This is a genomic window from Streptomyces spiramyceticus, from assembly GCF_028807635.1.
Taxonomy (GTDB): Bacteria; Actinomycetota; Actinomycetes; order Streptomycetales; family Streptomycetaceae; genus Streptomyces; species Streptomyces spiramyceticus.
The window spans coordinates 3820808-3933116 of sequence record NZ_JARBAX010000001.1; the positions used below are offsets into that span (position 1 = coordinate 3820808).

The window sequence follows — 112309 nt, forward strand, 5'->3', positions numbered from 1 at the left end:
TGTGGACGACGGTCGCGGCGCCCAGCGCCGAGGGCGGTTTCACGGCCCCGCACATCGAGTACGCGCAGTTGGCGCCGACGCTGATTGTCGTCGGCGCGGCCGTCGTCGGTGTACTTGTCGAGGCCGTGGTGCCGCGCAAGGCCCGTTATTACGCCCAGCTGTTCCTGTCGGTCGTCGCCCTCGCCGCCGCGTTTGCCGCAGTCGTGGGGCTCGCGGTCGGCGGGTACGCCACCACCAAGGCGGGCATCGCGGCGGAGGGCGCCATCGCGGTTGACGGTCCAGCCCTGTTCCTCCAGGGCACGATCCTGCTGGCCTCGCTGGTGGCCGTGTTCACGTTCGCGGAGCGCAGGCTCGACCCGGACGCCCACGGCAACCGCGTCGACTCGTTCGCCGCGGAGGCCGCGTCCGTACCGGGCAGCGACAGCGAAAAGGCCGCCGTAAAGGCCGGGTTCACCACCACCGAAGTCTTTCCGCTCATGCTCTTCGCGGTCGCCGGGATGCTCGTCTTCCCCGCAGCCAACGACCTGCTGACGCTGTTCATCGCACTGGAAGTCTTCTCGCTCCCGCTGTACCTGCTGTGCGCCGTCGCCCGCCGCAAGCGGCTGATGTCGCAGGAGGCGGCGGTGAAGTACTTCCTGCTCGGCGCCTTCTCGTCGGCGTTCCTGCTCTTCGGGATCGCCCTCATGTACGGGTACGCGGGTTCTGTGTCGTACGCGAAGATCGCCGGCATCGTCGACGGCACGGTCAAGCAGATCGACCCGGCGCTCGCCGACACCATGGGCAATGACGCGCTGCTGCTCATCGGCGGCGCGATGATCCTGATGGGCCTGCTCTTCAAGGTCGGCGCGGTCCCGTTCCACATGTGGACCCCGGACGTCTACCAGGGCGCTCCGACGCCGGTCACCGGCTTCATGGCGGCGGCGACCAAGGTGGCTGCCTTCGGCGCGATGCTGCGGCTGCTGTACGTCGTACTGCCGGGCCTGCGCTGGGACTGGCGGCCCGTGATGTGGGGCATCGCGATCGTCACCATGCTGGGCGGTGCGATCGTCGCGATCACCCAGACCGACATCAAGCGGCTCCTGGCGTACTCCTCGATCGCGCACGCCGGTTTCATCCTGGCCGGTGTCATCGCGACCACGCCGGACGGCATCTCGTCCGTCCTCTTCTACCTCCTGGCGTACTCCTTCGTGACCATCGGAGCCTTCGCCGTGGTCACGCTGGTGCGCGATGCGGGCGGTGAGGCGACGCATCTGTCGAAGTGGGCCGGGCTCGGGCGGCGGTCGCCGCTGGTGGCCGCGGTCTTCGCGGTGTTCCTGCTGGCCTTCGCCGGTATCCCGCTGACATCGGGCTTCGCCGGGAAGTTCGCGGTCTTCAAGGCGGCGGCGGAGGGCGGTGCGGGTGCGCTGGTCGTGGTCGGTGTGATCTCGTCGGCCATCGCGGCGTTCTTCTACATCCGGGTGATCGTCCTGATGTTCTTCAGCGAGCCGAAGGCGGAGGGCCCGACGGTCGCCGTGCCGTCGCCGCTGACGATCACCGCGATCGGGGTGGGTGTCGCGGTGACGCTGGTGCTCGGTCTCGCGCCGCAGTACTTCCTGGATCTGGCGAGCCAGGCGGGAGTCTTCGTCCGCTGACCTGGACGAGTGCGCTGCTGCCGCCCGGTGTCCCTCCTCGTAGGGGTGCCGGGCGGCTGTTTTTGGGCGGGGGTGTCGGTGGGTGCCCCTATCGTGGGACGCCGGGCCTCGTGGGATGCCGGGCACGGTACGTACGGGGGGACAGAGCGATGAACGGGACGGGTGGCATGGCCGAGGCCGGCGAGATGACGCGCAGCGACGCGCTGGAGACGCTGCACCGCGTCTTCGGGTACGACGCGTTCCGTGGTGAGCAGGCTGCGGTCATCGAGCATGTGGTGGCGGGCGGAGACGCCGTCGTGCTCATGCCCACCGGTGGCGGAAAATCGCTGTGCTACCAGATCCCGGCGCTGGTCAGACCGGGTACGGGCATCGTGATCTCCCCGCTCATCGCGCTGATGCAGGACCAGGTGGACGCGCTGCGGGCGCTCGGTGTGCGGGCCGGGTTCATCAACTCCACGCAGGACTTCGACGAGCGGCGCGCGATGGAGGCGGAGTTCCTGGCGGGGGAACTGGACCTCCTGTATCTGGCGCCGGAGCGGCTGCGGCTCGACTCGACACTCGACCTGCTGGGCCGGGCCAAGATCTCCGTCTTCGCGATCGACGAGGCGCACTGCGTGGCCCAGTGGGGCCACGACTTCCGGCCGGACTATCTGTCCCTGTCGCTGCTGGGCGAGCGCTGGCCGGACGTGCCGCGCATCGCGCTGACGGCGACCGCCACGCACGCCACGCACCAGGAGATCATCCAGCGGCTGGGGATGCCGCAGGCCCGGCACTTCGTGGCGAGCTTCGACCGCCCGAACATCCAGTACCGGATCGTGCCGAAGGCCGATCCGAAGAAGCAGCTGCTGGCCTTCCTGCGTGAGGAGCACGCGGGGGACGCGGGCATTGTTTATTGCCTCTCGCGCAATTCGGTGGACAAGACGGCGGAGTTTCTCTGCCGCAACGGGATCGAGGCCGTGCCGTACCACGCGGGGCTCGACGGGGGGACGCGCGCCGCGCACCAGTCCCGCTTCCTCCGGGAGGAGGGCCTGGTGGTCGTGGCGACCATCGCCTTCGGCATGGGCATCGACAAGCCCGATGTGCGCTTCGTCGCCCACTTGGACTTGCCGAAGTCGGTCGAGGGCTACTACCAGGAGACGGGCCGGGCCGGGCGTGACGGGATGCCGTCGACGGCGTGGATGGCGTACGGGCTCCAGGACGTGGTCCAGCAGCGCAAGATGATCCAGGGCGGGGAGGGCGACGAGGCGTTCCGGAGGCGCGCGGCCTCTCATCTGGACGCGATGCTCGCGCTCTGCGAAACGGCCGCGTGCCGGCGGGCCCAGCTGCTGGCCTACTTCGGTCAGGACCCCGAGGCGTCGGCCTGCGGCAACTGTGACACGTGCCTGACCCCGCCCGAGACCTGGGACGGGACGGTGCCGGCGCAGAAGGTCCTCTCGACGGTGGTGCGGTTGCAGCGGGAGCGGCGGCAGAAGTTCGGGGCGGGCCAGATCATCGACATCCTGCTGGGGCGCAAGACCGCAAAGGTGATCCAGTTCGATCACGACCAGCTGTCGGTCTTCGGGATCGGGGAGGAGCTCGCCGAGGCCGAATGGCGGGGCGTGGTGCGGCAGTTGCTGGCGCAGGGGCTGCTGGCGGTCGAGGGTGAGTACGGCACGCTGGTGATGACCGACGCGAGCGGGTCGGTACTGAGCCGTGAGCGGGAAGTGCGGCTGCGCAAGGAGGCGAAGCCGGTGCCGGCCGCTCGGGCCGCGAAGGGCGAACGCAAGGCGAAGGCGGCCGCCGCCAATGCGGACCTGCCGGCGGAGGCGGTGCCCGTCTTCGAAGCGCTGCGGGCGTGGCGCGCGGAGCAGGCGCGGGAGCAGGGCGTACCGGCGTACGTCATCTTCCATGACGCGACGCTGCGGGAGATTGCTGCGCGTCGGCCGGGGTCGGTGGCGGAGCTGGGGGGCGTTGCGGGATTGGGCGAGAAGAAGCTGGCGACTTATGGGGAGGGGGTGCTGGGGGTGTTGGGGGCGCTTGGTTCGGCGGGGTCGCCGGAACCGGCCGCGGTTCCAGCCCCGGGCGTCCCTGCTCCGGGCCCGGCGGCCCCGGAAGCTCCCGTTGCCCCGGCGGCTGCCGAGCCCGGGGACGAGTGGGACTGGGACGCGGAGCCGCCGGCGGAGTAGCCGCTGCGCGGGGCCTTTTCCCCACCCCGCCCCTTCCCGGCTGTGACATTTGCGGCTCCGCCGCGTGGGGGGGGCAAGCCCCAGACCCCCGGTACGCCCTTCGGGCGTAGTCCTCAAACGCCGGACGGGCTGGATTTTCCAGCCCGTTGGGGGTCCCCCGGACGAAGTCTGGGGGAGTTTGAGGACCGGGGTCTGGGGCGGAGCCCCCGGGGGCGTCAGGCTGTCGGGACGATTCGGCCCGTTACCTCGCCCAGGCCCACCCTCGTGCCGTGCGGGCCCGGTGCCCATGCCGTCATCGTCACCTCGTCGCCGTCTTCGAGGAACGTGCGCTTCCCGGTGGGGAGTTCCAGCGCGTCGCGGCCGTTCCAGGTGAGCTCCAGGAGCGAGCCGCGCTCGTTGACCTCGGGGCCGCTGACCGTGCCGGAGCCGAAGAGGTCGCCGGTCCGGAGCGACGCGCCGTTCACCGTCATCTGGGCGAGCTGCTGGGCCGCCGTCCAGTACATGGTGGAGAAGGGCGGCTCGGAGACCACCTGGCCGTTGATCTTGACCTCGATACGGATGTCGAAGCCGCCGGGCTCCTCTTCCTCCGAGTCGTCCAGGTAGGGGAGGAGCGGGAAGTCGCGGGCGGGCGGAGCGACGTGGGCCGCCTCAAGGGCCTCCAGCGGGGTCACCCACGCCGAAACCGACGTGGCGAAGGACTTGCCGAGGAACGGGCCGAGGGGGACGTACTCCCAGGCCTGGATGTCCCGCGCCGACCAGTCGTTGAGGAGGAACAGGCCGAAGACGTGGTCCCGGAATGCGCCCAGCGGGACAGGCGTGCCGTGGGCGGAAGGCGTGCCGACGACGAAGCCGACCTCCGCCTCGATGTCGAGCTTCACGGAAGGGCCGAAGACCGGCGCCGGGTCCGAAGGGGCCTTGCGCTGCCCACTGGGGCGTACAACGTCCGTGCCGGACACGACCACGGTGCCGGACCGGCCGTGGTAACCGATCGGCAGATGCTTCCAGTTGGGAGTGAGCGCATCCCCGTCCGGGCGGAAGATCTTGCCCACATTGGTGGCGTGGTGCTCGCTCGCGTAGAAGTCGACATAGTCCGCGACGTCGTACGGCAGGTGCAGCGTGACGTCGGAGATGGGGTGCAGCAGAGGCTCTATGTCGGCGCGGTGCGCGGGGCTCGTGACCCACGCGGTGAGTGCGCGGCGCACATCCCGCCACGCCGTACGCCCGGCGGCCAGCAGGGGGTTGAGCGTGGGCTGGGCGAGCAGCGCGGCGTACGGAGAGCCCAGCGTGAGTGCGGCTGCACCCACGTCCAGCACATGGCCGCCGATGCGGACGCCGACCCGGCGGCGCTCGGGCTCGTCCGCCGTGGAGAAAACGCCGTAAGGGAGGTTGTGCGGGCCGAAGAGGTCGCCTTCGGCAAGGTCGAGCGGGCTCTGCTCGGGCATGGGTGCTGCCTCGCTTTCCAGGTCGTGAAGAGAACACGTTACGTGGGTGTCGGCTGCGACGGCAGTGCCTAAAGAGTTCGCAATGTCCGAAAAGCCCTTGCTGGAGGCAGGAATTCCGGCTTAGCGTCCTTTGGGACACGCGCTGGGGTGGGCCGTGTCGTGGGGGGGACAGGTGGCGAGCCGCAGCGCGCTATTCACGCCTGACCGGGACGTGCCCGGGCTGATCGTGAAGATCGGGAACTACCCGCTCCACCACGGCGGGGTGGGTGCGATCCGCAGCCTCGGGCGGCTCGGCATTCCCATGTACGCCGTCACCGAGGACCGGTGGACCCCGGCCGCGCTCTCCCGCTACCTGGAGCGCGCCTTCGTCTGGCCGACCACGGGCACGGAGGACCCCGGGCGGCTGGTCGAGGGACTGTTGCGGATGGGCCGCCGGATCGGCCGGCCCACCGTGCTCGTCCCCACCGACGAAGAGGCCGCCGTGCTCATAGCCGAGCACCAGGCGGAGCTCGCGGGCACCTTTCTCTTCCCGCGCGTCGAGGCCGGGCTGCCGCGCCGCCTCGCCAGCAAGCAGGGGTTGCACGAGCTGTGCGTCGAGCACGGGGTGCCGTCACCGGCTGCGGCTTTCCCCGATGCGTATGCCGAGGTGGAGGCATTCGCGGCCGAGGCGCGCTTTCCGGTGGTCGCCAAGAACCGGGAGGCGTTCGTACGGCGCAGGCAGCCCGCCGTCGGCGGCACGACACGCATCGAGGGGCCCGCGCAGCTGCTCGCGCTCGCGCGCGGCTGGGGCGAGCATCCCGGCGTAATCCTTCAGGAATACCTGCCGCGCGAGGAGGCCGAGGACTGGATCGTCCACGCCTATTTCGACGCGGACAGTACGGCGCTGACGATGTTCACCGGGGTGAAGGTGCGGTCGTGGCCGCCGCACGCGGGGATGACGGCGAACGCGTACGTCGTCGACAACCCGGAACTGGCGGAGATCGCCGCCCAGTTCATCAAGCGGGTCGGATTCAGCGGGATCATCGACCTCGATCTGCGGTTCGACCGACGTGACGGGCAGTACAAACTGCTCGACTTCAATCCGCGGATGGGCGCGCAGTTCCGGCTCTTCGAGAACGAGGCCGGTGTCGACGTCGTCAGGGCGCAGCATCTGCATCTGACCGGCCGCAAGGTCCCGGAGGGGGAGCAGCGGGCCGGTCACCGCTACGTCGTCGAGAACATCGACCTGGCGGCGCTCGTGGCGTACCGGCGCAGCGGCTATACGACGCCGCACGCGCCGGTGCGGGCCGGCAGTACGGAGCTGGCGTGGGTCGCGGGGGACGACCTGCTGCCGGCCGTCACGATGCTGGCGCGGTTCGTTCGTCCGGGTGCCAGGCACCTGTACCAGATGTGGCGCGGTGCCCGTGCGAACCGCACTGGCAGCCGCGCCGAGTGACACCCTGGGGAGGGGACTTCGCATGATCCGTCCGGTAGCAGTCATCGGGGCCGGGCCTTATGGCCTGTCCACCGCGGCCCATCTGCGGGCGCGCGGCATTCCGGTCCGCGTCTTCGGTTCGCCGATGGTGAGCTGGCGCGAGCGCATGCCCGCCGGAATGCTGCTCAAGTCGACGCCGGCGGCGTCCAACATCGACGCGCCGCAGCCCGGCCACGACCTGATCGACTTCTGTGCGGACACGGGGGAGCGGCGGTACGAGTCCGACTGGGACCTGGTGCCGGTCGAGACCTTCGCGCGGTACGGGCAGTGGTTCGCGGAGAAGCTGCTGCCGGACCTGGAGCAGGTGCGGGTCGTCTCCGTCGACCGTACGCGGGGCGGGCTCGCCCTGAAGCTCGACTCGGGCGAGCAGTTCCCGGCGCGGGCGGTGGTGGTGGCGACGGGCCTGTCCGGCCTCGCCAGGATGCCGCGCGAGCTGGCGGCGGTGCTGCCCGACGGGCCCTCCGCGACGGGCCCCGTCTCGCACGCCGCGCAGCACCGGGACCTGTCCCGCTTCGCGGGGCGCGAGGTGATCGTCGTCGGCGCGGGGCAGTCGGCGCTGGAGAACGCGGTGCTGATGGCGGAGGCCGGTGCGTCGTCGGTACAGATCGTGGCGCGCGGCCGGGGCGCGGTGAGCTTCGGCGACGCCCCCGACCGGCAGTCGCGGCTGCGGCCCGAGACGCCCTTCGGGCGGGCCTGGTCGCTGTACGGGCTGACCTACCACGCGACGCACGTACGCCACCTTCCCGCGCCCGCCCGCCACTATCTGGTCCGCCGGGTGCTCGGCCCGCTCGGCGCGTGGTGGCTGCGGGACCGCTTCAGGGCGGGACACGTACAGGTGACGGACGGCCGTCGTATCGTCCGCGCCCGCGTCGAGGACGGCCGCCCGGTCCTGACCCTGAGCGGCGGGCAGGGCGCGCAGCGCGAGCTGTCCGCCGACCATGTGATGGCGGCGACGGGCTACCGCATGGACGTGGCGGCGCTGGACTTCCTCGGCCACGAGCTGCGCACGGCGTTGTCGGTGACGCAGGGGGCTCCGCGGCTCGACGCGGGGTACGGGTCGTCGGTGCCGGGTCTGTACTTCACGGGGCTGCCTTCGGCGGCTTCGTTCGGGCCGGTCATGCGCTTCGTGTGCGGTACGGAGTACGCGTCGCCGCGGCTGGCGCACGCGGTGTCGGTGCGCTGACAGGGGCGGGGCGAGGGCGGGGCGCTGACACGGGTGGCGCGGCAGGGTCGCGCGCTGCGCGAAGCTTCTCGTACCCGTACCCGCACCCGATCACGCCCGGGACAAAGTGCGTACTCCTGGGCGTAGTGGCTGACCAAAGACCATACCGGGGCCCTTCGGGCTGTGCTCGGGGCCACGGGAAGGCGCTCACGGTGATCGAAAGCCGACCGGATACGCTGACTTGAGTGAAGACAGCGACACATCGACAATCCGTGTGATCGTCAGCAGACAGGAGTGACCCTCGTGACCGTCGTCGGGCCGTTCGGACTGAGCGTGCGGGACCAGGCTCTTGAGACCGATGTCCAGACCGGACTGGCAGCTGTCGAGGAGGGACTGCTCGACGCCACCAAGAGCGAGGTTCCCTTCATCACGGAGGCCGCGCAGCATCTGGTGCGGGCCGGTGGCAAGCGATTCCGTCCTCTCCTCGTCATGCTCGCCTCCCAGTTCGGCGATCCGTACGCACCGGGCATCGTGCCGTCCGCCGTGGTCGTCGAGCTGACGCATCTGGCGACGCTGTACCACGACGACGTGATGGACGAGGCGGATGTACGCCGCGGAGTCGCCAGCGCCAATGCCCGCTGGGGCAACTCGGTCGCGGTCCTCACCGGTGACTTCCTCTTCGCACGCGCGTCGCACATCCTGGCCGACCTCGGGCCCGAGGCCGTACGCATCCAGGCGGAGGCGTTCGAACGTCTCGTCACGGGCCAGATCCTGGAGACGGCGGGTCCGCGCGACGACGAGGATCCCGTCGCGCACTACCTGGACGTCATCGCCGGCAAGACCGGCTCGCTGATCGCCGTGTCGGGGCGCTTCGGCGCGCTGATGTCGGGCGCCGACGAGCGCGTGGTCGACATCCTCACGCAGTACGGCGAGCGGCTCGGCACCGCCTTCCAGCTGGCCGACGACGTACTCGACATCGCGAGCGACAGCCACGAGTCCGGGAAGACGCCCGGCACGGACCTGCGCGAGGGCATCCCCACGCTGCCGGTGCTGATCCTGCGGGCGCAGGCGGCCGAGCACGGGCGGGCGGACGACCTGGAGCTGTGCGAGCTGCTCGACGGGGACCTCGCGGACGACGCCCGGCACGCCGAGGTGCTGAAGCGGCTGCGCGTACACCCGGCTCTTGAGCAGGCGAGGCGCGAGACCATCCGGTACGCCGAGGAGGCGCGGGCCTCGCTGGCGCCGCTGCCTGAGTGCTATGCGAAGGCGGCTCTGGAGGAGCTGTGCGACGCCGTGGTGCACCGCGCGGGCTGACGTGACTCACGTCACATTGTTGCTTTGAGTCGAGACTCGGATCCGCTCCGTATTCATGCCCAGAAGCCGACGCAGGGGGCGTTGGCTCTGGAACGGGGAGATTTCCGATCATGGGCGGTATTGCGCAGCGTCGTAAGAGCGTCATCATCGGCACCACCGCGGTCGCGGCGGCCGCGGGCATCACGCTCGGAGTCCTGCCGGCCTTCGCCGACGACGGCAGCAGCAAGGGCACTTCCGGACACGGCGGGCACAGCGCCGGGTCCTCCGAAGGCGTGGCGGTGCAGAGCGGTGGCTCCGGCAGCAACCACGGCGCCTCGTTCTTCGCGGCCAGCCTGAACGGTGCCAATGAGGTACCGGTGCAGGGCGGCCCCGCCGTCGGCGACAAGGACGGCGCCGCGCTGGAGTTCGTGAAGGTCAAGGGCAGCACGGTGTCCTTCGCTGTGAAGTGGCGCGGCACCGACAAGCCGACCGCTCTCCACATCCACCAGGGCGGCAAGGGCGTCAACGGCGGCATCAAGGTCGACTTCACCGGGCAGCTCGGCAAGGGCAAGGGAACGGGCAGCAAGGGGTGGACCGCGACCGGTTCGGTCGAGGTCAAGGACACGGCTGTGCTGAACGCCTTCAAGGCCGACCCGACGGGCTTCTACGCGAACCTGCACACGGCCGAATTCCCGGGCGGCGCGGTGCGCGGCCAGTTCCACAAGGTGACCAATGCCTTCAACTTCGACCACGCCCTGAACAACTTCCAGGCCCCGGTGGTCAAGGGCAAGCAGATCTACGAGTGTAAGGAGGACGACGGGAGGCGCTCGTTCCAGCAGCGCGATGTACGGGCCGAGCTGGCCGGACACATCTCCCACTCCTTCGTGAAGCCCAACTCCGGCACACCGCAGTGGATCGCCCAGGACCACAGCGCGGTCACCGGCTCACTGATCAGCAAGTCCCCGAACGGTGACGGCAACATTCCGGAACTGGACCTCCAGGCAAAGCAGTCGGGCAAGAGGCACGGCCTGTTCGCGCACACCACCGAGATCCTGCGGCTGAACACCGTGGGTGGCGTGGCGCCGGCGGGCAGCTGCAAGACCGGCTCCGTCGAGGCCGTTCCGTACCGGGCCGACTACGTCTTCATCCAGCGCTGAAGCTGAAACGCGTAAATAGCTGCAAGGGGCAATCGGCGTCTTTCCTCACTCGTGGGGGGAGGCGCCGACGCCGTATGTCATCCCGGAGCAGTAGACGGAGTTGATCCCGGGGTCTGACGCTTCCGGCCTCCCGATTTGGTCAGATTGGGACACCACTCCCCACCAATTCGGGTGAGAATGGCGGCGCGGGGGTGGACGAGTGCAACTGGACGACGGCCGCCAACCACGGAGGTAGCGCACACATGGCACCGAACGACAGGGCACAGACCACCGAGGGGACCAAGGGCTTTGCCGCGGGCCGCCGGAAGGCCGCACGTTACGTCGTCCCCGTCGCGGTGGCGGGGGTGGCCGCGGCGACCATCGGACTCGTCCCGGCGCTCGCCGACTCGGGCGACCCGGATCTGCCGAAGATCACCGCCCAGCAGCTGATCGAGAAGATCGCGGCGTCGGACACGGAGCAGCTCTCCGGCACCGTGAAGATCAACACGGACCTGGGCATCCCGTCGCTGGGCGGCCTCGCCGAGGGGCTGATGCCCAAGGGGGAGGGCGAGGGCAGCGGCGCATCGGCCGACCCTCAGGCCAAGCTGATGGAACTCGCCTCCGGCACGCACACTCTGCGCGTCGCGGCGGACGGTCCGGACAAGCAGCGGGTGTCGATCCTGGACGACGCGGCGGAGTACAGCCTCATTCACAACGGCGACGACGTGTGGGCGTACGACAGTGCCTCGAACGAGGCGTTCCACAGCAAGGGTTCGTCGGACGCGAAGGGCTCGGACAAGGGTTCCGCCAAGGGCCGGGACAAGGGCCCGTACAAGGGATCCGCCCCCACAACTCCCAAGGAGCTGGCCGAAGAGGTCCTGAAGGCCGCGGACGAGACCACATCGGTGACCGTCGACGGCACCGCGCAGGTCGCAGGCCGGGATGCGTACCAGCTGCTCATCAAGCCCAAGCAGTCCGGTACGACGATCGGGTCCATCAGGGTCGCGGTCGACGCGGAGAACGGCGTACCGCTCAAGTTCACGCTCTCGCCGAGCAGCGGCGGCAAGGCCGCGATCGACGCGGGCTTCACCAAGGTCGACTTCGCGAAGCCGTCCGCGGACACCTTCGACTTCAGCCCGCCCAAGGGCGCGAAGGTGACCGAGGAGGGCGAGGTCAAGGCCCCGGAGAAGGGCGAGAAGGGCCTGGAGGGCCTGGAGGGCCTGGAGGGCTTCGAGGGCTTCAAGGGCGGCGAAGAGGACCTGAACAGCTTCGAGGGACTCAACATCATCGGCGAGGGCTGGACCACGGTCGCCGAGATCTCCTCCCCCGGCGGCTCCGACGCCAAGGCGCCCAAGTCGGGCGATGTGCCGCCTGAGGCACAGCAGTTCATGGACGCGCTGGGCGACAAGGTCTCCGGCAAGTTCGGCTCGGGCACGGTCTTCTCGACCCGCCTCGTCAACGCCCTGATGACGGACGACGGCAAGATGTACGTCGGCGCGGTCACCAAGGACGCGCTGGTGCAGGCCGCCAACGCGGCCAAGTAGGGCTCGGCGGCCTGGGCGCGCTTCACGGCGAAGGACATCACGGCCTGAGACGGTCCGGCCCCCGCCGGGGCCGGACCGTACAGGACTGAGCTGAGCTGAAATGAACTGAGCTGGACTGAACTGGGCTGGGCTGGGCTAGAAGGTGAGCTTCCAGCTGTCGATGTAGCCGGTGTCCTGCGCGGCGATGTCCTGGACCTTGAGTTTCCAGGTGCCGTTGGCCGCCTCGCTCGACGCGTCCACCGTGTAGGTGGCGATGACGTTGTCGGCCGAGTCATTGCCGCTGGAGTTCTTCAGCCGGTACGCCGTCCCGTCGGGCGCGACCAGGTCGACGACCAGGTCACCCCGCCAGGTGTGCTTGATGTCGACGCCCACCTTGAGGGCTGCCGGGGCATTGCCCGTACGGCCGGAGATGGTGACGGACGAGGTCACCGCGGCACCGTTGTCCGGCACTGCGACGTCCGCGGTGTTCTCGTAGGCATCGCCCGGCGGGACGGTGGGCTCGGTGCCCAGGGTCCAGATGGCGTGGGCGACGGCGTCGCTGTTGCGGTCCAGGGCGGTGTCGTTGATGTTCGCCGTGGTGTCGCAGGAGGAGTGGTAGCAGCGGTCGAAGGCCGTGCCCGCGGTGCCGCCCCACTTCTGCGCCTGGGCGCTCGTCTTCGTACGGCTCGCACCGGTGAAGAGGCCGCCGACGGGTATGCCCACGTTCTTGAAGTTCGCGTGGTCGGAGCGGCCGTCGCCCTCGGTCTCGATCTCGGTCGGGACGCCGAGGCCCGCGTAGTAGTCCTTGAAGGTCTTCTCGATGGCCGGGTCGTCGTCGTAGACGAAGTAGCCCGGGTTCGGCGAGCCGATCATGTCGAAGTTGAGGTAGCCGGAGAACTTTGAACGCTCCGTGCTGGGAAGGCTGTTGACGTACGCCTTCGAGCCGACGAGGCCGAGCTCTTCCGCTCCCCACCAGCCGAATCGCAGGTGCTTTGTGGGCTTCAGCTGGGCGCGGGAGACGGCGAGCGCGGTCTCCAGGACGGCGGCGGAGCCGGAGCCGTTGTCGTTGATGCCGGGGCCCGAGCTGACCGAGTCGAGGTGGGCGCCGGCCATCAGGATCTGGTTCGGGTCGCCGCCCGGCCAGTCGGCGATCAGGTTGTAGCCGGTCGCGCCGTTGGAGGTGAACGTCGTTACGGAGGTGGTGAATCCGGCGGCGTCGAGCTTGGCCTTCACGTAGTCGATGGATGCCTTGTAGCCGGGGCGGCCGTGGGCGCGGTTGCCGCCGTTGGCGGTGGCTATCGACTGGAGCTGGGTGAGGTGCGCCTTGACATTGGCGAGGGGGATGTCGGGGGCCGCAAGGGCCGTGTTGGGGGCGGCTGTTGTGGCCGCCATGGTTGCTGTGGCTGATGCGGGTGGTGCTGCTGATGCCGGTAGTGCGGTGGCGGCGGTCAGTGCGGCGACAGCCAGGACGGCGGCTGCCGTGGTGCGTCTGGAGAGCTTCTGCATTGTGGGGGCTCCGGTTCCGTACGGGGACAGACGGAAGATGCGAGACGCCTCGCGACGGCTGTGGCGCGGGGCGTTGGAGCTGATGGTGCAACGTTTGTGCGATGTGCGTGCTGAATGTTCGGCGCGGGATTGACTCTGCGTCAAGAGCGGAAACCGGTCAGCATTGTTCGCTATTCGGATGCCGGTCGGCGGGCCAGGTAGGCGAGGCCGCCGTGGGCTGTGGCTTCCGGATCTGAGTCCAGGAAAAGGGAGTCCCCGTCGAGGGTGAACTCGAAGATCTTCGCTCGCGGCTTCTCGGTGCAGACGATACGGTGCCGCTCTTCGGCCTTGCCCGAGGAGACGACGAAGTCCAGCGAGCCGTCGCCCGCGCAGGCGGCCTCGATGATCAACGCCTTGTCGGGCTTCATTCCGCTTGAGCTGTTGGAGTCGTTGATTCCGCCCGCTGCCGACAGCACGAACTTGCCCTCCCGGTCGAGGGTTTCCCAGTCCGTGAGGGCGGCGGCGGCGCGCTGCGCGAGATCCTGCTCGGTCGGCGCCGACGACGCCGCGGTCGGCGCCGAGGACGCCGCGGGCCGCGTCGGCGGGTCGGCAGGCTCGGCCGTGCACATCGCCGCACCGGCGAGACTGGTGAGCGCTATGAGTGCCGCAGCCGCCGCCCGGCCTGTGGAGTTCTTCATGGTGTCCCCCCATGGGTGGCGCTGGTCAGCGCCGGTCCCATGGACCATGCCGTCGGGCGGGCGTGGCGAACCTCGATTTGAGTGAAGTCAGAGCTTCCCAGGGCTCCTGCGCCTGCTGTCCGCCTGCCGTCAGTCTGCTGCCTCGCCTGCTGTCATTGGACGCAGAACTCGTTGCCCTCGGGGTCTGTCATCACCACCCACTCCCCGCCGGGCTCCTTCACGCGGCGGGCCACGACCGCCCCCACCGCCTCCAGGCGGGCCACTTCGGCCTCCCGCGCGCCCGGGTCGGCGTGCAGGTCGATGTGGAGCCTGTTCTTGACCGTCTTCACCTCCGGTACGCGCTGGAAGAGGATGCGGCGGCCGAGGCCCATTCCGGTGTCCTCGTCGTACGGGTCGTCCGGATGCCGGACGGCGATCAGATCGCGCCAGGCGCGGCGGCCGTGGGAATCCACCGTGGCGTCGGGCGGCGCGGCGCCCATCCCGACGACACGCTCGATGAGCGCGCTGTTGTCCTCCAACTCGTAGCCGAGGGCGGCTGCCCAGAAGTCGGCCTGGGCGTGCGGGTCGTTGGCGTCGACAACCAGTTTCCAGTGCAGGGTCATGGTAACCAGTTATAGTGGTTACGTGATGGAGCTCGCAACGGAAACGCCCGGACTGACCCTTCGTACCCCGGAGGGCCGCCCGTTTCTCTTCGACCCGGGCGCGCTCTGCCTGGAGCTGCTGCCGACCGGCGGGCCCGGCGCGCTCGCCCGGTACGAGGTGCTCCACGAGCCTGCCGACCTGGTGCGCTGGGCGGCGGAGAGCCGACTGCCGGGCGGTCTCGACCTGACGGTGAGCGCCGACGAGCTGGCGGACGCGCGCATGCTGCGCAACGCGCTCCACCGCCTCGCCGCAGACCGGGCCCACGGCCGCGCCCTGGCCGCCGCCGACCTGGAGGTCGTCAATGCGCGGGCGGCCGGGGAGCCGCTGGCCACCCGAATAGAGGTGGGTACGGGCTCGGGCGCTGTACGGAGATGGGTGCCCGGGGCGACCGGGGCCCGCCTGCTCTCGACGGTGGCGCGCGACGCGATCGACCTCTTCACCGGTCCGTACGCCCATCGCATACGCGAATGCGGCTCGCACGACTGTTATCTGCTCTTCGTCGACACCTCGCGGCCCGGGCGGCGTCGCTGGTGTGCGATGGAGCGCTGCGGAAACCGTCAGAAGGCGCGCGCGCACCGGGCTCGCCGGAGCGAAACGGAAGGAACCCAAGATCCCAAGGAACCGAAGGAGTGATGTGATGACGCCTACCGGACTCACGCAGGACGCGGGCTGGGAAATCGGAGTCTCCAGGACCCTGCCCCATCCGCCCGACGCCGTATGGGAGTTCATCGCGAGCCCCGAGGGCGTCGCGCTGTGGCTCGGGCCGGGAGCGGAGCTGACCGCCGAGAAGGGGGCGGCGTACCGCACCGCCGACGGCATCACCGGCGAGGTGCGCGGTTACCGGCCGGGGGACCGTATCCGAGTCACCTACGGGAGTACGACCGTCCAGGTCGCGGTCTCGGTACCGACGTCCGGGTCGAGTTCCGGGGCCGGCGAGAAGGCCGTACTCCGCTTCCATCAGGAGCGCCTCGCCAACGCCGAGGAGCGCGAGACGCAGCGCGAGCACTGGCGTGCGGTGATGGACGCGGTCGCCGCTGCGCTGGGGGACGGTTGAGGGCAGGGCGCAGCGCGCCGGCCGGCACGTCAGCCCGTGGGCTCAACCGGAGCAGGAGCCGCAGCCACCCCACCCGTAGGCACCTGAGCCTGCGCCTGCGCCTGCCCCTGCGCCCGTACCGCCGCCGCCTGCGCCTCCGCCCGCCCCCGCCGGGCCGTCCGCAGCGCATCCCACGTGAGCAGCGCCAGCGCTGCCCAGACCAGCGAGAAGCCCGCCCACCGCTCCGGCGGCATCGCCTCGTGGAAGTACACGACGCCCAGGCCGAACTGGAAGACCGGCGCCAGGTACTGCAACAGCCCCAGCGTCGACAACGGCACCCGTATCGCCGCCGCACCGAAGCACACCAGCGGCGCGGCAGTCACGATGCCGGTCGCGGCGAGCAGCGCCGCATGGCCCGTACCCTGCACGCCGAAAGTGGCGTCCCCGTGAGATCCGATCCAGATCAGGTAGCCCAGCGCAGGCAGGAACTGGATCGCGGTCTCGGCGGCCAGCGACTCCACGCCACCCAGGTTGACCTTCTTCTTGACCAGCCCGTACGTCGCGAAGGAGAAGGCCAGGATCAGCGAGATCCACGGCGGCTTCCCGTACCCGACGGCCAGCACGAGCACGGCCGCGAAGCCGACACCGACCGCTGCCCACTGGGCGGGGCGCAGCCGTTCCTTCAGCAGCAGGACGCCCATGGCGATGGTGACCAGCGGGTTGATGAAGTAGCCGAGCGAGGCCTCGACCACCTGACCGTTGTTGACGGCCCAGATGTACAGGCCCCAGTTGACGGTGATGACGGTCGCGGCGACGGCGATGAGCCCCAGCCTGCGGGGCTGTCGTATGAGCTCCTTGACCCAGCCCCACCGGCGCAGCGCCAGCAGCGCGATGCCGACGACGGCCAGTGACCAGACCATGCGATGGGCGAGGATCTCCAGGGCTCCGGCGGGCTTGAGCAGCGGCCAGAAGAGCGGGACGAGACCCCACATTCCGTAGGCACCGATGCCGTACAACAGGCCTGTCCGCTGGTCGTTGATCGCCTTCACTGACCCTCCCGTCCCGCACACATCGTCGGTCGAAGGTACCGCCGCGACAGTGCGCCTGTCATGTCCATAGGCCGATACGGTCATGACACGCGGAGTGGGGGCGCGGACACACAGAGCGGACGCACAGAGCAGGCACACAGAGCGGACACAGAGCGGACACAGAGAGGGCGCCCGGTCGGTGAGACCGGGCGCCCCTCTGAATGTGCTGTATCTGCTGTATCTCACGTACGTGTGTATCTCACGTACGTGCGTGTCAGCCGACGACGGTCCAGGTGTCATTGCCCGCGAGCAGCGCGGCCAGGTCGCCCTTCCCGTCTCTCTCGATGGCCTCGTCGAGCTGCTCGGCCATCAGCGTGTCGTAGACCGGCCGGTCGACGTTGCGCAGGACCCCGATGGGCGTGTGGTGCAGCGTGTCCGGGTCGGCGAGGCGCGACAGTGCGAACGCCGTCGTGGGCGAGGCGGCGTGCGCGTCGTGGACGAGGATCTGCGACTCGTTCTCGGGCGTGACCGCGACGACCTTCAGGTCACCCGTGGCCGCATCCCGTACGACACCCTTCGAACCCTCGGCCCCGAAGCGGATCGGCTGCCCGTGCTCCAGCCGGATCACCGCTTCCTCGGCCTGCTGCTGGTCCTTCAGCACCTCGAAGGCGCCGTCGTTGAAGATGTTGCAGTTCTGGTAGATCTCCACCAGCGCCGTGCCGGGGTGGTCGGCGGCCTGCCGCAGCACGCTCGTGAGGTGCTTGCGGTCCGAGTCGACCGTACGGGCCACGAAGCTGGCCTCCGCGCCGATCGCCAGCGACACCGGGTTGAAGGGCGCGTCGAGCGAGCCCATCGGCGTCGACTTGGTGATCTTGCCGACCTCTGAGGTCGGGCTGTACTGGCCCTTGGTCAGCCCGTAGATCCGGTTGTTGAACAGCAGGATCTTCAGGTTCACATTGCGCCGCAGCGCGTGAATCAGGTGGTTTCCGCCGATGGACAGCGCATCGCCGTCACCGGTCACCACCCACACGCTCAAGTCGCGCCGCGAGGAGGCCAGCCCGGTCGCGATCGCGGGCGCGCGGCCGTGGATGGAGTGCATCCCGTACGTGTTCATGTAGTACGGGAAGCGGGACGAGCAGCCGATTCCGGAGACGAAGACGATGTTTTCCTTCGCCAGCCCGAGCTCGGGCATGAAGCCCTGCACGGCGGCGAGGACCGCGTAGTCACCGCAACCGGGGCACCAGCGCACTTCCTGATCGGACTTGAAATCCTTCATTGACTGCTTGGCCTCGGCCTTGGGCACCAGCGAGAGCGCCTCGTTCGCCTTAGGCATCGTTGGCCTCCTTGAGAGCCGTGGCGAGCTGCTCGGCCTTGAACGGCATTCCGTTGACCTGGTTGTACGAGTGGACGTCGACCAGATATCTGGCTCTGAGCAGAGTGGCCAGCTGTCCGAGGTTCATCTCGGGCACGACCACCTTCTCGTAACGCCCCAGAACGTCACCGAGATTCCGGGGGAACGGGTTGAGGTTGCGCAGATGAGCCTGCGCGATGGGAATCCCGGCACGGCGCAGCCGGCGTACGGCGGCCGTGATCGGTCCGTACGTCGAGCCCCAGCCCAGCACCAGGGTCTTGGCACCGTCCCGGTCGTCGACCTCCAGGTCCGGGACCTCGATGCCGCCGACCTTGGACTGGCGCAGGCGGACCATGAGGTCGTGGTTGGCCGGGTCGTAGGAGATGTTGCCCGTGCCGTCCTGCTTCTCGATTCCGCCGATACGGTGCTCCAGTCCCGGCGTACCGGGCACAGCCCATGGACGGGCGAGGGTCTGCGGGTCGCGTTTGTACGGCCAGAAGACCTCGGTGCCGTCGGCCAGCTCGTGGTTGGGCCCGGTCGCGAACTGCACGCGAAGGTCGGGGAGTTCGTCGATCTCCGGGATCCGCCACGGCTCGCTGCCGTTGGCCAGGTATCCGTCGCTGAGCAGGAACACGGGCGTGCGATAGGTGAGCGCGATCCGCGCCGCGTCCAGGGCCGCGTCGAAGCAGTCCGCGGGGGTCTTCGGCGCCACGATCGGCACCGGGGCCTCGCCGTTCCTGCCGTACATCGCCTGGAGCAGGTCGGCCTGCTCGGTCTTGGTCGGCAGGCCCGTCGAAGGGCCGCCGCGCTGGATGGCGACCACGAGCAGCGGCAGCTCCAGCGACACCGCGAGACCGATCGTCTCCGACTTCAGCGCCACGCCGGGCCCCGAGGTGGTGGTGACGGCGAGCTGGCCGCCGAACGCCGCGCCGAGCGCCGCGCCGATGGCCGCGATCTCGTCCTCGGCCTGGAAGGTCCGCACACCGAAGTTCTTGTGCTTGGACAGCTCGTGGAGGATGTCGGAGGCCGGGGTGATCGGGTACGACCCCAGGTACAGCGGCAGGTCCGCCTGCTTACTGGCGGCGATCAGCCCGTACGACAGGGCCAGGTTCCCGGAGATGTTGCGGTACGTCCCGGTGGGGAACGCCTCGGTCGCCGGGGCAACCTCGTAGGAGACCGCGAAGTCCTCGGTGGTCTCACCGAAGTTCCAGCCGGCCCTGAAAGCCGCCACATTCGCCTCGGCGATCTGTGGCTTCTTGGCGAACTTGGTCCGCAGGAACTTCTCGGTGCCCTCGGTCGGCCGGTGGTACATCCACGACAGCAGCCCCAGCGCGAACATGTTCTTGCTGCGCTCGGCCTCCTTGCGGGAGAGCCCGAAGTCCTTGAGCGCCTCGACCGTCATCGTCGTGAGCGGCACCGGATGGACGTTGTACGCCTCCAGGGAGCCGTCCTCCAGCGGAGACGAGTCGTACCCGACCTTGGCCATCGGGCGCTTCGTGAATTCATCCGTATTGACGATGATCTCGGCGCCGCGCGGCACATCCCCGATGTTCGCCTTCAGCGCGGCCGGGTTCATGGCCACCAGGACGTTGGGCGCGTCGCCCGGCGTCAGGATGTCGTGGTCGGCGAAATGCAACTGGAAGCTCGATACGCCGGGCAGCGTGCCGGCGGGTGCCCGGATCTCGGCCGGGAAGTTCGGCAGGGTCGACAGATCGTTTCCGAATGTCGCCGTTTCCGAAGTGAAGCGGTCGCCAGTGAGCTGCATGCCGTCACCGGAGTCACCCGCGAAACGAATGATCACCCGGTCCAGGCGGCGGATCTCTTTCCCGGAAGAACTCCGCACACCGCGCTGCTCCCCGACGACGGCCTCATCGGCTCCGTCGACACCCTCGGCTTCGTTGGCCTGCTCGGCCGGGCTACTGACCTGGCTGGTCACTGAACTGGACCTCCCTCGAGGCGGCTGTTCAGGAGTCGCCGGCCCACCGGCGGCCCCATGGCCCACCCTACGTCGGTAAGGGTGGCCTTCCCTGGACCGATCACATAGTGGTCCTGTATATGAGACGCCATACTGTCCTGGTTTGCCATGGTTCCATCGCCCCCTGGCGCTCTCTTCGAAGACGCTCCGTACTCGTCCGTCGGTTCTAGGACCGCTTTCAGGAATTCAGGTACGTCAGAACTGCGAGGACCCGCCGGTGATCCCCTTCACTCGGCGAGAGTCCCAGCTTCAGGAAGATATTGCTGACGTGCTTCTCGACCGCACCGTCACTCACCACCAGCTGTTTCGCGACCGCCGAATTCGTCCGGCCCTCCGCCATCAGACCGAGGACCTCCCGCTCGCGAGGCGTCAGCCCGGCGAGGACGTCCTGCTTGCGGCTGCGGCCCAGCAACTGCGCCACGACCTCCGGGTCGAGCGCGGTGCCGCCCTGGGCCACCCGGACCACCGCGTCCACGAATTCCCTGACCTCGGCGACCCGGTCCTTGAGCAGATAGCCCACTCCGCGGCTCGACCCGGCCAGCAGCTCGGTGGCGTACTGCTCCTCGACGTACTGCGACAGCACCAGCACCCCGATTCCGGGATGGTCCTTGCGCAGCCGCACCGCCGCCCGTACGCCCTCGTCGGTGTGGGTCGGCGGCATCCGTACGTCGGCGACCACCACATCCGGCAGCGCACCCTGCGTTGCCAGATCCCCCACGGTCTTGATCAGTGCTTCCCCGTCCCCGACACCGGCGACGACATCGTGCCCGCGGTCGGTCAGCAGCCGGGTCAGGCCCTCCCGAAGCAGCACTGAATCCTCGGCGATGACGACCCGCACCCTGTCCTCCACGACCTTGTATCCCCCATGCAATCGATCGCTCCCCATTCAACGACCCCAGCATTCCAGCATCCGGACTTGTGCGTGCCCAGGTGATGGGAAGAGTGGCGTACGACTCGGGTTGCAAAGCAGGGGAGCGGCGGTGCGGGGCCGAAGGGCGCGGGGGCGGCGGGTCAGCCGCGCCAGGGCAGCTCCGCCGTGACGGTGGTCGGCCCGCCCACCGGCGAGTCGACGACCAGGATCCCGTCGACCGCGTCCAGCCGTTCCGCGAGCCCGGCCAGCCCCGAACCGGACTGCGTGTCGGCGCCCCCCTTCCCGTTGTCGCTCACCTGGAGCATCAGCCGGTCCGCCGTCTGCCACACATCGATCGTGGCCCGGGACGCCCGTGCGTGCTTGCTGATGTTCTGCAGGAGCTCGGAGACCGTGAAGTACGCGATGCCCTCGATGGCCGGGGCCGGCCGCGACGGCAGATCCACCTCGACCTGCACCGGCACCGTGCACCGCGAGGCCACGGCGGACAGCGCCGCGTCCAGACCGCGGTCGGTCAGGACGGCCGGGTGGATGCCACGGGCCAGGTCGCGCAGCTCCTGCAGAGCCACCTTCACCTCGCCGTGCGCCTCGCCCACCATGCGCGCCGCGGCCTCCGGATCCTCCGTCAGCTTCTCCTTCGCCATGCCCAGGTCCATGGCGAGGGCGACGAGCCTGGCCTGCGCACCGTCGTGCAGATCGCGCTCGATGCGGCGCAGGTCGGCAGCGGCCGTGTCGACGACGACGCCCCGGTCCGACTCCAGTTCGGAGACGCGGGTGGCCAGCTTGGACGGGCCGAGCAGCCCGGCCACCATCAGAGCGTCCACGGTCGTCAGGGCCCGTATGACCCACGGGGACAGGAGAGTGACGAGCAGGCCCAACGCACTGGTCGCCGCCAGCTCGACAGGGCTGTCGAGGTAGACGCTGTGCGTGCTGTCGCCGTACAGCTGGAGACCGCCCATCCCTGCATAGACCGGGAAAACCCACTGCCACAGCGGGTACGTGAGCATGCCCCAGCCGAACGTCCAGAGGATCACCGAGAGTGTGAAGGCGAAAATCCCCCAGGGCAGATGCAGCACGGCGTACAGCAGGTGACGCCAGGACGCCCCGTTGTTGAGCATCGCGCCCATCCACGACATCGCGCCGCCACCGGGCTTGGGCCGCACGGGCGCGGGAGCCGCGACGTCGACCTTGAGCAGCGCCCGGGCGCGGGCCCGTTCCATCGCCCCGAAACCGCGGCAGCCCGCCAGGCCCGCCGCCAGGACCGGTACGCCGAGGAAGGTGATCAGCAGGGCCATGCCTATCGACGACATGGTGATCGCGAAGGTGAAGAGCACGATGCTGATCGGCAGACTGAGTATCAGGTAACCGAACTCGCGCCACGTACGGGCCTCGATCGGGGCGCGCAGCGCCGGGGGCAGGAAGTGGCGCCTCGGGGGGCTGCCCTCGGGCTCCCACTGATCCCGGGTCTGCGGTGCGTACTCCGTGGCCATCGCTGCCGTCCGTTTCTGCTCTGGTGCTGCTGCTGATTGGTTGCGTATCTCAAGAATGCTGGGACGGGCAGGCCGGGACCATGAGGCCGGTCACCGTTTCTGACCGGGGGTTTTCCCCACCCCCGCACTGTGCTTCGCACCACCGCCGGGCCGCTTGTCCCGGTCCCGCCACGGCAGTTCGGCCGTCACCGTCGTCCCCGCACCGGCGGGGGAGTCGAGGACGAACAGCCCGTCGACCGCGCCGAGCCGGTCGGCCAGACCGGACATGCCCGTGCCGCCGTCCAGCCGCGCCCCGCCCCGTCCGTCGTCCTGGACCTGTATCAGCAGCCTGTCCCCGGACCGCCACACGTCGACGGAGGCGGAGCGCGCCCTGCTGTGCTTGCTGACGTTCTGCAGGAGCTCGGAGACCGTGAAGTACGCGATGCCCTCGATCGCCTCGGCCGGGCGGGCCGCCAGATCGACCGTGACCCTCACCGGGGCGGTGCAGCGCGACGCGATGGACGACAGCGCCGCGTCAAGGCCGCGGTCGGTCAGCACAGCCGGGTGAATGCCGCGCGCCAGATCACGCAGTTCCTGAAGGGCCAGCTTCACCTCGCCGTGCGCCTCGTCGACCATCGCCGCCGCCGCGACCGGGTCCTTGAAATCGCCGGTCAGTTTCTCCTTCGCCATGCCGAGCCCCATCGCGAGGGCGACGAGCCTGGCCTGCGCACCGTCGTGCAGATCGCGTTCGATGCGCCGCAGATCGGCGGCGGCGGTGTCGACGACCACGCCACGGTCCGACTCCAGCTCGGCGATCCGGCGCTCCAGCTCGTCGGACGGGCAGAGCAGCCCACGCACCATCGCTCGGTCTGCGTTGGCCATCGCCCGCGCGAGATACGGCAGCACCGGCCACAGCACGAAGAGACCGACCAACGTGACCGCGAAGGTCAGGACGCCCCAGGGCAGCCGGATGAACGCGTACAACGCTGTCCGCCAGCCCACCGGATCCTTCAGACCCGCCCACAACCAGGCAAAGAAACCGCCCGCGCCGGGCCGCCGCTGCCCGGCATGGGCGTGCGCGGGGCTCGGCTCGTCGACGTACACACCGAGGAAGGTCCGCGCACGCGCCCGCTCGATCCTGCCGAGCTGTCTGGCCCCCAGCAGCCCTACGGCCAGCAGCGGAAGGCCGATCACCGTGACCGACAGCCCGCCGCCCAGGAGCAGGACCACCACGGTGAACACGAAACCGAACAGCGCCATCGGCAGATTCAGGAGAAGATGCGCCACCTCCTTCCAGGTGTGCCGGCCGTACGGAGCGCGCACGGGCGGCGGCCGGTCGGAGGCGTCGGATGCGTCGGACGGGCCGGACAGATCGGACTGGAGGTCGCTGGCAATGGCGGTCATGGTGCAAGCCTGCCGGGCCCGGACCGCGCATGCCATGGGGTAGCTACGGTGTCAGGAGGTAGGGATAACCCCACCCTCAGTGCTACGCGGCTGCTTACCGAGTCTTTACCAGGGCCTACACTCGCGTGCGTACAGATCGTCGAACAGGGCGCAACGAGGTCAGGGAGCGAGGGGCGGACGTGCCGGAACGGACTGTTCTCGCGGCCGAGTACTTCCAGAGTTACTCGGTCGTCGGGCTGCTCGCGCTCATCGGTGTGCTCTTTGTCGCCGTGGCCTTCGGGGCCGGGCGGCTGCTGCGGCCGGTGATGCCGACGCCGGAGAAAATGCTGACGTACGAGTGCGGAGTGGACCCAGTAGGAGAAGGCTGGGCTCATACACAGGTCCGCTACTACGTCTATGCGTTTCTGTACGTGATCTTCGCCGTGGACTCGATTTTCCTGTTCCCGTGGGCGACCGTCTTCGCCGCGGCCGGATACGGCGCGACGACGCTGGTCGAGATGTTCATCTTCCTCGGCTTCCTGGCCGTGGGACTGCTGTACGCATGGAAGAAGGGCGTCCTCGAATGGACGTGACCCCTGTCGACCTCCCCCTGCCGACGCTCCCCGAGCCGAAGCGTCTGGGAGCTCTCGCCCGCCTCGCACCAGAACCCATGAAGGTGGTCCTCAACTGGGGCCGCCGCTACAGCCTGTGGGTCTTCAACTTCGGCCTCGCCTGCTGCGCGATCGAGTTCATCGCGGCGTCCATGGCGCGGCACGACTTCATCCGGCTCGGCGTGATCCCCTTCGCGCCCGGCCCGCGCCAGGCCGACCTGATGGTCGTCTCGGGCACGGTGACGGACAAGATGGCCCCGGCCGTGAAGCGTCTGTACGAGCAGATGCCCGAGCCCAAGTACGTCATCTCCTTCGGTGCCTGCTCGAACTGCGGCGGCCCGTACTGGGACTCGTACTCCGTGACAAAGGGCGTCGACCAGATCATCCCGGTCGACGTGTACGTACCGGGCTGCCCGCCCCGCCCCGAGGCGCTGCTCCAGGGCATCCTCAAGCTCCAGGAGAAGATCGCCCGCGAGTCGCTGAGCGAGCGCTACGGCCACGCACGGCCGTCCGCCGCGGCGCTGCAGAGCGGCCTCGTCGCCCCGCCGCCGGTTCCGGGGGAGGGCCCGAAGTGACCAACAGCGACACCAGCAGCAACACCGGCACGGACACCACCGCGTACACCACGGCGTACGACAGCCTCCCGGATGCCGCCTCCGAGATCTTCGGCGAGGAGGCCACCGCCGAGCGCAGCTACGACCTGCTCACCGTCGACGTCCCGGTCGGCTCGTGGATCGCCGCCCTGGAAATCGCGCGGGACAAGCTGGCCTGCACCTATTTCGACTGGCTGAGCGCGGTCGACGAGCCCGGCACGGGCTTCCGGGTCTGCGCACACGTCGTAGCTCTCGAAGGCCGCACGGTCCGCCGCCTCCTGGTCCGTACGACGGTCCCGCACTCCGCGCCTGCCCTGCCCACCGCCGTGGAGATCTACGCGGGCGCGGCATGGCACGAGCGCGAGACGCACGAGATGTTCGGCATCGACTTCACGGACCACCCCCACCTGGTTCCCCTTCTCCTCCCCGAGGGCTTCGAAGGCCACCCGCTGCGCAAGGACTTCGTCCTCGCGGCGCGCGTCGCCAAGGCGTGGCCGGGCGCGAAGGAGCCGGGAGAGTCGGACCACGGTGGACCCAAGCGCCGCCAGATGCTGCCGCCGGGCGTGCCCGACCCGAACGAGTGGGGCCCCCAGAAGGGCCAGCTCCCCCCTGCCCCGGCCCGCGCGGCGCGAACCCCACGCGCCGCAGGCGCCGCAGCCGACCGCCCGCCGCGCCGCGCGCGCAGCGTGACGGAAGGCTCGACCAGCCAGGCGCAGGCCACCGACACGCCGCCCGTCACCGAGGCCGCCGCTCCCGCCGCTGCGGAGGGCACCGCTCCTCCCGCAACCGAGAGTGCTGCTCCCGCGACGCCTCCGGTACGCCGTACCCGCACCGCGTCCGAAGGCTCGGCGAGTCAGGCGCCTGCGCCCCCGGCGCAGCCTCCCGCAAAGACGGAGGCCGAGACGCCCCCGGCGCAGCCCGCCGCGCAACCGGAGGCCGAGACGCCCCCGGCCGACGACTCCGCGCCGCGCCCCGCGCGCAGCGCTGACGCGCCCTGGCACCACCCGCGCCCCGCGTTCGAGGACGCGAACGGCAACGGCGACGGCAACGGCGAGGGCAACGGCAGCAGCGACGAAGACACACCCACCGACCGAGGGAGCGACGCGTGAACGACGTACTCGATGTCGCCCTCCGGCTGGCCATCGTCTTCGCCGTGTTCATGGTCGTGCCGCTCGTCGTGGGGCAGACCGAGCACAAGGTGATGGCCCACATGCAGGGCCGCCTCGGTCCCATGTACGCGGGCGGCTTCCACGGCTGGGCGCAGCTCGTCGCCGACGGCGTGAAGTTCGCGCAGAAGGAAGACATCGTCCCGGCCAACGCCGACCGCCGTATCTTCCAGCTCGCCCCCGCCGTCGCGCTCCTGCCGTACCTCCTTGTGATCGTCGCGATCCCGATCGGCCCGAGCGAGGGCGCGGTCGGCCAGGTCGTCGACGCGGGTATCTTCTTCGTGCTCGCCGTCATGGGCGTCGGCGTGCTCGGCTCGCTCATGGCGGGCTGGGCGTCGGCCAACAAGTTCTCCCTCCTCGGCGGCCTCCGTACCGCCGCCCAGCTCCTCGCGTACGAACTGCCGATGCTGCTCGCCGCCGCCTCCGTGGCGATGGCGGCCGGCACGGTCTCACTCCCCGGCATCCTGAACGCCTTCGAGTGGTGGTGGCTGCCCTGGCAGATCGTCGGCGCGATCGTCTTCTTCGTCGCCGGTCTCGCCGAGCTGCAGCGCCCGCCGTTCGACATGCCGGTCGCCGACTCGGAGATCATCTTCGGTGCGTACACCGAGTACACCGGCCTGCGTTTCGCGCTCTTCCTCCTCGCCGAGTACGCCGGAATCGTCGTCCTCTGCGGCCTGACCACCGTCCTCTTCCTCGGCGGCTGGCACGGCCCCTGGGGTGCCGACGGCCTCGGCTGGGTCTGGACGCTCCTCAAGACCGCGATCCTCGCTTTCGGCATCATCTGGCTGCGCGTCACCTACCCGCGGCTGCGCGAGGACCAGCTCCAGAAGCTCGCCTGGACCGTGCTCATCCCGCTCGCTCTCGCGCAGATCGCGCTCACCGGAATCGTGAAGGTGGCGATCCAGTAATGGCTCCGATCCCAGGGTCAGGTCTCGCCAAGGGCCTGGCCGTCACGCTTCGCACGATGACGAAGAAGACCGTCACCGCGCAGTACCCGGACGTCCAGCCCGAACTCCCGCCGCGTTCGCGCGGCGTGATCGGCCTGTTCGAGGAGAACTGCACGGTCTGCATGCTCTGCGCACGCGAATGCCCCGACTGGTGCATCTACATCGACTCCCACAAGGAGACGGTCCCGGCCGCGACGCCCGGCGGCCGCGAGCGCAGCCGCAACGTCCTCGACCGTTTCGCCATCGACTTCTCGCTCTGCATGTACTGCGGTATCTGCATCGAGGTATGTCCTTTCGACGCGCTCTTCTGGTCGCCGGAGTTCGAGTACGCCGAGACCGACATCCACGAACTCACGCATGAGCGGGACAAGCTCCGCGAGTGGATGTGGACGGTGCCCGCGCCGCCCGCGCTGGACCCGGGCGCGGAGGAGCCGAAGGAGATCGCGGCGGCGCGCAAGGCCGCCGACAAGCTCGCGGCCGCGCAGGAGCAGGCCGCGCAGGAGCAGGCCACCGAGCAGCAGGCCGAGCAGCAGGGCGAGGGGTCCGCCGAATGAACCACCTCGCAGCCGCCGCAACGGCCGAGCACGGCTTCCTCTCCCCGACCGGCGTCGAAATCGCCTTCCTCCTGGTCGGAATTGTCACCCTCGGCGCGGCCGTCATCACGGTCACGACCAAGCAGCTGGTGCACGCCGCCCTCTGGCTGGTCGTGGCGCTCGGCGGCCTGGCCGTCGAATACCTCCTGCTCACGGCCGAGTTCGTCGCCTGGGTGCAGGTCCTGATCTACGTCGGTTCCGTGGTCGTCCTCCTTCTCTTCGGGCTGATGCTCACCAAGGCCCCCATCGGGCGCTCACCGGACGCCGATTCGGGCAACAGCTGGGCCGCTCTCACGGTGGCCGTTGCCGCAGCAGCCGCTCTCGTGTGGGTGGTTGTGGACGCGTTCCGTACGACCTGGATCGATCTCGACGGCCCCACCCAGGGCTCCACCAAGGTGACCGGCGAGATCCTTTTCCAGCACTGGGTCCTGCCCTTCGAGGCACTCTCGGTCCTGCTGCTGGCCGCCCTCGTCGGCGCGATCGTCCTCTCCCGCAAGGACCTCAAGGCAGCCAAAGACCCCAACGCCGCCAAGGCACCCAACGACGCCACCACTTCCGAGGAGGGGCCGCGCTGATGCACCTCGCCTATCCCGCTGTGCTCTCCGCTCTCCTCTTCTCCGCCGGCTTGTACGGAGTGCTCGCGCGCCGCAACGCGATCCTGGTGCTGATGTCCGTCGAGCTGATGCTCAACGCCGTCAACCTCAACCTCGTCGCCTTCGACGTCTGGCTCCGCGACACCCTCCACACCGGCCAGGCGCTCACCCTCTTCACCATCGCCATCGCCGCGGCCGAGATCGGCATCGGCCTGGCGATCGTCCTGATGGTCTACCGCAACCGCGGAACCTCGGACATCGACAAGCTCCGCGACACCGCCGAGGGCCCGGCCGACGACGAAGCTTCCGCCATGGCACAGAAGGCCGAACAGAAGGCTGAGGCCGCCGCGTGACGACCACGACCCTCGCCGTCCTCGTTCCCCTCCTTCCTTTCCTCGGTGCCGCGGCCGGGCTGCTGCTCGGCCGCACCGCCCCCGGTTTCGTCCGGCCCCTTGCCGTACTGCCGACCGTGGCCGCCGCCGTGCTGGCCGCGCTCGTCGCCGTACGCCAGGGCGGCGGCCGGGCGATCGACGCATCGACCCAGCTCACCCCGACCGGCTCGGTCCCCATCGACCTCGCCCTGCACCTCGACGGCTTCGCTGTCCTCGTCGCCGTCCTGGTCGGGGTCGTCGCGACCTGCGTGCAGCTCTACTCGACGGGCTACCTGCGCGACGACCCGCGCTACCCCTCGTACGCGGCCCTCATCTCCCTCTTCACCTCCGCGATGCTGCTCGTCGTCTACTCGGGCGACCTGATGGTGCTGCTGGTCGGCTGGGAAATCATGGGCATCTGCTCGTACTTCCTGGTCGGCCACTACTGGGAGACGCCCGAAGCCCGCGCCGCCTCCCTCAAGGCCTTCCTGGTCACCAAGCTCGGCGACATCCCCTTCCTGTTCGGCCTGTTCGCGCTCGCCGCCGACGCCGGTACGTTCCGGATCAACGGCATCCTGGGCGCCGTCGCGAGCGGCGGAATCGACCACCCCACGCTGATCGCCCTGCTGCTCCTCGCCGGAGTGGCCGGCAAGTCGGCGCAGTTCCCGCTTCACACCTGGCTGCCCGACGCGATGGCGGGTCCCACACCCGTCTCCGCGCTGATCCACGCAGCGACGATGGTCGCCGCGGGTGTGTACTTCGTCGCCCGCCTCCTTCCGGTCTTCGCCGCCTCCGCCGCGGCCCTGACCGTCCTCGCCGTGATGGCCGCGGTCACCATGGTCGGCTCGGCACTCGCCGCCCTGGCCCAGGACGACATCAAGCGCGTCCTCGCCTACTCGACGATCGGTCAGCTCGGCTACATGACCGGCGCCCTGGCCGTCGGTGACCGCGGCGCCGCCGTCTTCCACCTCCTGTCCCACGGCGCCTTCAAGGCACTGCTCTTCCTCGGCGCCGGCGTGATAATCCACGCGGCCGGCACCAACTCCCTCGCCGCCATGTCCCGCATGAGCGGCCTGCCCAAGCGCATCCCCGACGCGTACTGGACGATGACGATCGCCCTGTTCGCACTCGCCGCGATCCCGCCCTTCGCCGGCTTCTTCTCCAAGGAAGCCGTCCTCGTCGCCGCCGAACACGCTTCCCTCGGCGACACCCAGGGCGTCCCCTCCGGTGCCGGCTGGACCGTGCTCGTCGCGGGCCTGCTCACCGCCGTCCTCACCGCCGCGTACGCCATCCGCCTCTGGCTGCTGGCCTTCCGCGGCCGGGGTGCGGCGGCCCCCGACCACGGCAAGCAGCCCATCGCCATGAACGGCGTGCTGTGGCTCCTCGCCATCCCCTCGCTCGGCCTGGGCCTGACCGCCGGCTACCTCGCCGACTGGTTCGACGGCGACGCACTCACCCCGACCGTCACCACCGCGGTGCTCGGCACGGGTGTCGCCCTCGTCGGCGGACTGGTCACCTACGGCGCCTGGCGGCACACGACAGCGCTCGCAGCCCGCTTCCCCATGGGCGCCGTGGCCGCACACCCCGAAGCCGAACCGGCCCTCTCCGAGGCGGAAGCCATCGCCACCCACGCGCCCGCCTACGGCGACATCGCGTCGGCCCCCGACCCCGCCGACCCGGGTCGGCTGCTGCTGGGACCGCTGCACCGCCACGCGGCCGCCGGCTTCCACCTCGACGCCGTCTACAACACCCTCTTCGTACGGCCCGTACTGGCGGCCGCCGAACTGGTCCGCTTCCTGGACCGCGAGGTCGTCGAGACGTACGTACGAGGTGCGGGCACCGCCCCGCGCCTGCTCGGCACGGTCGTCCGCCGAGCCCAGACCGGCAATGTGCAGACCTACCTCAGCGCGCTGCTCGCCGGTTCCGTCGTCCTGGCGATCGCCGCCGTCATCGTCGCCGCCGTCGGAGCGTGAGCCGTGATCGATATCAGCCCGTCCGTGATGCAGTTCCTTCTGGCGTTCGTCGTCGTCGGCCCGCTCATCGGCGCCGCAGCGGCTCTCCTCCCGGCCCCGCCCGGCCTGAAGGGCAAGAGCCCCGACCAGGCCGTGCTCCGCCACGGCGTGACCGTGACCGGCGCGGTCCTCGCCGCAGCGATCGCCCTCGCGATCGGCTTCGACCTTCCCCAAGCTCTCGACCCCGCTCGAGCAGGGGAGACCCCAACCAACCCGTCGAGGATGCAGGCCACGACCGACATCAGCTGGATCCCGGCGCTCGACGTCAGGATCCACCTCGGCATCGACGGCATCTCGCTCCCCCTCCTCGTCATGACCGCGCTGCTGACCTTCCTCTGCGCGCTCTACAGCTACTTCAAGATGCCCGCGGGCCCGTCCCCGAAGGCATTCGTCGCACTGCTGCTCGTCCTTGAGTCCGGCATGCTCGCGACCTTCGCCGTCCTCGATCTCCTGCTGTTCTTCCTGGCGTTCGAGATGGTCCTCATCCCGATGTACTTCCTGATCGCACGCTGGGGCGGCGACCAACGCCAGTCGTCCGCCTGGAAGTTCATCCTCTACACGCTGCTCGGCTCCGTCGTCATGCTGCTCGGTCTCCTCCTCATCGGACTGAATTCGGGCACATTCGACATGGTGGCACTCGCCACTGACAACGGCCGTGGGCTGACAACATCCGTGCAGGTCATCGCCGTTCTGGCGATCGGTCTCGGCCTCGCGGTGAAGACTCCGATGTGGCCGCTGCACAGCTGGCTGCCGGACGCCCACACCGCCGCACCCACCGTCGGCTCCGTCCTCCTCGCGGGCGTCCTGCTGAAGATGGGTACGTACGGATTCGTCCGCCTCGTGCTCCCCATCGCACCCGACGGGATGCGCACCTTCGCGCCGTACCTCGCAGCCTTCGCGGTCGCCGGCATCATCTACGGATCCCTGGCCTGCCTCGCTCTCACCCGCAAGGGCGCCAAGGGCGACCTCAAGCGCCTGATCGCGTACTCCTCCGTCGGCCACATGGGCTTCGTACTCCTCGGCATCGCGTCCATGACACCCACCGGCATCAACGGCGCGCTGTTCGCCAACATCGGCCACGGACTCATCACCGGCCTGCTCTTCTTCCTGGTCGGAGCCCTCAAGGACCGCTACGGCACCGCGGACCTCGACACCCTGGCCGGCGCCACCGGCGCAGCGCTCTACGGCCGCGCCCCCCGCCTCGGCGGCCTGCTGGCCTTCGCCGCGGTCGCCTCACTCGGGCTTCCCGGCCTCGCCGGATTCTGGGGCGAGATGCTCACGATGTTCGGCGCCTTCGACCCCGCCGAAGGCCTCAGCCGCCCCGCCTTCCTCACCTTCATGGCGATCGCCGGCATCGGCACGCTGCTCACCGCCGCATACCTGCTCGTCGTCGTACGCCGCGTCTGCATGGGCGTGCCGCAGGAATCGCCCGAGCCGATCGCCGACGTCCAGAGCTACGAATTCGCCGCCTGGACGCCCCTCGTCGCCCTCACTGTCCTCGCCGGACTCTGGCCCGCGGTCCTCCTCGGCCTCACCGACCCGGCCGTGCAGCAGCTCCTCGCAGGAGGCAAGTCGTGACCGTGGCCGCCGAAAGCGCCGCCAACCTCGTCCAGTCCGTCGACTGGCTGGCGATCGCCCCGCCTACGATCACCGCGTCCGTCGGCCTGATCGTCCTGGTCGCCGACCTCTTCGTACCGGAGAGCAGGAAGCAGCTCCTCGGGTGGCTCTCGATCGCCGGTCTCGCCGCCGCTCTCGTCACCCTCCTGCCGCTGCTCGACGGCGACCGCTCCACCTTCTGCCTGACCTCCGACACCGACGTCTGCAGCTACACCGCCGACCACTTCGCCCTGGTCATCCAGTTCCTGGTGCTCGGCGGCGCGCTGCTCACGGCCCTGCTCTCCATGACCGAGACGAAGGAGAGGCTCCCTGCGGGCGAGTTCTGGTTCCTCCTGATGTCATCGGCGGCGGGCGCGGCCCTGCTCCCTGCCTCGCGCGACCTGGCCACCCTTGTGGTCGCCCTCGAAGTCGCGTCGCTGCCCGCCTTCGCCCTGGTCGGCATGAAGCGCGGGGACCGCCTGTCCTCCGAAGCGGCCCTGAAGTTCTTCCTGTCCTCCGTGGCAGCGACCGCCGTGATGCTGCTCGGCGTCAGCTTTGTGTACGCGACAACCGGCACCCTGCACCTCACCGAAGTCGCCGCGAACCTGGACGACGTACCGGGGCAGCTGGACACGCTCGCAAAGGCGGGGGTCGCCCTGACCCTGGTCGGCTTCGCCTTCAAAACGGCCGCTGTGCCGTTCCATTTCTGGGTCCCCGACACATACGTAGGGGCGCCGCTCCCCGTCGCCGCCTACCTGTCCGTCATCGGTAAGGCGGTCGGTTTCTCGGGTCTCATCCTCGTCACGGTGGTCGCTTTTCCCTCCTACGCGGACGTATGGGGTCCGGCGATCGCCGTGCTGGCCGCACTCACCATGACCGTCGGCAACGTCGCCGCCCTGCGCCAGTCCGCGACCCGCTCGTACAGTGCGGTCCGCCTGCTGGCCTGGTCGTCGGTAGGGCAGGCCGGCTACATCCTGGTCCCGATCGCGGCAGCCGCATACTCCAGCGACGACCAGATCGGCTCCACTGTCGCGTACGCCCTGATGTACGCCGTGATCAACCTCGGCGCCTTCGCGGTCGCCGCTCTTGTCGCCCGTACGCACCCGCTGAACCGGATCACGGACTACCGGGGCCTCTACGCGACCCGCCCCCTCACCGCCCTCGCCCTCGGCTTCTTCCTGCTCTGCCTCGCGGGTCTGCCGCCCGGCATCATCGGCCTCTTCGCCAAGGTGACGGTCTTCTCGGCGGCGGTCGACGCGGGCCTCGGCTGGCTCGCCGTCGTCATGGCCGTGAACGTAGTGATCGCGCTCTACTACTACCTCCAGTGGACCGCGGTGCTCTTCCGCGCCCCCGCCGAGGGCGAGCGGCCCAAGCACGCGGTGCCGATGCCCGTCACTGTCGCCATCGTCCTCACGGCCGCACTCGGCATCGTCCTGTCCGGCGCACCCCAGCTGGTGCTGCGCTTCGCCACGGGCAACCTCTTCCAGTAAGCGGAGGCCCGTACGGCCCAACGGGCGGCCGGTGCACAAGGGAACTAGCCCCTCTCGCCTGGCGTTGACCAGTAAGGGAGGGTCCACTGGACGTGGAAGCACCTCCCAGCAAGGGGTTCCCCTGCCGCACCTTTTGGAGGGCGTACCGTGCACCGCCGGCACAACGGGCTCAGGACCGCCGTACTCCTCGGGGGACTGTCCGCACTCATCATCGTCATCGGCAGCTTCTTCGGCCGTACGGGCCTGATCGTCGCGGTCCTCGTCGCGCTCGGAACCAACGCCTACGCGTACTGGAACAGCGACAAGCTGGCGCTGCGGGCCATGCGCGCCCGCCCCGTGAGCGAGTTCGAGGCGCCGCAGCTATACCGCATGGTCCGCGACCTCTCGACCCAGGCCCGCCAGCCGATGCCCCGGCTGTACATCTCGCCCACCCAGGCCCCCAACGCCTTCGCGACCGGCCGCAACCCGCGCAACGCCGCGGTCTGCTGCACCGAGGGCATCCTCCAGATCCTCAACGAGCGGGAGCTGCGCGGCGTCATCGGCCACGAACTGAGCCACGTCTACAACCGCGACATCCTGATCTCCTCGGTCGCCGGCGCCCTGGCCTCCGTCATCATGTTCCTGGTCAACTTCGCCTGGCTGATTCCCATAGGCCGGTCCGACGACGACGAGGGCCCCGGCATCTTCGGCATACTGTTGATCATGATCCTTGGCCCGCTGGCAGCATCTGTGATCCAGCTCGCCGTGAGCCGCTCCCGCGAGTACCAGGCGGACGCCTCCGGCGCGCAGCTCACGGGCGACCCACTCGCCCTCGCCAGCGCCCTGCGCAAGCTCGACGCCGGCACGAAGCAGCTGCCGCTGCCGCCCGAGCCCCGGATCGAGACCGCGAGCCACATGATGATCGCGAACCCGTTCCGGCCCGGCCGGGGCATGTCCAAAATCTTCTCCACGCACCCGCCGATGGCGGAGCGCATCGCCCGACTCGAACAAATGGCAGGTCATCGCCCATGAAGACAATCCTGAACGTCATATGGCTGGTCCTCAGCGGCTTCTGGCTCTTCCTGGGCTACCTGCTGGCGGGCATCGTCCTGTGCATCACGATCATCGGCATCCCCTTCGGCATCGCGGCCTTCCGTATCGGCGTCTACGCGCTCTGGCCCTTCGGCTACACAGCGGTGGAACGCCGCGACGCGGGAGCCCCGTCCTTCGTCGGCAACGTGCTGTGGCTGATCCTGGCGGGCTGGTGGCTGGCGCTGAGCCACATCGTCACCGGCATCGCCCTGTGCGTCACGATCATCGGCATCCCGTTCGGCATCGCGAACTTCAAGATGATCCCGCTCTCGCTGCTGCCCCTGGGCCGCGAAATCGTCCCCACAGACCAGCCGTTCGTCTCCAGGTAGTACGTCGTTCCGTACGCCGAGGCGCCCCGCCCCCGAGCCCCCGGACGCACCTCACCCCGCCGCAGCCCCGGCCCTGAACCGCCGCACCCCGTACGCCCCGGCCCCCAGCGCCAGCACACCCGCCCCAGCCAGCACCGAAGACACCGGCAACGCGAGCGCCAGCGCCACACAACCGGCAAGGCCGCCCACCGCCATGACCCGCACCCGGAGCGAACCGAGCGTCCAAGCCGAGGCGTTGGCGATCGCGTAATAGACCAGCACCCCGAAGGACGAGAAGCCGATCGCCCCGCGCACATCCACCGTCGCCGCCACCACCGCGACCACCGCACCGACCGCCAGCTCCGCCCGGTGCGGCACCTGGAATCGCGGGTGCACGGCGGCCAGCGCACCCGGCAGATGGCCGTCACGAGCCATCGCCAGCGTCGTACGCGAGACCCCGAGGATCAGCGCCAGCAGCGAGCCGAGCGCCGCCACCGCAGCCCCCACCCGCACCACGGGCGCCAGCTCCGGGACGCCCGCCGCCCGTACCGCATCGGCCAACGGGGCCGTCGCCGCCCCCAGTCCGCCGGCCCCCAGCACCGAGAGCACCGCCCCCGCCACGCATGCGTACACCGCCAGGGCGATCCCCAGCGCCAAGGGAACCGCGCGCGGAATCGTACGGGCCGGATCGCGCACCTCCTCGCCGAGCGTGGCGATCCGCGCGTACCCGGCGAACGCGAAGAACAGCAGCCCCGCCGCCTGAAGCACCCCGCCGACCCCCGAACCGCGCCCACCCGAACCGACCGACGGCCCGTCCGCCCCCACCACGCACACCACGACGACCGCTGCCAGAACCGCCAGCACCACCGCCACGATGGCCCGCGTCAGCCACGCCGACTTCTGAACGCCCCCGTAATTGACGGCAGTCAGCGCCACCACGGCCGCGACGGCCACCGCATGCGCCTGCCCCGGCCATGCGTAGGCACCGACCGTCAGCGCCATCGCCGCGCACGAAGCGCTCTTCCCGACGACGAAGCCCCAGCCCGCCAGGTAACCCCAGAAAGGGCCGAGCCGCTCCCGCCCGTACACGTACGTCCCGCCCGAAGCCGGATACAGCGCGGCCAGCCGCGCCGACGCCATCGCATTGCAGTACGCCACCACAGCGGCCAGCGCCAGCCCCGCCAGCAGCAGCTCGCCGGACCCTGCCGCCTTCGCCGCGGGGGCGAGCGCGACGAAGATCCCGGCCCCGACCATCGACCCGAGCCCGATCACCACGGCGTCGAAGACCCCGAGAGTCCGCCGCATCTCCTGTGTCATGCGCCGCACCCTACTGACCGGCTGCCGCACCCTGCTGATCGGCTACGTGAGCCCGGTCTCCCGCAGTGTGATGTTGAGCCGCCCACCGGCCATCCCGATCGCCGGATCACTTGTCCCCGGCAGCACTTTCGGCACCCCGTGATACGCGAAACGCGAAGGTCCGCCGAACACAAAGAGGTCCCCGGACGCCAACTCCACATCTGTGTACGGCCGTCCCCGCCCCTCCGTATTGCCGAAACGGAAGACGCACGTATCGCCCAGACTCAGCGACACGACCGGCGCACCGGACCGCTCCTCCTTGTCCTGGTGCATGCCCATCTTCGCCGCGCCGTCATAGAAGTTGATGAGCGCGGTGTCAGGCGCATACCCACCGGCCGCATACGCGCCACCCGCGTATCCGCCGTCCTCCCCACAAGCACCGGCATAAGCCTCGGCCACCCCAGCCCGCCCCAACGCCACCAGCCACTCCGGCACTTCCGCGACCCGCGCGCCATTCACATCGTCAGCGGTACGGACATACCGGTACGGCCTCCAGTGCCACCCGAGGCACACCGTCTGTACGGACATGACACCCCCGCCCGGCAGCACTGTATGGCGAATAGGCACCGGTCCCTGCGCCCACTCCCGGCACGCCGAGACCAGCTCCCGCTGCTGCTCCAGCGACAGCCAGCCCGGTACATGTACCGCCCCGGGCGCGACAACAGCCCGCTCGCGGGGGCCCGGAAACAGCATCATGCCGCCGTCAGTGCCCCTTCGAGCCCAAGCAGCCGCTCCTTGCGCTCCAGTCCGCCCGCGTACCCGCGCAGCGCCCCGTCCGCCCCGATCACCCGGTGGCACGGCCGCACCACCAGCAGCGGATTGCGCCCGATAGCCGTCCCTACGGCCCGTACTCCGGCGCCCGCCGAGCCGATCCGCCCGGCGATGTCCCCGTACGACACCGTCACGCCGTACGGGATCTCCTCCAGCGCTCGCCACACCCGCTGCTGGAACGCCGTCCCCCCGCTCACGTACTCCACGTCGAAGCGGGTGAGCTCGCCGGCGAAGTACGCTCGCAGCTGCCCGGCGATGGCGTCGAAAGCCTCCGGCGCGAGCCGCCATCCGTCCCGGACGACCGCCCCGCCCTTCTGCCCCGGCACGGACAACGAGGCCAGTGCGGTGCCACCGGGCGCGGTCGCGGACTCCTCGCCGACCAGCAGCAGCTCGCCCAGTGGGCTGTCCATGGTTGCGTAGACCGTCATGGCGCGTTCCTTCCCTCGCAGTACGTCCCGTGTACGCCCCGTCTACGACGAGTCTGCGACGCCGCGCCCACCGGAACCGGCGGTATTCGGACATCGCAACGGGCAGTGCGGGGGTGCGGCCGGCCGCGCCGCCTCCACCCCCGCTCTCGTACCGGACCGCCAGGTCAGCGGTAGTTCACGAACTGCAGCGCGAACTCGAAGTCCTTGCCCTTCAGCAGCGCCTGCACGGCCTGCAGGTCGTCACGGCTCTTCGAGCTGACCCGCAGCTCGTCGCCCTGGACCTGCGCCTTGACGCCCTTGGGGCCCTCGTCGCGGATGATCTTCGCGACCTTCTTGGCGTTGTCCTGGGAGATGCCCTCCTCGATCGACGCGAAGATCTTGTACTCCTTGCCGGACAGCTGCGGCTCGCCGGCGTCCAGCACCTTCAGCGAGATCCCGCGCTTGACCAGCTTGGTCTCGAAGACGTCGAGGATGGCCTTGACCCGGTCCTCGGAGTTCGCCTGCATAAGGATCTTCTCGCCGGACCAATCGATCGAGGCGCCGACGTTCTTGAAGTCGTAGCGCTGCGAGATCTCCTTCGCGGTCTGGTTGAGGGCGTTGTCGACCTCCTGCCGCTCGACCTTCGAGACGATGTCGAAACTGGAGTCGGCCATGTCCTGTGGCTCCTTGTATTGGGGGCTGCCTGGTGTTGGAATGCCTTGGTCGGCGGGGTGCGCGGCCGGGCCTGCCCGGACCGCTCCCGTAAAGCCTAGCCACCCGCACCCGCCCCGAGCGCTGATCAATCCGGTGGCGGAGCACCCCCGGGTATCAGGTATCGTTTACGGCGTTGCCACGGAGCACCGCCCCAAGCGGTCATCCGGAGCGACATCCCATGGCGGTGTGCCCGAGTGGCCAATGGGAGCGGACTGTAAATCCGCCGGCTTAGCCTTCCCAGGTTCGAATCCTGGCGCCGCCACAGGTAGGGAAACCCCCTCCGGACTGCAGAGATGCAGCCCGGAGGGGGTTTTCTCGTATACGGAGGCTTTCGCCTCGGACCCGGGAACTCCCGGACAGGCGCCGGGCGTTCAATTACCGGCGACGTCCTTCACCGCGACCGTGACCGGCACCGAGCCGCTGATCAGCTCCAGCGTCAGTCCCGCTGTCGACGGAGTCTCCAGCAGCTCTGCCAGGACCGCCGCCACATCGTCGCGCGCCACGGGACCGCGCCCCGTAGAGGCCCCGAGGTGCACGAGCCCCGTGCCCGCGTCGTTCGTCAGGCTGCCCGGCCGCAGGATCGTCCAGTCCAGGCCTGCCCGGGAGCGTACGTCCGCGTCCGCCTCACCCTTGGCGCGCAGGTACGCGTCGAAGACCTCGTCGCCCTGCCGCTGCGGATCGGCGCCCATCGACGACACGACGAGGTAGCGGCGTACGCTCGCACGCTCCGCGGCGTCCGCGAAGAGCACGGCCGCGCCCCGGTCCACCGTGTCCTTGCGCTCCGTGCCGCTGCCAGGTCCAGCGCCCGCCGCGAAAACCGCGCCGTCGGCGCCGGCGAGCACTTCCGTGACCTGCTCCACGGAGGCCGTCTCCAGGTCGAGCACGACCGGGTCGGCGCCCGCCGCCCGCAGATCCTCGCACTGCTCGGGATCGCGGATGATGCCCGCGACTTCGTACCCGCGCGCGGCGAGCAACCGCTCCAGCCGCAGCGCGATCTGACCATGTCCACCTGCGATGACAATGCGCATGATTCCGACCGTACGCCCACCCGCCCACGCGCGCGTGCGTTCAGGGCCCGGGTCCGCCACCTCGTCCCTGGCGCGGCAGATCGAGCGCGACGGCGACCGCCGAGTCGCAGTACTCGCGCACCGCGCTGGTCCGGGCCACCACCCGCCCGCGGTGGATGACTACCCGGCTGTACGCCAGGGACAGCGCGCCCGCGATCCGGTCCCCGCGTACGGCAAGCAGCTCGGCGGGAAAACCGGCCTCCACCCGCACTTCGGGCAGCCCCATCGCCTGCCGAGCCGCCGAACTCACCGTCCCGTACGCGTCCGGAGCGCGCATCCCGCCCTGCGAGGCCAGCAGATAGGCGGCCTCCAGCGGATCCCCGCGCCCCACCGGATTCGCCACGTCCCGCAGCGCCCCGCTGCCCGCCGCGACCCGCACCCCGGCCGCCCGCAACAGCCGTACGGGAGCGGGCCCCGCACCCCGCCGTTCGACGCCCACGCAGTCGCCCTGAGGCAGGCAGACCACCGTCACCCCTGCCGCGGCCAATTGGCCCGCGGCGCGCGTCGCGGCGTCCAGGGGCAGCCTGGAGATCCCGGCGCACGGCCCGATCGTGACCCCGGGCCGCAGCCCTCCGACCATCGCCGCGAGCCGCGCGAGACGCGCCGGATCGTCACCCTCCGTATGGAGGTCCACGGGGCAGCCGTGCTCGGCGGCGACCTCCAGGACCGCTTCCGTGTACCCGGCCGGGTCGGGATCCAGGTCCGGGCAGCCGCCCACCACACCCGCGCCCATCTTCACGGCGTCCCGCAGCATCGCGAGCCCGTCCGCGCCCGCGATGCCGGTCAGCAGCCGGGGCACGGCGACGGCGGTGAGATCGGCGAGACCGCGCAGCGAGCGCCGCGCCTGGAGCACCGCCTCCATGGAGCTGAGCCCCTGCACATCCCCGATGCGTACGTGCGAGCGCAGCGCCGTGGCGCCGTGCCCGAGCTGCAGCAACGCGGCCTCGGTGGTGCGGCGCTGGACGTCCTCCGTGCCGTACGAGATCGGGCCGCCGGTGTCGGCGGTCAGGGCGGTGTCGCTGTGGGCGTGCGGTTCGGCGGGGGCGGGGAGCAGGAGATGCCCGGCGAGGTCCACGCGCGCGCCCACCGCGGAGAGGCTGCCCGCGGTGCCGACTGCCTCGATACGCCCACCGCTGAGCCGTACGTCCACGATGCGGCCGTCGGTGAGACGGGCGGCGCAGAGCAGCAGCGTGGCGGCATCGGTGGTCGACGCGCCGTCGCTGTTTCCAGAGCTGCCACCGGAGGGAAGGGGCGGCTGCGGCTGGCTGTCGGACATCGGGCTCCTGGCGAGGCTCGGGCGTGCAAGATCGAGATCACGCAGCGTGAGTAGAGCCTAGGGGCCCTGAATCCAGCCTTCGAGGAGGAGCGAAATAGTCGTACCGGTGTAGGCACGAGTGGCGTACGGGACGGTTGGGGCTGGGCAGTGAAACGGATTTGGGCGATCGGCGGGCGACCGTGTAATGTCTTCATCGCTCGCCCCAATAGCTCAGTCGGTAGAGCGTCTCCATGGTAAGGAGAAGGTCTACGGTTCGATTCCGTATTGGGGCTCTGGTGATCGGTGATCCCCGCCTTCGGGCGGGGGGATCCGGCATCAAAGCGGTGTAGCTCAGTCGGTAGAGCAAGCGGCTCATAATCGCTGTGTCACCGGTTCAAGTCCGGTCACCGCTACACACGGTAGCCGATTGTGGGGTCGGTCCTTCGATCGGCTACTCTTTTATGCGTTCATCCGTCAACCGTCCGTCCAAGGAGCACTCACGTGGCTGCCACCGACGTCCGCCCGAAGATCACGCTGGCCTGCGTGGAGTGCAAGGAGCGGAACTACATCACCAAGAAGAACCGGCGTAACAACCCGGACCGACTGGAGATGAAGAAGCACTGCCCGCGCTGCAACTCGCACACTGCGCACCGCGAAACCCGCTAAACACAGGCTCGTATGCGAGGCCGTCCCCACTTCGGGGGCGGCCTCGTGTCGTTGTTTCCGTCAGGCAATTCACAGGCATCAGTTCACAGGCATCAGGAGGTACGGGCCCATGGCGCTCGACCAGTCCTTCGTGGGGCGGGCCTATCCGCCCACCGCACCGTACGAGGTCGGCCGGGAGAAGATCCGCGAGTTCGCCGAGGCAGTGGGCGACACCAATCCCGCGTACACAGATCCGGAAGCCGCCAAGGCGCTCGGTCACTCCGATGTGATCGCTCCGCCGACCTTTGTCTTCGCCATCACATTCAAGGCGGCCGGAGACGTCATACAGGACCCGCAGCTGGGTCTCGACTACAGCCGCGTGGTGCACGGCGACCAGAAGTTCGCGTACAAGCGCCCGGTGCGCGCGGGGGACCGGCTGTCGGTCACCTCGACGATAGAGGCGGTCAAGTCGCTGGCCGGCAACGACATCGTGGACATCCGCGGGGACGTCCACGACGAGGCCGGCGAGCATGTGGTGACGGCGTGGACGAAGCTCGTCTCGCGCGCGGCCGAGGAGGCGTGATGACGGCGAAGATCTCCTACGCGGACGTCGAGGTCGGCACCGAGCTGCCGCCGCAGTCCTTTCCCGTGACGCGGGCCATGCTCGTGCAGTACGCGGGCGCTTCCGGCGACTTCAATCCGATCCACTGGAACGAGAAGTTCGCCGCCGAGGTCGGACTGCCCGACGTCATCGCGCACGGCATGTTCACCATGGCCGAGGCGATCCGTGTCGTCACCGACTGGGTGGCCGACCCGGGCGCGGTGGTGGAGTACGGCGTGCGCTTCACCAAGCCCGTAGTCGTACCGAACGACGACAAGGGCGCGCTGATCGAGGTCAGCGCCAAGGTCGCCGCGCTGCTGGACGACAACCGGGTCCGGGTGGACCTGACGGCCATGAGTGCGGGCCAGAAGGTGCTGGGCATGTCCCGCGCCGTGGTCCAGCTCGCCTGACTTCCGGCTGTTGTAACGGGCGCCCCGTAATTGCGGGCGCCCCTTACCGCTTGACGTGATTAGTGATTGGCCACTAACTTCAGCCTCATGGTCAGGATGAGCGCAGACGAGCGACGCGAGAGCGTCATCCGCGCGGCGATCACCGAGTTTGCCCGCGGTGGCTACCACGGGACCTCCACCGAGGCGATCGCCAAGCGCGTGGGGGTGTCGCAGCCGTATCTCTTCCGCCTCTTCAAGAACAAGCAGGAGCTCTTTCTCGCGGCGGCCCTCCGTGGCCTGAGGGAGACCCGGGAGGCGCTGGCTGATGCGGCGAGCGCCGTTCCGGCCCAGGATGCGCACATGGCCATGGCGACCGCGTACAAGAAGCTCCTCGCCGACGACCCCGACCGGCTGCTGATGCACATGCAGACGTACGTCGCCGTCGCGTCGGCCGAGGCGGCCGGGGATCACGAGTTCGGTGAGCCGATCCGTGCCGAATGGGCGGAGCTCTGGGACTCCACACACCTCACTCTCGGTGCGGACATCAAGGAGACCACCTACTTCATGTCCTACGGGATGCTGATCAACGTGCTTGCGTCGCTGGGCTTCGCGTCAAGTCACAGAGTGTGGTCGGGCTTCGACATGTCTACGGTTCCGACTACGGAGTAGTCGGGAGTGGGGCGGGCTGCCGTTGTCTCGTCGAATTTTCTGTCCAAGAAAGTTAGTAATTAATAACTAACCTCAGCAGGGGGAGTCGTGGAAGAGCAGGCAAAAGAGCCAACAACAGGCCGCCGAGGAGCCACCTGGGCCCTCGTCATCACCAGCGTCGCCGGCTTCGTGGCGGCGCTCGACAACCTCGTCGTCACCACCGCCCTCCCGTCCATCCGCAAGGACCTCGGCGGCGCGCTGGAAGACCTCGAATGGACAGTCAGCGCGTACACCCTCACCTTCGCCGTCCTGCTCATGCTGGGCGCGGCCCTCGGCGACCGGTTCGGCCGCCGCAGGCTCTTCCTTGTCGGCCTCACCGTCTTCACCGGCGCATCGGCGGCGGCCGCCCTCGCCCCCGGCATCGACGCCCTGGTCGCCGCCCGGGCAGTCCAGGGCGTCGGCGCCGCGATCATGATGCCGCTCACACTCACCCTGCTCACCGCGGCCGTACCCGCAGCACGCCGCGGTATGGCGCTCGGCATCTTCGGCGCCGTGACCGGCCTCGCGGTCGCCAGCGGCCCGCTCATCGGCGGCAGCCTCACCGAGCACATCTCCTGGCAGTGGATCTTCTGGCTGAACGTCCCCATAGGCCTGGTGCTGCTGCCGCTCGCCCGGCTCCGCCTCTCGGAGTCGTACGCCCCGGACGCCCGGCTCGACATCCCCGGCACGCTCCTGGTCAGCGGCGGCCTCTTCGGGATCGTGTACGCCCTGGTCAACGGGCAGTCGGACGGCTGGAGCAGCGCTCCGATCCTCACTGGACTGATCCTCGGCAGCGCGCTCATAGGTGGCTTCGTCCATCACGGCTTCAACAACAAAAACCCCATGCTCCCCATGCGGCTCTTCCGTAACCGAGCCTTCTTCGGGATCAACATCGCGAGCCTGCTGATGTTCCTGGGGATGTTCGGCTCGATCTTCCTGCTCAGCCAGTTCCTGCAGAGTGTCCTCGGCTACTCGCCCACCGAGGCCGGCCTGCGGATGCTCCCCTGGACCGGTATGCCGCTGATCGTGGCGCCCATTGCCGGTTATCTCTCCGACCGCATAGGCGGCCGCCCGGTCGTGGTCACCGGACTTGCCCTCCAGGCCGTCGGTCTCGGGCTCTTCGCCCTGGTCCTCGGCCCCGATGTGTCGTACGCCGCCCAGCTCCCGGCGCTGATCCTCGGCGGCATCGGCATGGCCCTGTACTTCGCCCCCGCCGCCAGCCTGGTCATGTCCAGCGTCCGCCCCGGCGAGCAGGGCATCGCCTCCGGCGCGAACAACGCACTGCGCGAGGTCGGAGGAGCCCTCGGCGTCGCGGTCCTGGGCGCGGTCTTCGCCGCCCGCGGCGGCTACGAATCCGCCGACACCTTCACCGACGGCACCATCCCCGCGCTGTGGATCGGCGCCGGTGTCGTGGGCCTTGCGGCGGTGGTGGCTCTGCTGATCCCGTCCCGGCACGAGGCGGCGGCCCCTGCCCCGGCGGAGGGCGAGAAGGTACTCGTCCACTGACGGACCGGTGCGCGGCCAGAGCATGCGGCCCGGGCATGCGGCCCCGGGGCACGGACCTGGGTACAGGGCGCCTCTGCCTGTCAGAGGCGCCCCGTACGCTTGTCCCCGTGCAGGAACTCCACGATGCCCCCCTCGCCCCCCTGACCACCTTCCGGCTCGGCGGCCCCGCGACCCGTCTCGTCACGGCCACCACCGACGACGAGGTGATCGCCACCGTCCGCGAGGCCGACGAGAGGGGTACGCCGCTCCTGATCATCGGCGGCGGCAGCAACCTGGTCATCGGCGACAAGGGCTTCGACGGCACCGCCCTGCGCATTGCCACCACCGGCTTCCGCCTCGACGGCGTAAAGCTGGAGCTGGCCGCAGGCGAGGTCTGGACGGACGCCGTCGCCCGCACCGTCGAGGCCGGCCTCGCGGGCATCGAGTGCCTCGCGGGAATCCCCGGCTCGGCCGGGGCGACCCCGATTCAGAACGTCGGCGCGTACGGGCAGGAAGTCTCCAGCGTCATCACCGAGGTCGTCGCCTACGACCGCCGCGCGAGCGAGACGGTGACGATCCCGGCCGCCGAGTGCGAGTTCTCGTACCGCCACAGCCGCTTCAAACAGGACCCGGACCGCTTCGTCGTCCTGCGTGTCCGCCTCGCGCTGGAGGATGCGGGCGGGATGTCCGCGCCGATCAAGTACCCCGAGACCGCACGGAGCCTGGGCGTCGAAGCCGGCGACCGCGTGCCCGCCGCGCTCGCCCGGGAGACCGTGCTGAAGCTGCGCGCGGGCAAGGGGATGGTCCTGGACCCCGCCGACCACGACACGTGGTCGGCGGGCTCCTTCTTCACCAACCCGATCCTGACGGGCGAGGAGTACGCCGCCTTCCTGGCCAGGGCGCAGATGCGGCTCGGTGCGGATGTTGCGCCGCCCGCGTTTCCGGCGGGGGACGGCCGTACCAAGACCTCCGCGGCCTGGCTGATCGACAAGGCGGGCTTCACGAAGGGCTACGGCGTGGGGCCTGCCCGTATCTCCACGAAGCACACGCTTGCCCTCACCAACCGTGGGGAAGCGACCACCGAGGACCTGCTGGCGCTGGCGCGCGAGGTTGTCGGCGGGGTGCGGGAGGCGTTCGGGGTGACGCTGGTGAACGAGCCGGTTACGGTCGGCGTCAGTCTTTAGTGCGGGTGCGGGTGCGGGTGCGGGTGCGGGTGCGGGTGCGGGTGCGGGTGCGGGTGCCTGCGGCGCTTTCCCCTCCCCGCCCCTTCCCGAAACTGGGGGCAAGCCCCCAGACCCCCAAACGCCGGACGGGCTGGAGCCATCCCAGCTAGTACGCCACCCCGACCCCCTGCCCCACCGTCGCCGGGTCGTCGATCATCTTGAGCATCGCGTGCGCCACATCGGCCCGCGCGATGGTCCTGCCGCTGGGCGGATTGCCGCCGATCACCGTCCGGTACGTCCCCGTCACCGGCCTGTTCAGCAGTTTCGGCGGCCGTACGGACGTCCAGTCGGTCGCCGAGCGCGCCAGCTCGTCCTCCATGACCCGGAGGTCGGCGTACACGTCCTTCAGGACCGTGTTGATCACGGAAAGGGTCAGTCGGTCCACGAGCGGCTGACGCCGGGGGACTGGGGCCAGCGGGCCCGCGCTCACCACCAGCAGCCGCCGCGTCCCCTCCGCCTCCATCGCCCGCAGCACCGGCCGGGTGAGCGTCGCGGCGATGCCCGCGTCCTTGCGGGTGCGTGCCCCGAGACCGGAGAGCACCGCATCCCGGCCCGCCACCGCCGGCCGCAGCGCCTCGGCGTCGGTCACCTGGGCTGTGAAGACCTCCAGGTCGCGCCCCGTCACCGTGAACCGCGCCGGATCCCGGACCACCGCCGTGACCCGGTGTCCCGCCGCCAGCGCCTGCTTGACGATCTCCTGCCCTATGCCGCCGGTCGCTCCGAAAACCGTGAGCTTCATAGCCTGCCCCTCCCTGGGGTGTGTGAGTGTTCACTCACTCCTGGAGTCACTAGAGTGGGTAAGTACTCACTCACTCGTCAAGTCTGGATGGAGCACACACCCATGAAGCCGGCCCGCGAGCGGATCCTCGACGCCTCCCACGAGCTGATGCGCACCATCGGCCTGGCCCGCGCCACCACCAAGGAGATCGCCAAGGCGGCAGGCTGCTCCGAGGCCGCCCTCTACAAGCACTTCACCAGCAAGGAAGAGCTGTTCGTGACCGTGCTGCGGGAGCGGCTTCCCCAGCTCGGCCCGCTCCTCCACCGCCTCGCCGCCCGCCCGGGGGAGCGGTCCGTCGAGGAGAACCTCACCGAGATCGCGCGCCAGGCCGCCCACTTCTATGCCGAGAGCTTCCCGATCGCCGCCTCGCTCTACGCCGAGACCACGCTCAAGCGCCGCCACGACGACTCGATGCAGGAGATGGGGACCGGCCCCCACATGCCCATCGAGGGCCTCGACGCGTACCTCCGTACCGAGCGCGAAGCCGGCCGGATCAGCGCCGGGGCCGACACCTTCGCGGCCGCGTCACTTCTCCTCGGCGCCTGCGCGCAGCGCGCCTTCGCCTACGACGCGGTGGTGGGCAAGAAGCCGCCGCAGTCCGTCGACGAGTTCGCAGCCGCCCTCGCCCGCACCCTGCTGGCCGGAATCAGCTAGGGGGTGTCCGGTCGATCTCCGCGGCGTCGCGGGGCTTGGCACGCACATCTGCGGCGTTGTCGTCGGTCGCTGACTCCCCCAAGTTCTCGACTGCGCTCGAACAGGGGGGACCCCCATCGCGTCGCCTCCCTCCTCCGCCTTGCAGCTGCACGCACCAAGCCCCGCTCCTTCTCCCACGGAGATCGACCGGACACCCCCTAGGCGGCCAGCCAGTCGTCGATTCCGGCGAGCATCTTCGCCTGTACGTCGCCGGGCGCGGCCGACCCCCGCACCGACTGCCGCGCCAGCTCCGCCAGCTCGGCGTCCGTGAACGCGTGATGCTGCCGTGCCAGCTCGTACTGCGCCGCCAGCCGCGACCCGAAGAGCAGCGGGTCGTCCGCGCCCAGCGCCATCGGCACCCCGGCGTCGTACAGCTTCCGCAGCGGTACGTCCTCGGGCTTCTCGTACACACCCAGCGCCACATTGGAGGCCGGACACACTTCGCACGTCACACCCTTTTCGGCCAGCTTCCGTAGCAGCCGCGGGTCCTCGGCCGCCCGTACGCCGTGCCCGATCCGCGTCGCATGCAGATCGTCCAGGCAGTCCCGTACCGACGAGGGCCCGGTCAGCTCCCCGCCGTGCGGCGCGGCAAGCAGCCCGCCCTCCCGGGCGATCGCGAAGGCCCGGTCGAAATCCCTGGCCATGCCCCTGCGCTCGTCGTTGGACAGCCCGAAGCCGACGATGCCCCGGTCCGCGTAACGCACCGCAAGCCGTGCCAGCGTCCGCGCGTCCAGGGGATGCTTCATCCGGTTCGCCGCGACCAGCACCCGCATCCCGAGCCCGGTCTCCCGCGATGCGCTGTCCACCGCGTCCAGGATGATCTCCAGGGCTGGAATCAGCCCGCCCAGCATCGGGGCGTACGACGTCGGATCGACCTGGATCTCCAGCCATCCCGACCCGTCCCGTACGTCCTCCTCGGCCGCCTCGCGCACCAGCCGCCGGATGTCCTCGGGCTCTCGCAGACACGATCGCGCCGCGTCGTACAGCCGCTGAAAGCGGAACCAGCCGCGCTCGTCGGTCGCCCGCAGCTTCGGCGGCTCCCCGCTGCTCAGCGCCTCGGGCAGGTGCACGCCGTACTTGTCGGCCAGCTCAAGCAGGGTCGTGTGCCGCATCGACCCGGTGAAGTGCAGGTGCAGATGGGCCTTCGGCAGCAGTCGGACATCGCGAACACTCAACATCCCAAGATCCTGCCGTACGCACGGCCCGCCCGGAAGCGTGTTTGCTCGAACGAGTAGCTGGCCGAACGCAGAAACGGGCCCCCGGCAGCAGCCGGGGGCCCGCCATCGCACAGCCGACTCAGTCGCGGGCCTCCGCCAGCAGCTTCTGAATCCGCGAGACACCCTCGACCAGGTCCTCGTCGCCGAGCGCGTACGAAAGCCGCAGGTAGCCAGGCGTACCGAAGGCCTCGCCCGGAACGACCGCCACCTCGACCTCGTCCAGGATCAGCGCGGCCAGCTCGACGGAGGTGGCCGGGCGCTTGCCGCGGATCTCCTTGCCGAGGAGCCCCTTCACCGACGGGTACGCGTAGAACGCGCCCTCCGGCGTGGGGCAGACCACGCCGTCGATCTCGCTCAGCATCCGCACGATGGTCTGGCGGCGCCGGTCGAAGGCGGTACGCATCTCGGCGACGGCGTCCAGGTTCCCGGACACGGCGGCCAGCGCGGCGATCTGCGCCACATTCGACACGTTGGACGTGGCGTGCGACTGGAGGTTGGTCGCGGCCTTCACGACGTCCTTCGGGCCGATGATCCACCCCACCCGCCAGCCGGTCATCGCGTACGTCTTCGCGACCCCGTTGACGACGATGCACTTGTCGCGCAGCTCGGGCACGAGCGTCGGCAGAGAGGTGAACTTCGCGTCGCCGTAGACCAGGTGCTCGTAGATCTCGTCCGTCAGCACCCACAGCCCGTGCTCGACGGCCCAGCGGCCGATCGCCTCGGCGTCGGCCTCGCTGTAGACGGCGCCCGTCGGGTTGGACGGCGAAACGAAGAGGACGACCTTGGTCTTCTCCGTACGGGCCGCCTCCAGCTGCTCTACGGAGACCCGGTAACCGGTGGTCTCGTCAGCCACGACCTCGACCGGCACGCCGCCCGCGAGACGGATCGACTCGGGGTACGTCGTCCAGTACGGCGCCGGCACGATGACCTCGTCGCCCGGATCCAGGATCGCGGCGAAGGCTTCGTAGATGGCCTGCTTGCCGCCGTTGGTGACCAGGATCTGCGAGGCGTCCACCTCGTAACCCGAGTCACGCAGCGTCTTCGCGGCGATCGCGGCCTTGAGCTCGGGGAGCCCGCCCGCCGGTGTGTAGCGGTGGTACTTCGGGTTGGAGCAGGCCTCGATCGCGGCCTCGACGATGTAGCCGGGTGTAGGGAAGTCGGGCTCGCCCGCACCGAAGCCGATGACCGGACGGCCTGCGGCCTTCAGGGCCTTGGCCTTGGCATCCACGGCAAGGGTGGCGGACTCGGAGATAGCGCCGATTCGGGCAGAAACCCGGCGCTCGGTCGGAGGAGTTGCAGCGCTCATACGGCCCATCGTCCCAGACCGAAAACGCGCACAGCACACAGATATCGAGGAGCGGACAGGAAGCACACGGGGAGTGGTCAGGAGCTATCTGTTCGACGCCGGGCCTGTGACCACGTACACTCACTCGTCGTTGGCCCTCAACAGCGGCTTCACCGTGCGCACTCCGTGCACTCGGTCGTATGCGGTAGGTTGGGGAACCACAAAGGGTCGTAGCTCAATTGGTAGAGCACTGGTCTCCAAAACCAGCGGTTGGGGGTTCAAGTCCCTCCGGCCCTGCTACACACACCTTCGCCAGGATGTGTGCGCATGTACGTACTTCTATGCATAGCCGTGCGGCTCGACCGGGCGCGGCACGGCCACGACCCGGAATCAGGTGAGAAGCGTGACGGACGCCGTGGGCTCCATCGACATGCCTGATGCCCAGGACGAGACGCCGGAGTCCAAGAAGAAGTCTCGTAAAGGCGGTAAGCGCGGCAAGAAGGGCCCCCTGGGCCGTCTCGCGCTCTTCTACCGTCAGATCGTCGCAGAGCTGCGCAAGGTCGTCTGGCCCACGCGCAGCCAGCTGACGACGTACACCACTGTGGTGATTGTCTTCGTCGTCGTCATGATCGGCATTGTGACCGTGATCGACACGGGCTTCGCCCGAGCCGTCAAGTATGTCTTCGGCTGATCCCGCGTAGGGCGTCTCTCCCGGCGCCCCTTTCGCCGTTCCACCCATATGTATCCAGGAAGAAGCAGCCACCGTGTCTGACCCGAACCTGAACGACGCCGTCGAGCCGAGCGAAAGCCTGGAGTCCGCTGAGGACCAGCTCGACATCGTCGAGGCGGCCGACGAGGACCAGGCGGAAGCTGCTGACGCCGCTGCGGGCGAGGCAGCCGAAGAGGCCGCCATGCACGTCGAGGACGAGACGGTCGACGAGACCGCCACCGAGGACGACGTCGCCGAAGCAGTGGGCGCCGAAGCAGAGGGCGAGGCCTCCGACGAGGAAGCCGCCGTCGCTGAAGCCGAGTCCGCCGAGGCCGCCGAGGAAGAGGCCGAAGAGGTCCCTGCCGAGCCGGTCGACCCGGTCGCGGCCCTCCGCGAGGAACTCCGCACCCTGCCCGGCGAGTGGTACGTCATCCACACGTACGCCGGGTACGAGAAGCGCGTGAAGGCGAACCTGGAGCAGCGCGCCGTTTCGCTGAACGTCGAGGAGTTCATCTACCAGGCCGAAGTGCCCGAGGAAGAGATCGTCCAGATCAAGAACGGCGAGCGCAAGAACGTCCGCCAGAACAAGCTTCCCGGTTACGTCCTGGTCCGCATGGACCTCACCAACGAGTCCTGGGGCGTTGTCCGCAACACCCCCGGCGTCACCGGCTTCGTCGGCAATGCCTACGACCCGTACCCGCTGACCCTGGACGAGATCGTCAAGATGCTCGCCCCGGAGGCCGAGGAGAAGGCCGCCCGCGAGGCCGCAGAGGCCGAGGGCAAGCCGGCTCCGTCCCGCAAGGTCGAGGTCCAGGTGCTGGACTTCGAGGTGGGCGACTCGGTCACCGTCACCGACGGTCCCTTCGCGACACTCCAGGCGACGATCAACGAGATCAACGCCGACTCGAAGAAGGTCAAGGGTCTCGTCGAGATCTTCGGCCGCGAGACCCCGGTCGAGCTCAGCTTCGACCAGATCCAGAAGAACTGACCGTCTCTGGAACACATGCCTCCGAACAGGTCAGACCGGCTCTCGTAGCCTGTCTGACCTGCTCGGTTTTAGCTGCACGGTGATACCCGTTATCGTTGTGCGGTATGCCTCCGTCCGGATCAACGGACGGATGGCTGAAAACTCTCACTAGGACCCGGAGAGAGCAATGCCTCCCAAGAAGAAGAAGGTCACGGGGCTTATCAAGCTCCAGATCCAGGCCGGCGCGGCCAACCCGGCTCCGCCGGTCGGCCCCGCACTGGGTCAGCACGGCGTCAACATCATGGAGTTCTGCAAGGCCTACAACGCCGCGACCGAGTCGCAGCGTGGCATGGTCGTGCCGGTGGAGATCACGGTCTACGAAGACCGTTCCTTCACCTTCATCACCAAGACTCCGCCGGCCGCCAAGCTGATCCTCAAGGCCGCTGGTGTGGACAAGGGCTCGGGCGAGCCGCACAAGACCAAGGTCGCGAAGCTCACCGCCGCTCAGGTGCGCGAGATCTCGACGGTCAAGCTGCCCGACCTGAACGCCAACGACCTGGACGCCGCGGACAAGATCATCGCCGGCACCGCCCGTTCCATGGGCATCACGGTCGAGGGCTGACAGTCCCCGTAGCACCTCAGTGGTAGGGCCAAGCGCTGGTCCGCACCACGACTCCATCTCCACACATCAGGAGCAGTAGTGAAGCGCAGCAAGAACTTCCGCAGCGCGGACGCCAAGATCGACCGGGAGCGCCTGTACGCCCCGCTCGAGGCCGTCCGTATCGCCAAGGACACCTCTTCCACGAAGTTCGACGGCACCGTCGAGGTCGCCATGCGTCTGGGTGTCGACCCGCGCAAGGCCGACCAGATGGTCCGCGGCACCGTGAACCTGCCGCACGGCACCGGCAAGACCGCCCGGGTCCTGGTCTTCGCGACCGGTGACCGTGCTGCGGCCGCGGAGGCCGCCGGCGCCGACATTGTCGGCTCCGACGAGCTCATCGACGAGGTTGCGAAGGGCCGTCTGGACTTCGACGCCGTCGTCGCCACCCCGGACCTCATGGGCAAGGTCGGCCGCCTCGGCCGCGTGCTCGGTCCGCGTGGTCTGATGCCGAACCCGAAGACCGGAACGGTCACCCCGGACGTGGCGAAGGCTGTCACGGACATCAAGGGCGGCAAGATCGAGTTCCGCGTCGACAAGCACTCGAACCTGCACTTCATCATCGGCAAGGTCTCCTTCGACGAGACGAAGCTGGTCGAGAACTACGCCGCGGCGCTGGAGGAGATCCTCCGCCTCAAGCCGTCCGCCGCGAAGGGCCGCTACATCAAGAAGGCCTCCCTGGCCACGACGATGGGCCCCGGCATCCCGCTGGACGCCAACCGCACCCGTAACCTCCTCGTCGAGGAGGACCCGGCAGCTGTCTGACCGGGTCGAGCCTGACGGCTCACACTGAGTGGCTGAATCGGGCCCTGTGCCTTCCTTTTGGAGGCGCAGGGCCCGATTTGCTTAAACCGTGCAGGTTCACGTAGTCTCTCCCAGAAGCCAAAGACCGCTGGTCGTTGCTGTGCCTTCGCAAGAAGGTTCGGTGGCCGAAGGATCCGCTAGGTGCGGACGACCTGCGCAGGTGACCGTGGAAAGCTCCCGGACGCGCTCTTCCAAGAGCACAGTCGGTCGAGCTACGCCCCGTGCGCCTGCGCCGGGGCGTTTCGTTTTGCCCAGCCCCTTCTGAGCGGTCCTCATCACCCGGAAGGAGGCCGACGCTCTATGGCAAGGCCCGACAAGGCTGCCGCGGTAGCCGAGCTTGCGGACCAGTTCCGTAGCTCGAACGCCGCCGTGCTGACCGAGTACCGGGGTCTCACCGTGACGCAGCTCAAGACGCTGCGTCGTTCGCTCGGTGAGAACGCCCAGTACGCCGTGGTGAAGAACACGCTGACCAAGATCGCGGCCAACGAGGCCGGGATCAACACGCTGGACGACCTGTTCGCAGGGCCGACGGCGGTTGCCTTCATCACCGGTGACCCGGTGGAGTCGGCGAAGGGTCTTCGTGACTTCGCCAAGGAAAACCCCAACCTCATCATCAAGGGCGGTGTCCTTGACGGTAAGGCGCTGTCCGCCGATGAGATCAAGAAGCTCGCGGACCTTGAGTCCCGCGAGGTTCTGCTCGCCAAGGTGGCCGGTGGAATCAAGGCGTCGATGGCCAAGGCCGCGGCGACGTTCCAGGCTCCGCTGACGGAGTTCGCCCGCACTGCGGACGCGCTTCGCGCCAAGGTCGAGCAGGGCGGTGCCGGTACGCCGGCTCCCGCCGAGGCCGAGGTGGCGGAGTAACTCTCCGCCCCTGGTCGCAGCGGGCGCGTACGCCCGCCTTCATGTACACCCGGCACCTGCCGAATTAGTGGAAGGACGCCATCATGGCGAAGCTGTCCCAGGACGAGCTGCTCGAGCAGTTCGAGACCCTGACCCTCATCGAGCTCTCCGAGTTCGTCAAGGCCTTCGAGGAGAAGTTCGACGTCAAGGCTGCCGCCCCGGTCGCCGTTGCCGCCGCCGGTGGCGCTGCTGCCGCCGCCGAGGCCGTCGAGGAGCAGGACGAGTTCGACGTCATCCTCACGGGTGCCGGCGAGAAGAAGATCCAGGTCATCAAGGTCGTGCGTGAGCTGACCTCGCTGGGTCTGAAGGAGGCCAAGGACCTCGTCGACGGCACTCCGAAGCCCGTCCTCGAGAAGGTCACCAAGGAGGCCGCCGAGAAGGCTGCCGAGTCCCTCAAGGCCGCCGGCGCGGGCGTCGAGGTCAAGTGACTCCGTTGAGTCTCTGACTCAGCTGTTCTCGTTCTGAAGGCGATCACCCATCCGGGTGGTCGCCTTCAGGCGTTCCCGGGACGCCTGCCTTGCTCTTGGCGCCGTGACGAGTATCGTGATCTTCGCCGTACGCCCCGGGGTGTCCAGGTGCCTCTGCGGCGCCGTGGCCAGTGACGATCTCGGCGGAGGGCGAGGGGGCCTTGACGAACCGCACGAGGCGCGCAATTCTCAGGACGCGTCGTCATACCGATCCGGATCCGAGGCATGGATCGGCGACGTAGAGGGCAGTACTGATATGCGCATACAGCGCGTGGCTTGCCGCAGGAGTTGAGTACAGCGAGGGTCTCAAAAATCCCGCTCTGGACATCAGTGGGCCAAGTGGCTACACTGACCCTTTGCGCTGCCTGTTAGCTGCCTCCTGCCCGTCACCAGGGGCATGCCCACGCTTGAGCATCGATGAGAGAACTTCCATGACCTTGGGATTTCTGTCTCTGTGACCAGCTTGGGACCGGTACGCGCGTAGTGAGTCCGAGCCCTCGGAAGGACCCCCTCTTGGCCGCCTCGCGCAACGCCTCGACCTCCAATACGAACAACGGCGCCAGCACCGCCCCGCTGCGCATCTCCTTTGCAAAGATCAAGGAGCCCCTCGAGGTTCCGAACCTCCTCGCGCTGCAGACCGAGAGCTTTGACTGGCTGCTCGGTAATGCCGCGTGGAAGGGTCGCGTCGAGGCTGCTCTCGAGAGTGGACAGGACGTCCCCACCAAGTCCGGTCTGGAAGAGATCTTCGAGGAGATCTCGCCGATCGAGGACTTCTCCGGGTCGATGTCGCTGACGTTCCGCGACCACCGTTTCGAGCCCCCGAAGAACTCGATCGACGAGTGCAAGGAGCGCGACTTCACGTTCGCTGCCCCGCTCTTCGTCACCGCAGAATTCACGAACAACGAGACCGGCGAGATCAAGTCCCAGACGGTCTTCATGGGCGATTTCCCGCTCATGACCAACAAGGGCACCTTCGTCATCAACGGCACCGAGCGTGTCGTTGTGTCGCAGCTGGTCCGCTCGCCGGGTGTTTACTTCGACTCCTCCATCGACAAGACGTCCGACAAGGACATCTTCTCCGCCAAGATCATCCCTTCCCGGGGTGCCTGGCTGGAGATGGAGATCGACAAGCGCGACATGGTCGGTGTACGCATCGACCGCAAGCGCAAGCAGTCCGTCACTGTCCTGCTCAAGGCTCTCGGTTGGACCACCGAGCAGATCCTCGAGGAGTTCGGCGAGTACGAATCGATGCGCGCCACCCTGGAGAAGGACCACACCCAGGGCCAGGACGACGCGCTGCTCGACATCTACCGCAAGCTGCGCCCGGGCGAGCCGCCCACGCGCGAGGCTGCTCAGACGCTGCTCGAGAACCTCTACTTCAACCCGAAGCGCTACGACCTCGCGAAGGTCGGCCGCTACAAGGTGAACAAGAAGCTCGGCGCGGACGAGCCGCTGAACGCGGGTGTCCTCACCAGCAAGGACATCATCGCCACCATCAAGTACCTGGTCCGGCTGCACGCCGGCGAGGTCGAGACGGTCGGCGAGTCGGGCCGGAACATCGTCGTCGAGACCGACGACATCGACCACTTCGGCAACCGTCGTCTGCGTAACGTCGGCGAGCTCATCCAGAACCAGGTCCGTACGGGTCTGGCTCGTATGGAGCGCGTCGTGCGTGAGCGCATGACGACTCAGGACGTCGAGGCGATCACGCCCCAGACGCTGATCAACATCCGGCCGGTCGTCGCCTCCATCAAGGAGTTCTTCGGCACCAGCCAGCTGTCGCAGTTCATGGACCAGAACAACCCGCTGTCGGGTCTCACCCACAAGCGCCGTCTGTCGGCGCTTGGCCCGGGTGGTCTCTCCCGTGAGCGGGCCGGCTTCGAGGTCCGTGACGTGCACCCGTCTCACTACGGCCGCATGTGCCCGATTGAGACCCCTGAAGGCCCGAACATCGGTCTGATCGGTTCGCTCGCCTCGTACGGCCGCGTCAACGCGTTCGGCTTCGTCGAGACGCCGTACCGCAAGGTCGTCGACGGTGTCGTCACCGACGACGTCGACTACCTGACGGCCGACGAAGAGGACCGCTTCGTCATCGCGCAGGCCAACGCGACGCTCTCCGAGGACATGCGCTTCGAGGAGTCCCGCGTCCTGGTCCGCCGTCGTGGCGGCGAGATCGACTACATCCCGGGCGACGACGTCGACTACATGGACGTCTCGCCGCGCCAGATGGTGTCGGTCGCGACCGCGATGATCCCGTTCCTCGAGCACGACGACGCAAACCGCGCGCTCATGGGCGCGAACATGATGCGTCAGGCCGTGCCGCTGATCACGTCCGAGGCGCCGCTCGTCGGCACCGGCATGGAATACCGCTGTGCGGTCGACGCCGGTGACGTCATCAAGGCGGAGAAGGAGGGCGTGGTCCAGGAGGTTTCCGCGGACTACGTCACCGTCGCCAACGACGACGGTACGTACACCACGTACCGCATCGCCAAGTTCTCCCGCTCCAACCAGGGCACCTCGGTCAACCAGAAGGTTGTCGTCGACGAGGGTGCCCGGGTCGTCGAGGGCCAGGTCCTCGCCGACGGGCCCGCCACCCAGCAGGGTGAGATGGCGCTCGGCAAGAACCTGCTCGTGGCGTTCATGCCGTGGGAGGGTCACAACTACGAAGACGCGATCATCCTCAGCCAGCGTCTGGTGCAGGACGACGTCCTCTCCTCGATCCACATCGAGGAGCACGAGGTCGACGCCCGTGACACCAAGCTCGGCCCGGAGGAGATCACCCGGGACATCCCGAACGTCTCCGAAGAGGTCCTCGCGGACCTCGACGAGCGCGGCATCATCCGTATCGGTGCCGAGGTCGTCGCCGGTGACATCCTCGTCGGCAAGGTCACGCCCAAGGGTGAGACCGAGCTGACGCCGGAAGAGCGTCTGCTTCGCGCGATCTTCGGTGAGAAGGCGCGCGAGGTCCGTGACACTTCGCTGAAGGTGCCGCACGGCGAGGTCGGCAAGATCATCGGCGTCCGCGTCTTCGACCGCGAAGAGGGCGACGAGCTGCCGCCGGGCGTGAACCAGCTGGTTCGCGTGTACGTCGCGCAGAAGCGCAAGATCACCGATGGTGACAAGCTCGCCGGCCGTCACGGCAACAAGGGCGTCATCTCGAAGATCCTGCCGATCGAGGACATGCCGTTCATGGAGGACGGCACCCCGGTCGACATCATCCTCAACCCGCTGGGTGTCCCGTCCCGAATGAACCCGGGACAGGTCCTCGAAATCCACCTGGGCTGGCTCGCCAGTCAGGGCTGGAAGGTCGAGGGCAGCGAGGAGTGGATGGAGCGGCTCAAGGTCATCGGCGCCGACGAGGTCGCCGCCGGCACGAACGTCGCCACGCCGGTCTTCGACGGTGCGCGCGAGGACGAGATCTCCGGTCTCTTCGAGTCCACGATCCCGAACCGCGACGGCAACCGGATGGTCCAGCCCTCCGGCAAGGCCAACCTGTTCGACGGTCGCTCGGGTGAGCCGTTCCCGGACCCGATCTCGGTCGGGTACATGTACATCCTCAAGCTCCACCACCTGGTCGACGACAAGCTCCACGCTCGTTCGACCGGCCCGTACTCCATGATCACTCAGCAGCCGCTGGGTGGTAAGGCTCAGTTCGGTGGCCAGCGATTCGGTGAAATGGAGGTGTGGGCGCTCGAGGCTTACGGCGCCGCTTACGCCCTCCAGGAGCTGCTGACCATCAAGTCCGACGACGTGACCGGCCGCGTGAAGGTCTACGAGGCCATCGTCAAGGGCGAGAACATCCCTGAGCCCGGCATTCCTGAGTCCTTCAAGGTGCTCATCAAGGAAATGCAGTCGCTCTGCCTCAACGTGGAGGTGCTGTCCTCGGACGGTATGTCCATCGAAATGCGCGACACGGACGAGGACGTCTTCCGCGCAGCGGAGGAGCTCGGTATCGACCTGTCCCGGCGCGAGCCGAGCAGCGTCGAAGAGGTCTGACGGGCAGGCCGGGAGTCCTTCACCGGACTCCCGGCCCTCCCCGGACCCGTTCAGACCATTGATTGAGACTCGACCCCGAAAGAGGGATTGACGACAAGTGCTCGACGTCAACTTCTTCGACGAGCTGCGGATCGGCCTTGCCACCGCGGACGACATCCGGACCTGGTCGCACGGCGAAGTGAAGAAGCCGGAGACCATCAACTACCGCACGCTCAAGCCCGAAAAGGACGGACTCTTCTGCGAGAAGATCTTCGGTCCGACCAGGGACTGGGAGTGCTACTGCGGCAAGTACAAGCGTGTCCGCTTCAAGGGCATCATCTGCGAACGCTGCGGCGTCGAGGTCACTCGCGCCAAGGTGCGTCGTGAGCGGATGGGCCACATTGAGCTGGCCGCGCCCGTCACTCACATCTGGTACTTCAAGGGCGTCCCCTCGCGCCTTGGATACCTGCTGGACCTCGCGCCGAAGGACCTCGAAAAGGTCATCTACTTCGCCGCGTACATGATCACCTTCGTGGACGAGGAGCGCCGGACGCGCGACCTGCCCTCGCTGGAGGCGCACGTCTCCGTCGAGCGTCAGCAGGTCGAGAACCGTCGCGACTCCGACCTCGAAGCCCGCGCCAAGAAGCTCGAGACCGACCTGGCCGAGCTGGAGGCCGAGGGCGCCAAGGCCGACGTACGCCGCAAGGTGCGCGAAGGTGCCGAGCGTGAGATGAAGCAGCTGCGCGACCGTGCGCAGCGCGAGATCGACCGTCTCGACGAGGTGTGGAACCGCTTCAAGAACCTCAAGGTCCAGGACCTTGAGGGCGACGAGCTGCTCTACCGCGAGCTGCGCGACCGCTTCGGTACGTACTTCGACGGCTCGATGGGTGCTGCTGCTCTGCAGAAGCGTCTGGAGTCGTTCGACCTCAACGAAGAGGCCGAGAAGCTTCGCGAGATCATCCGTACCGGCAAGGGCCAGAAGAAGACCCGTGCGCTCAAGCGCCTCAAGGTCGTCTCCGCGTTCCTGCAGACCAGCAACAGCCCCAAGGGCATGGTGCTGGACTGCGTGCCGGTCATCCCGCCGGACCTGCGTCCGATGGTGCAGCTGGACGGTGGCCGCTTCGCGACCTCCGACCTGAACGACCTGTACCGCCGCGTGATCAACCGCAACAACCGCCTCAAGCGTCTCCTTGACCTCGGTGCCCCCGAGATCATCGTGAACAACGAGAAGCGGATGCTGCAGGAGGCCGTCGACGCGCTGTTCGACAACGGCCGCCGCGGTCGCCCGGTCACCGGTCCCGGTAACCGCCCGCTGAAGTCCCTGAGCGACATGCTCAAGGGCAAGCAGGGTCGTTTCCGTCAGAACCTTCTCGGTAAGCGTGTGGACTACTCCGCGCGTTCCGTGATCGTCGTCGGCCCGCAGCTGAAGCTGCACCAGTGCGGTCTGCCCAAGGCCATGGCGCTGGAGCTCTTCAAGCCGTTCGTGATGAAGCGTCTGGTTGACCTCAACCACGCGCAGAACATCAAGTCGGCGAAGCGCATGGTCGAGCGCGGCCGGACCGTCGTGTACGACGTGCTGGAAGAGGTCATCGCCGAGCACCCGGTTCTGCTGAACCGTGCGCCGACGCTGCACCGCCTCGGCATCCAGGCCTTCGAGCCGCAGCTGGTCGAGGGCAAGGCCATCCAGATCCACCCGCTCGTCTGCACCGCGTTCAACGCGGACTTCGACGGTGACCAGATGGCCGTGCACCTGCCGCTCTCCGCGGAGGCGCAGGCCGAGGCCCGCATCCTGATGCTGTCCTCGAACAACATCCTGAAGCCGGCAGACGGTCGTCCCGTCACCATGCCGACCCAGGACATGGTTCTCGGTCTCTTCTTCCTCACGACCGACGAGGAAGAGCGCAAGGTCATCGGTGAGGGCCGCAGCTTCGGCTCGACCGCCGAGGCGACCATGGCGTTCGACAACCGTGAGCTCTCGCTCCAGGCCAAGGTCGACATCCGCTTCCCGGTGGGCACCATCCCGCCGCGTGGCTGGGTGCCGCCGGTCGCCGATGAGGGCGAGCAGGAGTTCCAGCAGGGCGACAGCTTCCGTCTGCGTACGACCCTGGGCCGCGCGCTCTTCAACGAGCTGCTGCCCGAGGACTACCCGTTCGTCGACTACTCGGTGGGCAAGAAGCAGCTCTCCGAGATCGTCAACGACCTGGCGGAGCGCTACCCCAAGGTCATCGTGGCGGCGACGCTCGACAACCTGAAGGCGGCCGGCTTCCACTGGGCGACCCGTTCGGGCGTCACCGTGGCCATCTCCGACGTCGTCGTGCCCGAGGCCAAGAAGGCCATCGTCAAGGGCTACGAGGCACAGGACGAGAAGGTCCAGAAGCAGTACGAGCGCGGTCTCATCACCAAGGAAGAGCGCACTCAGGAGCTCATCGCGATCTGGACCAAGGCGACCAATGAGGTTGCCGAGGCGATGAACGCGAACTTCCCCAAGACGAACCCCATCTTCATGATGGTTGACTCGGGTGCCCGAGGAAACATGATGCAGATGCGTCAGATCGCCGGTATGCGTGGTCTGGTGTCGAACGCCAAGAACGAGACGATTCCTCGCCCCATTAAGGCGTCGTTCCGTGAGGGTCTGTCCGTGCTGGAGTACTTCATCTCCACCCACGGTGCCCGTAAGGGTCTCGCCGACACCGCCCTGCGTACCGCCGACTCGGGTTACCTGACCCGTCGTCTGGTGGACGTCTCGCAGGACGTGATCATCCGCGAGGAGGACTGTGGCACCGACCGCGGCCTCAAGCTGAAGATCGCGGAGAAGGGCGCCGACGGCATCCTCCGCAAGACGGACGATGTCGAGACCAGCGTGTACGCACGCATGCTCGCCGAGGACGTCGTCATCGACGGCAAGGTCATCGCGCCGGCCAATGTCGACCTCGGTGACGTGCTCATCGACCAGCTGGTCATGCACGGTGTCGAGGAGGTCAAGACCCGCTCGGTCCTGACCTGTGAGTCCGCGGTCGGCACCTGTGCCTTCTGCTACGGACGCTCGCTCGCCACCGGCAAGCTGGTCGACATCGGTGAGGCGGTCGGCATCATCGCCGCCCAGTCCATCGGTGAGCCCGGTACCCAGCTGACGATGCGTACCTTCCACACCGGTGGTGTGGCCGGTGACGACATCACCCAGGGTCTGCCCCGTGTCGTCGAGCTCTTCGAGGCTCGTACGCCCAAGGGTGTCGCCCCGATCTCGGAGGCGGCAGGCCGCATCCGTATCGAGGAGACCGAGAAGACCAAGAAGCTCGTCGTCACCCCCGACGACGGCAGCGACGAGACGGCGTTCCCGATCTCGAAGCGTGCCCGTCTGCTGGTGGGCGAGGGCGACCACGTCGAGGTGGGCCAGAAGCTCACCGTGGGTGCCACCAACCCGCACGACGTGCTGCGAATCCTCGGTCAGCGCGCGGTCCAGGTCCACCTGGTCGGCGAGGTCCAGAAGGTCTACAACTCGCAGGGTGTGTCGATCCACGACAAGCACATCGAGATCATCATCCGGCAGATGCTCCGCCGCGTGACGATCATCGAGTCGGGCGACGCCGAGCTGCTTCCGGGCGAGCTCGTCGAGCGCGGCCGCTTCGAGGGCGAGAACCGTCGTGTGGTCACGGAAGGCGGCCACCCGGCCTCCGGCCGTCCGCAGCTGATGGGTATCACCAAGGCCTCGCTGGCGACCGAGTCGTGGCTGTCGGCGGCGTCCTTCCAGGAGACGACCAGGGTTCTGACGGACGCGGCGATCAACGCCAAGTCCGACTCCCTGATCGGCCTCAAGGAGAACGTCATCATCGGTAAGCTCATCCCGGCCGGTACGGGCCTGTCCCGCTACCGCAACATCCGGGTGGAGCCCACCGAGGAGGCCAAGGCCGCGATGTACTCGGCCGTCGGCTACGACGACATCGACTACTCGCCGTTCGGCACCGGCTCCGGCCAGGCCGTACCGCTGGAGGACTACGACTACGGTCCGTACAACCAGTAGGCGAAACGCCTGACAGGGCGGTCATCCCGAAAGGGGTGGCCGCCCTTCGGCGTTACAGGCCCGTGCGGACCTCCGGTGGGGCCATGCGGCGTTTGCCGGGCCGGCACCCGTCTCAGTGGCCGGAATGGCGTTGCGGGGGCCGCTGGATCCCTTCAGGAAGTCCGGCGTGTTGGGGTGCACGGCATTTGTTTTGACCGAAGTCCATGAGGTAGGTACGCTCAGACCTTGTGCCTGGGGTGTGCCTGGGCTCCCGTGCGTGCCTATGTCCGCGCGGAGAGCCAGGACAAACACACCGCAATCTGTCTCTTCTCCGTTTTGGCGGGGGCTTGCAGTGTTCGACACACCCGACCGCGTGGGTCGGAGGTGTTCCAGGTTAGTTTCACAGTGATCGGCACACAGAAACCGGAGAAGTAGTGCCTACGATCCAGCAGCTGGTCCGCAAGGGCCGGCAGGACAAGGTCGAGAAGAACAAGACGCCCGCACTTGAGGGTTCCCCTCAGCGTCGCGGTGTCTGCACGCGTGTGTTCACGACCACCCCGAAGAAGCCGAACTCGGCCCTGCGTAAGGTCGCGCGTGTGCGTCTGACCAGCGGGATCGAAGTCACTGCTTACATCCCGGGTGAGGGACACAACCTGCAGGAGCACTCGATCGTGCTCGTGCGTGGTGGCCGTGTGAAGGACCTGCCGGGTGTTCGCTACAAGATCATCCGCGGCTCGCTCGACACCCAGGGTGTCAAGAACCGCAAGCAGGCCCGCAGCCGCTACGGCGCCAAGAAGGAGAAGTAAGAATGCCTCGTAAGGGCCCCGCCCCGAAGCGCCCGGTCATCATTGACCCGGTCTACAGCTCTCCTCTTGTGACGTCGTTGATCAACAAGATCCTCCTCGACGGCAAGCGTTCCACCGCCGAGCGGATCGTGTACGGCGCCATGGAAGGCCTCCGCGAGAAGACCGGCAACGACCCGGTCATCACGCTGAAGCGCGCGCTTGAGAACGTCAAGCCCTCGCTCGAGGTCAAGTCCCGCCGTGTCGGTGGCGCCACCTACCAGGTGCCGATCGAGGTCAAGCCCGGTCGTGCGGCCACCCTCGCGCTGCGCTGGGTTGTGGGTTACTCCCGCGCCCGCCGCGAGAAGACCATGACCGAGCGCCTCATGAACGAGCTGCTCGACGCCTCGAACGGTCTTGGCGCTGCTGTCAAGAAGCGTGAGGACACCCACAAGATGGCCGAGTCCAACAAGGCCTTCGCGCACTACCGCTGGTAGTCGCTACCCACATCGAGACCGAGAGAAGATTGAGCCTTATGGCCACCACTTCGCTTGACCTGGCCAAGGTCCGCAACATCGGGATCATGGCCCACATCGACGCGGGCAAGACGACCACCACCGAGCGGATCCTCTTCTACACCGGTGTGTCTTACAAGATCGGTGAAGTCCACGACGGCGCTGCCACGATGGACTGGATGGAGCAGGAGCAGGAGCGCGGCATCACGATCACGTCTGCCGCGACGACCTGCCACTGGCCGCTCGAAGATGTTGACCACACCATCAACATCATCGACACCCCCGGTCACGTCGACTTCACCGTCGAGGTGGAGCGTTCGCTCCGCGTCCTCGACGGCGCCGTCACCGTGTTCGACGGTGTGGCGGGCGTCGAGCCGCAGTCCGAGACTGTCTGGCGTCAGGCGGACCGCTACGGCGTGCCGCGTATCTGCTTCGTCAACAAGCTCGACCGCACCGGCGCCGAGTTCCACCGCTGCGTCGACATGATCGTCGACCGCCTCGGTGCGGTTCCGCTGGTCATGCAGCTCCCGATCGGTGCTGAGGCAGACTTCAAGGGCGTCGTCGACCTCGTGACGATGAAGGCCTTTGTCTGGTCCGCCGAGGCTGCCAAGGGCGAGATGTACGACACCGTCGACATCCCGGACACCCACATCGAGGCTGCCGACGAATGGCGCGGCAAGCTCCTTGAGGCTGTCGCCGAGAACGACGAGCAGATGATGGAGCTGTACCTCGAGGGCCAGGAGCCTTCGGTGGAGCAGCTGTACGCCGCCATCCGCCGTATCACGCTGGCCTCCAAGGGCAGCGCCGACTCGGTCACCGTCACCCCGGTGTTCTGTGGCACCGCGTTCAAGAACAAGGGTGTTCAGCCCCTGCTCGACGCGGTCGTCCGCTACCTGCCGTCCCCCCTGGACGTCGAGTCCGTCGAGGGCCACGACGTCAAGGACCCCGAGGTTGTCGTCAAGCGCAAGCCTTCCGACGACGAGCCGTTCTCCGGTCTTGCTTTCAAGATCATGAGCGACCCGCACCTCGGCAAGCTCACCTTCGTCCGGGTTTACTCGGGCCGCCTCGAGGCCGGCAGCTCCGTGCTGAACTCGGTCAAGGGCAAGAAGGAGCGCATCGGCAAGATCTACCGCATGCACGCGAACAAGCGTGAGGAGATCGGTTCGGTGGGCGCCGGCGACATCATCGCCGTCATGGGCCTGAAGCAGACCACCACCGGTGAGACGCTCTGCGACGAGAAGAACCCGGTGATCCTGGAGTCCATGGACTTCCCGGCGCCGGTCATCGAGGTCGCGATCGAGCCCAAGTCCAAGGGTGACCAGGAGAAGCTGGGTGTAGCCATCCAGCGTCTCTCGGAGGAGGACCCCTCCTTCCAGGTTCACACCAACGAGGAGACCGGCCAGACCGTCATCGGCGGTATGGGCGAGCTTCACCTCGAGGTTCTTGTCGACCGTATGAAGCGCGAGTTCCGCGTCGAGGCGAACGTCGGCAAGCCCCAGGTCGCGTACCGCGAGACGATCCGCAAGGCCGTCGAGCGTATCGACTACACGCACAAGAAGCAGACTGGTGGTACCGGCCAGTTCGCGAAGGTGCAGATCGCCCTTGAGCCCATCGAGGGTGGCGACGCCTCGTACGAGTTCGTCAACAAGGTCACCGGTGGCCGCATCCCCCGGGAGTACATCCCGTCGGTGGACGCGGGCGCGCAGGAAGCCATGCAGTTCGGCATCCTGGCCGGTTACGAGATGGTCGGCGTTCGCGTCACCCTTCTCGACGGTGGTTACCACGAGGTCGACTCCTCCGAGCTCGCCTTCAAGATCGCCGGTTCGCAGGCGTTCAAGGAGGGTGCCCGCAAGGCCTCTCCCGTGCTCCTCGAGCCGATGATGGCCGTCGAGGTCACCACGCCCGAGGACTACATGGGCGATGTCATCGGCGACCTCAACTCCCGCCGTGGCCAGATTCAGGCCATGGAGGAGCGCAGCGGCGCTCGCGTCGTGAAGGGCCTCGTGCCCCTCTCGGAGATGTTCGGCTACGTCGGAGACCTCCGCAGCAAGACCTCGGGTCGCGCAAGCTACTCGATGCAGTTCGACTCCTACGCCGAGGTTCCGCGGAACGTCGCCGAGGAGATCATCGCGAAGGCCAAGGGCGAGTAACTCTTCCGAGTCCACGCTTTAGGCTTGACACCGACCGCCGGGGTTTTCCCCGCAACCCGTGAGGGAAACCCCGGCGGCCGGCATCCCAGCAAAGATCACCTGGCGCCGATGAAGTAAGGCGTACAGAACCACTCCCAGGAGGACCCCAGTGGCGAAGGCGAAGTTCGAGCGGACTAAGCCGCACGTCAACATCGGCACCATCGGTCACATTGACCACGGTAAGACGACGCTGACCGCGGCGATTACCAAGGTGCTGCATGACGCGTACCCCGACCTGAACGAGGCCTCGGCCTTCGACCAGATCGACAAGGCTCCTGAGGAGCGTCAGCGCGGTATCACGATCTCGATCGCGCACGTCGAGTACCAGACGGAGTCGCGTCACTACGCGCACGTCGACTGCCCCGGTCACGCGGACTACATCAAGAACATGATCACGGGTGCGGCGCAGATGGACGGCGCCATCCTCGTGGTTGCCGCCACCGACGGCCCGATGCCGCAGACCAAGGAGCACGTGCTCCTGGCCCGCCAGGTCGGCGTGCCGTACATCGTTGTCGCCCTGAACAAGGCCGACATGGTGGACGACGAGGAGATCCTGGAGCTCGTCGAGCTCGAGGTCCGTGAGCTCCTCTCCGAGTACGAGTTCCCGGGCGACGACCTCCCGGTCGTCAAGGTCTCGGCGCTCAAGGCGCTCGAGGGCGACAAGGAGTGGGGCCAGACTGTCCTCGACCTGATGAAGGCCGTCGACGAGTCGATCCCGCAGCCCGAGCGCGACGTCGACAAGCCGTTCCTGATGCCGATCGAGGACGTCTTCACGATCACCGGTCGTGGCACGGTCGTCACCGGTCGTATCGAGCGTGGTGTTCTCAAGGTCAACGAGACCGTCGACATTGTCGGTATCAAGGAAGAGAAGACCACCACCACGGTCACCGGCATCGAGATGTTCCGCAAGCTGCTCGACGAGGGCCAGGCGGGCGAGAACGTCGGTCTGCTCCTCCGTGGCATCAAGCGCGAGGACGTCGAGCGCGGCCAGGTCATCATCAAGCCCGGTTCGGTTACGCCGCACACCGAGTTTGAGGCCCAGGCCTACATCCTGTCGAAGGACGAGGGTGGTCGTCACACCCCCTTCTTCAACAACTACCGCCCGCAGTTCTACTTCCGTACCACGGACGTGACCGGCGTCGTTACCCTCCCCGAGGGCACCGAGATGGTCATGCCGGGCGACAACACCATCATGACGGTCTCGCTGATTCAGCCGGTCGCCATGGAGGAGGGCCTGAAGTTCGCCATCCGTGAGGGTGGCCGGACCGTGGGCGCCGGCCAGGTCACCAAGATCACCAAGTAATTTGGTGGCTTGACCTGGTAGCTCCTGTACGAGCACCAAGAAGGGCCCCGGCCCCGCCGTTCGCGGTGGAGCCGGGGCCCTTCTGTTGTTGCGGTGGCGGTGGCGGTGGTTGCGGCTACGGCTTCCAGAGCCATGGCGTGGCGTCCGGGCCGAGGCCCACCACTGCCGGGCCCTCGGGGCCGAGGTGCAGCGTGGGGACCTCAAGGGATGCCGGCGCTCCCTTGCGCCGTATCAGGCGGCCGTCCGTCAGGAGCTGGACGCGGCCCTTGCGGTCGCGGCCCACCAGGACCGGGCCCTTCGGGGCCGTTACGGCGCCCACCGCCCCGTAACCGTTGAAGCGCAGCCGCACCGGGCTCGCGCCGCCCACCCGTGCCGTCGTCAGCCGCGCGGTCGCGGGGCCCCGGTACACGAGGTCGATGCCGCCGTCCGGCGCCGCGAGGGCCGTGGGGGAGCCGCCCGGCGTGGGCAGACCGGTCGCCGGGCGCGGTCCCACCGGCTTGCCGGGTGCGTCCTGCGTCCAGTGGTGGACGGTGTCGTGGCCCGCGGCGAAGACGTGGACGCGGCCATGGCCGTCCACCGCGGTGGCCAGGCCGTCCTGTATCTCGCCGCCGCCCAGATCACGCCAGCCGGCCCAGCGCCCCGCCGTGTCCCTGACCCGCGTACTGATGCCCTTGTCCGCGTTGCGTACGAACAGATGGACCCGGCCGTCGGGAGCCGCCACGGCGACGGGCGAGCCGATGCGGCGCCCCCGGTCCCGGCGCTTCTCCGGGTTGCCGAGGCCGGTCCAGGCGCTGAACTCCCCGTCAGAAGTTCGCTGTTCGAGCAGTACTATCTCGCGCGCATTGGCCGCGCCATGACCGCCGAGCGCGGCGAAACGCAGCCCGAATATGAGCTGCCTCCCGTCCCCCAGAGTGGCCGAGCCGAGCGCCGGTGCGAGCGGCCCGCCGCCCAGGTCGTCCGGTGCGCCCCACACGCCGCTGCCGCGCGCCGTCTCGCGCCAGCGTGCGACCCGCAGGCCCAGCACGCCGTACGCCGTCAGGCGCCCGTCGGTCCCGGAGGTGACGACCGGGCGTGCACCGGGGTAGCGGTAGTGGGTGGATCGGACCCAGCCCTTCCGGTTGGTGAGCGGGCGGTCGCCGCCGACGTTGTAGTCGCCGCAGCCCGCCGCGTTCCCGCACTCCCAGTCGGGTGCGCCGCCGTACGGGACGAGGTGCGAGGCCTTCTCCCTGAGCACGTCCCGCGGCAGATTCTTGGGCCAGTGGCGGTTGTAGTAGCCGCGGTACGACGTGGCGACGAAGCCGGGCACGTCACCGCGGTTCTCGGTGGCCTCGGCGACCCGGCGGATCATCGCCGCCCAGGCGAAACAGCCGACAGCCGTGTGGTCGGCGTGGTCGGAGTACCCGGGCTGCTCGCTGTCGCGGCGCCGGGTGGCCTCGTCGCTGTGCTGGATGTCCGGGTCGGGATCGAGGGTCTGCACGACGGTGGGCCGGTACTCGGCCATCAGCCCCGCGAGTACGTCGATGAGCCCGTCGTACGTGTACGAACCGGCCTTCTGCAGCGGCGAGTTGTCGGCCACGACGGTACGCAGCGACAGCCCCCTCGCCTCCCACAGACTGGGCAGTCCCATCCGCCCCCACGAGGTGTGCATGGCGAGGTTGAGGAAGATCAGCTCGACCCGGCGGTCACCGTTCGCGAGTGAGTTCAGCTCGGCCCTGCGGTCCCCGCGCAGCGTGGTGACGGACTTGTCCCACTCGGTGAAGCGGGGCAGTCCGAGGAGAGTGGCGTACGCCTGGCGCAGCCCCTGATGGCGGGCGGAGGAGTACGCCGTCCTGTCGGCGGCCTGGGGGCCCGCGCCGGGGATCCGGTTGACACCGTTGGCCTCGCCCGCGGTGACGTACACACAGACCAGCGGGACGCCGGAGTCCAGCGTCCGCTGGGTGTCCGGGTTCATGAAGTACAGGTCGTCGTCCGGGTGGGCGAGTATCTGCATGAGCAGCGCGTGCCGGGGCCCGGATATCTGCTTGCCCGGCAGCGGATCGGGCGCGGGGCCCTTACGGCGCGGGGCGGGGACCGAGCAGGCGCTCACGGCGAGGCCCGCCGTGACGGCGGCGGCGGAGGCGACGAGGGTGCGCCTGGTGGGCCCGGACGCGGTGGCGCCCTCAGGGCAGGCAGGGGCAGGTCCCCGTTCGGCGGTACTGGCCACGCGTGCTGCTCCCCGTCCACTTCCCCCGCAGCGGGCGGTGCTTCGCGCTGCGCTCTGTGAAGGGGGACGGGGATTCGGTGACCGGGGTTGCCTCTACGCGGTGGCGTGTGCGTGGGCCTTTGCCAGGCGTGGCCTACGGGTAACGGGGCAGCTGCTCCGTCGAGATCGTCCACTCGCCGATCGTGACGTCCTCGCCGTAGAGGAAGTCCTTCCGGGTCGCGTACCGGGGACCGTTCGGGGTGGGGTGGATCTCGGTGAGCACCGCTCCCGCGCCCGTACGGGGATCGAAGATCGCGTATACGGGAATCCCGAGGAGCGGATAGTCCCGCGTCTTGCCCACCCAGTCGTTGTCCGGGTTGGACCGGGACACGACCTCGATGGCGGCGATCAGGGTGCGCGGATCGAAGGCTCCCTCGACTTCCATGTCCGCTTCGGCAATAACCATCACGTCCGGGTGACGCATGATGCCCTCGGCCTGGTCTTCCACGTCGGGAGTCCCCGTGTGGGCCACCAGGTCTTCCGGCATCACCTTCTCAAGGCGCTTCCGGACGCGCAGCGTGGTCAGCTCGTGGGGGCCGACGGGCGCCATCATGTCGTGAACGATCCCTTCCTTGGTGATCTCGAATTTGCCGGGAAGGGTGTCGTCCATGGACTGAACGAACTCCCGCATCGCCCCGTAGTGGGAGGCGTCCCGCCGCGCGTCGTCCGGGGCGATGGTCATGGCACTCGCTCCTCGTCGTCTGTGCCCAGGGGCAGGGATCGTCGCTTTCATGCTAGGCGGCCCCCGTAAGGCCCGGGCGGCAGTCGCGGCAGCGGCCCGGTTCGGGCGCGCGGAAGGCGCGGTCGCAGCCCTCGCAGGTCTGGAACGGGTCCGGCCGTACCACCTTTGGTGCGGGCGGCAGGGGTGGCGGCATCCGCGCGGTGAGGCGGTGTGCGAGCAGGGCCGCGGGGTGGCGTGGCGGCTCGGGAAGATTCGCGGTCATGGCGGCGCGTACGGCGTCGGGAGCGGCCCCGAGTTCCAGCCACGCGGCGACGGCGGGCGCGAGCCGCTGCACGTCCCGCTCGGCCAGCAGCAGACGCGGGTCGTCCCGGCGCAGGTCCGCGAGGAGCGCGGCGGCGACGCGGTGGCGCGCCGGGTCCTGGGTGCGGGGCTCGGGGAGGGGCGGGGGGACGCGTCGGGGTTGCGGGGCGGGTTCCGGTGCGGGTACGGGATCCGATGCCGATGCCGATGCCGATGCCGATGCCGATGCCGATGCCGGTTCGGGGGCGGGGGCCGGTGTGGGCTTCGGTGCCGGCTCGGGTGTTTGCGGCGGGGGTACGTCGGCGGGGGCGGGCCGGGGCGGGGATGCCTTCGGGTGCGGGACCGGGGCTGGGGGTGCGGGCCGCTGCGGCTTGGGCTCTGCGGCGCGGGCGGGGCGGCTCGGCTCCGGCTGGTTGTACGACACCGTGTGCGTGACGATCCGGCCGTTCGGCAGCCGCTCCCGGGTGCGCTCCAGGTAGCCGTACGCCTCCAGCTCGCGCAGGGCGGCGGCGATGCGTGCCTCGCTCTCCGGGAAGCGGTCCGAGAGGCACTTGATGCCGATACGGGCCCCGGCGGGCAGCGACTGGATGTGCGCGGCGAGCCCGATCGCGACGAGCGTCAGTTCGCGGTGCTGGGTGAGGTGATTGCCGACGACCGTGTAGCGGCTGGTGTGCCGGGTGTTGGCGTGTACGACGCCGGAACGGGCGGCGGCCCGGGGAACGCCGGACGAGGCGCGCGAGGGCGCGCTAAGGTGCTGGGGAGCCATCGGGAAGCCCTTACTTCCTCGGTGGTCAGGCCCTCGTTCGGGATTGGCGTCCCGGCCGGGGGCCGTCACATGTCTGTGCTTGTCGGGCCGAGCATATGCCCGGCAACCGGCCGAAAATCCAGCCCAGTTGGCGAACGCCACCCGTGTGGGTGACGGGGAGGCTGGTGGGGTTGGGAGGGGTTTTTGCACTCCGGGATTGAAAGTCTCTGATGTCGTGCCGTACCGCGATGCGGCTCACCGCATCGCGGTACACCGCGACCCGGTTCAGAGCGCGATCTCGGCCCACACCGTCTTGCAGGGCGACGGGCCCGATGTGACGCCCCAGCGGTCGGCGAGCGCCGCGACGAGCAGCAGCCCGCGTCCCGACTCCCCGCCGCCGGGCAGCTGTGCGGCCGGGAGCCGGTCGCCGCCGAGCAGGAGTGGTCGAAGAGCAGCTACAGCGCCAGCGCCAGCAACGACTGCGTCGAGATCGCCACCGGCTGCGGAACCGTCCACGTCCGCGACTCCAAGAACGTCCACGGCCCCCAGCTCGGGTTCACCCCCGGCGCCTGGGGTGACTTCGTAACGTACGCATCCGGGCACTGAGCGCAAGAACCTGAACGGGGGCTGCGAGCCCGCGCTTGACGCGATGGCCCCGGGGGGTAAGATCCTGCGCCCCGATTGGCCAGTGACGTGCCCGGTATGGCAGACTGTCGGGGTTGCTCGGTTGAGTGCCGATGCTGCGCGCCTCCCGCCGGGAGGACCGGAAGCGAGTCCCACAGTACTCGTCGCCCAATCTGCCCTCTGGGCAGCGCTGGGGCGGACGTACGGGAATCTTCCGGGAAGCGTCAGTGCGGTGCCGGCCAGGCACCCGGTGGGTGTTCTCCCCCGGCTTGCGGTCGCGGACCGCATCCCCTGTTAAAGGGAAAACCTTCGGGATTTCTTGCTGGCGGGGATGCGACACGCCCGACCGCGTGGGTCGGAGCAGAGCGGTGCTTTTCGAGGCAACCCCCTCGGGTTCCAGAGCGTTACGAGAGAACAGGACTACTAGGTAGCCATGGCGGGACAGAAGATCCGCATCCGGCTCAAGGCCTACGACCACGAGGTCATCGACTCTTCGGCGAAGAAGATCGTCGAGACGGTGACTCGCACTGGTGCGTCGGTCGCAGGCCCGGTGCCGCTGCCCACAGAGAAGAACGTGTACTGCGTCATCAAGTCGCCGCACAAGTACAAGGATTCTCGCGAGCACTTCGAGATGCGCACGCACAAGCGCCTCATCGACATCCTCGACCCCACGCCCAAGACCGTTGACTCGTTGATGCGCCTGGACCTTCCGGCCGGCGTTGACATCGAGATCAAGCTCTGAGAGGCGCGGAGATGGCTAAGCAGATTAAGGGCATCCTGGGCGAGAAGCTCGGCATGACCCAGGTCTGGGACGAGAACAACCGGGTTGTCCCGGTGACCGTCGTCAAGGCCGGGCCTAATGTCGTGACCCAGGTCCGCACGAATGACTCCGACGGCTACGAGTCGGTCCAGATCGCCTTCGGCGAGATCGACCCTCGCAAGGTGAACAAGCCCCTCAAGGGCCACTTCGCCAAGGCCGACGTGACCCCGCGCCGCCACCTGGTGGAGCTCCGTACCTCCGACGCCAGCGAGTACACGCTCGGCCAGGAGATCACTGCCGAGGTGTTCGAGTCCGGCGTCAAGGTTGACGTCACGGGCAAGAGCAAGGGCAAGGGCTTCGCCGGTGTCATGAAGCGTCACAACTTCGCCGGTGGCAAGGCTTCCCACGGTGCCCACCGCGTGCACCGCAAGCCCGGTTCCATCGGTGGCTGTGCCACCCCCGGCCGTGTCTTCAAGGGCATGCGCATGGCGGGTCGTATGGGCAACGAGCGGGTCACCACCCAGAACCTGACCGTCCACGCCGTTGACGCCGAGAAGGGTCTGCTGCTCATCAAGGGCGCCGTCCCCGGCCCCAACGGTGGCCTCGTCCTGGTCCGTACCGCGGCCAAGGGGGTTTGAGGAACCGATGAGCACCATTGACATCCTTACGCCGGCAGGCGACAAGGCCGGTACCGTCGAGCTCCCCGCGGAGATCTTCGATGCCAAGGTCAGCATTCCGCTGATCCACCAGGTCGTTGTCGCACAGCTGGCTGCTGCCCGTCAGGGCACGCACAAGACCAAGCGTCGCGGCGAAGTCCGTGGTGGCGGCAGGAAGCCCTACCGCCAGAAGGGCACCGGCCGCGCCCGTCAGGGTTCGACCCGCGCCCCGCAGTTCGCAGGCGGTGGCGTCGTCCACGGCCCGCAGCCGCGTGACTACTCGCAGCGCACGCCCAAGAAGATGAAGGCCGCCGCTCTGCGTGGCGCCCTCACCGACCGGGCCCGTAACGCTCGCATCCACGTCGTCTCCGACGTGGTCGAGGGTGCGGTTGTGTCCACGAAGGCCGCGAAGAACCTGCTGGGCAAGGTCAGCGAGCGCAAGCACGTGCTCCTGGTCGCCGAGCGTTCGGACGAGGCCGCGTGGCTGTCCGCCCGCAACCTGCCCCAGGTGCACCTCCTGGAGCCGGGCCAGCTGAACACGTACGACGTGCTCGTCTCCGACGACGTGGTCTTCACCAAGGCCGCTTTCGAGTCTTTCGTGTCTGGCCCCACCAAGGCCGATGAGACCGAAGGGAGCGACGTCTGATGGCTGAGGCGACCGTAACCAGCAAGACCTTCACGGACCCGCGTGACGTCCTCGTCAAGCCGGTTGTTTCCGAGAAGAGCTACGCGCTGCTCGACGAGAACAAGTACACGTTCATCGTCGCGCCCGGCTCCAACAAGACCCAGATCAAGCAGGCCGTGGAAGCGGTCTTCTCGGTCAAGGTCACCGGGGTCAACACGATCAACCGGCAGGGTAAGCGCAAGCGGACCAAGACCGGTTTCGGCAAGCGTGCCAACACCAAGCGCGCCATCGTGACCCTCGCCGAGGGCAACCGTATCGACATCTTCGGCGGCCCGGTCTCCTAGCGGAGTCCGAGTCGTCCGGAATCGGACGAGGACTGAGAAATGGGTATCCGCAAGTACAAGCCGACGACCCCGGGCCGTCGTGGCTCCAGCGTCGCCGACTTTGTCGAGATCACGCGGTCCACGCCGGAGAAGTCGCTGGTCCGCCCGCTGCACAGCAAGGGCGGCCGTAACAACGCCGGTCGTGTGACCGTTCGCCACCAGGGCGGTGGCCACAAGCGCGCCTACCGAGTGATCGACTTCCGTCGTCACGACAAGGACGGCGTGCCGGCCAAGGTCGCGCACATCGAGTACGACCCGAACCGCACCGCGCGCATCGCGCTCCTGCACTACGCAGACGGCGAGAAGCGCTACATCATCGCACCGCGTGGGCTCACGCAGGGTGACCGGATTGAGAACGGCCCTGGCGCCGACATCAAGCCCGGCAACAACCTGGCGCTGCGCAACATCCCGGTCGGTACGACCATCCACGCCATCGAGCTGCGGCCCGGCGGCGGCGCGAAGTTCGCCCGTTCCGCGGGTGCCTCCGTGCAGCTGCTGGCGAAGGAGGGCACGATGGCCCACCTTCGTATGCCGTCCGGTGAAATCCGGCTGGTCGACGCCCGCTGCCGCGCCACGATTGGCGAGGTCGGCAACGCCGAGCAGTCGAACATCAACTGGGGCAAGGCCGGCCGTATGCGCTGGAAGGGCGTACGCCCGACCGTCCGCGGTGTCGCGATGAACCCGGTTGACCACCCGCACGGTGGTGGTGAGGGCAAGACCTCCGGTGGTCGCCACCCGGTCAGCCCGTGGGGTCAGAAGGAGGGTCGTACTCGCTCGCCGAAGAAGGCATCGAGCAAGTACATCGTCCGCCGCCGCAAGACGAACAAGAAGCGCTAGGAGCGGGTTTAGATGCCGCGCAGTCTCAAGAAGGGGCCCTTCGTCGACGGACACCTCATCAAGAAGGTGGACGTACAGAACGAGGCAGGCACCAAGAACGTCATCAAGACCTGGTCCCGGCGCTCGATGATCATCCCGGCCATGCTGGGTCACACCATCGCGGTGCACAACGGCAAGATTCACGTCCCGGTGTTCGTCACCGAGTCGATGGTCGGCCACAAGCTCGGCGAGTTTGCGCCGACCCGCACCTTCCGCGGCCACGTCAAGGACGACCGCAAGTCGAAGCGCCGTTAAGGCGGGGTGCGATGACTATGAACGACACCGAAGGGACAACCATGGAAGCCAGGGCCCAGGCGCGGTACATCCGCGTCACGCCCATGAAGGCCCGCCGCGTGGTGGACCTTATCCGTGGCATGGATGCCACGGAGGCTCAGGCGGTCCTGCGTTTCGCCCCGCAGGCCGCGAGCGTGCCGGTCGGCAAGGTGCTTGACAGCGCCATTGCCAACGCCGCGCACAACTACGACCACACGGACGCCTCCTCGCTGGTCATCAGCGAGGCGTACGTCGACGAGGGCCCGACCCTGAAGCGGTTCCGTCCGCGCGCCCAGGGCCGTGCCTACCGGATCCGCAAGCGGACCAGCCACATCACCGTGGTCGTCAGCAGCAAGGAAGGTTCCCGGTAATGGGCCAGAAGGTAAACCCGCACGGGTTCCGGCTCGGCATCACCACGGACTTCAAGTCCCGCTGGTACGCCGACAAGCTGTACAAGGACTACGTCAAGGAAGACGTCGCCATCCGCAGGATGATGACGTCCGGCATGGAGCGCGCCGGCATCTCGAAGGTTGAGATCGAGCGCACCCGTGACCGCGTGCGTGTGGACATCCACACCGCTCGTCCGGGCATCGTCATCGGCCGCCGTGGCGCCGAGGCCGACCGCATCCGCGGTGACCTCGAGAAGCTCACGGGCAAGCAGGTCCAGCTGAACATCCTCGAGGTCAAGAACCCCGAGATGGACGCTCAGCTGGTTGCCCAGGCCGTTGCCGAGCAGCTCTCCTCCCGCGTCTCCTTCCGTCGCGCCATGCGTAAGAGCATGCAGGGCACGATGAAGGCCGGCGCCAAGGGCATCAAGATCCAGTGTGGTGGCCGTCTCGGCGGCGCCGAGATGTCCCGGTCCGAGTTCTACCGCGAGGGTCGTGTGCCGCTGCACACGCTGCGCGCGAACGTGGACTACGGCTTCTTCGAGGCCAAGACCACCTTCGGCCGTATCGGCGTGAAGGTCTGGATCTACAAGGGCGACGTCAAGAACATCGCCGAGGTTCGCGCCGAGAACGCTGCGGCCCGTGCGGGTAACCGCCCGGCCCGTGGTGGCGGCGCGGGCGACCGTCCGGCCGGTGGCCGTGGTGGTCGTGGTGGCGAGCGTGGCGGCCGCGGCCGCAAGCCGCAGCAGTCCGCGCCGGCAGCGGAGGCCCCCAAGGCCGACGCTCCCGCCGCCGCTGCTCCGGCTGAGAGCACCGGAACGGAGGCCTGACCGAAATGCTGATCCCTCGTAGGGTCAAGCACCGCAAGCAGCACCACCCCAAGCGCAGTGGTATGGCGAAGGGTGGCACTGAGGTCGCATTCGGCGAGTACGGCATCCAGGCGCTGACCCCGGCGTACGTGACGAACCGCCAGATCGAGGCTGCTCGTATCGCGATGACCCGCCACATCAAGCGTGGCGGCAAGGTCTGGATCAACATTTACCCGGACCGTCCGCTCACCAAGAAGCCTGCCGAGACCCGCATGGGTTCCGGTAAGGGTTCCCCCGAGTGGTGGATCGCGAACGTCAAGCCCGGTCGGGTGATGTTCGAGCTGTCCTACCCGAACGAGAAGATTGCTCGTGAGGCGCTCACCCGCGCTGCTCACAAGCTTCCGATGAAGTGCCGGATTGTTCGGCGCGAGGCAGGTGAGTCGTGATGGCGGCCGGTACCAAGGCGACCGAGCTGCGCGAGCTGAACGACGAGGATCTCGTCGCCAAGCTCCGTGAGGCCAAGGAAGAACTGTTCAATCTCCGCTTCCAGGCGGCGACCGGACAGCTCGAGAACCACGGCCGGCTCAAGTCCGTCCGTAAGGACATCGCCCGGATCTACACCCTGATGCGTGAGCGCGAGCTGGGCATCGAGACGGTGGAGAGCGCCTGATGAGCGAGAAGAACGTGACTGAGACGAACACTGACCGCGGATTCCGCAAGACCCGTGAGGGTCTGGTCGTCAGCGACAAGATGGACAAGACCGTCGTCGTCGCCGTCGAGGACCGCGTCAAGCACGCGCTGTACGGCAAGGTCATCCGCCGTACGAACAAGCTCAAGGCGCACGACGAGCAGAACGCTGCCGGCGTCGGCGACCGCGTCCTCATCATGGAGACGCGTCCGCTGTCGGCAAGCAAGCGCTGGCGCATCGTCGAGATCCTCGAGAAGGCCAAGTAGGTAATTCCCGCAAGGGAATTCCCGTTGATACAGCCCTGAGGGGTTTCCCTCAGGACAGTTCCGCCAGGCTCGGCAGGGGCACCCAGGTGCCCCTGCCGGGAACCGGCAGACGATCAGGAGATAGACGTGATCCAGCAGGAGTCGCGACTGCGTGTCGCCGACAACACGGGTGCGAAGGAAATTCTCACCATTCGTGTTCTCGGTGGCTCGGGTCGCCGCTACGCGGGCATCGGCGACGTCATCGTCGCCACCGTCAAGGACGCGATCCCCGGCGGCAACGTGAAGAAGGGTGACGTCGTCAAGGCTGTCATCGTTCGCACCGTCAAGGAGCGTCGTCGTCAGGACGGCTCGTACATCCGCTTCGACGAGAACGCCGCTGTCATTCTCAAGAACGACGGCGACCCTCGCGGCACCCGTATCTTCGGCCCGGTGGGCCGTGAGCTGCGCGAGAAGAAGTTCATGAAGATCATCTCGCTCGCGCCGGAGGTGCTGTAAGCATGAAGATCAAGAAGGGCGACCTGGTTCAGGTCATCACCGGTAAGGACAAGGGCAAGCAGGGCAAGGTCATTCTGGCCATCCCTACTGAGAACCGCGTCCTCGTCGAGGGTGTCAACCGGGTCAAGAAGCACACCAAGGCCGGCCAGACCGCTCGCGGTTCGCAGACCGGTGGCATTGTGACGACCGAGGCTCCGGTCCACGTCAGCAACGTTCAGCTGGTTGTGGAGAAGGACGGCAAGAAGGTCGTTACCCGCGTCGGCTACCGCTTTGACGACGAGGGCAACAAGATCCGCGTTGCCAAGCGGACTGGTGAGGACATCTGATGACTACCACCACCGCACCGCGCCTCAAGCTGCGCTACCGCGAGGAGATCCAGGGCAAGCTGCGTGAGGAGTTCTCGTACGAGAACGTCATGCAGATCCCCGGCCTCGTCAAGATTGTGGTCAACATGGGTGTGGGCGACGCCGCCCGCGACTCCAAGCTGATCGACGGCGCGATTCGCGACCTCACCACGATCACTGGCCAGAAGCCGGCCGTCACCAAGGCCCGGAAGTCCATCGCGCAGTTCAAGTTGCGCGAGGGTCAGCCGATCGGCTGCCACGTCACCCTCCGCGGTGACCGCATGTGGGAGTTCCTGGACCGTACGCTGTCGCTCGCGCTGCCGCGTATCCGTGACTTCCGTGGTCTGTCGCCGAAGCAGTTCGACGGCCGTGGCAACTACACCTTCGGTCTCACGGAGCAGGTCATGTTCCACGAGATCGACCAGGACAAGATCGACCGGGTCCGGGGCATGGACATCACCGTGGTTACCACGGCGACCAACGACGACGAGGGTCGTGCCCTCCTTCGTCACCTCGGCTTCCCGTTCAAGGAGAACTGACCGTGGCGAAGAAGGCCCTGATCGCTAAGGCGGCCCGCAAGCCGAAGTTCGCTGTGCGCGCGTACACGCGTTGCCAGCGCTGCGGCCGGCCGCACTCCGTCTACCGCAAGTTCGGCCTGTGCCGCGTGTGCCTTCGTGAGATGGCTCACCGTGGCGAGCTGCCGGGCGTGACCAAGAGCTCCTGGTAGTCCTGTACTGCCCTTCGGGCGTACGGATTTCCAGAGGCTCTCGGTAAGTATCTGGTCGGCAGGAGCCCTCCTTCGCATGCCGTAGGCTTGCGGGGTTGGGCGCCTGCCGCCCTGACCGACTTACTACGCCGTAGGTCCCCGCACCGCACCCGTCCCGCCACTGAGTGGGGAGAGGGATGGCGCATACAGGAAACCCCGGCGAGAGAGGCCGAAGGCCAATTCATGACCATGACTGATCCGATCGCGGACATGCTGACTCGTCTGCGTAACGCGAACTCGGCGTACCACGACACCGTGGCTATGCCGCACAGCAAGATCAAGTCGCACATCGCGGAGATCCTCCAGCAGGAGGGCTTCATCACCGGCTGGAAGGTCGAGGACGCCGAAGTCGGCAAGTCCCTCGTCCTGGAGCTGAAGTTCGGCCCGAACCGTGAGCGCTCCATTGCGGGCATCAAGCGGATCTCGAAGCCGGGTCTGCGCGTTTACGCGAAGTCCACCAACCTGCCGAAGGTCCTCGGCGGCCTGGGCGTGGCGATCATCTCCACGTCCCACGGTCTCCTGACCGGCCAGCAGGCAGGCAAGAAGGGCGTAGGTGGGGAAGTCCTCGCCTACGTCTGGTAGTCGGGAACGGAGGAAAAGCTAATGTCGCGAATCGGCAAGCTCCCCATCCAGGTTCCCGCCGGTGTGGACGTCACCATCGATGGCCGTACGGTCGCGGTGAAGGGCCCCAAGGGTTCCCTCTCGCACACTGTTGCGGCGCCCATCGAGGTCACCAAGGGCGAGGACGGCACCCTTGCGGTGCTGCGCCCGAACGACGAGCGTCAGAACAAGGCCCTCCACGGCCTGTCCCGCACGCTGGTGGCGAACATGATCACCGGTGTGACCCAGGGATACAGCAAGGCGCTCGAGATCAGCGGTGTCGGTTACCGCGTCCAGGCGAAGGGCTCCAACCTGGAGTTCGCCCTGGGCTACAGCCACCCGATCGTCGTTGAGGCCCCCGAGGGCATCTCCTTCAAGGTCGAGTCGCCCACGAAGCTCAGCGTCGAGGGCATCGACAAGCAGAAGGTCGGCGAGGTCGCCGCGAACATCCGCAAGCTGCGTAAGCCGGACCCGTACAAGGCCAAGGGCGTCAAGTACGCGGGCGAGGTTATCCGCCGCAAGGTCGGAAAGGCGGGTAAGTAAGCCATGGCATACGGTGTAAAGATCGCCAAGGGTGACGCGTACAAGCGCGCTGCCATCAAGCGTCGTCACATCCGCGTTCGCAAGCACGTCTCCGGTACGCCGGAGCGTCCTCGCCTCGTCGTGACGCGCTCCAACCGCAACATCGTTGCGCAGGTCATCGACGACATCGCGGGCCACACGCTCGCGTCGGCGTCGACCCTGGACGCCTCGATCCGTGGTGGCGAGGCCGACAAGAGCGCCCAGGCCCAGCAGGTCGGCGCACTTGTCGCCGAGCGTGCCAAGGCTGCCGGCGTCGAGGCCGTCGTGTTCGACCGTGGTGGCAACAGGTACGCCGGGCGCATTGCCGCTCTGGCTGACGCCGCCCGCGAAGCCGGGCTGAAGTTCTAAGCCCCGGTTCCGGGACTAACGGACGTAACAGAGAGAGGTAAATCCAATGGCTGGACCCCAGCGCCGCGGAAGCGGTGCCGGTGGCGGCGAGCGGCGGGACCGGAAGGGTCGCGACGGTGGCGCTGCCGCCGAGAAGACCGCTTACGTTGAGCGCGTTGTCGCGATCAACCGCGTTGCCAAGGTTGTCAAGGGTGGTCGCCGCTTCAGCTTCACCGCGCTGGTCGTGGTGGGCGACGGTGACGGCACCGTAGGTGTCGGATACGGCAAGGCCAAGGAAGTTCCCGCGGCCATCGCCAAGGGCGTTGAAGAGGCCAAGAAGAGCTTCTTCAAGGTTCCGCGTATCCAGGGCACCATCCCGCACCCGATCCAGGGCGAGAAGGCTGCGGGCGTTGTCCTGCTCAAGCCGGCTTCCCCCGGTACCGGCGTTATCGCCGGTGGCCCGGTGCGTGCCGTACTCGAGTGCGCCGGCGTTCACGACATCCTGTCGAAGTCGCTCGGTTCGTCGAACCCGATCAACATCGTGCACGCGACCGTGGCGGCCCTCCAGGGCCTGCAGCGTCCCGAGGAGATCGCGGCTCGCCGTGGTCTGCCCCTCGAGGACGTCGCCCCCGCGGCTCTGCTTCGTGCTCGTGCGGGAGCGGGTGCGTAATGGCCCGCCTCAAGATCACGCAGACGAAGTCGTACATCGGCAGCAAGCAGAACCACCGCGACACCCTTCGTTCGCTCGGGCTCAAGCGCCTGCACGACGTGGTTGTCAAGGAGGACCGCCCCGAGTTCCGCGGAATGGTTCACACCGTCCGCCACCTCGTGACGGTTGAGGAGGTCGACTGACATGGCGGAAAACAACCCGCTGAAGGTCCACAACCTCCGGCCCGCCCCGGGTGCCAAGACCGCCAAGACCCGTGTCGGTCGTGGTGAGGCATCCAAGGGTAAGACCGCAGGTCGTGGTACCAAGGGCACCAAGGCCCGCTACCAGGTTCCGCAGCGCTTCGAGGGCGGGCAGATGCCCCTCCACATGCGTCTGCCGAAGCTCAAGGGCTTCAAGAACCCGTTCCGCACCGAGTACCAGGTCGTGAACCTGGACAAGCTCGCCGAGCTCTACCCGCAGGGTGGAGAGGTCACGGTGGCCGATCTGGTCGCCAAGGGTGCGGTGCGTAAGAACGAACTCGTCAAGGTGCTTGGCGCCGGCGAGGTCTCCGTGGCGCTGACGGTGACGGTTGACGCCGTTTCCGCCTCCGCCAAGGAGAAGATCGCCGCTGCCGGCGGCACCGTCACCGAGCTCGTCTGAGAGACGAGTCCGATGGCTTGAACATCGACCGGGGATGCCTCTCAAAAGGGGCATCCCCGGTTGGTCGTTCCTAGGGGGGCATGGTCGCCGGTATGGTGGCGTGCACCGTTAACTTCCGCGCGGTGTGTCCGTGCGGCTTTTGACTGATTCGTATTCGTCGATCCTCAAGACCGTCACCTCTGACGCAGAAGCGCGGGGGTCGCAGGAGGCACCGTGCTCACCGCGTTCGCCCGGGCGTTCAAGACGCCCGACCTGCGCAAGAAGCTGCTCTTTACGCTCGGCATCATTGTGCTGTACCGGCTCGGGGCCCACATCCCTGTCCCCGGCGTCAGTTACAAGAGCGTGCAGCTCTGCGTGGACCAGGCTCAGTCGGGCAACAACCTCCTTGGTCTGGCGAATCTGTTCAGTGGCGGCGCGCTGCTGCAGATCACGATTTTCGCGCTCGGCATCATGCCGTACATCACGGCGAGCATCATTCTCCAGCTGCTGACCGTGGTGATTCCCCGTCTGGAGGCCCTCAAGAAGGAGGGTCAGTCCGGCACGGCGAAAATCACCCAGTACACGCGGTACTTGACGGTGGCGCTCGCCATCCTGCAGGGCACCGGCCTGGTCGCCACCGCCCGCAACGGTGCGCTGTTCAGCGGGTGTCCGGCCGCGGCCGACATCGTGCCCGACAAGTCGATCTTCGTCACTGTCGTCATGGTGATCACCATGACCACGGGTACCGCGATGGTCATGTGGCTCGGTGAGCTCGTCACCGACCGCGGCGTCGGCAACGGCATGTCGATCCTGATGTTCATCTCGATCGCGGCCGGCTTCCCGGGCGCCCTGTGGGCCATCAAGAAGCAGGGTGATCTGGCCAACGGCTGGATCGAGTTCGGCGTGGTGATCCTGGTCGGCTTTGCGATGGTCGCGCTCGTGGTCTTTGTCGAGCAGGCGCAGCGCAGGATTCCGGTGCAATACGCGAAGCGCATGATCGGACGGAAGTCCTACGGCGGTACGTCGACGTACATCCCGCTGAAGGTCAACCAGGCCGGTGTGATTCCTGTCATCTTCGCGTCGTCGCTTCTCTACATCCCCATGCTGATCGTGCAGTTTGGTGGCGGTGGCGGAGATTCCGCGTGGGCGACCTGGATTCAGCAGCACTTTGTGGACGGCAAACCCATCTACATCGCCACTTACTTCCTGCTGATCGTGTTCTTTGCCTTCTTCTATGTGGCGATCTCGTTCAACCCCGAGGAAGTCGCCGACAACATGAAGAAGTATGGTGGCTTCGTCCCGGGTATCCGGGCTGGTCGACCTACTGCTGAGTACCTCAGCTATGTGCTCAATCGGATCACGTGGCCGGGATCGCTGTATCTGGGTCTGATTGCTCTCGTACCGACGATGGCGTTGGCGGGCTTCGGAGCGAACCAGGACTTCCCCTTCGGCGGGACAAGCATCCTCATCATCGTGGGTGTGGGCCTGGAGACCGTGAAGCAGATCGAGAGCCAGCTCCAGCAGCGCAATTACGAAGGGTTCCTCCGCTGATGCGAATCGTCCTCGTCGGGCCGCCCGGTGCCGGCAAGGGAACGCAGGCTGCGTTCCTTGCCAAGAACCTGTCGATCCCGCACATCTCCACGGGCGACCTCTTCCGCGCCAACATCAGTCAGGGCACGGACCTCGGCAAGCAGGCGAAGGCGTTCATGGACGCCGGCAACCTGGTTCCGGACGAGGTCACCATCGGGATGGCCAAGGACCGTATGGCAAAGCCCGACGCCCAGGGCGGCTTCCTCCTTGACGGCTTCCCGCGGAACGTCTCGCAGGCCGAGGCTCTGGACGAGTCGCTGAAGGCCGAGGGCCAGAAGCTGGATGCCGTACTGGACCTGGAAGTCCCCGAGGACGAGGTCGTGAAGCGGATCGCGGGTCGCCGCATCTGCCGCAACGACTCCAGCCACGTCTTCCACGTGGTGTACAGCCCCGCCAAGGAAGAGGGCGTCTGTGACGTCTGCGGCGGCGAGCTCTACCAGCGTGGTGACGACAGTGAGGAAACGGTGCGCCGTCGCCTCGAGGTCTACCACAGCGAGACCGAGCCGATCATCGACCACTACAAGGCCCAGGGCCTGGTGGTCACCATCTCCGCGCTCGGCAAGGTCGACGAAGTGACCAAGCGCGCGATGGAAGCCCTGAAGAAGTCCTCCGACGAGGGCTGATTGAGCAAGCAGTACAACGGTTGCGGCCGCGGTGTCCGAGAGGCGCCGCGGCCGTACTGTTGAGCAGGCAGTAACAGCGAATGCGGAAGGCGCACACATGGTGGAGATCAAGACCCCGGAGCAGATCGCGAAGATGCGCGAGGCGGGGCTGGTCGTCGCCGCCGTCCATGCGGCCACCCGTGAGGCGGCCGTTCCCGGCGCCACCACGAAGGACCTGGACGAGGTGTCCCGCAAGGTGCTCGCGGAGCACGGCGCGAAGTCGAACTTCCTCGGGTACGGCGGCTTCCCCGCCACCATCTGCACCTCGGTCAACGAGGTCGTCGTGCATGGCATCCCCGACGACAAGACCGTCCTCAAGGACGGCGACATCATCTCCATCGACGCCGGCGCGATCGTCGACGGCTGGCACGGCGACGCGGCGTACACCGCCTTCGTGGGTACGGGGCATGCGCCCGAGCTGGTGGAGCTCTCCCGGGTGACGGAGGAGTCGATGTGGGCCGGGCTCGCCGCGATGAAGCAGGGCAACCGCCTCGTCGACATCTCCAAGGCGATCGAGTCGTACATCCGCCGCCAGCCGCGTCCCGCCACGGGCAAGTACGGGATCATCGAGGACTACGGCGGCCACGGCATCGGCTCCGAGATGCACATGGACCCGCACCTGCTGAACTACGTCACCCGCAAGCGCGGCAAGGGCCCCAAGCTGGTGCCCGGCTTCTGCCTGGCGATCGAGCCGATGGTGAGCCTCGGTACGCCGCACACCGATGTGCTGGAGGACAACTGGACCGTCGTCACGACGGACGGGACCTGGTCCTCGCACTGGGAGCACTCGGTGGCGCTGACGGAGGAGGGTCCGCTGGTGCTGACCGCGGTGGACGGCGGGAAAGCGAAGCTTGCGGAGTACGGCGTGACGGCTGCGCCCGATCCGCTGGGCTGAGCTGCTCAGAGTAACGATCTTGACCGTTGGGCAGACTTGCCGGATTCGTGTTTTCCGGGGGCCTGACGTAGACTGACTCGTCGGCTCGCGTGTACCCGTATGTCTGCATACGGAGGCGAGAGTCGATCAAGGTAGCCGATTCGAAGGGCGAAGCGTGGCCAAGAAGCAAGGTGCCATCGAAATCGAGGGCACCGTGATCGAGTCCCTCCCGAACGCAATGTTCAAGGTGGAACTTCAGAACGGTCACAAGGTCCTAGCGCACATCAGCGGCAAGATGCGTATGCACTACATCCGCATCCTCCCGGATGACCGGGTCGTGGTGGAGCTCTCTCCGTACGACCTGACGCGTGGCCGGATCGTCTACCGGTACAAGTAGATCTTGCCCGCGCCCCGTGTTCCACGGGGTCGTGGCACTGACCCGGAGAACCTGACATCCCATGAAGGTCAAGCCGAGCGTCAAGAAGATCTGCGACAAGTGCAAGGTGATCCGCCGTCACGGTCGGGTCATGGTCATCTGCGAAAACCTGCGCCACAAGCAGCGCCAGGGCTGACGCACGACCCCCTGCATCTCGCAGATCGCGCGACGCAAGTAATTCCGTACATACGCAGAACCCAGACACCTTCAGGGTGCTGACACCTCCGGCGGAGGCCGGGGACCCGGAACGTACCGCTTCTCTTTCAGGGGAGGGGTCGGCGGCCGGGAACGGTTCTGCGGAAGACCTCCGAATCAACAGGAGCCATGAATGGCACGCCTTTCCGGCGTTGACCTCCCGCGCGAAAAGCGCGTTGAGGTCGCCCTCACCTACGTCTTCGGCATCGGGCGTACCCAGTCGAAGAAGGCGCTGGCAGAGACCGGCGTCAACCCGGACACCCGCGTTCGTGACCTGGCCGAAGAAGACCTGGTCAAGCTGCGTGAGTACGTGGACGCCAACCTCAAGACCGAGGGTGACCTCCGTCGCGAGGTGCAGGCCGACATCCGCCGCAAGGTAGAGATCGGCTGCTACCAGGGTCTGCGTCACCGTCGCGGCCTGCCGGTCCACGGTCAGCGCACCAGCACGAACGCCCGCACCCGCAAGGGCCCGCGTCGCGCGATCGCCGGCAAGAAGAAGCCGGGCAAGAAGTAGTCCTCAGCCGGACGCTCATCAGCGGTCTTGCGCTGTAGGACCGACCACCTCCCGTAGGAGATATAGATGCCCCCCAAGGGTCGTCAGGGCGCTGCCAAGAAGGTGCGCCGCAAGGAAAAGAAGAACGTCGCTCATGGGCACGCCCACATCAAGAGCACGTTCAACAACACGATCGTTTCGATCACCGACCCCACGGGCAACGTGATCTCCTGGGCCTCCGCCGGCCACGTCGGCTTCAAGGGCTCGCGCAAGTCCACCCCCTTCGCCGCGCAGATGGCCGCCGAGTCGGCCGCCCGCCGCGCGCAGGAGCACGGCATGCGCAAGGTCGACGTCTTCGTCAAGGGTCCCGGCTCCGGCCGTGAGACCGCGATCCGCTCCCTCCAGGCCACTGGCCTTGAGGTCGGCTCGATCCAGGACGTCACCCCCACCCCGCACAATGGCTGCCGCCCTCCCAAGCGTCGCCGCGTCTGACGCTCTGCGTCCGACTCTGGTTGTTGCAGTGCGCACGGAGTGAAGACCGACCTTCTCTCCGTGCGCGTTGTACTCGGGCGGTACGGTCCTTTCGGGCCGTGCCGCCCGTACCCTTGTAGTAGTTGGCATCAAATAGTGGGTGCCAAGACTGGAGGCATTTCTCATGCTTATCGCTCAGCGTCCGTCGCTGACCGAAGAGGTCGTCGACGAGTACCGCTCGCGGTTCGTGATCGAGCCCCTCGAGCCGGGCTTCGGTTACACCCTCGGCAACTCCCTGCGTCGTACGCTCCTCTCCTCGATCCCCGGTGCCGCTGTCACCAGCATCCGGATCGACGGGGTCCTGCACGAGTTCACCACCGTGCCGGGCGTCAAGGAGGACGTCACCGACCTCATCCTCAACATCAAGCAGCTCGTCGTCTCCTCGGAGCACGACGAGCCGGTCGTGATGTACCTGCGCAAGCAGGGTCCCGGCCTGGTCACCGCTGCTGACATCGCCCCGCCGGCCGGTGTCGAGGTCCACAACCCGGACCTCGTTCTCGCCACGCTCAACGGCAAGGGCAAGCTGGAGATGGAGCTGACCGTCGAGCGCGGTCGCGGCTACGTCTCCGCCGTCCAGAACAAGCAGGTGGGCCAGGAGATCGGCCGTATTCCGGTCGACTCCATCTACTCGCCGGTGCTCAAGGTCACGTACAAGGTCGAGGCGACCCGTGTCGAGCAGCGCACCGACTTCGACAAGCTGATCGTCGACGTCGAGACCAAGCAGGCCATGCGGCCGCGCGACGCCATGGCGTCCGCCGGTAAGACGCTGGTCGAGCTGTTCGGTCTGGCGCGTGAGCTCAACATCGACGCCGAGGGCATCGACATGGGCCCGTCCCCCACGGACGCCGCCCTTGCCGCCGACCTGGCGCTGCCGATCGAGGAGCTCGAGCTCACCGTTCGTTCGTACAACTGCCTCAAGCGTGAGGGCATCCACTCCGTGGGTGAGCTCGTGGCGCGCTCCGAGGCCGACCTGCTCGACATCCGGAACTTCGGTGCGAAGTCGATCGACGAGGTCAAGGCGAAGCTGGCCGGCATGGGCCTGGCCCTCAAGGACAGCCCGCCCGGATTCGACCCGACCGCTGCCGCCGACGCCTTCGGCGCCGACGACGACGCGGACGCGGGCTTCGTGGAGACCGAGCAGTACTGAAAACTTCCGGCGGGCACTAGCTCGTCGGTAACTGACACCGGTACCTGATACGGCCGGTGCAGACCCAAGGAGAAACACATGCCGAAGCCCGCCAAGGGTGCCCGTCTGGGCGGCAGCGCCGCGCACGAGCGTCTGCTCCTCGCGAACCTCGCGAAGTCGCTGTTCGAGCACGGCCGCATCACCACGACCGAGGCCAAGGCCCGCCGCCTGCGTCCGGTCGCCGAGCGCCTGATCACCAAGGCGAAGAAGGGCGACATCCACAACCGTCGCCTGGTGCTGCAGACGATCACGGACAAGAGCATCGTGCACACGCTGTTCACCGAGATCGCCCCGCGGTACGAGAACCGCCCCGGTGGTTACACCCGTATCACCAAGATCGGCAACCGTCGTGGCGACAACGCCCCGATGGCGGTCATCGAGCTGGTCGAGGCCCTGACCGTGGCGCAGGCCGCCACCGGTGAGGCCGAGGCTGCTACGAAGCGCGCGGTCAAGGAAGACGCCCTCAAGAAGGACGAGGCTGCGGCCGAGACCGTCGAGGACGCCGCTCCGGCCGAGGCCGAGGCTGAGTCCAAGGACGCCTGAGCGTTCTGAGACCACTGGGCGGGCCCGCATCACCCTTCGGGGCGGTGCGGGCCCGTTCTGCTGTGCAGCTTGCTGCTTTGAGAGGATTTACGGGTGAGCGAGGACATTGAGGGTGCGGCGCCCGGGTTCGTACGGGTGCGGCTGGATCTTTCGTACGACGGGAAGGACTTTTCCGGCTGGGCGAAGCAGACCGAACGACGTACGGTCCAGGGCGAGCTGGAGTCCGCGCTGCGGACGGTGACGCGGTCCGCGCGCACCTATGAGCTGACGGTCGCCGGGCGTACGGACTCGGGCGTCCACGCGCGCGGCCAGGTCGCGCACGTCGACCTGCCGGAGGACGTGTGGGCCGAGCACCGGGACAAGCTGCTGCGGCGGCTCGCCGGGCGGTTGCCGCACGACGTGCGGGTGTGGAAGGTCGCGGAGGCGCCGGCGGGATTCAACGCGCGGTTCGCGGCGGTCTGGCGGCGGTACGCCTACCGCGTCACGGACAACCCGGGCGGAGTCGATCCGCTGCTGCGCGGGCATGTCCTGTGGCACGACTGGGAGCTGGACGTCGATGCGATGAACCGGGCGGCGGAGAAGCTGGTCGGGGAGCACGACTTCGCGGCGTACTGCAGGAAGCGCGAGGGTGCGACGACCATTCGTACGCTTCAGCAGCTGAGCTGGGAGCGGGGGGCGGACGGTGTCATCACCGCTACCGTGCGGGCCGACGCCTTCTGCCACAACATGGTGCGCTCGCTCGTCGGCGCGATGCTGTTCGTCGGCGACGGGCACCGCGACACGGACTGGCCGGCGAAGGTGCTGGCCGCGGGCGTACGGGACTCGTCCGTCCATGTCGTACGCCCGCACGGCCTCACCCTTGAGGAAGTCGGCTATCCGGCCGATGAGTTGCTGGCCGCGCGTGCTCGCACGGCCCGCAACATGCGGACACTGCCCGGGTCGTCACTGTCCGGCGGCGGCTGCTGCTGACGCCTGAGTCTTTCCGCGCTGGTGGATCTGACGGAACGTGAACTCGGCGAGGTCGTCGCCGGTCTTGAAGACGTCCTGGTCGGCCTCGGTGACGTTCTTGCCGTTGGTGAAGCCGCCGACCGTGAAGTAGGCGTAGCGGCCGTACGCGTTGGCCGTCTTGCGGCAGATCGCGCCGGCCCGGCAGAAGGTGGGGACCCCGGCCCCGGGGAGGGAGGCGAGGCCGCCGCTCGCCTGCTCCTTCGCCTTCTCCGCCTGCGCGGCGGTGTCGAAGACCGCGACGCCGACGGTGACGGCTACGCCGCCCTTGGAGTACGTGGCGCGGATGACCTGGTCGCAGCCGTTGTTGGCGAGTACGGAGCCGAGGGCGCCCTGGGTGGCCGCGGAGCAGCTGGTGGTGCGGCTCGTCGCGCCCTTGGCGTAGGCGCGGCCGCCCATCGTCAGCTTCTTGCCGGGGAAGAGGGTGTCGGCGCTCAGCGGCGCCTTGTCCTTCTTGGCGCTGGAGATGAACTCCTTGGGGTCCGGCGGGGGCGGCGGTGCCTGCGAGGAGAACGAGGGGCCCGGGCCGCCGGTCTCCGCGGGCAGGTTCTCGGGAGTGGGGAGCTGGCTCGCCGTGTTGTCCGGGCCGGTGTTGCTGTTGCCGGCGGAGACGACTGCCGTGGCCACGATCGCGCCCACAGCGGCGGTCGCCAGGACGCCGCCGCCGATGTACATCCACCTCTTGCGGCGGGCGCGGGCGGCTGAAGCGTCGGCGAGTGCTGCCCAGTCCGGTGTGTCCGGTGCGTGCGATCCGTACGGATCCTGAGGGCCTTGCTGGCCAAAGCTCACTGACGTTCACCCCGCGTGTCGTGCTGTGTCGTACTGGGAAGCCCGGCGGCCTGCTTGTCCGGCCGGGAGTCCGGGGGTCGTCCCCCGGGATGGCACAGCATGGGGGGCATCCTAATCCGGTTGGGCTATGGCGCGGCGGGCGGTCAGAATGCGGAGCATGGGACATCTTGAGGCTGCGCACGTGGAGTACTACTTGCCGGACGGGCGGGTGCTGCTCGGTGACGCCTCGTTCCGGGTGGGCGAGGGGTCCGTCGTCGCGCTGGTCGGCGCGAACGGCGCCGGGAAGACGACGCTGCTGCGGCTGATCGCGGGGGAGCTCCAGCCGCACGGCGGGACCGTGACGGTCAGCGGCGGGCTCGGCGTGATGCCGCAGTTCGTGGGGTCGGTGCGGGACGAGCGGACCGTACGGGACCTGCTGGTCTCGGTCGCGCAGCCGCGGATCCGCGAGGCGGCCGCGGCGGTGGACGCCGCCGAGCACGCGATCCTGACGCGGGACGACGAGGCCGCGCAGATGGCGTACGCGCAGGCGCTGAGCGACTGGGCGGAGGTGCGCGGGTACGAGGCCGAGACGCTCTGGGACATGTGCACCATGGCTGGGCTCGGGGTGCCGTACGAGAAGGCGCAGTGGCGTGAGGTGCGGACGCTCAGCGGGGGTGAGCAGAAGCGGCTGGTGCTGGAGGCGCTGCTGCGGGGGCCCGACGAGGTGCTGCTGCTCGACGAGCCGGACAACTATCTGGATGTGCCGGGGAAGCGGTGGCTGGAGGCGCGGCTGAAGGAGACCCGTAAGACGGTCTTGTTCGTGAGCCACGACCGGGAGCTGCTGGCCCGCGCCGCCGAGAAGATCGTGAGCGTTGAGCCCAGTCCGGCCGGGTCCGATGTGTGGGTGCACGGTGGCGGGTTCGGTACGTATCACGAGGCCCGGCGGGAGCGGTTCGCGCGGTTCGAGGAGCTGCTGCGGCGCTGGGAGGAAGAGCACGCGCGGCTGAAGGCGCTGGTGCTGCGGCTTCGGCAGCAGGCGGCGATCAGTCCCGACATGGCGTCCCGGTACCGGGCGATGCAGACCCGCTTCAAGAAGTTCGAGGACGCCGGGCCGCCGCCGGAGCCGCCGCGCGAGCAGGAGATCAAGATGCGGCTGCGGGGCGGGCGGACGGGGGTCCGGGCGGTGGTGTGCGAGGGGCTCGAACTGGAGGGGCTGATGAAGCCCTTCGACCTGGAGATCTATTACGGGGAGCGGGTCGCCGTACTCGGGTCGAACGGGTCCGGGAAGTCGCACTTCCTGCGGCTGCTGGCCGGGGAGACGGTGGCTCACACGGGGACGTGGAAGCTGGGCGCGCGGGTCGTGGCCGGTCACTTCGCCCAGACGCACGCGCATCCGGAGCTGCTGGGGCGGACGCTCGTCGACATTCTGTGGACGCGGCACGCGAAGGACCGGGGCGGGGCGATGTCCGTCCTGCGGCGGTACGAGCTGGAGCGGCAGGGGGATCAGCCCTTCGAGAAGCTCTCGGGCGGGCAGCAGGCCCGCTTCCAGATCCTGATGCTGGAGCTGGAGGGGACGACCGCACTGCTGCTCGACGAGCCGACGGACAACCTTGACCTGGAGTCGGCGGAGGCGCTGCAGGAGGGGCTGGAGGCGTACGAGGGGACGGTGCTGGCCGTCACGCACGACCGCTGGTTCGCGAAGTCCTTCGACCGCTACCTGGTCTTCGGGGCGGACGGCGTGGTGCGGGAGACGTCGGAGCCGGTGTGGGACGAGCGGCGGGTGGAGCGGGCGCGGTGAGGCGCGGGAGTGTCGGCCGGGTGGTGTGGGGGCTGCGAGGGTGGCCGGGGTCGGCGGACGGAGTCCGGCGCAGCCGGGCGAAGCCCGGGAGGCCCCCCGGGGCCGAGCGGTGCGAGTGCGGCGTGGAGAGGGCGCCGTCGGAGCCGGTGTGGGACGAGGTGGGGGTCCCCCCTGCTCCTTAAGAGCTTGGGGGAGGGTGGAGCGGGCGCGGTAGGCGGGGCGGAGCGGTGTCCCGGATGCGGATGCCGCTCCGGCAATGGCTTCGTGGCCAGCCGTTTTGACCCGTGTGGGGGAGGGCGGTAAGCTTCCAGTTTGTTATGCGTATTGGCTTGGTCGTTCTCACGCGAGGGGCCCTTACGCCGGTCCACCGGGCCGATGACCAGCGGCTGGCAGACGGGTTGCGTCCCCGAATGCCGCCAAGGCTGTCGTGATCGCCCGTGTGGCCTTGTCAGGACCCTTCCCCTAAGCCCGAGGGGCTTGGGGATACCCCAACACTGAAGAAGCGAAGGCTACGACCGTGCGTACGTACAGCCCCAAGCCCGGCGATGTCACGCGCCAGTGGCACATCATTGACGCGCAGGACATCGTCCTGGGCCGTCTGGCGACGACTGCCGCCACCCTCCTGCGGGGCAAGCACAAGGCGATCTACGCCCCGCACATGGACATGGGCGACTTCGTCATCATCGTCAACGCCGAGAAGGTTCACCTCTCCGGCAACAAGAAGACCCAGAAGATGGCTTACCGCCACTCCGGTTTCCCGGGTGGTCTGCGTTCCGTTCGTTACGACGAGCTGCTCGCGAAGAACCCCGAGAAGGCCGTCGAAAAGGCCATCAAGGGCATGATCCCCAAGAACACCCTGGGCCGTCAGGTGCTCTCGAAGCTCAAGGTCTACGCAGGTCCCGAGCACCCGCACGCTGCTCAGCAGCCGGTGCCGTACGAGATCACCCAGGTCGCGCAGTAGTTCCGGCCACCCCCTAAGACGTAAAGAAATCTGAGGAGCATCGTGGCCGAGACCACTGTAGAGACGCCCGTCGAGGGTACCGACGCCGAAGAGACCTTCGACGCGGTGACGACCTTCGAGTCCGAGGTGCCCGTCGAGGGCGAGTACACCTCCGAGTCGCTCGCGGGCCGCTTCGGCGAACCGCAGCCGGCTGCCGGCCTGGGTCGTCGCAAGAACGCCATCGCCCGCGTCCGGATCGTTCCGGGCACCGGCAAGTGGAAGATCAACGGGCGTACGCTCGAGGACTACTTCCCGAACAAGGTTCACCAGCAGGAAGTCAACGAGCCCTTCAAGGTGCTCGAGCTCGACGGCCGCTACGACGTCATCGCGCGTATCGCCGGTGGCGGCGTTTCCGGCCAGGCCGGTGCGCTGCGCCTGGGCGTTGCCCGTGCGCTGAACGAGGCGGACGTGGACAACAACCGCGCCACGCTGAAGAAGGCCGGCTTCCTCAGCCGCGACGACCGTGCGGTCGAGCGCAAGAAGGCCGGTCTCAAGAAGGCCCGTAAGGCGCCGCAGTACAGCAAGCGCTAATCCGCCTGCTCGGCTGCTTCACCGTTCGCCCCGGCGGCACATTCTGTGCTGCCGGGGCGTTCGTTTATCGGCATGCCCGGCGTATAACGGCGTAAGGCCGCTCAAGAGCTTGCATTTTCGGAGCATTTTCGGAGGACACCAGTGGGACGACTCTTCGGCACTGACGGTGTGCGCGGTGTCGCCAACGCGGACCTGACGGCCGAGCTCGCGCTCGGCCTCTCGGTCGCGGCGGCGCATGTGCTCGCCGAAGCGGGGACCTTTGAGGGGCATCGGCCGACCGCCGTGGTCGGGCGAGACCCGCGTGCGTCGGGAGAGTTTCTGGAGGCCGCCGTCGTGGCGGGTCTCGCAAGCGCGGGCGTGGACGTGCTGAAGGTGGGCGTGCTGCCCACCCCCGCGGTCGCCTACCTGACCGGCGCGCTCGGCGCCGACCTCGGCGTGATGCTCTCGGCGAGCCACAACGCGATGCCGGACAACGGTGTCAAGTTCTTCGCACGCGGTGGGCACAAGCTCGCCGACGAGCTGGAGATCCGGATCGAGGCGGTGTACGAGCAGCACAGCACCGGTGAGCCGTGGGCGCGGCCGACCGGCGCAGGTGTGGGGCGCGTCAGCGAGTACAACGAGGGCTTCGATCAGTACATCGCGCACTTGATCGGTGTGCTGCCCAACCGGCTCGACGGGGTGAAAGTCGTTCTCGACGAGGCGCACGGCGCCGCGTCCCGCGTCTCGCCCGAGGCCTTCACCCGGGCCGGCGCCGAGATCGTCACCATCGGCGCCGAACCCGACGGGCTGAACATCAACGACGGGTGCGGCTCCACGCACCTGGAGCTGCTCCGGGCCGCCGTCGTCGAGCACGGCGCCGATCTGGGCATCGCGCATGACGGCGATGCCGACCGGTGCCTTGCTGTCGACGCCGAAGGGCGTGAGGTCGACGGGGACCAGATCCTCGCCGTCCTCGCACTGGCCATGCGCGAAGCCGGCGGGCTCCGCAAGAACACCGTCGTCGGCACCGTCATGTCGAACCTCGGCTTCAAGCTGGCGATGGAGCGCGAGGGCATCGAGCTCGTACAGACGGCCGTCGGCGACCGGTACGTACTGGAGTCGATGAAGGCCGAGGGGTACGCGCTCGGCGGCGAGCAGTCCGGGCACGTGATCGTGCTGGACCACGCCACGACCGGCGACGGGACCCTGACCGGCCTGATGCTGGCCGCGCGGGTGGCCGCGACCGGACGTACGCTCGCGGACCTCGCGGGGGTCATGACACGGCTGCCGCAGATCCTCATCAACGTGCCCGACGTCGACAAGTCCCGCGTCACCACCTCCGCCGAGCTGGCCGTCGCGGTCGCCGACGCCGAGCGTGAACTGGGCGCCACCGGGCGGGTACTGCTCCGGCCCTCCGGCACCGAGCCGCTCGTTCGGGTGATGGTCGAGGCCGCGGACATCGACCAGGCGAAGGCCGTTGCCGGACGGCTGGCCGACGCCGTGAAGTCCGCTCTCGGGTAGTACGCGTTACGGGTTCGTGCGCGAGGTGCGCTCGCGCTGCCTGGCCCAGAGATACTTCTGGACCAGCAGCGTGAGCGTGCCGGCGATGACGATGCCCAGCAGGTTCAGCAGGAGCTGCTTCGACGAGCCCCAGGTCTGGCCCACCTCGCCGTAGCTGAGCGCCACCGCCGCATTCGCCGCGGCCGGGACCGTCGTCACCGAGATGGCCACGCCCACCATGGCGCCGGACTTGGCCGACGTCAGCGACAGCATTCCTGCCGAGCCCGCCAGTACGGCCACGACGAACGAGAACCAGTCCGGGGCGTAGATGAAACCCGTGTTGGGGCGGGCAGCGTCCAGTTTTTCCTGCGTGAACAGGCCCGTTGCGTCCATGAAGAAGCTGAACGCGACCGCCACCGCCATCGCCGCCGCGAAGCCCGCGATCAGCGCGAGGAACGACCGCCAGGCCAACCGCGGAGCGCGCTGGACCACCGCCGTGCAGAAGCCGGCCAGCGGGCCGAACTCCGGGCCCACCGCCATCGCGCCCACAATCAGGATCGCGTTGTCGAGCACCACACCGCAGGCCGCGATCATCGTCGCCAGCGACAGGAACGCCAGGTAGGTGACCGAGAGCGTCGACTCCTCGTGCGTCGCCTCCTCCAGCTGCTCCCACAGCACCGCGTCCGCGGCCTCGCCCGGCGCTTCCGCCTCGGCCTTGTCGGCCCGCTGGGACAGCGACAGGTCGATGTTCTCCACCGAGATGGAGCCGCATTCGTCGATGCCGAGGTCGCGCAGGCTGTTGATGAGCGTGTCGCCCGCCTCGCGCGCCACGTCGCACATGACGAGATCGCCCGCCGGATTGCGAGCCGCGCCGGGGACGATGGCGAGGTGCGTCGTGCCGACCGTCTTCTCCACCGTGCTGACGACCTCGTCGGTGCGGTCGGCAGGGACGATCAGTCGCAGGTGAAGCACGGGTCGCACCCCTCAGAGTTTGCGGAGGGACAGACGCTGGACCTTGTGGTCGGGGCCCTTGCGCAGCACCAGCGTGGCACGCCCGCGTGTCGGGGCCACGTTCTCCAGCAGATTGGGCTTGTTGATGGTGCGCCACATCGTACGGGCGTAGTCGAGGGCCTCTTCCTCCGAGACCTGGGTGTACTTTCTGAAGTACGACGAGGGGTCCTGGAACGCCGTGTCGCGCAGCTTGCGGAAGCGGTTGAGGTACCAGGTCTCGATGTCCTCGGCGCGCGCATCGACGTACACACTGAAGTCGAAGTAGTCGGCGAGGCCCACGCGCGTACGGCCGTCCTTGCCGGGGAGCGCGGGCTGCAGGACGTTCAGGCCCTCGACGATCAGGATGTCGGGGCGGCGGACCGTGAGGCGCTCGCCGGGCACGATGTCGTAGATCAGGTGGGAGTAGACGGGGGCGGTGACCTCGTCCTTGCCCGCCTTGATGTCGGCGACGAAACGGGTCAGGGCCCGACGGTCGTACGACTCCGGGAAGCCCTTGCGCGACAGCAGGCCGCGCCGCTTGAGCTCCTCCATGGGGTAGAGGAACCCGTCGGTGGTGACGAGCTCGACGCGGGGGTGCTCGGGCCAGCGGGCCAGCATCGCCCGCAGAAGGCGGGCGACGGTCGACTTTCCTACGGCGACGCTGCCCGCCACCCCTATCACGAAGGGGGTGCCGCGCTGTGAGCCGTGGCCGTTGCCCGCGTCGCCGAGGAAGGTGTTGAGGGCGCCGCGCAGGCCCGAGGTCGCCTGCACGTAGAGATTGAGCAGGCGGGAGAGAGGGAGGTAGACGTCCCGTACCTCGTCCAGGTCGATCACGTCGCCGAGGCCCCGGAGCCGGTCGAGCTCCTCCGCCGTGAGCGGCAGCGGGGTCTTCTCGCGCAGCGCGCTCCACTCCGCCCGGGTGAGATCCAGGTAGGGCGAAGCGTCTGTCCGGCGCTGGGTGCTTCGTGGCGGCGAAGTGATCACAGGGCCATTGTCGGTGGTATGGGCCGGTCGTGGGTGGTGTGCTCGGTCACGTGGGGGCCCCGGCCGTAGGCTGCCGACATGTGCGGAATCGTGGGTTACGTCGGCGGGCAGCCGGCGCTTGATGTTGTCTTCGCGGGGCTGAAGCGGCTCGAATACCGGGGTTACGACTCGTCAGGTGTTGCCGTGCTCGCGGACGGTGGGCTGGCCGCGGCGAAGAAGGCCGGGAAGCTCGTCAATCTGGAGAAGGAGCTGGTGGGGCGGCCGCTGCCGGACGGGTCCACGGGCATCGGGCACACCAGGTGGGCCACGCACGGGGCGCCCACCGATGCCAATGCGCATCCGCATCTGGACAACGCGGGGCGGGTGGCGGTCGTACACAACGGGATCATCGAGAACTTCGCGGAACTGCGGGCCGAGCTCGCCGAGCGTGGGCACGACCTGGCGTCCGAGACCGACACCGAGGTCGTGGCCCACCTGCTCGCCGAGTCGTTCTCGTCGTGTGTGGACCTGGCGGAGGCGATGCGGCAGGTGTGCCGGCGGCTCGAAGGGGCGTTCACGCTGGTCGCCGTACACGCGGACGAGCCGGATGTGGTGGTGGGGGCGCGACGGAACTCGCCGCTCGTGGTGGGCGTGGGAGACGGCGAGGCCTTCCTCGCCTCCGATGTCGCCGCGTTCATCGCCCATACGCGGTCCGCGATCGAGCTGGGGCAGGACCAGGTCGTGGAGCTGCGGCGGGAGTCCGTGACCGTCACCGGCTTCGACGGTGCTCCTGCGGCGGTACGGGAGTACCACGTGGACTGGGACGCGTCCGCTGCCGAGAAGGGCGGCTACGACTACTTCATGCTGAAGGAGATCGCCGAGCAGCCGAAGGCGGTCGCCGACACGCTGCTGGGGCGGATCGACTCGGGCGGGTCGCTGACCCTGGACGAAGTGCGGATTCCGGCCTCCGTGCTGCGGGAAGTCGACAAGATCGTGGTGGTGGCCTGCGGGACCGCGTTCCATGCCGGGATGATCGCGAAGTACGCCATCGAGCACTGGACGCGGATTCCCTGCGAGACGGAACTCGCGAGTGAATTCCGCTACCGGGATCCGATTCTCGACGCGCAGACCCTCGTGATCGCGATTTCGCAGTCCGGCGAGACCATGGACACCCTGATGGCTGTGCGGCACGCGCGGGAGCAGGGCGCGAAGGTTCTTGCCGTGTGCAATACGAATGGGTCGACCATTCCCCGGGAATCGGATGCGGTGCTTTATACGCATGCCGGTCCGGAAGTCGCTGTCGCCTCTACGAAGGCGTTCTTGACGCAGTTGGTCGCCTGCTATCTGGTCGCTCTCTATCTGGGACAGGTACGGGGGACCAAGTGGGGGGACGAGGTCCGGGACGTCGTACAGGAGCTCTCCAAGATTTCTGGGGCGGTGGATCGCGTCCTGGAGACCATGGAGCCGGTGCGGGCGCTGGCGCGGTCGCTGGCGGACAAGGACACCGTGCTGTTCCTCGGGCGGCATGTGGGGTACCCGGTGGCGCTGGAGGGGGCGTTGAAGCTGAAGGAGCTCGCGTACATGCACGCGGAGGGCTTCGCGGCGGGTGAGCTCAAGCACGGGCCGATCGCGCTGATCGAGCAAGACCTGCCGGTGGTCGTCGTGGTGCCTTCACCCCGGGGACGGTCCGTTCTGCACGGCAAGATCGTGTCCAACATCCAGGAGATCCGGGCCCGGGGCGCCCGGACGATCGTGATCGCGGAGGAAGGCGACGAGGCGGTGGCTCCGTACGCGGATCACCTGATCCGGATTCCCGCCACGCCCACGCTGCTTCAGCCGCTGGTCGCGACCGTGCCGTTGCAGGTCTTCGCGTGCGAGCTGGCCACGGCGCGCGGCAACGAGGTCGACCAGCCGCGGAATCTCGCGAAGTCTGTGACCGTCGAATGATCATTGGGGTGGGGATCGACGTCGCGGAGATCGAGCGGTTCAAGGTTTCGCTGGAGCGTACGCCGCAGATGGCTGAGCGGCTCTTCCTGCAGAGCGAGTTGTACCTGCCGAGCGGGGAGCGGCGCGGCGTCGCCTCGCTCGCAGTCCGGTTCGCGGCGAAGGAAGCGCTGGCGAAGGCGCTGGGTGCGCCGGCCGGGCTGCACTGGACGGACGCGGAGGTGTACGTCGAGGACAGCGGGCAGCCGCGGCTGCGGGTGAGCCGGACGGTACTGGCACGGGCCGAGGCGCTCGGAGTGCGGTCGTGGCATGTCTCGCTCAGTCATGACGCGGGGATCGCTTCTGCTGTGGTCATTGCTGAAGGGTGAGTTTCTGATGCGTAGTGCTTACGGCGTGGACACCGTGCGGAACGCCGAGCGGGAGCTCATGGCGCGGCTTCCCGAAGGTGCGCTCATGCAGCGGGCCGCGGCCGGGCTTGCCTCTGTGTGCGCGGGACTGCTGAGGCGGGTGTACGGCTCCCGGATCGTCCTGCTGGTGGGGAGCGGGGACAACGGGGGCGACGCGCTGTACGCCGGTGCGCGGCTCGCGCGGCGCGGTGCGGGGGTTTCGGCAGTGCTGCTCAACCCCGACCGGGTGCACGCGGGCGGGCTCGCGGCCCTTCGGGCTGCCGGGGGGCGGGTGCCGGGGGATCCGTACGCCGCCGTCGCGGGCGCCGATCTGGTCGTCGACGGCATTACCGGGATCGGCGGGCGCGGCGGGCTGCGGGGGGAAGCGGTGCGGGTGGCTCGGGCCGTGGGGGCTGCGCGGGACTCCGGGGCGGTTGTTGTTGCTGTGGATCTGCCCAGTGGGGTCGAGGCGGACAGCGGGGAGGTGCGGGGGGAGTGCGTGCGTGCCGATGTGACGGTCACCTTCGGGACGTACAAGCCGGGGCTGCTGGTCGACCCTGCGCGGGAGTACGCGGGTGTGGTGCGGCTCGTCGACCTTGGGCTCGACCTGCCGCTGGAGGCTGACCTGGAGGCGTTGCAGCACGAGGACGTGGCTGCGCTGCTGCCGGCGCCGGTTGCGGAGAGCGACAAGTACCGGCGCGGCGTCGTCGGGGTCGTGGCCGGGTCGATGCGGTATCCCGGGGCGGCGGTCCTCGCGGTGGCGGGGGCGCTGCGGGGTGGGGCGGGCGCCGTGCGGTACGTCGGGCCGGGGGCGACTGCGGATGCGGTCATCGCGCGCTTCCCCGAGGCGTTGGTGCACGCCTGGCCGCCTTCCAAGGCCGGGCGCGTTCAGGCGTGGGTCGTGGGGCCCGGGCTGGGGGACGGTGCGGAGGAGGCGCTGGGGGATGTGCTGGCGTCGGACGTTCCGGTGCTGGTGGACGCGGACGCGCTGCGGCCGCTGGACCCGGCGCTGGTGCGGGCGCGCACTGCGCCGACGCTGCTGACGCCGCATGCGGGGGAGGCTGCGGCGCTGCTGGGAGTGGGGCGCGAGGAGGTGGAGGCGGGGCGGCTGGTGGCGGTGCGGGAGCTGGCGGCGCTGTACGGGGCGGCTGTGCTGCTGAAGGGGTCTACGACACTGGTGGCGCCGGCGTCGGCGGGGCGTCCGGTGCGGGTGAATCCGACGGGAACGCCTTGGCTGGCGACGGCGGGGAGTGGCGACGTGCTGTCGGGGCTGGCGGGGGCGTTGCTGGCGGCGGGGCTGGGGTCGGTGGACGCGGGGTCGGTGGCGGCGTATCTGCATGGGCTGGCGGGGCGGGGGGCTTCGGGGGGCGGGCCGATCGGGGCGCAGGATGTGGCGGAGGGGGTGCGGGAGGCTTGGCGGGGGGTTACGGGGGGCTCGCCGGGTGGGCTTGCGCCGGGTGGGTCTGTGCGGGGTTGGCTTGCGCCGGGTGGGTCCGTGCGGGGTCGGGCCGCTCCGGGGGCGCCATTCGGGACTGCATGATTTAGCTGCGGTGCGGGGCTGCGTTTGCGAGGCCAGTAATTCGCGCACAAATCACGCTTTACGTCCCGAACAGCGCCCCCTGCGCGTCCCGCCCCCTCGCGCCGGTGGGTGGTGCCGACGCCGCTTGCCTGGCGGGGTTTCGGCCGGGGGTCCGGGGGTTGTCCCCCGGGCAGGCACAGCACGTCCCGAACAGCGCCCCCTGCGCGTCCCGCCCCCTCGCGCCGGTGGTCCATCCGGCCCCGCTCGCCCGGGGGTGCCACCCCTGTTCAGCCTTGCCGTCGACCGGCGCCGTCGACCGGCGCCGGTCGGTGTTGGCGACGTACGGGAGGGGGACGGGGCCGTAGGGAGTGGTGTTCGGGACGTAAAACGTGATTTGTGCGCGGGACGCCGGGAGGCTTTCGGTGACCCGGGATCGCAGCTAAATCATGCAGTCCCGAATGCCGCTCCCGTAGGCCCCGGCCCCCGGCACCACCACAGGCCCCGCAGCGTCCCGCCCCCGGCACCAGCGCGGGAAGTGGGTGAAGTTCTTGTTTGCGGTGGCAGGGCCGGGGCTTGGGGGGAGGGGGTGTCCTGGGGCTCTGAGACACTTGGCGCGATGACCGCGATGACCCAGACCCCCATGCGCGTCCGTGCCGAGATCGATCTGGCGGCGCTGCGCGCCAACGTGCGTGCCCTGCGCGCCCGCGCTCCCCACGCCCAGCTGATGGCCGTGGTCAAGTCGGACGCGTACGGGCACGGCGCGGTGCCGTGCGCCCGGGCGGCCCTCGACGCCGGGGCGACGTGGCTGGGGACCGCGACCCCCGAAGAGGCGCTGGCGCTGCGCGACGCCGGGTTCGGCGGGCCGTTGATGTGCTGGCTGTGGACGCCCGGAGGGCCCTGGCGCGAGGCGGTCGAAGCGGGCATCGATGTTTCGGTGAGCGGGATGTGGGCGCTGCGGGAGGCCGTGGACGCCGCTCGTGCCGTCGGGATCGCGGCGCGGGTGCAGCTCAAGGCGGACACCGGGCTGGGGCGCAACGGGTGCCAGCCCGCCGACTGGCCGGAACTGGTGCACAGCGCCCTGGCCGCCGAGGCGGAGGGCACGGTGCGTATCACCGGGCTCTGGTCGCATTTCGCGTGCGCGGACGAGCCCGGGCATGTGTCCATCGCCGCCCAGCTGGCTGCCTTCCGGGAGATGCTCGCATACGCCGAGAAGGCAGGTGCCGAGCCCGAGGTGCGGCACATCGCCAACTCGCCCGCGACGCTGACGCTGCCCGAGGCGCACTTCGATCTCGTACGGACCGGCATCGCCATGTACGGGGTCTCGCCCAGTCCCGAGGTGGGGACACCCGCCGAGCTCGGGCTGCGGCCCGTCATGACGCTCGCGGCGTCCGTGGCGCTGGTCAAGCAGGTGCCCGAGGGGCATGGCGTCAGCTACGGGCATCACTACGTCACCGGTCGGGAGACCACCCTGGCGCTGATCCCGGCCGGGTACGCGGACGGCGTCCCGCGCCACGCCTCCGGTACCGGCCCCGTGCTGGTCGGCGGCAAGTGGCGTCGGGTCGCCGGGCGGGTTGCGATGGACCAGTTCGTGGTCGATCTGGGTGGGGACGAGGTGGAGCCGGGCGCCGAGGCGGTGCTGTTCGGCCCGGGCGACCGGGGCGAGCCGACGGCCGAGGACTGGGCGCAGGCGGCGGGCACCATCGCGTACGAAATTGTCACTCGCATCGGATCGCGGGTTCCACGCGTCTATGTGAATGAGGATCCCCGAAGCTAGGAGAGCGGCACCGTGAGCGAGAGCAGCGCGTCGAGCGCGGTGGAGGTGGCGGCCGAGGCCGCCACCACTGCCGCCGCCGGCAACTGGCGCCGGGCGGGTGTGGCCGGCGCGGCGATAGGTGTGGTCGCGGCCGGTGCTGCCGCGGGCGTCGCGATCGAGCGGCTGACCGTCGGGCGGGGCATGCGCAGGAAGGCGCGGCTCGCCCTCGACGCCTCCGGACCGTACGGCGCTCTGCGCGGCATGCCGGGCCGGGCGCTCGCCGACGACGGCACCGAGATCTACTACGAGGTGGACGAGGTCGACGTCGACAGCGGCTCTGCCGGGCCGCGCCGCCGCCGGCTGTTCGGGCGCAAGACCCCGGCTCCCGTCACCGTCGTCTTCAGTCACGGCTTCTGCCTGAGCCAGGATTCGTGGCACTTTCAGCGCGCCGCGCTGCGCGGTGTCGTACGCACCGTCCACTGGGACCAGCGCAGTCACGGGCGCTCGGCGCGCGGTTCGGCGCAGGCCGAGGGGGTGGCGGTCGACATCGAGCAGCTGGGGCGCGACCTCAAGGCGGTGGTCGACGCGGCCGCGCCCGAGGGGCCGCTGGTGCTGGTGGGGCACTCGATGGGTGGCATGACGGTGATGGCCCTGGCCGACCAGTTTCCTGAGCTCATTCGTGAGCGTGTGGTGGGAGCCGTGTTTGTCGGTACGTCGTCGGGGAAGCTCGGGGAGGTCAATTTCGGCCTGCCGGTCGCGGGCGTGGCCGCCGTACGCCGTGTCCTGCCGCGCGTGCTGCGGGCGCTCGGTTCGCAGGCGGAGATCGTCGAGCGGGGCCGGCGCGCGACCGCCGATCTCTTCGCCGGGCTGATCAAGCGGTACTCGTTCGGCTCGAAGGACGTCGACCCGGCGGTGACGCGGTTCGCGGAGAGGATGATCGAGAGCACTCCGATCGATGTGGTCGCCGAGTTCTATCCGGCGTTTACGAATCACGACAAGGCGGATGCGCTGCAGATCTTCGCCGAGGTGCCGGTGCTCGTCCTCGCGGGCGACAAGGATCTGGTGACGCCCAGCGAGCACAGCGAGGGCATCGCGGACCTGCTGCCCGACGCCGAGCTGGTGATAGTCCCGGACGCCGGACACCTCGTCATGCTGGAGCATCCGGAGGTGGTCACCGACCGCCTCGCGGACCTGCTGGCGCGCGTGGGCGCCGTACCGGCAGCGGCTAACGTTGGGACGTATGGAAGCACCGCACAGCCCGGTGGCTGACCCCACCGCCACAGTCACCGCCACGTTCACCGTCAACGCGCCCGACCTGATGCAGGATTTGGGGCGCCGACTCGCGAAAGTTCTGCGCCCCGGCGATCTGGTGATGCTCACCGGCGAGCTCGGCGCGGGCAAGACGACGCTGACACGCGGGCTGGGCGAAGGGCTCGGGGTGCGCGGCGCTGTGACGTCGCCGACGTTCGTCATCGCCCGCGTCCACCCCTCGCTGACCGGGGGTCCCGCACTGGTGCATGTGGACGCGTACCGGCTGGGCGGAGGGCTGGACGAGATGGAGGATCTTGATCTCGACGTCTCGCTGCCGGACTCCGTGGTGGTCGTCGAGTGGGGCGAGGGGAAAGTCGAAGAGCTGTCGGACGACCGGCTGCATGTGGTGATCCACCGGGCCGTGGGTGACACCGACGACGAGGTGCGCGCGGTCACCCTGGTCGGTGTCGGCGAGCGGTGGAGCGGCGAGGATCTTGCCGCGCTGGGCGTCTGAACCGGCGTGTCCGTCCGTACATTCCGACAAGACGTCGGCAAGATGTTGCGCCAGTGCTGCCGAGCGTGGTCACATGGGTACCGAGACCTGGTTAGGTCTACCTAACCACGCGCCTGCCCCCGGAGCCCAGGAGGCATCCATGTCGGCTTCAGAACGAGAAGCGCCGCAGCCGCACCCTCAGCCTGTGTCCATGCGCGATCTGCTGGCCTCGTGCGCGGCGGCCTCGGCGGTCTCTACGCCGCCCCGGGAGCCCGACGAGAAGGCCGAAGCCGCCGGGCCGGTGGAAAAGCGTGTGCCGAGGCGCGACGCCGAACAGGACGCCGCATAGCTCGTACGGGCGCTCTTGCGGGACCAGTTCTTACCGGACTGGCACTTACGGGACTACGACGACCTTCACGCCGACCGTCGCGAAGGACCACATCGCGTCGCCGTCCGCCCGCGTCATGCGGACGCCGCCCGTTTTGGAGGCCGGATCCGGGGTCGGCATCGTCCCGTCGACCGCGGCGCTGAAGCCGATCGCCACATGGTCGACGCTCGTGAACCGCACGACGTGCTCGACCTGCACCCCGTCCGAGCCGGGGATGCTTCCCGAGCGCGAGCGGACCGCGTAGCTGCCGGGCGGCGGGCTGACCGTACTCGGCGTGACCGTGAAGGTCTGCGTCGGCTGACCCTTGGGCCTCACCAGCCACACCCGCCTCTCACTCAGCGAGTAGACGACGCGCACGCCCTTGCCCGACCGGGCCGGCACGGCGAGCGAGTCCCTGCCGTCCTTGCCCTTGTCCTTGCTCTTGTCCTGGGGCGTGAGCGAGGCGTTGGCCGACGGCGACTTGCCGGGGGCTGCCAGGTCGGCCGGTGCGTTCGCCGATGCCTGGTAGGCGAGGAAAGCGACGGCCGCGAGGGCTGCCGCGGTGAGCCCGGCCACGATTCCCGAGCTGCTCCTAGCCACCGTGCTCCACCTCATGTTCTGCCGCGCGCCGTTTTGTGGTGACGGTAGCAGCAGGGGCAGGGAGGGACGGGACGCCGTGCTTCCCGTGCGCGGGCCGTAGGCTGTTTGTGTGCTCCTGCTCGCCGTTGATACCGCCACGTCCGCCGTCACCGTCGCCCTCCATGACGGCACTTCCGTCCTCGCCGAAGCCCGTCAGGTCGACGCGCGCCGGCACGGGGAGCTGCTGCTGCCCGCCGTCGACCGGGTGCTCGCCGAAGCCGGTCTGAAACTCGACGCCGTGACCGGTGTGGTCGTCGGCGTGGGACCGGGCCCCTATACCGGGCTGCGGGTCGGCCTCGCGACGGCCGAGACCTTCGGCCTCGTGCTCGGCGTGCCCGTGCACGGACTGTGCACGCTGGACGGTCTCGCGTACGCCGCGGGGGTCACCGGCCCCTTCGCGGTCGCCACCGACGCGCGCCGCAAGGAGGTCTACTGGGCGCGGTACGCCGATGCCCGTACGCGCGTCTCCGAACCCGCCGTCGACCGGCCCGCCGACATCGCCGAGGAGCTGGAGGGCCTGCCCGTGGTCGGCGCCGGGGCGCTGCTTTACCCCGACTCCTTCCCCGACGCGCGCGGCCCCGAGCACCAGTCGGCGGGCGCGCTCGCGGCGCTGGCCGCCGAGAAGCTCGCGGCGGGGGAGTCCTTCCTGGCTCCTCTGCCGCTGTATCTGCGCAGGCCCGACGCGCAGGTGCCGAAGAACTACAAGGTGGTCACGCCCAAGTGACCGCGGTGCTGCGCGAGATGCGCTGGTGGGACATCGAACCGGTGCTTGAACTGGAGCGCGAGCTGTTCCCCGAGGACGCCTGGTCGCCCGGGATGTTCTGGTCCGAGCTCGCCCACGCGGGCGGGCCGCAGGCCACCCGCCGCTATGTGGTGGCCGAGCAGGACGGCAAGATCGTCGGGTACGCCGGGCTCGCCGCCGCCGGAGGCCTCGGCGACGTACAGACCATCGCTGCCGCCCGCGACCAGTGGGGGACCGGGCTCGGCGCCCGGCTGCTCACCGATCTGCTGGAGCACGCGACCGCCTTCGAATGCGCGGAGGTGCTCCTCGAAGTGCGCGTCGACAACACGCGCGCGCAGAAGCTGTACGAGCGCTTCGGCTTCGAGCCGATCGGCTTCCGGCGCGGCTACTACCAGCCCGGCAACATCGACGCGCTCGTGATGCGACTCACCGACCCGGCGAACCCGGCAAACACAGCGAACCCCGCAAACACAGTGGAAGAAACCGAGATTCACCATGGCTGACGAACCGCTCGTCCTCGGCATCGAGACCTCCTGCGACGAGACCGGCGTCGGCGTCGTCCGCGGTACGACCCTCCTCGCCGACGCGATCGCGTCGAGCGTCGACGAACACGCCCGCTTCGGCGGTGTGGTGCCGGAGGTCGCGTCGCGCGCACACCTGGAGGCGATGGTTCCGACCATCGAGCGTGCGCTGAAGGAGGCGGGCGTCGCCGCCTCGGACCTGGACGGCATCGCGGTGACGGCCGGTCCCGGGCTCGCTGGTGCGTTGCTGGTGGGGGTGTCCGCGGCGAAGGCCTATGCGTACGCGCTCGGGAAGCCGCTGTACGGCGTGAACCACCTGGCCTCGCACATCTGCGTCGACCAGCTGGAGCACGGGCCGCTGCCCGAGCCGACGATGGCGCTGCTGGTGAGCGGCGGACACTCGTCACTGCTGCTGGCCCCGGACATTACGAGCGATGTACGGCCGATGGGCGCGACCATCGACGACGCGGCGGGCGAGGCCTTCGACAAGATCGCGCGGGTGCTGAACCTGGGCTTCCCCGGCGGTCCCGTCATCGACCGGCTCGCGAAGGAGGGCGACCCCAAGGCGATCGCCTTCCCGCGCGGTCTGACGGGGCCGCGCGACGCGGCGTACGACTTCTCCTTCTCGGGGCTGAAGACGTCGGTGGCGCGCTGGATCGAGGCCAAGCGCAGCGCGGGCGAGGACGTGCCGGTGCGTGATGTGGCGGCGTCCTTCCAGGAGGCGGTCGTCGACGTCCTGACCCGCAAGGCCGTCCGGGCCTGCAAGGACGAGGGCGTCGACCACCTGATGATCGGCGGCGGCGTGGCGGCCAACTCGCGGCTGCGGGCGCTCGCGGCGGAGCGGTGCGAGCGGGCCGGCATCCAGCTGCGCGTGCCGCGTCCGGGGCTGTGCACGGACAACGGGGCGATGGTGGCGGCGCTGGGCGCGGAGATGGTGGCGCGCAACCGGGCGGCGTCGGACTGGGATCTGTCGGCGGACTCGTCGCTGCCGGTGACCGAGACGCACGTACCGGGTGCCGCTCACGATCATGATCACGTGCACGAGATCAGCAAGGACAACCTCTACTCATGACCGTCGCTCTGATGTGGGAGGCCCGCGCTGTCGACGGCGCGGGTGCGGAGCTGCTGGAGTGGGCGCGCGCGCAGGTGCAGGTCCTGGCGGCCGAGCCGGTGCGCCGGGAGCTCTTCCGGGCGCCGCAGGACCGCGTGCTGGTCATTACGTGGTGGGACGCTTCGTACGACGCCGAACTTCCCGAACTGCCGGAGCCCGACGTGCACTTGATCAGCCGGGCCGTGCACCGCTGGCGCTTCGAGTCGGTCGACGGGAACGCGTGAACGAGGACGGGTAATCTCGGCGCATGCCCCGCCGTACGCCGCTGCCTCCGCCACCTCCGCCCGCGCACATACGGGCCTGGCCCCACCCCAATCAGCTGCTTGCCGGGGAGCGTGCACGAGGGCGGTTTAACTCGATCGTGTGATGGTCGGCTTCCGGGCTTGCGGCGTCCTGGGCCGTCCGGGTTAACGTGATCGTGCGATCTGGGGCGCCGGGTACGGTGCCAGCGTGCGGGGCCCCTGCTCCACCGGAGTGATGGTTCAGGGCCTCCCCGTCGCCTCTGGCCGTACCCACATGGCCAGGTCGTACAGGGAACTGGCCTCCCGGGCCCGGACCACGCACAGGATGCGTGTAGCCGCCCCGGGGTTGAGTACGTCGGGGACCAGTGCGCCCAAGACCGTTCGGGGCGTGCGGCTGAGCGGACTCACTCCTGCTCAGTCCAGAGGAACGGTTTGTGGGGGTGGCCCTTCAGTCGTTCGAGGGGCTGATCGATCCACTGGTCGCGGTGTTCGGGGTCGGCTGGTGCGGTGGCGTGGCGGGTGTGGTGACGTCGTGGATCTTCATCGGGCGCGACCGTACGATCCGTCAACTGCTGGGTGAGTGGGCCGAGGTGGGGCGCGGCCACCCGCCCGGCGTTTGAGGAGACTGCGCCTCAGGCACCCGTCCGGCTGCGTCACCGCGCCGGGTGGCCGATCAGTACCGTCGGGGCGCCGGCCACCCGCGTCAGGAACACCGTCGCCGAATTCGCGCCCGCCAGTTTCATCTTCTTGCGCAGCTCCTCCGGCTCGACCGCCGAACCGCGCTTCTTCACCGTCAGGACGCCGACCCCCCGCTCCCTCAGCAGGGCCTTCAGCTTCTTCAGGCTGAAGGGGAGTTGATCCGTGATCTCATACGCCGTCGCGTACGGCGTCGGCCGCAGCTCGTCCGCCGTGATGTACGCGATCGTCTCGTCGATGAGCCGCCCCCCGACCCGTTCCGCGACCTCTGCCACCAGATGCGAGCGGATTACCGCGCCGTCCGGCTCGTAGAGGTAGCGGCCGACCGACCCCGGCGCCGGGTCCGGCAGGCCCGTGCCGAGAAGCGTGTGCGGGCCCGGCAGCAGCGTCGCGCGGACCGCCTTCGCAGCCGTGCCGAACCAGAACACTGCCTCCTTCACGTCGCCGCCGTCCGAGATCCACTCCGCCTCGGCGTCGTCCGGCACCGCCTCGTGCGGCACGCCCGGAGCGATCTTGAGCGCGGCGTGTGCGGCCGTACGAGCCGCCTCGATCGCCCAGGAGAGCGGCGGGGAGTACGCCTCGGGGTCGAAGATCCTGCCCCGGCCGCCGCGCCGCGCCGGATCCACGAAGACCGCGTCGTACGGGGACGTGTCGATCGCCGTGACGTCGGCGCAGCGGACCTCGATCAGCGCGGACAGGCCCAGCGCCTCCGCGTTCGCGCGGGCGACCTCCACCGTCAGCGGGTCGCGGTCGACGGCCAGGACGGAGATCCCGGCGCGGGCGAGGGCGATCGCGTCGCCTCCGATGCCGCAGCACAGATCCGCCACGCTCCGTACGCCCATCCCGGCGAATCGGTCCGCGCGGTACGTCGCGACCGTCGTACGGGTGGCCTGCTCGACGCCGTTCGGCGTGAAGAACATCCGGTACGCGTCCTCCGCGCCGAACTTCGCCACCGCACGCTGCCGCAGCCGCGCCTGACCCAGCGCCGCCGAGACCAGCGCGGCCGGGTGGTCGCGGCGCAGGCGTGTCGCGGTGGCCAGCTCGTCCGCCGGGTTGTAGTCGTGGAGCGAGGCGAGGAGGGCCCGGCCCTCGTCGGTGCGCAGGGCCGCGAAGGAGGCCAGGGGGGTGTCGGGGGCGTCGTCGGAGGCGTCGAGGTCGTTCACCCGGTCAATTGTGGGCCAGCCGGGGGACCGTGCGCGCCCGGTCGCGGTGTCGGCCGGGCGGCGAGCCCGTGCGCTGACAGCATCAGGCTCCATGCAACTAGTACGACAAAACGACAGAATGACCGAAAAGGGGGGCAGGCAGGCCCGCGTGGCCCTGGCCGTGCTCCTTGTCGCCGCCGTCGGCCCCGCCTGTGCCGCCGAGGGAAAACCGGCCGGGAACCCCGCACCCGCCCCCGGCCAGCAGCGGGAGTATCAAGCGGCCCCTGCGGGATCTCTTGCCGAGTACGCCGAGCGTCTGCGGCGTAGCCACGTCGCGCGCATTGCCGCCGCCCAGAAGTGGGGGCTCGTCCAGCCCCCGCTGCCCGCACCGCCGCCGCCCGCGGTGAAACCGGAGATCAAGACACGGAAGGGGTTCGAGGCGGGCCCCGGACTGCCACCCGTTTTCACCACCGTCCCGGTCAAGGAACGGGTCGTCTTCCTGACGATGGACGACGGCGCCGAGAAGGACCCGAAGCTGCTGCGGATGATGACCGAGCTGGGCATCCCGTACAGCGCCTTCCTCAGTGACTACTTGGTGCGCGAGGACTACGGCTATTTCAAGAAGATGCAGGACCAAGGTGTTTCCCTGCAAAACCACACCCTCAACCACCCCTATCTGCCCAGTCTTTCGTACGCCGAGCAGCAGCACGAGATCTGCGGCCAGCAGGCTCTCATCGAGAAGCACTTCGGCAAACGGCCACCGCTCTTCAGGCCGCCGTACGGCAGCTACAACGGGGAGACCCTGCGCGCCGCCAAGTCCTGCGGGATCAAGGCCGTGCCCCTGTGGGCCGCAGAGGCATTCCCGGACCGGATGGAGTGGCGGGAGTGGGACCGCGACCTGCACCCCGGCGACATCATCCTCACCCATTTCCGTGGGCGCGGGGACTGGAAGGGAACCATGCCGGACATGATCCGGCAGGTCATGAAGACGGTCACCGGCAAGGGGTACGCGGTAGCCCGGCTGGAAGACTACCTGTGAGTCACGCGCACCGGCCGACGGCCGGGCTACTGGCCGGTGCGCTCCTGGTCGCCGGGTGTGCCCAGTCCGTCGGCCCGGTCGAGCGGCTGGGGAGGAAAGCGGTGCGCAGCGTCGCGCCGGAGAGGGGGGACGAGGGCCCGCATGCGGGGGCGCGGGCGAACCTGAAGGGGCAGTCACGGCCGCGGGCCGGGGCGTACGCACGGTGGGGTCTGCCCGCGCCGCTCCGCCCGGCGCCGGCGCCCCCGGCCCGTAAGCCCGAACGGCCCTTTGTCGTGGACCGCGTACCCACCCGCGACAAGGTCGTCTTCCTCACCTTCGACGACGGCGCGGAGCGCGACCCCGCGTTCGTCCGGATGGTCGACGACCTGAAGCTGCCGATCAGCATGTTCCTCACGGACAGCGTGGGCTCGCCGGGATACGACCACTTCGACCGGCTGAGGCGCGCGGGCGGCGGCCTGAGCACCGTACAGAACCACACGCTCGGCCACGTCTATCTGCCCGGTCTTTCGTACGCCGGACAGCGCGCCGAGATCTGCGGCCAGCAGGACCGCCTGGAGGCCCGCTTCGGCGCCCGGCCACGGCTCTTCAGGCCGCCGTACGGGGCGTACAACAGCCAGACACTGCGGGCGGCGGGGGACTGCGGGGCCGAGGCGGTGGTGCTGTGGCGGGCGTCGATGCAGATCCATGACCTGCGGTACGTGGAGGGCGACCGGCTGCGGCCCGGCGACATCGTGCTCGCGCACTTCCGCGGACCCGGCGCTCTCAAGGACTCGACGATCACCGAGATGACGGCGCGGATGCTGCGCCGTATCCACGAACAAGGTTTCGCGGTGGCGCGTCTTGAGGATTACCTCTGATGGCGGAAAGGGCGGGCCGGGGGAGGGCGGGAACGCACTTCCGGCCGCGCTGGATTGGCACTCCGCTTGACCGAGTGCTAACCGCGTCATAGTCTCGGCGTTGGCACTCTCCACTGGGGAGTGCCAACAGTAGCGACGGGCAGGTCCGGCACCCGCGACGACGGATCCACCTGGTCGCCACCCCACATCAGTTAACCCCGTGAGATCTCCGAAGGGGGAGACCGGACCGTGACGACCACCAGCTCCAAGGTTGCCATCAAGCCGCTCGAGGACCGCATTGTGGTCCAGCCGCTCGACGCCGAGCAGACCACGGCCTCTGGCCTGGTCATTCCGGACACCGCCAAGGAGAAGCCCCAGGAGGGCGTCGTCCTGGCCGTGGGCCCGGGCCGCTTCGAGAACGGCGAGCGCCTGCCGCTCGACGTTTCCGTCGGCGATGTCGTGCTGTACAGCAAGTACGGCGGCACCGAGGTGAAGTACAGCGGCGAGGAGTACCTCGTCCTCTCGGCTCGCGACGTGCTCGCGATCATCGAGAAGTAACTCGCCCGAAGATTGCTTTTGATCTGCGCCCCTGGCCCCCCAGCGATTGCCGGGCGGCAGGGGCGCAGTTCGTTTTGAGAGGACTGAGACAGCTCCATGGCGAAGATCCTGAAGTTCGACGAGGACGCCCGTCGCGCCCTCGAGCGCGGCGTCAACAAGCTTGCCGACACGGTCAAGGTGACGATCGGCCCCAAGGGCCGCAACGTCGTCATCGACAAGAAGTTCGGCGCCCCCACCATCACCAACGACGGTGTCACGATCGCCCGTGAGGTCGAGCTCGACGACCCGTACGAGAACCTCGGCGCCCAGCTCGTGAAGGAGGTGGCGACCAAGACCAACGACATCGCGGGTGACGGCACCA

At 68.6% G+C, this 112309-nt stretch carries 119 protein-coding genes and 4 tRNA genes (2 of these 123 cut by a window edge); 96 read left to right on the forward strand and 27 right to left on the reverse strand.

Annotation, left to right across the window (positions count from 1 at the left end; translation table 11 throughout):
• Together nuoN and recQ are read left to right on the forward strand one after the other, a co-directional pair.
• Window positions 1-1631, forward strand: partial view of an NADH-quinone oxidoreductase subunit NuoN gene (gene nuoN, locus PXH83_RS17450; RefSeq protein WP_274561339.1) — the 3' portion only. The gene continues 25 nt to the left of window position 1, outside the view; 1631 of the gene's 1656 nt are visible here — the last part of the coding sequence; its start codon lies off the left edge, out of view; it ends in the stop codon at window positions 1629-1631.
• A 149-nt stretch (window positions 1632-1780) separates the two neighbouring features.
• Window positions 1781-3796, forward strand: coding sequence for a DNA helicase RecQ (gene recQ, locus PXH83_RS17455; protein WP_274561340.1), 2016 nt, complete (start codon window positions 1781-1783; stop codon window positions 3794-3796).
• A 215-nt stretch (window positions 3797-4011) separates the two neighbouring features.
• On the opposite strand, the gene fahA is transcribed toward recQ, so the two are convergent.
• A complete protein-coding gene (gene fahA, locus PXH83_RS17460) occupies window positions 4012-5238 on the reverse strand; it encodes a fumarylacetoacetase (RefSeq protein ID WP_274561341.1) in 1227 nt (408 codons plus the stop codon).
• A gap of 172 nt (window positions 5239-5410) precedes the next feature.
• On the opposite strand from fahA, the gene PXH83_RS17465 reads away from it, so the two are divergent.
• From PXH83_RS17465 to PXH83_RS17485, 5 genes are all read left to right on the forward strand, one after another.
• Window positions 5411-6673, forward strand: coding sequence for a carboxylate--amine ligase (locus PXH83_RS17465; RefSeq protein WP_274561342.1), 1263 nt, complete (start codon window positions 5411-5413; stop codon window positions 6671-6673).
• A 22-nt stretch (window positions 6674-6695) separates the two neighbouring features.
• Window positions 6696-7895 (forward strand): FAD-dependent oxidoreductase, encoded by a 1200-nt coding sequence (locus PXH83_RS17470; protein ID WP_274561343.1) that lies wholly within the window; start codon window positions 6696-6698, stop codon window positions 7893-7895.
• Window positions 7896-8177: 282 nt separating this feature from the next.
• The gene (locus PXH83_RS17475; RefSeq protein WP_214920462.1) at window positions 8178-9188 is read left to right on the forward strand and encodes a polyprenyl synthetase family protein; all 1011 of its coding nucleotides are present in this window, start codon (window positions 8178-8180) and stop codon (window positions 9186-9188) included.
• Between the two features lie 110 nt (window positions 9189-9298).
• Window positions 9299-10324 (forward strand): CHRD domain-containing protein, encoded by a 1026-nt coding sequence (locus PXH83_RS17480; RefSeq protein WP_274561344.1) that lies wholly within the window; start codon window positions 9299-9301, stop codon window positions 10322-10324.
• A 242-nt stretch (window positions 10325-10566) separates the two neighbouring features.
• Window positions 10567-11847 (forward strand): LolA family protein, encoded by a 1281-nt coding sequence (locus PXH83_RS17485; RefSeq protein WP_274561345.1) that lies wholly within the window; start codon window positions 10567-10569, stop codon window positions 11845-11847.
• Between the two features lie 135 nt (window positions 11848-11982).
• Here the strand turns inward: PXH83_RS17485 and PXH83_RS17490 are convergent, their stop codons facing one another.
• The 3 genes from PXH83_RS17490 to PXH83_RS17500 all read right to left on the reverse strand — a co-directional run bounded on the left by PXH83_RS17490 (window position 11983) and on the right by PXH83_RS17500 (window position 14611).
• A complete protein-coding gene (locus PXH83_RS17490; protein ID WP_274561346.1) occupies window positions 11983-13332 on the reverse strand; it encodes a M28 family metallopeptidase in 1350 nt (449 codons plus the stop codon).
• A 170-nt stretch (window positions 13333-13502) separates the two neighbouring features.
• Window positions 13503-14009, reverse strand: coding sequence for a hypothetical protein (locus tag PXH83_RS17495; protein WP_274561347.1), 507 nt, complete (start codon window positions 14007-14009; stop codon window positions 13503-13505).
• 152 nt (window positions 14010-14161) lie between these two features.
• Window positions 14162-14611: a VOC family protein gene (locus tag PXH83_RS17500; RefSeq protein ID WP_274561348.1), complete on the reverse strand. Its 450-nt coding sequence runs from the start codon at window positions 14609-14611 to the stop codon at window positions 14162-14164.
• A 25-nt stretch (window positions 14612-14636) separates the two neighbouring features.
• Between PXH83_RS17500 and PXH83_RS17505 the strand changes: the two genes are divergently transcribed.
• Entirely contained in the window at window positions 14637-15284 is a 648-nt protein-coding gene (locus PXH83_RS17505) for a CGNR zinc finger domain-containing protein (protein ID WP_274562873.1), read from the forward strand.
• A 4-nt stretch (window positions 15285-15288) separates the two neighbouring features.
• The gene (locus PXH83_RS17510) at window positions 15289-15705 is read left to right on the forward strand and encodes an SRPBCC family protein (RefSeq protein ID WP_274561349.1); all 417 of its coding nucleotides are present in this window, start codon (window positions 15289-15291) and stop codon (window positions 15703-15705) included.
• Between the two features lie 29 nt (window positions 15706-15734).
• Here PXH83_RS17510 and rarD read toward each other — a convergent pair whose 3' ends face one another.
• From rarD to PXH83_RS17540, 6 genes are all read right to left on the reverse strand, one after another.
• Window positions 15735-16733 carry an EamA family transporter RarD gene (gene rarD / locus PXH83_RS17515; RefSeq protein ID WP_274561350.1) on the reverse strand — a complete coding sequence of 333 codons (999 nt, stop codon included), beginning with the start codon at window positions 16731-16733 and terminating at the stop codon, window positions 15735-15737.
• A gap of 253 nt (window positions 16734-16986) precedes the next feature.
• The gene (locus PXH83_RS17520) at window positions 16987-18045 is read right to left on the reverse strand and encodes a 2-oxoacid:ferredoxin oxidoreductase subunit beta (RefSeq protein ID WP_214920451.1); all 1059 of its coding nucleotides are present in this window, start codon (window positions 18043-18045) and stop codon (window positions 16987-16989) included.
• Entirely contained in the window at window positions 18038-19999 is a 1962-nt protein-coding gene (locus PXH83_RS17525; RefSeq protein ID WP_274561351.1) for a 2-oxoacid:acceptor oxidoreductase subunit alpha, read from the reverse strand. Before PXH83_RS17525 ends, PXH83_RS17520 begins: the two co-directional genes overlap by 8 nt.
• A gap of 217 nt (window positions 20000-20216) precedes the next feature.
• Window positions 20217-20876, reverse strand: coding sequence for a response regulator transcription factor (locus PXH83_RS17530; RefSeq protein WP_274562874.1), 660 nt, complete (start codon window positions 20874-20876; stop codon window positions 20217-20219).
• Between the two features lie 173 nt (window positions 20877-21049).
• Window positions 21050-22396: a sensor histidine kinase gene (locus PXH83_RS17535; RefSeq protein ID WP_274561352.1), complete on the reverse strand. Its 1347-nt coding sequence runs from the start codon at window positions 22394-22396 to the stop codon at window positions 21050-21052.
• Between the two features lie 90 nt (window positions 22397-22486).
• Window positions 22487-23779, reverse strand: a complete 1293-nt coding sequence (locus PXH83_RS17540) for a sensor histidine kinase (RefSeq protein ID WP_274561353.1) — start codon at window positions 23777-23779, stop codon at window positions 22487-22489.
• A 179-nt stretch (window positions 23780-23958) separates the two neighbouring features.
• On the opposite strand from PXH83_RS17540, the gene PXH83_RS17545 reads away from it, so the two are divergent.
• The 12 genes from PXH83_RS17545 (at window position 23959) to PXH83_RS17600 (ending at window position 35130) form a co-directional block, all read left to right on the forward strand.
• Complete coding sequence (locus PXH83_RS17545) at window positions 23959-24351, forward strand: NADH-quinone oxidoreductase subunit A (protein ID WP_214920447.1); 393 nt, start codon at window positions 23959-23961, stop codon at window positions 24349-24351.
• Window positions 24342-24944, forward strand: a complete 603-nt coding sequence (locus PXH83_RS17550; protein WP_214920446.1) for an NADH-quinone oxidoreductase subunit B — start codon at window positions 24342-24344, stop codon at window positions 24942-24944. Before PXH83_RS17545 ends, PXH83_RS17550 begins: the two co-directional genes overlap by 10 nt.
• Window positions 24941-26071 (forward strand): NADH-quinone oxidoreductase subunit C, encoded by a 1131-nt coding sequence (locus PXH83_RS17555; RefSeq protein ID WP_274561354.1) that lies wholly within the window; start codon window positions 24941-24943, stop codon window positions 26069-26071. Before PXH83_RS17550 ends, PXH83_RS17555 begins: the two co-directional genes overlap by 4 nt.
• Window positions 26068-27036, forward strand: a complete 969-nt coding sequence (locus PXH83_RS17560) for a complex I subunit 1/NuoH family protein (protein WP_274561355.1) — start codon at window positions 26068-26070, stop codon at window positions 27034-27036. Before PXH83_RS17555 ends, PXH83_RS17560 begins: the two co-directional genes overlap by 4 nt.
• The gene (locus tag PXH83_RS17565) at window positions 27036-27629 is read left to right on the forward strand and encodes a NuoI/complex I 23 kDa subunit family protein (RefSeq protein ID WP_274561356.1); all 594 of its coding nucleotides are present in this window, start codon (window positions 27036-27038) and stop codon (window positions 27627-27629) included. The genes PXH83_RS17560 and PXH83_RS17565 overlap by 1 nt, the downstream gene beginning before the upstream one ends.
• Window positions 27626-28243 (forward strand): NADH-quinone oxidoreductase subunit J family protein, encoded by a 618-nt coding sequence (locus tag PXH83_RS17570; protein WP_274561357.1) that lies wholly within the window; start codon window positions 27626-27628, stop codon window positions 28241-28243. Before PXH83_RS17565 ends, PXH83_RS17570 begins: the two co-directional genes overlap by 4 nt.
• Window positions 28243-28614: an NADH-quinone oxidoreductase subunit NuoK gene (gene nuoK / locus PXH83_RS17575; RefSeq protein ID WP_274561358.1), complete on the forward strand. Its 372-nt coding sequence runs from the start codon at window positions 28243-28245 to the stop codon at window positions 28612-28614. Before PXH83_RS17570 ends, nuoK begins: the two co-directional genes overlap by 1 nt.
• Window positions 28611-30605, forward strand: coding sequence for an NADH-quinone oxidoreductase subunit 5 family protein (locus tag PXH83_RS17580; RefSeq protein ID WP_274561359.1), 1995 nt, complete (start codon window positions 28611-28613; stop codon window positions 30603-30605). The genes nuoK and PXH83_RS17580 overlap by 4 nt, the downstream gene beginning before the upstream one ends.
• Window positions 30606-30632: 27 nt before the next feature.
• Complete coding sequence (locus tag PXH83_RS17585; protein WP_274562875.1) at window positions 30633-32222, forward strand: complex I subunit 4 family protein; 1590 nt, start codon at window positions 30633-30635, stop codon at window positions 32220-32222.
• Complete coding sequence (locus PXH83_RS17590; protein WP_274561360.1) at window positions 32219-33730, forward strand: NADH-quinone oxidoreductase subunit N; 1512 nt, start codon at window positions 32219-32221, stop codon at window positions 33728-33730. Before PXH83_RS17585 ends, PXH83_RS17590 begins: the two co-directional genes overlap by 4 nt.
• 147 nt (window positions 33731-33877) lie before the next feature.
• Window positions 33878-34741 carry a zinc metalloprotease HtpX gene (gene htpX, locus PXH83_RS17595; RefSeq protein ID WP_274561361.1) on the forward strand — a complete coding sequence of 288 codons (864 nt, stop codon included), beginning with the start codon at window positions 33878-33880 and terminating at the stop codon, window positions 34739-34741.
• Complete coding sequence (locus PXH83_RS17600; RefSeq protein ID WP_274561362.1) at window positions 34738-35130, forward strand: YccF domain-containing protein; 393 nt, start codon at window positions 34738-34740, stop codon at window positions 35128-35130. Before htpX ends, PXH83_RS17600 begins: the two co-directional genes overlap by 4 nt.
• 51 nt (window positions 35131-35181) lie before the next feature.
• Here PXH83_RS17600 and PXH83_RS17605 read toward each other — a convergent pair whose 3' ends face one another.
• The 4 genes from PXH83_RS17605 to PXH83_RS17620 form a co-directional block, all read right to left on the reverse strand.
• Entirely contained in the window at window positions 35182-36426 is a 1245-nt protein-coding gene (locus tag PXH83_RS17605; protein ID WP_274561363.1) for an APC family permease, read from the reverse strand.
• 42 nt (window positions 36427-36468) lie between these two features.
• Window positions 36469-37158 (reverse strand): alpha-ketoglutarate-dependent dioxygenase AlkB family protein, encoded by a 690-nt coding sequence (locus PXH83_RS17610; RefSeq protein WP_420803229.1) that lies wholly within the window; start codon window positions 37156-37158, stop codon window positions 36469-36471.
• Complete coding sequence (locus PXH83_RS17615; RefSeq protein WP_274561365.1) at window positions 37158-37664, reverse strand: methylated-DNA--[protein]-cysteine S-methyltransferase; 507 nt, start codon at window positions 37662-37664, stop codon at window positions 37158-37160. The genes PXH83_RS17610 and PXH83_RS17615 overlap by 1 nt, the downstream gene beginning before the upstream one ends.
• A gap of 164 nt (window positions 37665-37828) precedes the next feature.
• Window positions 37829-38317, reverse strand: a complete 489-nt coding sequence (locus PXH83_RS17620; RefSeq protein WP_214920434.1) for a YajQ family cyclic di-GMP-binding protein — start codon at window positions 38315-38317, stop codon at window positions 37829-37831.
• Between the two features lie 220 nt (window positions 38318-38537).
• Here PXH83_RS17620 and PXH83_RS17625 point away from each other — a divergent pair.
• Window positions 38538-38619: transfer RNA gene (locus PXH83_RS17625), tRNA-Tyr, on the forward strand.
• Between the two features lie 109 nt (window positions 38620-38728).
• On the opposite strand, the gene PXH83_RS17630 is transcribed toward PXH83_RS17625, so the two are convergent.
• Together PXH83_RS17630 and PXH83_RS17635 are read right to left on the reverse strand one after the other, a co-directional pair.
• Window positions 38729-39385 (reverse strand): SDR family oxidoreductase, encoded by a 657-nt coding sequence (locus PXH83_RS17630; protein WP_274561366.1) that lies wholly within the window; start codon window positions 39383-39385, stop codon window positions 38729-38731.
• A 40-nt stretch (window positions 39386-39425) separates the two neighbouring features.
• Window positions 39426-40700, reverse strand: coding sequence for an amidohydrolase family protein (locus PXH83_RS17635; RefSeq protein WP_274561367.1), 1275 nt, complete (start codon window positions 40698-40700; stop codon window positions 39426-39428).
• A gap of 199 nt (window positions 40701-40899) precedes the next feature.
• On the opposite strand from PXH83_RS17635, the gene PXH83_RS17640 reads away from it, so the two are divergent.
• The 8 genes from PXH83_RS17640 (at window position 40900) to PXH83_RS17675 (ending at window position 45670) form a co-directional block, all read left to right on the forward strand.
• A tRNA-Thr gene (locus PXH83_RS17640) sits at window positions 40900-40972 on the forward strand.
• Window positions 40973-41019: 47 nt separating this feature from the next.
• Window positions 41020-41092: transfer RNA gene (locus PXH83_RS17645), tRNA-Met, on the forward strand.
• Between the two features lie 88 nt (window positions 41093-41180).
• Window positions 41181-41345, forward strand: a complete 165-nt coding sequence (rpmG, locus tag PXH83_RS17650; RefSeq protein ID WP_003956487.1) for a 50S ribosomal protein L33 — start codon at window positions 41181-41183, stop codon at window positions 41343-41345.
• A 109-nt stretch (window positions 41346-41454) separates the two neighbouring features.
• On the forward strand, window positions 41455-41907 hold the full coding sequence (locus PXH83_RS17655) for a MaoC family dehydratase N-terminal domain-containing protein (protein WP_274561368.1): 453 nt from the start codon (window positions 41455-41457) through the stop codon (window positions 41905-41907).
• Window positions 41907-42335 carry a MaoC family dehydratase gene (locus tag PXH83_RS17660; protein WP_274561369.1) on the forward strand — a complete coding sequence of 143 codons (429 nt, stop codon included), beginning with the start codon at window positions 41907-41909 and terminating at the stop codon, window positions 42333-42335. Before PXH83_RS17655 ends, PXH83_RS17660 begins: the two co-directional genes overlap by 1 nt.
• Window positions 42336-42422: 87 nt before the next feature.
• Window positions 42423-42983, forward strand: a complete 561-nt coding sequence (locus tag PXH83_RS17665) for a TetR/AcrR family transcriptional regulator (protein ID WP_274561370.1) — start codon at window positions 42423-42425, stop codon at window positions 42981-42983.
• 87 nt (window positions 42984-43070) lie between these two features.
• A complete protein-coding gene (locus PXH83_RS17670) occupies window positions 43071-44507 on the forward strand; it encodes an MFS transporter (RefSeq protein WP_274561371.1) in 1437 nt (478 codons plus the stop codon).
• 107 nt (window positions 44508-44614) lie between these two features.
• Window positions 44615-45670, forward strand: coding sequence for a UDP-N-acetylmuramate dehydrogenase (locus tag PXH83_RS17675; RefSeq protein WP_274561372.1), 1056 nt, complete (start codon window positions 44615-44617; stop codon window positions 45668-45670).
• Window positions 45671-45815: 145 nt separating this feature from the next.
• Here the strand turns inward: PXH83_RS17675 and PXH83_RS17680 are convergent, their stop codons facing one another.
• Window positions 45816-46448: an NAD(P)-dependent oxidoreductase gene (locus PXH83_RS17680; RefSeq protein ID WP_274561373.1), complete on the reverse strand. Its 633-nt coding sequence runs from the start codon at window positions 46446-46448 to the stop codon at window positions 45816-45818.
• A 102-nt stretch (window positions 46449-46550) separates the two neighbouring features.
• On the opposite strand from PXH83_RS17680, the gene PXH83_RS17685 reads away from it, so the two are divergent.
• Complete coding sequence (locus tag PXH83_RS17685; protein ID WP_274561374.1) at window positions 46551-47141, forward strand: TetR/AcrR family transcriptional regulator; 591 nt, start codon at window positions 46551-46553, stop codon at window positions 47139-47141.
• 197 nt (window positions 47142-47338) lie between these two features.
• Here the strand turns inward: PXH83_RS17685 and PXH83_RS17690 are convergent, their stop codons facing one another.
• Both PXH83_RS17690 and PXH83_RS17695 read right to left on the reverse strand, forming a co-directional pair.
• Window positions 47339-48358 carry an adenosine deaminase gene (locus PXH83_RS17690; protein ID WP_274561375.1) on the reverse strand — a complete coding sequence of 340 codons (1020 nt, stop codon included), beginning with the start codon at window positions 48356-48358 and terminating at the stop codon, window positions 47339-47341.
• A 118-nt stretch (window positions 48359-48476) separates the two neighbouring features.
• On the reverse strand, window positions 48477-49703 hold the full coding sequence (locus PXH83_RS17695; RefSeq protein ID WP_274561376.1) for a pyridoxal phosphate-dependent aminotransferase: 1227 nt from the start codon (window positions 49701-49703) through the stop codon (window positions 48477-48479).
• A gap of 203 nt (window positions 49704-49906) precedes the next feature.
• Between PXH83_RS17695 and PXH83_RS17700 the strand changes: the two genes are divergently transcribed.
• The 13 genes from PXH83_RS17700 to tuf all read left to right on the forward strand — a co-directional run bounded on the left by PXH83_RS17700 (window position 49907) and on the right by tuf (window position 66948).
• A tRNA-Trp gene (locus PXH83_RS17700) sits at window positions 49907-49979 on the forward strand.
• 106 nt (window positions 49980-50085) lie between these two features.
• Window positions 50086-50373: a preprotein translocase subunit SecE gene (secE, locus tag PXH83_RS17705; RefSeq protein ID WP_214920423.1), complete on the forward strand. Its 288-nt coding sequence runs from the start codon at window positions 50086-50088 to the stop codon at window positions 50371-50373.
• A 73-nt stretch (window positions 50374-50446) separates the two neighbouring features.
• Window positions 50447-51379, forward strand: a complete 933-nt coding sequence (gene nusG, locus PXH83_RS17710; protein ID WP_274561377.1) for a transcription termination/antitermination protein NusG — start codon at window positions 50447-50449, stop codon at window positions 51377-51379.
• A 166-nt stretch (window positions 51380-51545) separates the two neighbouring features.
• Window positions 51546-51980, forward strand: coding sequence for a 50S ribosomal protein L11 (gene rplK / locus PXH83_RS17715; RefSeq protein ID WP_214920421.1), 435 nt, complete (start codon window positions 51546-51548; stop codon window positions 51978-51980).
• A 78-nt stretch (window positions 51981-52058) separates the two neighbouring features.
• Complete coding sequence (rplA, locus tag PXH83_RS17720; RefSeq protein ID WP_214920420.1) at window positions 52059-52781, forward strand: 50S ribosomal protein L1; 723 nt, start codon at window positions 52059-52061, stop codon at window positions 52779-52781.
• 339 nt (window positions 52782-53120) lie between these two features.
• Window positions 53121-53681, forward strand: a complete 561-nt coding sequence (gene rplJ / locus PXH83_RS17725; protein ID WP_214920419.1) for a 50S ribosomal protein L10 — start codon at window positions 53121-53123, stop codon at window positions 53679-53681.
• Window positions 53682-53764: 83 nt separating this feature from the next.
• Window positions 53765-54148 (forward strand): 50S ribosomal protein L7/L12, encoded by a 384-nt coding sequence (rplL, locus tag PXH83_RS17730; RefSeq protein WP_214920418.1) that lies wholly within the window; start codon window positions 53765-53767, stop codon window positions 54146-54148.
• Between the two features lie 552 nt (window positions 54149-54700).
• Window positions 54701-58183 carry a DNA-directed RNA polymerase subunit beta gene (gene rpoB, locus PXH83_RS17735; RefSeq protein ID WP_214920417.1) on the forward strand — a complete coding sequence of 1161 codons (3483 nt, stop codon included), beginning with the start codon at window positions 54701-54703 and terminating at the stop codon, window positions 58181-58183.
• A gap of 97 nt (window positions 58184-58280) precedes the next feature.
• Window positions 58281-62180, forward strand: coding sequence for a DNA-directed RNA polymerase subunit beta' (locus tag PXH83_RS17740; RefSeq protein ID WP_274561378.1), 3900 nt, complete (start codon window positions 58281-58283; stop codon window positions 62178-62180).
• Between the two features lie 413 nt (window positions 62181-62593).
• A complete protein-coding gene (gene rpsL / locus PXH83_RS17745; RefSeq protein WP_003948652.1) occupies window positions 62594-62965 on the forward strand; it encodes a 30S ribosomal protein S12 in 372 nt (123 codons plus the stop codon).
• A 2-nt stretch (window positions 62966-62967) separates the two neighbouring features.
• Complete coding sequence (gene rpsG, locus PXH83_RS17750) at window positions 62968-63438, forward strand: 30S ribosomal protein S7 (RefSeq protein WP_028812383.1); 471 nt, start codon at window positions 62968-62970, stop codon at window positions 63436-63438.
• A 38-nt stretch (window positions 63439-63476) separates the two neighbouring features.
• Window positions 63477-65606: an elongation factor G gene (gene fusA, locus PXH83_RS17755; protein WP_274561379.1), complete on the forward strand. Its 2130-nt coding sequence runs from the start codon at window positions 63477-63479 to the stop codon at window positions 65604-65606.
• A 148-nt stretch (window positions 65607-65754) separates the two neighbouring features.
• Entirely contained in the window at window positions 65755-66948 is a 1194-nt protein-coding gene (gene tuf, locus PXH83_RS17760) for an elongation factor Tu (protein ID WP_028812381.1), read from the forward strand.
• A 115-nt stretch (window positions 66949-67063) separates the two neighbouring features.
• Here tuf and PXH83_RS17765 read toward each other — a convergent pair whose 3' ends face one another.
• From PXH83_RS17765 to PXH83_RS17775, 3 genes are all read right to left on the reverse strand, one after another.
• On the reverse strand, window positions 67064-69151 hold the full coding sequence (locus PXH83_RS17765) for a PIG-L family deacetylase (RefSeq protein ID WP_420803181.1): 2088 nt from the start codon (window positions 69149-69151) through the stop codon (window positions 67064-67066).
• 133 nt (window positions 69152-69284) lie between these two features.
• Window positions 69285-69872 (reverse strand): Uma2 family endonuclease, encoded by a 588-nt coding sequence (locus PXH83_RS17770; protein WP_274561380.1) that lies wholly within the window; start codon window positions 69870-69872, stop codon window positions 69285-69287.
• A 52-nt stretch (window positions 69873-69924) separates the two neighbouring features.
• The gene (locus PXH83_RS17775) at window positions 69925-70938 is read right to left on the reverse strand and encodes a helix-turn-helix domain-containing protein (protein WP_274561381.1); all 1014 of its coding nucleotides are present in this window, start codon (window positions 70936-70938) and stop codon (window positions 69925-69927) included.
• A gap of 384 nt (window positions 70939-71322) precedes the next feature.
• Between PXH83_RS17775 and PXH83_RS17785 the strand changes: the two genes are divergently transcribed.
• The 32 genes from PXH83_RS17785 (at window position 71323) to truA (ending at window position 89144) form a co-directional block, all read left to right on the forward strand.
• Window positions 71323-71523: a DUF397 domain-containing protein gene (locus PXH83_RS17785; protein WP_274562878.1), complete on the forward strand. Its 201-nt coding sequence runs from the start codon at window positions 71323-71325 to the stop codon at window positions 71521-71523.
• A 451-nt stretch (window positions 71524-71974) separates the two neighbouring features.
• A complete protein-coding gene (gene rpsJ, locus PXH83_RS17790; protein WP_003948644.1) occupies window positions 71975-72283 on the forward strand; it encodes a 30S ribosomal protein S10 in 309 nt (102 codons plus the stop codon).
• An 11-nt stretch (window positions 72284-72294) separates the two neighbouring features.
• The gene (gene rplC / locus PXH83_RS17795; protein WP_028812377.1) at window positions 72295-72939 is read left to right on the forward strand and encodes a 50S ribosomal protein L3; all 645 of its coding nucleotides are present in this window, start codon (window positions 72295-72297) and stop codon (window positions 72937-72939) included.
• A 7-nt stretch (window positions 72940-72946) separates the two neighbouring features.
• Window positions 72947-73603 carry a 50S ribosomal protein L4 gene (rplD, locus tag PXH83_RS17800; RefSeq protein ID WP_274561382.1) on the forward strand — a complete coding sequence of 219 codons (657 nt, stop codon included), beginning with the start codon at window positions 72947-72949 and terminating at the stop codon, window positions 73601-73603.
• On the forward strand, window positions 73603-73926 hold the full coding sequence (rplW, locus tag PXH83_RS17805; RefSeq protein ID WP_274561383.1) for a 50S ribosomal protein L23: 324 nt from the start codon (window positions 73603-73605) through the stop codon (window positions 73924-73926). Before rplD ends, rplW begins: the two co-directional genes overlap by 1 nt.
• Window positions 73927-73965: 39 nt before the next feature.
• Window positions 73966-74802 (forward strand): 50S ribosomal protein L2, encoded by an 837-nt coding sequence (gene rplB / locus PXH83_RS17810; RefSeq protein WP_274561384.1) that lies wholly within the window; start codon window positions 73966-73968, stop codon window positions 74800-74802.
• A gap of 12 nt (window positions 74803-74814) precedes the next feature.
• Complete coding sequence (gene rpsS / locus PXH83_RS17815; protein WP_274561385.1) at window positions 74815-75096, forward strand: 30S ribosomal protein S19; 282 nt, start codon at window positions 74815-74817, stop codon at window positions 75094-75096.
• A gap of 41 nt (window positions 75097-75137) precedes the next feature.
• A complete protein-coding gene (rplV, locus tag PXH83_RS17820) occupies window positions 75138-75485 on the forward strand; it encodes a 50S ribosomal protein L22 (protein ID WP_028812372.1) in 348 nt (115 codons plus the stop codon).
• Window positions 75485-76330: a 30S ribosomal protein S3 gene (gene rpsC / locus PXH83_RS17825; RefSeq protein WP_214920410.1), complete on the forward strand. Its 846-nt coding sequence runs from the start codon at window positions 75485-75487 to the stop codon at window positions 76328-76330. Before rplV ends, rpsC begins: the two co-directional genes overlap by 1 nt.
• Before the next feature lie 5 nt (window positions 76331-76335).
• On the forward strand, window positions 76336-76755 hold the full coding sequence (rplP, locus tag PXH83_RS17830) for a 50S ribosomal protein L16 (RefSeq protein ID WP_119286204.1): 420 nt from the start codon (window positions 76336-76338) through the stop codon (window positions 76753-76755).
• Window positions 76755-76979 carry a 50S ribosomal protein L29 gene (rpmC, locus tag PXH83_RS17835; protein WP_028812369.1) on the forward strand — a complete coding sequence of 75 codons (225 nt, stop codon included), beginning with the start codon at window positions 76755-76757 and terminating at the stop codon, window positions 76977-76979. Before rplP ends, rpmC begins: the two co-directional genes overlap by 1 nt.
• Window positions 76979-77263, forward strand: coding sequence for a 30S ribosomal protein S17 (gene rpsQ, locus PXH83_RS17840; RefSeq protein ID WP_214920409.1), 285 nt, complete (start codon window positions 76979-76981; stop codon window positions 77261-77263). Before rpmC ends, rpsQ begins: the two co-directional genes overlap by 1 nt.
• Before the next feature lie 126 nt (window positions 77264-77389).
• Window positions 77390-77758: a 50S ribosomal protein L14 gene (rplN, locus tag PXH83_RS17845; RefSeq protein WP_003966950.1), complete on the forward strand. Its 369-nt coding sequence runs from the start codon at window positions 77390-77392 to the stop codon at window positions 77756-77758.
• A 2-nt stretch (window positions 77759-77760) separates the two neighbouring features.
• Entirely contained in the window at window positions 77761-78084 is a 324-nt protein-coding gene (gene rplX / locus PXH83_RS17850; RefSeq protein ID WP_214920408.1) for a 50S ribosomal protein L24, read from the forward strand.
• Window positions 78084-78641 (forward strand): 50S ribosomal protein L5, encoded by a 558-nt coding sequence (gene rplE, locus PXH83_RS17855; protein ID WP_214920407.1) that lies wholly within the window; start codon window positions 78084-78086, stop codon window positions 78639-78641. Before rplX ends, rplE begins: the two co-directional genes overlap by 1 nt.
• Before the next feature lie 2 nt (window positions 78642-78643).
• On the forward strand, window positions 78644-78829 hold the full coding sequence (locus PXH83_RS17860; RefSeq protein ID WP_004571834.1) for a type Z 30S ribosomal protein S14: 186 nt from the start codon (window positions 78644-78646) through the stop codon (window positions 78827-78829).
• Window positions 78830-79051: 222 nt separating this feature from the next.
• Entirely contained in the window at window positions 79052-79450 is a 399-nt protein-coding gene (gene rpsH, locus PXH83_RS17865) for a 30S ribosomal protein S8 (RefSeq protein ID WP_028812365.1), read from the forward strand.
• Window positions 79451-79471: 21 nt separating this feature from the next.
• Complete coding sequence (rplF, locus tag PXH83_RS17870) at window positions 79472-80011, forward strand: 50S ribosomal protein L6 (RefSeq protein ID WP_214920406.1); 540 nt, start codon at window positions 79472-79474, stop codon at window positions 80009-80011.
• A gap of 3 nt (window positions 80012-80014) precedes the next feature.
• Window positions 80015-80398: a 50S ribosomal protein L18 gene (rplR, locus tag PXH83_RS17875; protein WP_028812363.1), complete on the forward strand. Its 384-nt coding sequence runs from the start codon at window positions 80015-80017 to the stop codon at window positions 80396-80398.
• A 46-nt stretch (window positions 80399-80444) separates the two neighbouring features.
• Window positions 80445-81047, forward strand: coding sequence for a 30S ribosomal protein S5 (rpsE, locus tag PXH83_RS17880; RefSeq protein ID WP_014047793.1), 603 nt, complete (start codon window positions 80445-80447; stop codon window positions 81045-81047).
• The gene (rpmD, locus tag PXH83_RS17885) at window positions 81047-81229 is read left to right on the forward strand and encodes a 50S ribosomal protein L30 (protein ID WP_018550611.1); all 183 of its coding nucleotides are present in this window, start codon (window positions 81047-81049) and stop codon (window positions 81227-81229) included. Before rpsE ends, rpmD begins: the two co-directional genes overlap by 1 nt.
• A 1-nt stretch (window position 81230) precedes the next feature.
• A complete protein-coding gene (gene rplO, locus PXH83_RS17890) occupies window positions 81231-81686 on the forward strand; it encodes a 50S ribosomal protein L15 (RefSeq protein ID WP_274561386.1) in 456 nt (151 codons plus the stop codon).
• A 213-nt stretch (window positions 81687-81899) separates the two neighbouring features.
• Complete coding sequence (secY, locus tag PXH83_RS17895) at window positions 81900-83216, forward strand: preprotein translocase subunit SecY (protein ID WP_214920404.1); 1317 nt, start codon at window positions 81900-81902, stop codon at window positions 83214-83216.
• Window positions 83216-83878, forward strand: coding sequence for an adenylate kinase (locus PXH83_RS17900; protein WP_214920403.1), 663 nt, complete (start codon window positions 83216-83218; stop codon window positions 83876-83878). Before secY ends, PXH83_RS17900 begins: the two co-directional genes overlap by 1 nt.
• 97 nt (window positions 83879-83975) lie before the next feature.
• Window positions 83976-84812: a type I methionyl aminopeptidase gene (gene map / locus PXH83_RS17905; RefSeq protein ID WP_274561387.1), complete on the forward strand. Its 837-nt coding sequence runs from the start codon at window positions 83976-83978 to the stop codon at window positions 84810-84812.
• 154 nt (window positions 84813-84966) lie between these two features.
• On the forward strand, window positions 84967-85188 hold the full coding sequence (gene infA / locus PXH83_RS17910) for a translation initiation factor IF-1 (protein ID WP_003956442.1): 222 nt from the start codon (window positions 84967-84969) through the stop codon (window positions 85186-85188).
• A gap of 61 nt (window positions 85189-85249) precedes the next feature.
• Complete coding sequence (gene rpmJ / locus PXH83_RS17915) at window positions 85250-85363, forward strand: 50S ribosomal protein L36 (protein WP_009740505.1); 114 nt, start codon at window positions 85250-85252, stop codon at window positions 85361-85363.
• A 192-nt stretch (window positions 85364-85555) separates the two neighbouring features.
• Complete coding sequence (gene rpsM, locus PXH83_RS17920; RefSeq protein ID WP_214920401.1) at window positions 85556-85936, forward strand: 30S ribosomal protein S13; 381 nt, start codon at window positions 85556-85558, stop codon at window positions 85934-85936.
• A 66-nt stretch (window positions 85937-86002) separates the two neighbouring features.
• A complete protein-coding gene (gene rpsK, locus PXH83_RS17925; protein ID WP_003948617.1) occupies window positions 86003-86407 on the forward strand; it encodes a 30S ribosomal protein S11 in 405 nt (134 codons plus the stop codon).
• A gap of 163 nt (window positions 86408-86570) precedes the next feature.
• Window positions 86571-87593: a DNA-directed RNA polymerase subunit alpha gene (locus PXH83_RS17930; RefSeq protein WP_003956430.1), complete on the forward strand. Its 1023-nt coding sequence runs from the start codon at window positions 86571-86573 to the stop codon at window positions 87591-87593.
• 78 nt (window positions 87594-87671) lie between these two features.
• A complete protein-coding gene (gene rplQ, locus PXH83_RS17935; protein ID WP_214920400.1) occupies window positions 87672-88175 on the forward strand; it encodes a 50S ribosomal protein L17 in 504 nt (167 codons plus the stop codon).
• 93 nt (window positions 88176-88268) lie between these two features.
• A complete protein-coding gene (truA, locus tag PXH83_RS17940) occupies window positions 88269-89144 on the forward strand; it encodes a tRNA pseudouridine(38-40) synthase TruA (RefSeq protein WP_274561388.1) in 876 nt (291 codons plus the stop codon).
• Here truA and PXH83_RS17945 read toward each other — a convergent pair.
• Window positions 89118-89969 (reverse strand): hypothetical protein, encoded by an 852-nt coding sequence (locus tag PXH83_RS17945; protein ID WP_274561389.1) that lies wholly within the window; start codon window positions 89967-89969, stop codon window positions 89118-89120. The genes truA and PXH83_RS17945 overlap by 27 nt on opposite strands.
• Before the next feature lie 148 nt (window positions 89970-90117).
• Between PXH83_RS17945 and PXH83_RS17950 the strand changes: the two genes are divergently transcribed.
• The 4 genes from PXH83_RS17950 to glmM all read left to right on the forward strand — a co-directional run bounded on the left by PXH83_RS17950 (window position 90118) and on the right by glmM (window position 94777).
• Window positions 90118-91746 (forward strand): ABC-F family ATP-binding cassette domain-containing protein, encoded by a 1629-nt coding sequence (locus PXH83_RS17950; RefSeq protein WP_274561390.1) that lies wholly within the window; start codon window positions 90118-90120, stop codon window positions 91744-91746.
• Between the two features lie 517 nt (window positions 91747-92263).
• Window positions 92264-92707 carry a 50S ribosomal protein L13 gene (gene rplM / locus PXH83_RS17955; RefSeq protein ID WP_274561391.1) on the forward strand — a complete coding sequence of 148 codons (444 nt, stop codon included), beginning with the start codon at window positions 92264-92266 and terminating at the stop codon, window positions 92705-92707.
• A gap of 42 nt (window positions 92708-92749) precedes the next feature.
• A complete protein-coding gene (gene rpsI / locus PXH83_RS17960; RefSeq protein WP_274561392.1) occupies window positions 92750-93277 on the forward strand; it encodes a 30S ribosomal protein S9 in 528 nt (175 codons plus the stop codon).
• 141 nt (window positions 93278-93418) lie between these two features.
• Window positions 93419-94777, forward strand: a complete 1359-nt coding sequence (gene glmM / locus PXH83_RS17965) for a phosphoglucosamine mutase (protein WP_274561393.1) — start codon at window positions 93419-93421, stop codon at window positions 94775-94777.
• Window positions 94778-94783: 6 nt separating this feature from the next.
• Here glmM and PXH83_RS17970 read toward each other — a convergent pair whose 3' ends face one another.
• Entirely contained in the window at window positions 94784-95728 is a 945-nt protein-coding gene (locus PXH83_RS17970) for a DUF389 domain-containing protein (protein WP_274561394.1), read from the reverse strand.
• 12 nt (window positions 95729-95740) lie between these two features.
• On the reverse strand, window positions 95741-96730 hold the full coding sequence (coaA, locus tag PXH83_RS17975) for a type I pantothenate kinase (RefSeq protein ID WP_274561395.1): 990 nt from the start codon (window positions 96728-96730) through the stop codon (window positions 95741-95743).
• A 78-nt stretch (window positions 96731-96808) separates the two neighbouring features.
• On the opposite strand from coaA, the gene glmS reads away from it, so the two are divergent.
• The 7 genes from glmS (at window position 96809) to PXH83_RS18010 (ending at window position 104404) form a co-directional block, all read left to right on the forward strand.
• Window positions 96809-98656 carry a glutamine--fructose-6-phosphate transaminase (isomerizing) gene (glmS, locus tag PXH83_RS17980; RefSeq protein WP_274561396.1) on the forward strand — a complete coding sequence of 616 codons (1848 nt, stop codon included), beginning with the start codon at window positions 96809-96811 and terminating at the stop codon, window positions 98654-98656.
• Window positions 98653-99021 (forward strand): holo-ACP synthase, encoded by a 369-nt coding sequence (locus tag PXH83_RS17985; protein ID WP_274561397.1) that lies wholly within the window; start codon window positions 98653-98655, stop codon window positions 99019-99021. The genes glmS and PXH83_RS17985 overlap by 4 nt, the downstream gene beginning before the upstream one ends.
• Window positions 99022-99028: 7 nt before the next feature.
• Window positions 99029-100579: an NAD(P)H-hydrate dehydratase gene (locus tag PXH83_RS17990; RefSeq protein WP_274561398.1), complete on the forward strand. Its 1551-nt coding sequence runs from the start codon at window positions 99029-99031 to the stop codon at window positions 100577-100579.
• 604 nt (window positions 100580-101183) lie between these two features.
• Window positions 101184-102332 carry an alanine racemase gene (gene alr, locus PXH83_RS17995; RefSeq protein WP_274562879.1) on the forward strand — a complete coding sequence of 383 codons (1149 nt, stop codon included), beginning with the start codon at window positions 101184-101186 and terminating at the stop codon, window positions 102330-102332.
• 12 nt (window positions 102333-102344) lie between these two features.
• Window positions 102345-103580 carry an alpha/beta fold hydrolase gene (locus PXH83_RS18000; protein ID WP_274561399.1) on the forward strand — a complete coding sequence of 412 codons (1236 nt, stop codon included), beginning with the start codon at window positions 102345-102347 and terminating at the stop codon, window positions 103578-103580.
• The gene (tsaE, locus tag PXH83_RS18005) at window positions 103552-104076 is read left to right on the forward strand and encodes a tRNA (adenosine(37)-N6)-threonylcarbamoyltransferase complex ATPase subunit type 1 TsaE (protein ID WP_274561400.1); all 525 of its coding nucleotides are present in this window, start codon (window positions 103552-103554) and stop codon (window positions 104074-104076) included. The genes PXH83_RS18000 and tsaE overlap by 29 nt, the downstream gene beginning before the upstream one ends.
• 139 nt (window positions 104077-104215) lie before the next feature.
• Window positions 104216-104404 carry a hypothetical protein gene (locus PXH83_RS18010; protein ID WP_274561401.1) on the forward strand — a complete coding sequence of 63 codons (189 nt, stop codon included), beginning with the start codon at window positions 104216-104218 and terminating at the stop codon, window positions 104402-104404.
• Window positions 104405-104449: 45 nt separating this feature from the next.
• Here the strand turns inward: PXH83_RS18010 and PXH83_RS18015 are convergent, their stop codons facing one another.
• Entirely contained in the window at window positions 104450-105037 is a 588-nt protein-coding gene (locus tag PXH83_RS18015; RefSeq protein WP_420803182.1) for a hypothetical protein, read from the reverse strand.
• A gap of 94 nt (window positions 105038-105131) precedes the next feature.
• Between PXH83_RS18015 and tsaB the strand changes: the two genes are divergently transcribed.
• From tsaB to PXH83_RS18040, 5 genes are all read left to right on the forward strand, one after another.
• Complete coding sequence (gene tsaB, locus PXH83_RS18020; protein WP_274561402.1) at window positions 105132-105785, forward strand: tRNA (adenosine(37)-N6)-threonylcarbamoyltransferase complex dimerization subunit type 1 TsaB; 654 nt, start codon at window positions 105132-105134, stop codon at window positions 105783-105785.
• A 17-nt stretch (window positions 105786-105802) separates the two neighbouring features.
• Window positions 105803-106306 carry a ribosomal protein S18-alanine N-acetyltransferase gene (gene rimI / locus PXH83_RS18025; protein ID WP_274562881.1) on the forward strand — a complete coding sequence of 168 codons (504 nt, stop codon included), beginning with the start codon at window positions 105803-105805 and terminating at the stop codon, window positions 106304-106306.
• Entirely contained in the window at window positions 106299-107396 is a 1098-nt protein-coding gene (gene tsaD, locus PXH83_RS18030) for a tRNA (adenosine(37)-N6)-threonylcarbamoyltransferase complex transferase subunit TsaD (protein WP_214921120.1), read from the forward strand. The genes rimI and tsaD overlap by 8 nt, the downstream gene beginning before the upstream one ends.
• Window positions 107393-107659 carry a hypothetical protein gene (locus PXH83_RS18035; protein ID WP_274561403.1) on the forward strand — a complete coding sequence of 89 codons (267 nt, stop codon included), beginning with the start codon at window positions 107393-107395 and terminating at the stop codon, window positions 107657-107659. The genes tsaD and PXH83_RS18035 overlap by 4 nt, the downstream gene beginning before the upstream one ends.
• Window positions 107660-108111: 452 nt before the next feature.
• Entirely contained in the window at window positions 108112-108297 is a 186-nt protein-coding gene (locus tag PXH83_RS18040) for a hypothetical protein (protein ID WP_274561404.1), read from the forward strand.
• 33 nt (window positions 108298-108330) lie between these two features.
• On the opposite strand, the gene PXH83_RS18045 is transcribed toward PXH83_RS18040, so the two are convergent.
• Complete coding sequence (locus PXH83_RS18045; RefSeq protein WP_420803230.1) at window positions 108331-109545, reverse strand: class I SAM-dependent methyltransferase; 1215 nt, start codon at window positions 109543-109545, stop codon at window positions 108331-108333.
• A 109-nt stretch (window positions 109546-109654) separates the two neighbouring features.
• Between PXH83_RS18045 and PXH83_RS18050 the strand changes: the two genes are divergently transcribed.
• The 4 genes from PXH83_RS18050 to groL all read left to right on the forward strand — a co-directional run.
• The gene (locus tag PXH83_RS18050; protein ID WP_274561406.1) at window positions 109655-110554 is read left to right on the forward strand and encodes a polysaccharide deacetylase family protein; all 900 of its coding nucleotides are present in this window, start codon (window positions 109655-109657) and stop codon (window positions 110552-110554) included.
• Entirely contained in the window at window positions 110551-111411 is an 861-nt protein-coding gene (locus PXH83_RS18055) for a polysaccharide deacetylase family protein (RefSeq protein WP_274561407.1), read from the forward strand. The genes PXH83_RS18050 and PXH83_RS18055 overlap by 4 nt, the downstream gene beginning before the upstream one ends.
• 228 nt (window positions 111412-111639) lie before the next feature.
• Window positions 111640-111948: a co-chaperone GroES gene (gene groES / locus PXH83_RS18060; RefSeq protein ID WP_028812332.1), complete on the forward strand. Its 309-nt coding sequence runs from the start codon at window positions 111640-111642 to the stop codon at window positions 111946-111948.
• Window positions 111949-112044: 96 nt separating this feature from the next.
• Window positions 112045-112309: the beginning of a chaperonin GroEL gene (gene groL, locus PXH83_RS18065; protein WP_274561408.1), read on the forward strand. It continues 1361 nt past the right edge of the window; only the first 265 of its 1626 coding nucleotides appear in the window; its start codon is at window positions 112045-112047; its stop codon lies beyond the right edge, outside the window.

Bases quoted from the DNA above. Each gene is read 5' to 3' on its own strand.
- PXH83_RS17660 (WP_274561369.1), top strand. From the start codon at position 41,907: ATGACGGCGAAGATCTCCTACGCGGACGTCGAGGTCGGCACCGAGCTG.
- PXH83_RS17950 (WP_274561390.1), top strand. From the start codon at position 90,118: ATGCGGAGCATGGGACATCTTGAGGCTGCGCACGTGGAGTACTACTTG.
- rplQ (WP_214920400.1), top strand. From the start codon at position 87,672: ATGCCGAAGCCCGCCAAGGGTGCCCGTCTGGGCGGCAGCGCCGCGCAC.
- rpsH (WP_028812365.1), top strand. From the start codon at position 79,052: ATGACCATGACTGATCCGATCGCGGACATGCTGACTCGTCTGCGTAAC.
- PXH83_RS17485 (WP_274561345.1), top strand. From the start codon at position 10,567: ATGGCACCGAACGACAGGGCACAGACCACCGAGGGGACCAAGGGCTTT.
- rplR (WP_028812363.1), top strand. From the start codon at position 80,015: ATGGCATACGGTGTAAAGATCGCCAAGGGTGACGCGTACAAGCGCGCT.
- PXH83_RS17665 (WP_274561370.1), top strand. From the start codon at position 42,423: ATGGTCAGGATGAGCGCAGACGAGCGACGCGAGAGCGTCATCCGCGCG.
- PXH83_RS17495 (WP_274561347.1), bottom strand. From the start codon at position 14,009: ATGAAGAACTCCACAGGCCGGGCGGCGGCTGCGGCACTCATAGCGCTC.
- rplV (WP_028812372.1), top strand. From the start codon at position 75,138: ATGGAAGCCAGGGCCCAGGCGCGGTACATCCGCGTCACGCCCATGAAG.
- PXH83_RS17615 (WP_274561365.1), bottom strand. From the start codon at position 37,664: ATGACGGTCTACGCAACCATGGACAGCCCACTGGGCGAGCTGCTGCTG.
- PXH83_RS17565 (WP_274561356.1), top strand. From the start codon at position 27,036: ATGGCTCCGATCCCAGGGTCAGGTCTCGCCAAGGGCCTGGCCGTCACG.
- rpsQ (WP_214920409.1), top strand. From the start codon at position 76,979: ATGAGCGAGAAGAACGTGACTGAGACGAACACTGACCGCGGATTCCGC.
- rpsE (WP_014047793.1), top strand. From the start codon at position 80,445: ATGGCTGGACCCCAGCGCCGCGGAAGCGGTGCCGGTGGCGGCGAGCGG.
- PXH83_RS17770 (WP_274561380.1), bottom strand. From the start codon at position 69,872: ATGACCATCGCCCCGGACGACGCGCGGCGGGACGCCTCCCACTACGGG.
- rplX (WP_214920408.1), top strand. From the start codon at position 77,761: ATGAAGATCAAGAAGGGCGACCTGGTTCAGGTCATCACCGGTAAGGAC.
- nuoK (WP_274561358.1), top strand. From the start codon at position 28,243: ATGCACCTCGCCTATCCCGCTGTGCTCTCCGCTCTCCTCTTCTCCGCC.
- PXH83_RS17930 (WP_003956430.1), top strand. From the start codon at position 86,571: ATGCTTATCGCTCAGCGTCCGTCGCTGACCGAAGAGGTCGTCGACGAG.
- map (WP_274561387.1), top strand. From the start codon at position 83,976: ATGGTGGAGATCAAGACCCCGGAGCAGATCGCGAAGATGCGCGAGGCG.
- PXH83_RS17540 (WP_274561353.1), bottom strand. From the start codon at position 23,779: ATGACCGCCATTGCCAGCGACCTCCAGTCCGATCTGTCCGGCCCGTCC.
- rpmD (WP_018550611.1), top strand. From the start codon at position 81,047: ATGGCCCGCCTCAAGATCACGCAGACGAAGTCGTACATCGGCAGCAAG.
- fusA (WP_274561379.1), top strand. From the start codon at position 63,477: ATGGCCACCACTTCGCTTGACCTGGCCAAGGTCCGCAACATCGGGATC.
- fahA (WP_274561341.1), bottom strand. From the start codon at position 5,238: ATGCCCGAGCAGAGCCCGCTCGACCTTGCCGAAGGCGACCTCTTCGGC.
- PXH83_RS17605 (WP_274561363.1), bottom strand. From the start codon at position 36,426: ATGACACAGGAGATGCGGCGGACTCTCGGGGTCTTCGACGCCGTGGTG.
- recQ (WP_274561340.1), top strand. From the start codon at position 1,781: ATGAACGGGACGGGTGGCATGGCCGAGGCCGGCGAGATGACGCGCAGC.
- rplE (WP_214920407.1), top strand. From the start codon at position 78,084: ATGACTACCACCACCGCACCGCGCCTCAAGCTGCGCTACCGCGAGGAG.
- rpsJ (WP_003948644.1), top strand. From the start codon at position 71,975: ATGGCGGGACAGAAGATCCGCATCCGGCTCAAGGCCTACGACCACGAG.
- rplD (WP_274561382.1), top strand. From the start codon at position 72,947: ATGAGCACCATTGACATCCTTACGCCGGCAGGCGACAAGGCCGGTACC.
- PXH83_RS17630 (WP_274561366.1), bottom strand. From the start codon at position 39,385: ATGCGCATTGTCATCGCAGGTGGACATGGTCAGATCGCGCTGCGGCTG.
- PXH83_RS17775 (WP_274561381.1), bottom strand. From the start codon at position 70,938: ATGGCTCCCCAGCACCTTAGCGCGCCCTCGCGCGCCTCGTCCGGCGTT.
- PXH83_RS17570 (WP_274561357.1), top strand. From the start codon at position 27,626: ATGAACCACCTCGCAGCCGCCGCAACGGCCGAGCACGGCTTCCTCTCC.
- rpsC (WP_214920410.1), top strand. From the start codon at position 75,485: ATGGGCCAGAAGGTAAACCCGCACGGGTTCCGGCTCGGCATCACCACG.
- PXH83_RS17985 (WP_274561397.1), top strand. From the start codon at position 98,653: ATGATCATTGGGGTGGGGATCGACGTCGCGGAGATCGAGCGGTTCAAG.
- PXH83_RS17680 (WP_274561373.1), bottom strand. From the start codon at position 46,448: ATGAAGCTCACGGTTTTCGGAGCGACCGGCGGCATAGGGCAGGAGATC.
- rplC (WP_028812377.1), top strand. From the start codon at position 72,295: ATGGCTAAGCAGATTAAGGGCATCCTGGGCGAGAAGCTCGGCATGACC.
- rplP (WP_119286204.1), top strand. From the start codon at position 76,336: ATGCTGATCCCTCGTAGGGTCAAGCACCGCAAGCAGCACCACCCCAAG.
- PXH83_RS17610 (WP_420803229.1), bottom strand. From the start codon at position 37,158: ATGCTGTTTCCGGGCCCCCGCGAGCGGGCTGTTGTCGCGCCCGGGGCG.
- rimI (WP_274562881.1), top strand. From the start codon at position 105,803: ATGCGCTGGTGGGACATCGAACCGGTGCTTGAACTGGAGCGCGAGCTG.
- PXH83_RS17990 (WP_274561398.1), top strand. From the start codon at position 99,029: ATGCGTAGTGCTTACGGCGTGGACACCGTGCGGAACGCCGAGCGGGAG.
- rplW (WP_274561383.1), top strand. From the start codon at position 73,603: ATGGCTGAGGCGACCGTAACCAGCAAGACCTTCACGGACCCGCGTGAC.
- tsaD (WP_214921120.1), top strand. From the start codon at position 106,299: ATGGCTGACGAACCGCTCGTCCTCGGCATCGAGACCTCCTGCGACGAG.
- PXH83_RS17600 (WP_274561362.1), top strand. From the start codon at position 34,738: ATGAAGACAATCCTGAACGTCATATGGCTGGTCCTCAGCGGCTTCTGG.
- rpsS (WP_274561385.1), top strand. From the start codon at position 74,815: ATGCCGCGCAGTCTCAAGAAGGGGCCCTTCGTCGACGGACACCTCATC.
- PXH83_RS17585 (WP_274562875.1), top strand. From the start codon at position 30,633: ATGCAGTTCCTTCTGGCGTTCGTCGTCGTCGGCCCGCTCATCGGCGCC.
- PXH83_RS18035 (WP_274561403.1), top strand. From the start codon at position 107,393: ATGACCGTCGCTCTGATGTGGGAGGCCCGCGCTGTCGACGGCGCGGGT.
- PXH83_RS17690 (WP_274561375.1), bottom strand. From the start codon at position 48,358: ATGTTGAGTGTTCGCGATGTCCGACTGCTGCCGAAGGCCCATCTGCAC.
- rplK (WP_214920421.1), top strand. From the start codon at position 51,546: ATGCCTCCCAAGAAGAAGAAGGTCACGGGGCTTATCAAGCTCCAGATC.
- PXH83_RS18015 (WP_420803182.1), bottom strand. From the start codon at position 105,037: ATGAGGTGGAGCACGGTGGCTAGGAGCAGCTCGGGAATCGTGGCCGGG.
- tsaE (WP_274561400.1), top strand. From the start codon at position 103,552: ATGGAAGCACCGCACAGCCCGGTGGCTGACCCCACCGCCACAGTCACC.
- PXH83_RS17510 (WP_274561349.1), top strand. From the start codon at position 15,289: ATGACGCCTACCGGACTCACGCAGGACGCGGGCTGGGAAATCGGAGTC.
- rpmJ (WP_009740505.1), top strand. From the start codon at position 85,250: ATGAAGGTCAAGCCGAGCGTCAAGAAGATCTGCGACAAGTGCAAGGTG.
- rpsK (WP_003948617.1), top strand. From the start codon at position 86,003: ATGCCCCCCAAGGGTCGTCAGGGCGCTGCCAAGAAGGTGCGCCGCAAG.
- PXH83_RS17505 (WP_274562873.1), top strand. From the start codon at position 14,637: ATGGAGCTCGCAACGGAAACGCCCGGACTGACCCTTCGTACCCCGGAG.
- PXH83_RS17480 (WP_274561344.1), top strand. From the start codon at position 9,299: ATGGGCGGTATTGCGCAGCGTCGTAAGAGCGTCATCATCGGCACCACC.
- rplB (WP_274561384.1), top strand. From the start codon at position 73,966: ATGGGTATCCGCAAGTACAAGCCGACGACCCCGGGCCGTCGTGGCTCC.
- rplO (WP_274561386.1), top strand. From the start codon at position 81,231: ATGGCGGAAAACAACCCGCTGAAGGTCCACAACCTCCGGCCCGCCCCG.
- PXH83_RS18010 (WP_274561401.1), top strand. From the start codon at position 104,216: ATGTCGGCTTCAGAACGAGAAGCGCCGCAGCCGCACCCTCAGCCTGTG.
- rplL (WP_214920418.1), top strand. From the start codon at position 53,765: ATGGCGAAGCTGTCCCAGGACGAGCTGCTCGAGCAGTTCGAGACCCTG.
- PXH83_RS17620 (WP_214920434.1), bottom strand. From the start codon at position 38,317: ATGGCCGACTCCAGTTTCGACATCGTCTCGAAGGTCGAGCGGCAGGAG.
- PXH83_RS17655 (WP_274561368.1), top strand. From the start codon at position 41,455: ATGGCGCTCGACCAGTCCTTCGTGGGGCGGGCCTATCCGCCCACCGCA.
- PXH83_RS17685 (WP_274561374.1), top strand. From the start codon at position 46,551: ATGAAGCCGGCCCGCGAGCGGATCCTCGACGCCTCCCACGAGCTGATG.
- PXH83_RS17550 (WP_214920446.1), top strand. From the start codon at position 24,342: ATGGACGTGACCCCTGTCGACCTCCCCCTGCCGACGCTCCCCGAGCCG.
- PXH83_RS17695 (WP_274561376.1), bottom strand. From the start codon at position 49,703: ATGAGCGCTGCAACTCCTCCGACCGAGCGCCGGGTTTCTGCCCGAATC.
- PXH83_RS17490 (WP_274561346.1), bottom strand. From the start codon at position 13,332: ATGCAGAAGCTCTCCAGACGCACCACGGCAGCCGCCGTCCTGGCTGTC.
- rpsG (WP_028812383.1), top strand. From the start codon at position 62,968: ATGCCTCGTAAGGGCCCCGCCCCGAAGCGCCCGGTCATCATTGACCCG.
- glmS (WP_274561396.1), top strand. From the start codon at position 96,809: ATGTGCGGAATCGTGGGTTACGTCGGCGGGCAGCCGGCGCTTGATGTT.
- PXH83_RS17635 (WP_274561367.1), bottom strand. From the start codon at position 40,700: ATGTCCGACAGCCAGCCGCAGCCGCCCCTTCCCTCCGGTGGCAGCTCT.
- rpmC (WP_028812369.1), top strand. From the start codon at position 76,755: ATGGCGGCCGGTACCAAGGCGACCGAGCTGCGCGAGCTGAACGACGAG.
- alr (WP_274562879.1), top strand. From the start codon at position 101,184: ATGACCCAGACCCCCATGCGCGTCCGTGCCGAGATCGATCTGGCGGCG.
- PXH83_RS17520 (WP_214920451.1), bottom strand. From the start codon at position 18,045: ATGCCTAAGGCGAACGAGGCGCTCTCGCTGGTGCCCAAGGCCGAGGCC.
- PXH83_RS17470 (WP_274561343.1), top strand. From the start codon at position 6,696: ATGATCCGTCCGGTAGCAGTCATCGGGGCCGGGCCTTATGGCCTGTCC.
- rpsM (WP_214920401.1), top strand. From the start codon at position 85,556: ATGGCACGCCTTTCCGGCGTTGACCTCCCGCGCGAAAAGCGCGTTGAG.
- PXH83_RS17900 (WP_214920403.1), top strand. From the start codon at position 83,216: ATGCGAATCGTCCTCGTCGGGCCGCCCGGTGCCGGCAAGGGAACGCAG.
- PXH83_RS18050 (WP_274561406.1), top strand. From the start codon at position 109,655: ATGACCGAAAAGGGGGGCAGGCAGGCCCGCGTGGCCCTGGCCGTGCTC.
- PXH83_RS17535 (WP_274561352.1), bottom strand. From the start codon at position 22,396: ATGGCCACGGAGTACGCACCGCAGACCCGGGATCAGTGGGAGCCCGAG.
- PXH83_RS17500 (WP_274561348.1), bottom strand. From the start codon at position 14,611: ATGACCCTGCACTGGAAACTGGTTGTCGACGCCAACGACCCGCACGCC.
- rplJ (WP_214920419.1), top strand. From the start codon at position 53,121: ATGGCAAGGCCCGACAAGGCTGCCGCGGTAGCCGAGCTTGCGGACCAG.
- rplF (WP_214920406.1), top strand. From the start codon at position 79,472: ATGTCGCGAATCGGCAAGCTCCCCATCCAGGTTCCCGCCGGTGTGGAC.